This window comes from Bifidobacterium stellenboschense (genome assembly GCF_000741785.1).
Classification (GTDB): domain Bacteria; phylum Actinomycetota; class Actinomycetes; order Actinomycetales; family Bifidobacteriaceae; genus Bifidobacterium; species Bifidobacterium stellenboschense.
The window spans coordinates 1-115,343 of record NZ_JGZP01000004.1 but is presented as its reverse complement, the minus strand read 5'-3'; the positions used below and the strand labels follow the sequence as shown (position 1 = coordinate 115,343).

The 115,343-nt window shown below is 63.3% G+C and carries 103 protein-coding genes, 1 tRNA gene and 1 pseudogene (1 of these 105 running past the window's edge); 32 read left to right on the top strand and 73 right to left on the bottom strand.

Translation table 11 applies throughout. The features are described 5' to 3' along the window. From BSTEL_RS01845 to BSTEL_RS01835, 3 genes are all read right to left on the bottom strand, one after another. Positions 1-289, bottom strand: the 5' portion of a protein-coding gene (locus BSTEL_RS01845) for an FKBP-type peptidyl-prolyl cis-trans isomerase (protein WP_034526392.1). 116 nt of this gene lie to the left of the window's left edge; only the first 289 of its 405 coding nucleotides appear in the window; it begins with the start codon at positions 287-289; the stop codon falls past the left edge of the window. Positions 290-434: 145 nt separating this feature from the next. Then, positions 435-1,895 (bottom strand): L-serine ammonia-lyase, encoded by a 1,461-nt coding sequence (locus BSTEL_RS01840; protein WP_034526390.1) that lies wholly within the window; start codon positions 1,893-1,895, stop codon positions 435-437. Positions 1,896-1,971: 76 nt separating this feature from the next. Then, positions 1,972-2,541 (bottom strand): hypothetical protein, encoded by a 570-nt coding sequence (locus tag BSTEL_RS01835; protein ID WP_034526387.1) that lies wholly within the window; start codon positions 2,539-2,541, stop codon positions 1,972-1,974. On the opposite strand from BSTEL_RS01835, the gene BSTEL_RS12025 reads away from it, so the two are divergent. Further along, the gene (locus BSTEL_RS12025; RefSeq protein ID WP_156963118.1) at positions 2,540-2,806 is read left to right on the top strand and encodes a hypothetical protein; all 267 of its coding nucleotides are present in this window, start codon (positions 2,540-2,542) and stop codon (positions 2,804-2,806) included. The two genes, BSTEL_RS01835 and BSTEL_RS12025, sit on opposite strands and share 2 nt — an antisense overlap. A gap of 186 nt (positions 2,807-2,992) precedes the next feature. Further along, a complete protein-coding gene (locus BSTEL_RS11300; RefSeq protein WP_156963117.1) occupies positions 2,993-3,286 on the top strand; it encodes a hypothetical protein in 294 nt (97 codons plus the stop codon). 83 nt (positions 3,287-3,369) lie between these two features. On the opposite strand, the gene BSTEL_RS01825 is transcribed toward BSTEL_RS11300, so the two are convergent. The 11 genes from BSTEL_RS01825 to BSTEL_RS01775 form a co-directional block, all read right to left on the bottom strand. Then, the gene (locus tag BSTEL_RS01825) at positions 3,370-5,352 is read right to left on the bottom strand and encodes a glycoside hydrolase family 3 protein (RefSeq protein ID WP_162178965.1); all 1,983 of its coding nucleotides are present in this window, start codon (positions 5,350-5,352) and stop codon (positions 3,370-3,372) included. 131 nt (positions 5,353-5,483) lie between these two features. Continuing rightward, entirely contained in the window at positions 5,484-11,018 is a 5,535-nt protein-coding gene (locus BSTEL_RS01820) for a carbohydrate-binding protein (protein WP_084686040.1), read from the bottom strand. A 309-nt stretch (positions 11,019-11,327) separates the two neighbouring features. After that, positions 11,328-12,275, bottom strand: a complete 948-nt coding sequence (locus BSTEL_RS01815) for an ROK family glucokinase (protein WP_034526380.1) — start codon at positions 12,273-12,275, stop codon at positions 11,328-11,330. Between the two features lie 117 nt (positions 12,276-12,392). Beyond that, complete coding sequence (locus tag BSTEL_RS01810; protein ID WP_084686039.1) at positions 12,393-14,588, bottom strand: SpaA isopeptide-forming pilin-related protein; 2,196 nt, start codon at positions 14,586-14,588, stop codon at positions 12,393-12,395. 99 nt (positions 14,589-14,687) lie between these two features. Further along, complete coding sequence (gene ptsP / locus BSTEL_RS01805; RefSeq protein WP_034526375.1) at positions 14,688-16,313, bottom strand: phosphoenolpyruvate--protein phosphotransferase; 1,626 nt, start codon at positions 16,311-16,313, stop codon at positions 14,688-14,690. Further along, the gene (locus tag BSTEL_RS01800; protein ID WP_034526372.1) at positions 16,313-16,573 is read right to left on the bottom strand and encodes an HPr family phosphocarrier protein; all 261 of its coding nucleotides are present in this window, start codon (positions 16,571-16,573) and stop codon (positions 16,313-16,315) included. The genes ptsP and BSTEL_RS01800 overlap by 1 nt, the downstream gene beginning before the upstream one ends. Before the next feature lie 10 nt (positions 16,574-16,583). Beyond that, positions 16,584-18,071 (bottom strand): family 1 glycosylhydrolase, encoded by a 1,488-nt coding sequence (locus tag BSTEL_RS01795; protein WP_476574989.1) that lies wholly within the window; start codon positions 18,069-18,071, stop codon positions 16,584-16,586. Positions 18,072-18,103: 32 nt separating this feature from the next. Next, on the bottom strand, positions 18,104-18,430 hold the full coding sequence (locus BSTEL_RS01790) for a PTS sugar transporter subunit IIA (protein WP_033889656.1): 327 nt from the start codon (positions 18,428-18,430) through the stop codon (positions 18,104-18,106). A 57-nt stretch (positions 18,431-18,487) separates the two neighbouring features. After that, the gene (locus tag BSTEL_RS01785; protein WP_034526368.1) at positions 18,488-18,790 is read right to left on the bottom strand and encodes a PTS sugar transporter subunit IIB; all 303 of its coding nucleotides are present in this window, start codon (positions 18,788-18,790) and stop codon (positions 18,488-18,490) included. A gap of 168 nt (positions 18,791-18,958) precedes the next feature. Then, on the bottom strand, positions 18,959-20,320 hold the full coding sequence (locus tag BSTEL_RS01780) for a PTS sugar transporter subunit IIC (RefSeq protein ID WP_051922756.1): 1,362 nt from the start codon (positions 20,318-20,320) through the stop codon (positions 18,959-18,961). 251 nt (positions 20,321-20,571) lie between these two features. Then, complete coding sequence (locus BSTEL_RS01775) at positions 20,572-21,270, bottom strand: GntR family transcriptional regulator (RefSeq protein ID WP_034526366.1); 699 nt, start codon at positions 21,268-21,270, stop codon at positions 20,572-20,574. A 199-nt stretch (positions 21,271-21,469) separates the two neighbouring features. Between BSTEL_RS01775 and BSTEL_RS01770 the strand changes: the two genes are divergently transcribed. After that, positions 21,470-22,285 carry an HAD family hydrolase gene (locus BSTEL_RS01770; protein ID WP_034526364.1) on the top strand — a complete coding sequence of 272 codons (816 nt, stop codon included), beginning with the start codon at positions 21,470-21,472 and terminating at the stop codon, positions 22,283-22,285. Between the two features lie 237 nt (positions 22,286-22,522). On the opposite strand, the gene BSTEL_RS01760 is transcribed toward BSTEL_RS01770, so the two are convergent. From BSTEL_RS01760 to eno, 5 genes are all read right to left on the bottom strand, one after another. Next, positions 22,523-22,602 (bottom strand) — tRNA-Leu (locus tag BSTEL_RS01760). A gap of 101 nt (positions 22,603-22,703) precedes the next feature. After that, the gene (locus tag BSTEL_RS01755) at positions 22,704-23,702 is read right to left on the bottom strand and encodes a Ppx/GppA phosphatase family protein (protein ID WP_034526360.1); all 999 of its coding nucleotides are present in this window, start codon (positions 23,700-23,702) and stop codon (positions 22,704-22,706) included. A 17-nt stretch (positions 23,703-23,719) separates the two neighbouring features. Next, entirely contained in the window at positions 23,720-24,280 is a 561-nt protein-coding gene (locus BSTEL_RS01750; protein ID WP_034526358.1) for a DUF501 domain-containing protein, read from the bottom strand. Beyond that, entirely contained in the window at positions 24,277-24,849 is a 573-nt protein-coding gene (locus BSTEL_RS01745) for an FtsB family cell division protein (RefSeq protein WP_034526355.1), read from the bottom strand. The genes BSTEL_RS01750 and BSTEL_RS01745 overlap by 4 nt, the downstream gene beginning before the upstream one ends. Before the next feature lie 111 nt (positions 24,850-24,960). After that, on the bottom strand, positions 24,961-26,259 hold the full coding sequence (gene eno / locus BSTEL_RS01740) for a phosphopyruvate hydratase (RefSeq protein ID WP_034526353.1): 1,299 nt from the start codon (positions 26,257-26,259) through the stop codon (positions 24,961-24,963). Between the two features lie 204 nt (positions 26,260-26,463). Here eno and BSTEL_RS01735 point away from each other — a divergent pair, with 204 nt between their 5' ends. Beyond that, positions 26,464-26,949 (top strand): GNAT family N-acetyltransferase, encoded by a 486-nt coding sequence (locus BSTEL_RS01735; RefSeq protein ID WP_034526350.1) that lies wholly within the window; start codon positions 26,464-26,466, stop codon positions 26,947-26,949. Positions 26,950-26,993: 44 nt separating this feature from the next. Here BSTEL_RS01735 and mfd read toward each other — a convergent pair whose 3' ends face one another. From mfd to BSTEL_RS01705, 6 genes are all read right to left on the bottom strand, one after another. Next, positions 26,994-30,608, bottom strand: a complete 3,615-nt coding sequence (gene mfd, locus BSTEL_RS01730) for a transcription-repair coupling factor (protein ID WP_034526349.1) — start codon at positions 30,606-30,608, stop codon at positions 26,994-26,996. Next, positions 30,598-31,197 carry an aminoacyl-tRNA hydrolase gene (pth, locus tag BSTEL_RS01725; RefSeq protein WP_034526347.1) on the bottom strand — a complete coding sequence of 200 codons (600 nt, stop codon included), beginning with the start codon at positions 31,195-31,197 and terminating at the stop codon, positions 30,598-30,600. Before pth ends, mfd begins: the two co-directional genes overlap by 11 nt. Before the next feature lie 102 nt (positions 31,198-31,299). Further along, positions 31,300-31,734 carry a PIN domain-containing protein gene (locus BSTEL_RS01720; protein WP_034526344.1) on the bottom strand — a complete coding sequence of 145 codons (435 nt, stop codon included), beginning with the start codon at positions 31,732-31,734 and terminating at the stop codon, positions 31,300-31,302. Beyond that, the gene (locus tag BSTEL_RS01715; RefSeq protein WP_162178964.1) at positions 31,731-32,042 is read right to left on the bottom strand and encodes a type II toxin-antitoxin system RelB/DinJ family antitoxin; all 312 of its coding nucleotides are present in this window, start codon (positions 32,040-32,042) and stop codon (positions 31,731-31,733) included. The genes BSTEL_RS01720 and BSTEL_RS01715 overlap by 4 nt, the downstream gene beginning before the upstream one ends. Before the next feature lie 102 nt (positions 32,043-32,144). Next, positions 32,145-32,729, bottom strand: coding sequence for a GNAT family N-acetyltransferase (locus tag BSTEL_RS01710; RefSeq protein WP_034526342.1), 585 nt, complete (start codon positions 32,727-32,729; stop codon positions 32,145-32,147). Positions 32,730-33,101: 372 nt separating this feature from the next. Then, positions 33,102-36,419 (bottom strand): UPF0182 family membrane protein, encoded by a 3,318-nt coding sequence (locus tag BSTEL_RS01705; protein WP_034526339.1) that lies wholly within the window; start codon positions 36,417-36,419, stop codon positions 33,102-33,104. A 110-nt stretch (positions 36,420-36,529) separates the two neighbouring features. Between BSTEL_RS01705 and BSTEL_RS01700 the strand changes: the two genes are divergently transcribed. Beyond that, positions 36,530-37,780 carry a glycoside hydrolase family 3 N-terminal domain-containing protein gene (locus tag BSTEL_RS01700; RefSeq protein ID WP_084686038.1) on the top strand — a complete coding sequence of 417 codons (1,251 nt, stop codon included), beginning with the start codon at positions 36,530-36,532 and terminating at the stop codon, positions 37,778-37,780. On the opposite strand, the gene nadD is transcribed toward BSTEL_RS01700, so the two are convergent. The 4 genes from nadD to glyA form a co-directional block, all read right to left on the bottom strand. Next, complete coding sequence (nadD, locus tag BSTEL_RS01695; RefSeq protein ID WP_034526551.1) at positions 37,777-38,526, bottom strand: nicotinate-nucleotide adenylyltransferase; 750 nt, start codon at positions 38,524-38,526, stop codon at positions 37,777-37,779. The two genes, BSTEL_RS01700 and nadD, sit on opposite strands and share 4 nt — an antisense overlap. 56 nt (positions 38,527-38,582) lie before the next feature. Beyond that, positions 38,583-39,191, bottom strand: coding sequence for a phosphoribosylglycinamide synthetase (locus BSTEL_RS01690; RefSeq protein WP_156963124.1), 609 nt, complete (start codon positions 39,189-39,191; stop codon positions 38,583-38,585). Between the two features lie 5 nt (positions 39,192-39,196). Continuing rightward, positions 39,197-40,513 (bottom strand): glutamate-5-semialdehyde dehydrogenase, encoded by a 1,317-nt coding sequence (locus BSTEL_RS01685; protein ID WP_034526335.1) that lies wholly within the window; start codon positions 40,511-40,513, stop codon positions 39,197-39,199. Positions 40,514-40,688: 175 nt separating this feature from the next. Next, complete coding sequence (gene glyA / locus BSTEL_RS01680) at positions 40,689-41,996, bottom strand: serine hydroxymethyltransferase (RefSeq protein ID WP_034526334.1); 1,308 nt, start codon at positions 41,994-41,996, stop codon at positions 40,689-40,691. A gap of 327 nt (positions 41,997-42,323) precedes the next feature. On the opposite strand from glyA, the gene thrC reads away from it, so the two are divergent. Continuing rightward, positions 42,324-43,814 (top strand): threonine synthase, encoded by a 1,491-nt coding sequence (gene thrC, locus BSTEL_RS01675; protein WP_034526332.1) that lies wholly within the window; start codon positions 42,324-42,326, stop codon positions 43,812-43,814. A gap of 81 nt (positions 43,815-43,895) precedes the next feature. On the opposite strand, the gene BSTEL_RS01670 is transcribed toward thrC, so the two are convergent. Together BSTEL_RS01670 and BSTEL_RS01665 are read right to left on the bottom strand one after the other, a co-directional pair. Further along, entirely contained in the window at positions 43,896-45,038 is a 1,143-nt protein-coding gene (locus BSTEL_RS01670; protein WP_034526331.1) for a DUF1648 domain-containing protein, read from the bottom strand. Positions 45,039-45,058: 20 nt separating this feature from the next. Beyond that, on the bottom strand, positions 45,059-45,442 hold the full coding sequence (locus BSTEL_RS01665) for a GntR family transcriptional regulator (RefSeq protein WP_034526328.1): 384 nt from the start codon (positions 45,440-45,442) through the stop codon (positions 45,059-45,061). 190 nt (positions 45,443-45,632) lie between these two features. On the opposite strand from BSTEL_RS01665, the gene BSTEL_RS01660 reads away from it, so the two are divergent. Together BSTEL_RS01660 and BSTEL_RS01655 are read left to right on the top strand one after the other, a co-directional pair. Further along, positions 45,633-47,441 (top strand): ATP-binding protein, encoded by a 1,809-nt coding sequence (locus tag BSTEL_RS01660; RefSeq protein WP_051922752.1) that lies wholly within the window; start codon positions 45,633-45,635, stop codon positions 47,439-47,441. A gap of 93 nt (positions 47,442-47,534) precedes the next feature. Then, entirely contained in the window at positions 47,535-48,158 is a 624-nt protein-coding gene (locus BSTEL_RS01655; protein ID WP_084686035.1) for a GNAT family N-acetyltransferase, read from the top strand. A gap of 21 nt (positions 48,159-48,179) precedes the next feature. Here BSTEL_RS01655 and yidC read toward each other — a convergent pair whose 3' ends face one another. The 5 genes from yidC to BSTEL_RS01630 form a co-directional block, all read right to left on the bottom strand. Beyond that, positions 48,180-49,169: a membrane protein insertase YidC gene (yidC, locus tag BSTEL_RS01650; protein WP_051922751.1), complete on the bottom strand. Its 990-nt coding sequence runs from the start codon at positions 49,167-49,169 to the stop codon at positions 48,180-48,182. A gap of 143 nt (positions 49,170-49,312) precedes the next feature. Then, positions 49,313-49,786 (bottom strand): hypothetical protein, encoded by a 474-nt coding sequence (locus BSTEL_RS01645; protein ID WP_034526326.1) that lies wholly within the window; start codon positions 49,784-49,786, stop codon positions 49,313-49,315. A 66-nt stretch (positions 49,787-49,852) separates the two neighbouring features. Continuing rightward, complete coding sequence (locus tag BSTEL_RS01640; RefSeq protein ID WP_034526324.1) at positions 49,853-50,506, bottom strand: HAD family hydrolase; 654 nt, start codon at positions 50,504-50,506, stop codon at positions 49,853-49,855. Between the two features lie 71 nt (positions 50,507-50,577). Continuing rightward, a complete protein-coding gene (locus tag BSTEL_RS01635; protein WP_034526323.1) occupies positions 50,578-52,437 on the bottom strand; it encodes a DNA repair protein RecN in 1,860 nt (619 codons plus the stop codon). After that, positions 52,437-53,432, bottom strand: a complete 996-nt coding sequence (locus tag BSTEL_RS01630) for an NAD kinase (protein ID WP_034526321.1) — start codon at positions 53,430-53,432, stop codon at positions 52,437-52,439. Before BSTEL_RS01630 ends, BSTEL_RS01635 begins: the two co-directional genes overlap by 1 nt. Before the next feature lie 199 nt (positions 53,433-53,631). Here BSTEL_RS01630 and BSTEL_RS01625 point away from each other — a divergent pair, with 199 nt between their 5' ends. Then, positions 53,632-55,098, top strand: a complete 1,467-nt coding sequence (locus tag BSTEL_RS01625) for a potassium transporter TrkG (protein WP_034526319.1) — start codon at positions 53,632-53,634, stop codon at positions 55,096-55,098. Positions 55,099-55,150: 52 nt separating this feature from the next. Then, entirely contained in the window at positions 55,151-55,813 is a 663-nt protein-coding gene (locus BSTEL_RS01620; RefSeq protein WP_034526317.1) for a potassium channel family protein, read from the top strand. A gap of 21 nt (positions 55,814-55,834) precedes the next feature. Here BSTEL_RS01620 and BSTEL_RS01615 read toward each other — a convergent pair whose 3' ends face one another. The 12 genes from BSTEL_RS01615 to argH all read right to left on the bottom strand — a co-directional run bounded on the left by BSTEL_RS01615 (position 55,835) and on the right by argH (position 67,662). Next, positions 55,835-56,629, bottom strand: a complete 795-nt coding sequence (locus BSTEL_RS01615) for a TlyA family RNA methyltransferase (protein WP_238567598.1) — start codon at positions 56,627-56,629, stop codon at positions 55,835-55,837. A 43-nt stretch (positions 56,630-56,672) separates the two neighbouring features. After that, a complete protein-coding gene (locus BSTEL_RS01610) occupies positions 56,673-56,843 on the bottom strand; it encodes a hypothetical protein (protein ID WP_156963116.1) in 171 nt (56 codons plus the stop codon). Between the two features lie 14 nt (positions 56,844-56,857). After that, a complete protein-coding gene (locus BSTEL_RS01605) occupies positions 56,858-57,898 on the bottom strand; it encodes an HAD-IIA family hydrolase (RefSeq protein ID WP_034526312.1) in 1,041 nt (346 codons plus the stop codon). Positions 57,899-57,906: 8 nt separating this feature from the next. Next, positions 57,907-59,940, bottom strand: a complete 2,034-nt coding sequence (locus tag BSTEL_RS12470) for a hypothetical protein (protein WP_051922750.1) — start codon at positions 59,938-59,940, stop codon at positions 57,907-57,909. Positions 59,941-60,008: 68 nt separating this feature from the next. After that, a complete protein-coding gene (gene tyrS, locus BSTEL_RS01595) occupies positions 60,009-61,331 on the bottom strand; it encodes a tyrosine--tRNA ligase (RefSeq protein WP_034526311.1) in 1,323 nt (440 codons plus the stop codon). A gap of 116 nt (positions 61,332-61,447) precedes the next feature. After that, positions 61,448-62,344 (bottom strand): putative ABC transporter permease, encoded by an 897-nt coding sequence (locus tag BSTEL_RS01590; RefSeq protein ID WP_034526535.1) that lies wholly within the window; start codon positions 62,342-62,344, stop codon positions 61,448-61,450. A 2-nt stretch (positions 62,345-62,346) separates the two neighbouring features. Then, on the bottom strand, positions 62,347-62,883 hold the full coding sequence (locus tag BSTEL_RS01585) for an HD domain-containing protein (RefSeq protein WP_193788483.1): 537 nt from the start codon (positions 62,881-62,883) through the stop codon (positions 62,347-62,349). A 144-nt stretch (positions 62,884-63,027) separates the two neighbouring features. Beyond that, the gene (locus BSTEL_RS01580; protein WP_034526310.1) at positions 63,028-63,420 is read right to left on the bottom strand and encodes a rhodanese-like domain-containing protein; all 393 of its coding nucleotides are present in this window, start codon (positions 63,418-63,420) and stop codon (positions 63,028-63,030) included. Positions 63,421-63,437: 17 nt separating this feature from the next. Beyond that, positions 63,438-64,247, bottom strand: coding sequence for a thiazole biosynthesis adenylyltransferase ThiF (gene thiF, locus BSTEL_RS01575; RefSeq protein WP_034526309.1), 810 nt, complete (start codon positions 64,245-64,247; stop codon positions 63,438-63,440). 111 nt (positions 64,248-64,358) lie between these two features. Beyond that, the gene (locus BSTEL_RS01570) at positions 64,359-65,228 is read right to left on the bottom strand and encodes a thiazole synthase (protein ID WP_084686034.1); all 870 of its coding nucleotides are present in this window, start codon (positions 65,226-65,228) and stop codon (positions 64,359-64,361) included. A 177-nt stretch (positions 65,229-65,405) separates the two neighbouring features. Beyond that, complete coding sequence (thiS, locus tag BSTEL_RS01565; protein ID WP_034526307.1) at positions 65,406-65,600, bottom strand: sulfur carrier protein ThiS; 195 nt, start codon at positions 65,598-65,600, stop codon at positions 65,406-65,408. Between the two features lie 589 nt (positions 65,601-66,189). Then, positions 66,190-67,662, bottom strand: coding sequence for an argininosuccinate lyase (gene argH / locus BSTEL_RS01560; protein WP_034526306.1), 1,473 nt, complete (start codon positions 67,660-67,662; stop codon positions 66,190-66,192). Here argH and BSTEL_RS13095 point away from each other — a divergent pair. Beyond that, positions 67,661-67,933, top strand: coding sequence for a recombinase family protein (locus BSTEL_RS13095; RefSeq protein WP_084686033.1), 273 nt, complete (start codon positions 67,661-67,663; stop codon positions 67,931-67,933). The genes argH and BSTEL_RS13095 overlap by 2 nt on opposite strands. Before the next feature lie 160 nt (positions 67,934-68,093). Here the strand turns inward: BSTEL_RS13095 and BSTEL_RS12020 are convergent, their stop codons facing one another. The 8 genes from BSTEL_RS12020 to BSTEL_RS01530 all read right to left on the bottom strand — a co-directional run bounded on the left by BSTEL_RS12020 (position 68,094) and on the right by BSTEL_RS01530 (position 75,570). Next, positions 68,094-68,801 (bottom strand): restriction endonuclease subunit S domain-containing protein, encoded by a 708-nt coding sequence (locus tag BSTEL_RS12020; protein ID WP_156963115.1) that lies wholly within the window; start codon positions 68,799-68,801, stop codon positions 68,094-68,096. A gap of 101 nt (positions 68,802-68,902) precedes the next feature. Next, positions 68,903-69,736 (bottom strand): restriction endonuclease subunit S, encoded by an 834-nt coding sequence (locus tag BSTEL_RS01555; protein WP_051922748.1) that lies wholly within the window; start codon positions 69,734-69,736, stop codon positions 68,903-68,905. Continuing rightward, positions 69,733-71,259 carry a class I SAM-dependent DNA methyltransferase gene (locus BSTEL_RS01550; protein ID WP_034526304.1) on the bottom strand — a complete coding sequence of 509 codons (1,527 nt, stop codon included), beginning with the start codon at positions 71,257-71,259 and terminating at the stop codon, positions 69,733-69,735. Before BSTEL_RS01550 ends, BSTEL_RS01555 begins: the two co-directional genes overlap by 4 nt. A gap of 3 nt (positions 71,260-71,262) precedes the next feature. Then, positions 71,263-73,686 (bottom strand): EcoAI/FtnUII family type I restriction enzme subunit R, encoded by a 2,424-nt coding sequence (gene hsdR / locus BSTEL_RS01545; protein ID WP_051922747.1) that lies wholly within the window; start codon positions 73,684-73,686, stop codon positions 71,263-71,265. Continuing rightward, positions 73,679-73,831 carry a hypothetical protein gene (locus BSTEL_RS12015; RefSeq protein ID WP_156963114.1) on the bottom strand — a complete coding sequence of 51 codons (153 nt, stop codon included), beginning with the start codon at positions 73,829-73,831 and terminating at the stop codon, positions 73,679-73,681. The genes hsdR and BSTEL_RS12015 overlap by 8 nt, the downstream gene beginning before the upstream one ends. Positions 73,832-73,899: 68 nt before the next feature. Next, positions 73,900-74,835, bottom strand: coding sequence for a restriction endonuclease (locus tag BSTEL_RS01540; protein WP_238567597.1), 936 nt, complete (start codon positions 74,833-74,835; stop codon positions 73,900-73,902). Between the two features lie 190 nt (positions 74,836-75,025). Then, positions 75,026-75,328, bottom strand: a complete 303-nt coding sequence (locus BSTEL_RS01535; protein ID WP_034526302.1) for a hypothetical protein — start codon at positions 75,326-75,328, stop codon at positions 75,026-75,028. Continuing rightward, entirely contained in the window at positions 75,319-75,570 is a 252-nt protein-coding gene (locus BSTEL_RS01530) for a hypothetical protein (RefSeq protein ID WP_034526300.1), read from the bottom strand. The genes BSTEL_RS01535 and BSTEL_RS01530 overlap by 10 nt, the downstream gene beginning before the upstream one ends. 569 nt (positions 75,571-76,139) lie before the next feature. On the opposite strand from BSTEL_RS01530, the gene BSTEL_RS01525 reads away from it, so the two are divergent. Both BSTEL_RS01525 and BSTEL_RS01520 read left to right on the top strand, forming a co-directional pair. Continuing rightward, the gene (locus tag BSTEL_RS01525; RefSeq protein ID WP_084686032.1) at positions 76,140-76,394 is read left to right on the top strand and encodes a type II toxin-antitoxin system RelB/DinJ family antitoxin; all 255 of its coding nucleotides are present in this window, start codon (positions 76,140-76,142) and stop codon (positions 76,392-76,394) included. Position 76,395: 1 nt separating this feature from the next. After that, positions 76,396-76,671 carry a Txe/YoeB family addiction module toxin gene (locus BSTEL_RS01520; RefSeq protein WP_034526296.1) on the top strand — a complete coding sequence of 92 codons (276 nt, stop codon included), beginning with the start codon at positions 76,396-76,398 and terminating at the stop codon, positions 76,669-76,671. A gap of 11 nt (positions 76,672-76,682) precedes the next feature. On the opposite strand, the pseudogene BSTEL_RS11655 reads toward BSTEL_RS01520, so the two are convergent. Further along, a pseudogene (locus BSTEL_RS11655) lies at positions 76,683-76,817 on the bottom strand (HAD hydrolase family protein); the annotation flags it as partial. A 172-nt stretch (positions 76,818-76,989) separates the two neighbouring features. Between BSTEL_RS11655 and BSTEL_RS01515 the strand changes: the two are divergent. The 14 genes from BSTEL_RS01515 (at position 76,990) to BSTEL_RS01470 (ending at position 88,764) form a co-directional block, all read left to right on the top strand. Continuing rightward, positions 76,990-78,225 (top strand): ATP-binding protein, encoded by a 1,236-nt coding sequence (locus BSTEL_RS01515; RefSeq protein WP_084686052.1) that lies wholly within the window; start codon positions 76,990-76,992, stop codon positions 78,223-78,225. Further along, positions 78,203-78,310 carry a TnpV protein gene (locus BSTEL_RS11650; RefSeq protein ID WP_476544856.1) on the top strand — a complete coding sequence of 36 codons (108 nt, stop codon included), beginning with the start codon at positions 78,203-78,205 and terminating at the stop codon, positions 78,308-78,310. Before BSTEL_RS01515 ends, BSTEL_RS11650 begins: the two co-directional genes overlap by 23 nt. 174 nt (positions 78,311-78,484) lie before the next feature. Then, positions 78,485-78,625: a DUF6019 family protein gene (locus BSTEL_RS12970; protein ID WP_420796386.1), complete on the top strand. Its 141-nt coding sequence runs from the start codon at positions 78,485-78,487 to the stop codon at positions 78,623-78,625. A 24-nt stretch (positions 78,626-78,649) separates the two neighbouring features. Next, a complete protein-coding gene (locus tag BSTEL_RS01510; RefSeq protein ID WP_034526294.1) occupies positions 78,650-79,339 on the top strand; it encodes a response regulator transcription factor in 690 nt (229 codons plus the stop codon). Further along, entirely contained in the window at positions 79,336-80,586 is a 1,251-nt protein-coding gene (locus tag BSTEL_RS01505) for a sensor histidine kinase (RefSeq protein ID WP_202962063.1), read from the top strand. The genes BSTEL_RS01510 and BSTEL_RS01505 overlap by 4 nt, the downstream gene beginning before the upstream one ends. Before the next feature lie 112 nt (positions 80,587-80,698). After that, positions 80,699-81,373: an ABC transporter ATP-binding protein gene (locus BSTEL_RS01500; RefSeq protein ID WP_034526289.1), complete on the top strand. Its 675-nt coding sequence runs from the start codon at positions 80,699-80,701 to the stop codon at positions 81,371-81,373. An 86-nt stretch (positions 81,374-81,459) separates the two neighbouring features. Continuing rightward, on the top strand, positions 81,460-83,799 hold the full coding sequence (locus tag BSTEL_RS01495) for an ABC transporter permease (RefSeq protein ID WP_202962062.1): 2,340 nt from the start codon (positions 81,460-81,462) through the stop codon (positions 83,797-83,799). A gap of 170 nt (positions 83,800-83,969) precedes the next feature. Beyond that, positions 83,970-84,203: a hypothetical protein gene (locus tag BSTEL_RS11645; RefSeq protein WP_084686030.1), complete on the top strand. Its 234-nt coding sequence runs from the start codon at positions 83,970-83,972 to the stop codon at positions 84,201-84,203. Further along, a complete protein-coding gene (locus BSTEL_RS01490) occupies positions 84,200-84,559 on the top strand; it encodes a DUF3847 domain-containing protein (protein WP_034526285.1) in 360 nt (119 codons plus the stop codon). The genes BSTEL_RS11645 and BSTEL_RS01490 overlap by 4 nt, the downstream gene beginning before the upstream one ends. Further along, on the top strand, positions 84,525-86,021 hold the full coding sequence (mobQ, locus tag BSTEL_RS01485; protein ID WP_033495402.1) for a MobQ family relaxase: 1,497 nt from the start codon (positions 84,525-84,527) through the stop codon (positions 86,019-86,021). The genes BSTEL_RS01490 and mobQ overlap by 35 nt, the downstream gene beginning before the upstream one ends. After that, positions 86,018-86,320 carry a hypothetical protein gene (locus BSTEL_RS01480; RefSeq protein ID WP_033495400.1) on the top strand — a complete coding sequence of 101 codons (303 nt, stop codon included), beginning with the start codon at positions 86,018-86,020 and terminating at the stop codon, positions 86,318-86,320. The genes mobQ and BSTEL_RS01480 overlap by 4 nt, the downstream gene beginning before the upstream one ends. Positions 86,321-86,331: 11 nt before the next feature. Next, positions 86,332-88,203: an AAA family ATPase gene (locus tag BSTEL_RS01475; protein ID WP_034526282.1), complete on the top strand. Its 1,872-nt coding sequence runs from the start codon at positions 86,332-86,334 to the stop codon at positions 88,201-88,203. A 142-nt stretch (positions 88,204-88,345) separates the two neighbouring features. After that, on the top strand, positions 88,346-88,504 hold the full coding sequence (locus BSTEL_RS11640) for a transposon-encoded TnpW family protein (RefSeq protein WP_006428300.1): 159 nt from the start codon (positions 88,346-88,348) through the stop codon (positions 88,502-88,504). A 62-nt stretch (positions 88,505-88,566) separates the two neighbouring features. Continuing rightward, the gene (locus tag BSTEL_RS01470; RefSeq protein WP_238567596.1) at positions 88,567-88,764 is read left to right on the top strand and encodes an acetyltransferase; all 198 of its coding nucleotides are present in this window, start codon (positions 88,567-88,569) and stop codon (positions 88,762-88,764) included. 183 nt (positions 88,765-88,947) lie between these two features. Here BSTEL_RS01470 and BSTEL_RS01465 read toward each other — a convergent pair whose 3' ends face one another. The 11 genes from BSTEL_RS01465 to BSTEL_RS01415 all read right to left on the bottom strand — a co-directional run bounded on the left by BSTEL_RS01465 (position 88,948) and on the right by BSTEL_RS01415 (position 102,440). After that, positions 88,948-90,186, bottom strand: coding sequence for an argininosuccinate synthase (locus BSTEL_RS01465; protein WP_034526280.1), 1,239 nt, complete (start codon positions 90,184-90,186; stop codon positions 88,948-88,950). Positions 90,187-90,408: 222 nt separating this feature from the next. After that, complete coding sequence (locus BSTEL_RS01460; RefSeq protein WP_034526278.1) at positions 90,409-90,918, bottom strand: arginine repressor; 510 nt, start codon at positions 90,916-90,918, stop codon at positions 90,409-90,411. After that, on the bottom strand, positions 90,915-91,880 hold the full coding sequence (gene argF, locus BSTEL_RS01455; protein WP_034526277.1) for an ornithine carbamoyltransferase: 966 nt from the start codon (positions 91,878-91,880) through the stop codon (positions 90,915-90,917). Before argF ends, BSTEL_RS01460 begins: the two co-directional genes overlap by 4 nt. Positions 91,881-91,922: 42 nt before the next feature. Next, positions 91,923-93,242 carry an acetylornithine transaminase gene (locus tag BSTEL_RS01450; protein ID WP_051922746.1) on the bottom strand — a complete coding sequence of 440 codons (1,320 nt, stop codon included), beginning with the start codon at positions 93,240-93,242 and terminating at the stop codon, positions 91,923-91,925. Beyond that, complete coding sequence (gene argB, locus BSTEL_RS01445) at positions 93,232-94,188, bottom strand: acetylglutamate kinase (protein ID WP_034526273.1); 957 nt, start codon at positions 94,186-94,188, stop codon at positions 93,232-93,234. Before argB ends, BSTEL_RS01450 begins: the two co-directional genes overlap by 11 nt. Positions 94,189-94,323: 135 nt before the next feature. Beyond that, positions 94,324-95,496: a bifunctional glutamate N-acetyltransferase/amino-acid acetyltransferase ArgJ gene (argJ, locus tag BSTEL_RS01440; RefSeq protein WP_034526271.1), complete on the bottom strand. Its 1,173-nt coding sequence runs from the start codon at positions 95,494-95,496 to the stop codon at positions 94,324-94,326. Beyond that, complete coding sequence (gene argC, locus BSTEL_RS01435; RefSeq protein ID WP_034526269.1) at positions 95,493-96,587, bottom strand: N-acetyl-gamma-glutamyl-phosphate reductase; 1,095 nt, start codon at positions 96,585-96,587, stop codon at positions 95,493-95,495. Before argC ends, argJ begins: the two co-directional genes overlap by 4 nt. Positions 96,588-96,727: 140 nt before the next feature. Beyond that, positions 96,728-97,591: a hypothetical protein gene (locus tag BSTEL_RS01430; RefSeq protein WP_034526268.1), complete on the bottom strand. Its 864-nt coding sequence runs from the start codon at positions 97,589-97,591 to the stop codon at positions 96,728-96,730. A 61-nt stretch (positions 97,592-97,652) separates the two neighbouring features. Then, positions 97,653-100,262, bottom strand: coding sequence for a phenylalanine--tRNA ligase subunit beta (gene pheT, locus BSTEL_RS01425; protein WP_034526266.1), 2,610 nt, complete (start codon positions 100,260-100,262; stop codon positions 97,653-97,655). Positions 100,263-100,268: 6 nt separating this feature from the next. Beyond that, positions 100,269-101,372 (bottom strand): phenylalanine--tRNA ligase subunit alpha, encoded by a 1,104-nt coding sequence (gene pheS / locus BSTEL_RS01420; RefSeq protein WP_051922744.1) that lies wholly within the window; start codon positions 101,370-101,372, stop codon positions 100,269-100,271. Between the two features lie 165 nt (positions 101,373-101,537). Beyond that, on the bottom strand, positions 101,538-102,440 hold the full coding sequence (locus tag BSTEL_RS01415; protein WP_034526263.1) for a TrmH family RNA methyltransferase: 903 nt from the start codon (positions 102,438-102,440) through the stop codon (positions 101,538-101,540). A 715-nt stretch (positions 102,441-103,155) separates the two neighbouring features. On the opposite strand from BSTEL_RS01415, the gene BSTEL_RS01410 reads away from it, so the two are divergent. Then, positions 103,156-103,632: a hypothetical protein gene (locus tag BSTEL_RS01410; protein ID WP_156963113.1), complete on the top strand. Its 477-nt coding sequence runs from the start codon at positions 103,156-103,158 to the stop codon at positions 103,630-103,632. A gap of 211 nt (positions 103,633-103,843) precedes the next feature. Here the strand turns inward: BSTEL_RS01410 and BSTEL_RS01405 are convergent, their stop codons facing one another. The 5 genes from BSTEL_RS01405 to BSTEL_RS01385 all read right to left on the bottom strand — a co-directional run bounded on the left by BSTEL_RS01405 (position 103,844) and on the right by BSTEL_RS01385 (position 109,812). After that, positions 103,844-104,992 carry a PDDEXK nuclease domain-containing protein gene (locus BSTEL_RS01405; RefSeq protein WP_202962061.1) on the bottom strand — a complete coding sequence of 383 codons (1,149 nt, stop codon included), beginning with the start codon at positions 104,990-104,992 and terminating at the stop codon, positions 103,844-103,846. A gap of 165 nt (positions 104,993-105,157) precedes the next feature. Continuing rightward, positions 105,158-105,985, bottom strand: coding sequence for an energy-coupling factor transporter transmembrane component T family protein (locus BSTEL_RS01400; RefSeq protein ID WP_034526259.1), 828 nt, complete (start codon positions 105,983-105,985; stop codon positions 105,158-105,160). A gap of 72 nt (positions 105,986-106,057) precedes the next feature. Then, positions 106,058-107,581, bottom strand: a complete 1,524-nt coding sequence (locus BSTEL_RS01395) for an ABC transporter ATP-binding protein (protein WP_034526257.1) — start codon at positions 107,579-107,581, stop codon at positions 106,058-106,060. Further along, positions 107,581-108,180: an ECF transporter S component gene (locus BSTEL_RS01390; protein ID WP_034526515.1), complete on the bottom strand. Its 600-nt coding sequence runs from the start codon at positions 108,178-108,180 to the stop codon at positions 107,581-107,583. The genes BSTEL_RS01395 and BSTEL_RS01390 overlap by 1 nt, the downstream gene beginning before the upstream one ends. Before the next feature lie 264 nt (positions 108,181-108,444). Continuing rightward, positions 108,445-109,812: a dipeptidase gene (locus BSTEL_RS01385; protein WP_034526255.1), complete on the bottom strand. Its 1,368-nt coding sequence runs from the start codon at positions 109,810-109,812 to the stop codon at positions 108,445-108,447. 143 nt (positions 109,813-109,955) lie between these two features. Between BSTEL_RS01385 and BSTEL_RS01380 the strand changes: the two genes are divergently transcribed. The 4 genes from BSTEL_RS01380 to glnA all read left to right on the top strand — a co-directional run bounded on the left by BSTEL_RS01380 (position 109,956) and on the right by glnA (position 114,902). Next, positions 109,956-110,585, top strand: coding sequence for a DUF3043 domain-containing protein (locus tag BSTEL_RS01380; RefSeq protein ID WP_034526253.1), 630 nt, complete (start codon positions 109,956-109,958; stop codon positions 110,583-110,585). 147 nt (positions 110,586-110,732) lie between these two features. Further along, positions 110,733-112,235: a dihydrolipoyl dehydrogenase family protein gene (locus BSTEL_RS01375; protein ID WP_034526512.1), complete on the top strand. Its 1,503-nt coding sequence runs from the start codon at positions 110,733-110,735 to the stop codon at positions 112,233-112,235. A 126-nt stretch (positions 112,236-112,361) separates the two neighbouring features. Beyond that, entirely contained in the window at positions 112,362-113,150 is a 789-nt protein-coding gene (locus BSTEL_RS01370) for a DUF4191 domain-containing protein (RefSeq protein ID WP_034526249.1), read from the top strand. A gap of 303 nt (positions 113,151-113,453) precedes the next feature. Further along, positions 113,454-114,902 (top strand): type I glutamate--ammonia ligase, encoded by a 1,449-nt coding sequence (gene glnA / locus BSTEL_RS01365; protein ID WP_051922743.1) that lies wholly within the window; start codon positions 113,454-113,456, stop codon positions 114,900-114,902. The last annotated feature ends 441 nt before the right edge of the window (positions 114,903-115,343 follow it).

The window sequence follows — 115,343 nt, the reverse complement described above, 5'->3', positions numbered from 1 at the left end:
GGGAGCCGACGTTATGGCCCGGCACGGTCTGGTCCCAGCCCTTGATGACCTGGCCGACGCCGATGCCGAAGCTGGCCGGCTGATGGCGGTTGAAGCTGGAGTCGAACGGCTCGCTCTTGCCCCACACGACGCCGTGGTAGTTCACGGTGACGGTGTCGCCGCGGCGGACCATCGGGCCGTCGCCCTCCACCACCTCGACGACCTTGAGACCGGCCGGCGCCTCGGCGGTCGGGAACTCGATGACCGGCGTGGTGCCGAACTCGGCCTGCACGGTGGGCATATCAGCCATGGGCTGCCTCCTATCTCACAGGGCGCGCGCATGTCGCGGCGCACGCCCGCATACGGGAATCATCCTCAATCGGACACAATGCCGACCATACTAGCACCACCGACGCGCGACAGCCGACATTCGACCACTTCGGCATTCGACCGCCTCAGCATTCGACCACGTTGACGGCGAGGCCGCCCTTCGAGGTCTCCTTGTACTTGGCCATCATGTCCTCGCCGGTCTCCTTCATCGTGCGGATCGCCTGGTCGAGGCTCACGATATGCGAACCGTCGCCGAGCATGGCCATACGCACCGCGTTGATGGCCGTGTTCGCGGCCATCGCGTTGCGTTCGATGCACGGGATCTGCACGAGGCCGCCGACCGGGTCGCAGGTGAGTCCCAGATTGTGTTCGATGCCGATCTCCGCCGCGTTCTCCACCTGCTCGGGGGTGCCGCCCATCACGGCGGCGAGCCCGGCGGCGGCCATCGAACAGGCGGACCCCACCTCGCCCTGACAGCCGACCTCCGCTCCGGAGATCGACGCGTTGCGCTTGAACAGGTAGCCGATCGCGCCGGCGGTGAGCAGGAACGTGACGACGCCCTGCTCGTTCGCATCGTCGACGAAATGCCAGTAGTAGTGGAGCACGGCGGGGATGATGCCGGCCGAACCGTTGGTGGGGGCGGTCACGATGCGCCCTCCCCCGGCGTTCTCCTCGGAGACGGCGAGCGCGAACAGGTCCACCCATGCGGCGTCGGAGCTTTCGAGCACGGCGTCGCGGCGCTGCCGGTCGCGGCGCAGCACGTCGGCGTTGGAGGCGAGACGCGCGTACATCTTCGGCGCGCGGCGGGGAACGTCGAGGCCGCCGGGCAGCACGGGCTCGGTGGACGAGCAGCCGTGGTCCACGCATTCGCGCATGACGCGCCACACGTTGTCGATGGCGGTGCGCACCTGCACGCCGGAGCGCGTGGCGGTCTCGTTGGCCCACACGAGTTCGGCGATGCTCAGATGGTGTTCACGGCACAGCGAGACGAGTTCGGCGCAGGAGGAGAACGGGTAGGGCGCGTCCGGACCGAAGTCGGTGGACGCGGATTCGTCCTCGTCGGCGAACGCGGTGCCCTCCGGAGGCCTCTCGTGGATGCCGATCATGAGGTCGTCGGGCTTGCCCTGGCGGATGAAGCCGCCGCCGATCGAATACCAGACCTGCTCGTCGACGAGACTGCCGGCCGCGTCGAACGCCTGGAACCGCATGCCGTTGGGATGGGCGGCCATGCGCTTCCACTGTTCGAAGACCATGTCCTTGTCGTAGTGGAATCCGATGCGTTTGACGCCGGCGAGGTTGAGCGTGTCGTCGAGCGCGCAGGTCTCGCGGATGCGCAGCATGTGCTGCGTGTCGACGGTGGCGGGCACGTTGCCTTCGAGTCCGGCCATGACGGCGCGGTCGGTGCCGTGGCCGAGTCCGGTGAGCGCGAGCGAGCCGTACAGGGTGACCTTGACCCGGTCCGTGCGTTCGACGAGACCGTCGTCGCGCATCGAGGCGACGAACGCGTGCGCGGCGGACATCGGCCCTACGGTGTGCGACGAGCTGGGGCCTACGCCAATGGAGAACATGTCGAGGACGCTGAACATGGGGTTCCTCCTAACTGCCTATCCTGACTGCCTATCCTGATGTCCGACCGCCGGTCCGCCGGTGTCGTACCGTGCGTCACCGGCCGAGCGCCGAGAACATCATCACCGCGCAGACGAGGCCGAGCGTGGCGAGCGCGATCTGCGCGACGAGCAGACCGATCGCGGTCTTGCTCCTGGCGGCGAGCTTCGTCCCATGCGCCTGTCCGAGCATGGTGGCGATGAATCCGAACACCGCGTAGTTGACGGTGATGGCGGCCACGTCCCCGTTGGAGAGCACGACGCCGTTGAGCGGCTGGTCGAGCGAGTTCATCACCGAGGTCATCACGAACAGGCCCCACACGCCGTAGCCGATCGCGCCGACGACGCCGTAGGCGATGGGTTTGAACCTGTCCTTCATGCGCAGGGTGAACGATTCGACGCACCACAGGAGCGCGAAGCCGACGACGTACGTGTAGGCGACGGCGACGAACGTGACGACGAGGGCCCACGGCACGAGGGAGGCGACGTTGCCGATCATCGCGAGGTAGAAGCCGGAGCAGGCGATCGCGCCGACGGTGAGCGCGGTGCCGACGATGATGTTCTGCGCGAGCATGATCGGCAGTCCGGTCGTGGTGTCCTTGTCGACGTGGGTCCAGCTGGACGGCATGACGTTCCTCTCCTTCACGATTGCATTGTGGTCGGGACGGGGAACGAGCCTAGCCGCCGTATGTTTCGGCGGTTTGTTTCCGGATGATGACGAACGATGGCGGACGATGGAAGTGCCCCCGCAGGGATTCGAGCATATCGAGCTTCAGACAACAGACACCGCCAAGCTCCATACTTGCGGCCAGACAAATGCACTCACACTGACCGGCAACATCCTGCCATTCGGTTTCCTGACCATCATTATTCGTAAACCCAGTCGTCAGTAAGGTAGTCACCTTTTCCTGTGGCGCTGGCGGGGAGGTCCCCGCCTTTTCTAAATGTTTCCCGCAAAGAAGTCATCGTCCGGTATCCTTTCCCCGACGACGTTGCAGAAGTACTTTCGGACGGCGAGGGAGATAGCCGGCAGACCAGACTCACATTCCAGACCTTGCGCGTCGCATGCCACACTGTACATGCTGAAGGGAGGCACCCTGCGCGAGGTCATGGATGAACTCGGTCATTCCTCGGCGCAGGTCGCCATACGCCATTATCAGAGGATCGTCCCTGAACACAGAACTCGAATTGCCGATCTGTTGGCTTTCGATTTCCTTCCCGATCAGCATGATGCTTACGTGTTGCAACAGGCCATTCTGGAAATCGCCATGCAGACTTCGAAGCTGGAAGAATCCAAGATTGAACTGGAGAGAGCCTTGGCTCTGGCAGAATCCTCTCATGTCTTCCCCATATTGGTCAAGGACGGAGCATAAGAAACATCCCGCTTCCTATTCCAGATGTCACGGAAGTGCCCGCCCACTTGGCACGGGCACTTCCAACCAGTTTCCTTCGCGGACTAGTTCACTTGGCTTTTGACCAGCCCGGTTCCGTACGGGAACAGTACCGTGTTGGGAGCGATATATTTCTTGGTGATGTTGTTGGCTTCTTTCGGCCAGGTAGTCGTCAGGTGCCCGCTGAAGTCCCGATCTGCGGACAGCAGCACATCGGCCACACCCTCTCCTTCGGAACCAGGGAACCCGGCCATGATCACCGCATCCACCTGCTTGAGCTGGTCGGTGATGGTCAGCGCTCGGCCCGTGGTCAGTACCAGGACGATGGGCAGGTTCGGATGCGTTTTGCGGATGCTGGAGATCGTATTGATATCCTTCTGCTGTAGTGTCAGTTGATCCGCAGTGCGGTCGCCGGCGTATTCCGCGTATGGGCTCTCCCCGGCGACGACGATGGCCGCATCATAGTTTCCAGTGAATGAACCGTCTTCCTTGAGATCGACGGTTTGGCCGTTCTCTTTGCCGGCCGTCTTGAGGCCCTCATAGATGGTGGTGCCGGTGGTGACATCGCCGACCGACCCCTGCCAGGTGATCGTCCACCCACCGGACTGCATGCCGATGTCATTGGCGGACGACCCCGCCACGACGATACGCTTCATGGACGGCAAGTCGTTCATCAACGTGGAGCCATCATCGGTCGACCTGTTCTTGAGTAGCGTCAATGATTGCGCGACGGCCTCGCGGGCCACGGCGCGATGTGCCTCGCCGCCGAATTGCGCTAGCAGTTCCTTATTTGAGTAGGCCAGCTGTGGGTTCTCCAGCAGACCCATCTCATCCTTCACGTTGAGGATACGGGTCACCGCATCATCGACGCGCGCCATGGCGATATCCCCGGAGTTCACGCCATCGATGACGGCCTGGCGTGCCGCGATCCACTTGGGTTGGGTTCCCTCGTGTTCGTCCACCATGAGCATGTCTACGCCGGCGTTCACGGTCTTCGCTACTTTCTGGGCGTAGTTCAGGTTGCCCTCGATCTGATCGATGCCGTTGTAGTCGGTTATGACGATGCCGGTGAATCCGAGTCCTCGTTTCAACACGTTGGTGAGCAGGTCGGCGTTGCCGTGGCATTTTACACCGCCGATGGAGTTATAGGAGACCATCACCGATCTGACGTTCGCGTCCTGGACGGCCGCCCGGTAGGGTACCAGCAGTTCGCTGTCGAGAATCTTCCGGAATGCTTCGCTGTCGTAGTCGAGAGGCACGTCACCTTGGTTGACGCCGTCTTTGGTGATGCCCTCGCCGATGAAATGCTTCGCGGTGGCGATGGCGGAGTCCGAGCCGGCCAGCCCGCTGCCGCTTTCGCCCGCCTGCGAGCCTTCGATATAGGCGGCGCCGAGTTTGGCCGAGAGATCTGCGTTCTCACCGTATGCCTCATAGGTGCGACCCCATCGTTCGTTTTTGGGCAGTCCCAGCGTGGGCGTGAATACCCAGTTGGAGCCGGTGGCTCGTACCTCGCTTGCCGTGATTGATCCGACCTGCTTCACGAGTTCGGCGTTTCTCGTTTGGCCGAGGTTGACGTTGTGCGGGAACAGTGTGGCGTCGGCGACGTTGTTGTGGCCGTGTACCGCGTCCACGCCGTACAGCAGCGGGATGCCGGTCTCGTTGATGACGGCGTGCTGGTAGGAATCGGCGCGGTTCGCCCAATCGGATGCGCTGTTGCCTGATTCCGGGGCGGCACCGCCGCCGCTCAGTATGGAGCCGATATGGTATTCAGCGGCTTGTTGCGGCGTGATGTGCCGGGTGTCCGGCTGCATCATCTGACCGACTTTATCTTCCAGGGACATCGAGGCCAGTAATCGTGCGACGCGATCGTTCCGGGCGGCCACCATGGTGACGGCCGGTTCCGCCTGTGAAGATGCGGGTTTCCGATGAGGGCTTCCGTCATCGTCTGCCGAGGCCAATGGCACTGCGGCAAACACCAGTGATGCTGAGATCGCCATCGAAAGCAATGTGGTCGCCACTGCGTTGCGGCGTCGGATACGGTTGTGCATGGTCGTTCCTTGTTCCTTATTCATAGAACGTTTGGATATTCATATTGAGGTTGGATGCGGCTCATGGCCGCGACTGAAGGGAACGCCCGGAGACCGGTATTCTTACAGGCCTCCGGGCGCCCGTTTCCCTATCAGCGACGGCGGCTGCGGGCGCGCTTGGCGAGCAGAAGCGCCACGCCACCACAGACGAGCGCTAGGGCGACGGCCAAGGCGACACCGATGGCCGCGCCAGTCTTGCTCAGCGCTGTGTTCGTCTTGCGATCCGAGGACGCACCGTTGCCGCTGGACGGAATGACTTCCTGTTTCAGCCCGTCGATGGCCTGTTGGAGGGCGGATTTTGCCGCCTCGACCTGTTCCTTTGTGGCGTTATCCGAGTCAAGGATGGACTTCGCGGCGGCGATGGCCTTATCGAGGTTCGTCTTTGACGCGGCGGTGAAACGCTTGCCGTCATCTGGCTTCAGCGATTCGGCCTTTTCGACCAGTGCTTCGAGCGCGGACTTGTCGACGGTCGGCTTGGTGGGCTTGTCCTCCTCCTTCAGTCCGTCGAGCGCGGACTGCAATACCCGTGCCGCGTCGTCCACGGTCTGCTGGGGGGCCGTGCCGTCGGCGGAGACTTTGAGCGCGTTGGATAGTGCTTCATCCAGCACGGCCTTCGATTTGGCGGTGAACTGCTTGCCGTCGGCGGGCTTACGGTTCTGAGCCTGTTCGATCAGCTTATTGAGCTGGGTCTTGTCCACTGTCGGCGGCATGGGTTGGTCTGCGCTTTGGAGCGTGAGATTGGCGTACCGGTAGTTGACCGCGCCTCCCCTGGCCACGATGCGGAGCAGATGTTCGCCTTCGGCGAGCGGGACCTTCTTCAATGCGGTGGTGGCGTAGCTGTCCCAACCGTATTGGGGTACGTCCAGCGCGGCCAGTTCGGTGATTGTGCCGTCCGCTGCGACCTCTTCGATCACGGCCGATGCGTTCTGGTCGTTGGTGGCGGCGTTGAGGCTGAACTGGTAGGTTCCACCCTGCTTGGCGTTGATGGAGAACTCTTGGTAGGAATTTTCCTCGCCCCATCCGACGTTACGCGTGTTGCCGGTTCCTTGCAGACCCCAGGCCTTGTCGTCGGAGCCGCCAATGATCGCATCGGTGGCGAGTCTCACCTGGCCGGAGGTTCCGGTTGCAGTGCCGACGTCCGTGGCATGGACTTTGGTGAGTCGCAGGTCCCAGATGCTGGCGTCATCGGCGGTCAGTGCCACGCGCAGCGTCTGCTCGCCTGCGGCGAGGCGGATCCGCGTACGTCTTTCTCCGGTGTTCGCCACATCCCAGGTGTTCGGCAGGCTCACCGATACCGGTTCCAATCCGGAGCCGGAGATCCTGATCGCGTTCGGCACGGCTTTGGCGTTCACCCAGAAGCCGTAAGTCAGCGTATAATCGCCTTCCTCGGCGACGTTCAGCGTGTATTCCGCATAGTTGCCGTTCTTCTGGTTGTTGCTGAGGCTGCCGTTGGAGTCGGAGGCCTTGTCTTCGTTCAGGGAGACGGTGTCACCACCGACGGCGATGGGCGTTAGCGCCTTGGACAGGGTGAGCTTCAGGCTGCGGTAGTTGAGACTGGTCCCCTTGGTGAGCACGCGGATGCGGTGTTCGCCCTGGGTCAGCTGCACGGTGGCGGTCTGCGTCTTGTAATTGTCCCAGCCGGTGTTCGGCACGTTGAGCTGCGTTAGATCGGTTGCCATGGAGCCATCGACTGTTTGTATGTGTGCAACGGCGCCGTCGGATCCGGTGGCCGCGTCGAGGGCGACGACGTACGTGCCGGTCTTGGCGACGTTCACCAGGTAATCCTGATAGGAGTCGGCCTCGCCCCATCCGATATTGCTCGGGTTGGAGCCTTGGATGGCCCATGCCTTGTCGGTGGAACCGTTGATGACATTTGAGGGTGCCAGTGTAGCCGGGGAATCGGCGCTCGTCTTCACTGCGTTCGCTCTGGTGATGCGGATGTTCCATAGGCTCGCGCCTTCGGCGTTGAGCTCGAAGCGCAGCGTCTGTCCGCCCGCCTTGAGGTGCAAACCCGTTTTGTATTCGCCGGTGCCGTTGTACATGTTCGGCAGCGAGATGCTGGCGAGGTTGTCGGTGGCGAAACCGGTGCCGCCGGAGAGTTTGATGGCGTTCGGTACGGCGCCGTTGTCCCATACGCCGAAGGTGATGGTGTAGTCGCCTTCCTCGGTCACGTTCAGGTAGTAGTCCTGATAGTCGCCTTTCTTCTGGTTGTCGCTCAGCGATTCGACGCCGCGATATGGTCTGGCGTTCTCGCCGCCAAGCGTCACCTCCTGATCGCCGACCGTGATGCCGGTGGGCCTGTCGTTGGTGCCGTTGAAGGTCAGGTCTACGGACAAAGCGCCTTGGCCGTCGCTGTCGTCGTATCCGTTCGCCGCGACCGTCAAGCTGCCGGAGGTGCCGCCGTACAGCGTTTTCCCGGTCCAGTCGAGGGTCAGGGTGATGGTGTGGGCGTCTTTGCGTTCGGCTTTTGTCAGCGTCGCGTATGCGGCGATATCGCCGGTGAGCGAGACCACACCGTCGTCGGCGACGTGGTCGTTAAAGGTGCCTCCCGTGATGGTCACGTCCACGGATTTGGCCTGGTAACCGATCTCGCCTGCGGAGAGCGATTCGGGATCGTTCACTGCGGTGAACGTGACCGGCGCACTGATTGCGGTGCCTGCCGTACCGGAGTACTGGCTGGCATCCACGTTCAGCGTGGCGGTCATGTCGCTATCGAAGTCGACGTCCGATTCCGTAGTGAAGGTGACGCGCGCCGTGATGTCGTTTACGCGATCGACGGTGTATGCGATGCCGTGGGGCGCGTTGTCGAACGTCCATTTCGCGGGATCAAACGTCTGGACGAATTGTCCGTCGGCCAGTGCAAGGGTGATGCTTTTGCCAGTGAGCGATCCTTCGGTCAGCTGCTCCCGTTCGGCCGTGATGGCGTTGCCGATGACCATCGCCGAGAACGATTGCGCGGCGCGGTCGAGCTTGATGCGCAGGGTGGCGGTTCCCTTGGCAAGCTGGACAGCGGCCTTTGTTCCGTAGGCGTAGTCGCCAAGCTTGGTCTCTGTGCCATTGCCGTCCACGGAGTACAGGCTCACGTCGGCCGTGGTGGTATCGGCTGCGGTACGTACATGCCCAGCGACCACGTCCGTGGGTGTGGCGACGTATGCGGATTCGTGAACGGTGGAGCCGTTGTCGCGCGACGGTTCTTCAGACTCATCGCCCGTGTTCGGCTCGGTGGGATTGGCGGCGTTGCCGTCTTTCTGGTTCGTACCGTTCTTCGATGAATCCTCATCAGGCGTTCCGTCACCGGGTTCTTGCCGGGTGGAATCGCCGCCTGTCTCGGTCTTGGAGTCCGCGCCGGCATCGCCCGCATCGGGGACGGCTTCTGCATCGTTCCCTGAAACGTTCGCGCCGGTGCCGCTGACCATGACGTCATAGGTGCCGGTCTTCTGCACGTTCACTGCGTAATCGAGATGATCGCCGTCGGCTATCGCGACAGCCTTGCCGTCGGCGATGCGTACTCCGTCACGATCGGTGTAGTTCGTCGCGTCGAGTCGTCCGGGAATGCCTACGGTGTCCTGTGTCTTGGTGAAGGCGATGCCGGCAAAGTTCACGCCGCCTTCGGGGAAGGCCACACGTAGGATCTGGATGCCCTTGCCGAGTGTCACTGTGGTCTGGGTGGTGGAGGTGGCGGCGTTGTCGGACGAGTAGTGTGCCGTGCCGAGTTCGTTGCCTCCGGAGGACAGCGTGACTGGCGTGTTACGTGTCGAACCGCTCGCGGCGGAGAGGGCGTACGTCACCTTGTACGTGCCGGCTCTGCGAACGTTCACCAGGTATTCCACGGTGCTGGTTTTGTCGAGCCCGGTGATGGCGGTGTCATTTTTGGTGCCGGCGCCGTCGAGGGTGGCGTCGGCCAAGGTCAGGGCGGCGGTCACGTCCTTCACTTTGATCTGGTCGATGGGCTGCCACCGGTAGGTGGCGACGTTCTTGGCCGGCACGCTGGACACGAACTGTGCACCATTGTTGACGACCTTGAATTTCTGTTCTTTGTCGGTTCGATTGACGACCACCATGGAGACCTCGCCGGTCTCGGGGTTCTTGAACGCCACATTGGTGAGCGTGTCCGGGGAGCCGGCGGTGCTGTCCACACGTACGTCGCCCGGACGAATGTACCGGCTGAACTGGCTGATGAGGTTCACTTCAGGCGTGTTGACCACGTCATCAGGGTTCTTCGCGTTCTGCACGAAGGTGGTTGGGTCGGGAGTGCCGACCCAGTGGTGGGTCTTGCCTTCGCTGTCGAGCATGGAGACCCAGCTGTTGTAGCTCTGCGAGCCGTTGCGCAGCCAGTCGACCATCCAGTTCGCGCCGGTGGTACCCCACCAGGAGCGTTCGGTCAGGTGGATGGACTTGTCCGGGTTGGCCTGGCTCAGTGCTCCCATCGTGCTGGCGTTGCCGCCGTAAGGATGGAAGGCTATGCCGTCCACGTTGGCCCAATCTTCGGGACTTTGTTTCATCTCGCTCACGTAGGCGTCGGCACCGTCGAAGTTGTGGTCGAACGCCCAGACCTGAACCTGTTTCTCAGCATCATTCAACACGGTGCTGGCCGCAAGCTGTCTTTTGATGGCGGTGGCGAGCTTGGCTTCCTGCGTGCCGGTCATGTGGCAACTCGGATAATCGATTTCCAACAGGGGCTCGTTCTGCAGTGTAAGTGCAGAGACTGGGATGCCCTCTTTCTGGTATTCCTCTATATAGCGCACTAAGTACTTGGCGTAGTCGTCGATATGTTCGCTGTTGAAATCACCTCCCTTGAGCAGCAGATTATTGTCCGCATAGGATGCGCTGGAGCTGGTCGGGGTCTTCATCCACCCTGGCGGGCTCCACGGTGAGGCGAAGAAGCTGATGTCGACGCCGAGGTTCTTGGCTTCGGATTGGAGCGCATGCACGAAGTCGATGATGTGTTCGTCACGGTCCTTCTGAATACTGAATCCAGTGATACCATCGCCGTCCCAATTGGGTTCCGCACCGTTCAATGTGGCGTTCGGGGCATCGTAGTAGGTGTAGAAGTTCTTGTCGGTAAAGTCGGCGGCGCCGATGGTCAGGCGGAACGAGGTCAGTCCCATGCCGTTGACCGGGTCAAGCAGCGTCCTGATGAATTCAGCACGCTTGGATTCACTCATTTTCCACCAGTTGCCCACAGTGGAGCCATCCACGGAGGTACCGATACCAGTGATGGTCTGGTAGGTTTTCGTGTCATCCACCGAGATGTCGGTGGTGTTCTCATCGGTAGTGTCGGTGACGTTGGTCAGGTCGATGGCATCCTTGGCCGATACTGCATTGCTGACTGTCCAGTCGGGTTTGGATGCGTTCTTATCCGTCAGGTTCCAGAACCAGCCTGACTCCTGCGAGTGTTCCGTCGAGGACATCGTGACCTGGACTCCGCTGTTACGGATGACGATGCCAGTATCGGCCGCCAACGCGGCATTCATTGGGACTAGCATGGCCATCGAGACCGTAAGTCCCGTCAATGCGAGGCCGATTCGCCTTCGTTGTTTCATCATTCTCCTTCGAACTTCCTGTTTTCCATTGCGAGTCACGAACACGTCGCCGTTGAAACACTCCAACGTGCGGATGCGCTTCATCGCCTCACCATGACACGCATTTCATGCGCATGAATTTAAAACATTCGCATGAATATCGCCATCCTATCGCAAAGCAATCAGAATGTCAAAATTCATTCGAACGAAATTTGGGCGGATGTCGCGCAAGCGACTGACAATATTTCACAGCAGGCACTGCAGTTGCGCGGTCGTTTGCGTCGCGGAATGCCAGGCACCGACAATACAGGTCACGAGTACAACAACCGTCGTGGCTGCGGATATGAAGACGGCCGGTACTCCACGCTTATCGTAGAGTACCGGCCGAAAACGGTTCCCGTGAGTATTGGTCATCTAGTCGACTCTCGCCAGATCGGCAGCTCCGATAATGCCTGCCTTGCCGCCGGCCTTGGCTTCCAGGATGTTGGCGTGCTGGCGGTACATGCTGGCCTGTAGGTATCGGTTGAATGCGGTGCTGGCGGGGCCGAGCAGCATGCTGCCGACTTCGGCCACGCCTCCGCCTATGACGAAGGTGTCGGGATCCAGTACGGCGGACAGATTGGCCATGAGCCGGCCGAGCCAGTCGCCTAGGCGCTCGAACGCTTCGGTGGCGGTGGGATCCCCCTGTTGGGCGGCGTCACGCACCATGGGGCCTATAAGTTTACTGCGGTCGTATTCGCATGCTTCGAGCAGGTGCTGTGACTGGTTGGGTTGGCGTCTGGCGGCCGACCATGCGAACCGTTCCAACGCCGAACCGGAGGCGTATTGCTCCGCGCACCCGAACAGGCCGCATCCGCAGGCCTCGCCATCGGGGACCATGACCATATGGCCGATCTCACCGGCCATGCCGAACGCACCCCTGGCCAGATGGCCGTCGACGATGATGGCTCCGCCGACACCGGTGCCCACGGTGATCATGATCATGTCCCGGGAGTCACGGCCGGCGCCGAAGCGGTATTCACCCCATCCGGCGGCGTTGGCGTCGTTCTCGACGACCACCTTGACCCCGTTCCCGATCAGATCTTCGATGGCGTCGGCGAGCGGGTACTGGTTCCATGCCGGCAGGTTCGCCGCGAAGCTGACGGTGCGTCGGTCGGATGCCACGTTGCCGGCAGCCGAGATGCCGATGGACCTGATGTCGCCCTCGTTTTTGCACCGTTGGTAGATGTCGGCCACGACGGCGTTGACGTCGGCAGCATCCTCCGGTGTGGGTACGCGCTGCAGGCAGCGGATGTTGCCTTCCTCGTCACAGATGCCTCCGGCGATCTTTGTGCCGCCGATATCAATGCCGAGCGTTTCCATGTTGTTTGTCTCCTTGTGGTGTTCGTTGGTTGTGAAAACTGTGGCCGGGGCGCGCATGCCGCCCGGATGTCCCGTTCTCGTCTCTCGTGCGTGCCGGTACGGCATCCCGAATGCGAATCATCGCGTCTTTCTGCTGCGGAGGATTGTCGCCAGCAGCATGAGTCCGGAGGCGACGGCGAGCAGTGTCGACGCTGCCAGCATGCTCATGCCAGTCACCGAACCGGTGAGGGGCAGGGCGGCCACCGTCGGGGTCCGCTTGTTGCGGAATGTCAGCGAATCGTCCGTGTAGTTCGAGCCGTCGAGCATGATTGTCGCGTTCAGTTCGCGTCCGTCTGCGGTTTCCGTGACGGTCACGATGACATGGTGGGTGCTGGGATCGTATTGCACGCCCTGCTGTGCATCGTTAATCTCGCAAACCGTGTAGGTATAAACACCTGTCTTGTCGAATGTGAGTGCATCAAAGGTCACCGACCCGTCGGCGGTGTTTTTCGCGGTGCTGACGACCTGGCCGTCCTTGTCCTTGAGCTGGAACGAGAACCGTCCCTTCTGCAGGGCTATGGGATTGCCGTCGGCGTCAACGAATCGTTTCGTCGCCTTGAGGGTGAAGGTCGCCGGCGTTGGCGGGGCCGGGGGCGGCGTCTGCTGGTTCACGATGGCTTCGCCATTGTTGAACACCGGGTTCTTGGCGTTCGCGGTAATCGTGACGGTATAGCTTGTATCGTTCAGCTCATAGCCGTCGGGGGCTTTGGTCTCTTTCAGCGTGTAGGTGCCGTATGCCAGATGTTCCACGGTGAACTCGCCCGGATGCGGGTTGCCGTCCAATCCCCGGTAGCCGGTCTCGCCGGTGTTGTCGTCGATGGTCTGGCTGTAGTTGTTGTCCGCCGTCAATTGCCATTGCGAGCCGGCGAGTGGCTTGTTCTCATTATCGGAGCCTACTTTCATCCAGGTCAGGGTGCCGTCGCCTTTCGGAGCGGTGGTCTGGTCGCCGTTCCAAGGGTAGTTGTGGCGTTCCAGGCCGAGGCCGGTTTCGCTGGACACCGGCTGGTACAGGTAGATGTCCCGCCCCGCGTACATGCGTCCGTTGGTCGTCACTTGGGCAATGATGGTTCCCGGCGTGATGATACTGCCGATCCAGCCGGCCGCGGCGTCGCCGGTGATGGCCTTTCCTTCAACGGTATTTACGGTGCCGCTGTTGGACAATGTCACACCGCCCTTGAAGTTCCACATCACGCTTGATGCCGCGTGGCGTAGGGCCGCGTGATTGGGGGTCGCGGAATCATCGTTCCAGTATTGTTCCGCCACCTGCACATCATTCTTGGGATCGGTGCCGTTGTTCCACCACACGCGCCAGCCGACCGGTATGGTCGCCGCCGTGGCGTCCTTGGCGTTCACCAGCACCGAGGCGCTGTCCGGGATGTTGCGGAAGGTGAAGTCGATGCCGGTGTAGCCGCCGTTTGCGAATGCGGCGAGGATGGACGTCCAGTCGATTCCGAACACCTGCTGACGGGATGTGCCGTCTCCGGTGAGGGTGACGTTCATCTCCTTGTCGAGCTTCAAAGTGGTCTTGCGACGCTGTGCGCCGTTATTGTCGGTCCATGATTCGTCCCCGTCGCGCGGCTCGTCGTAGCCGTAGACCGCGTAGTCGTTATCGACGGGGGCGGGGGAAACGTTCGTGTCGTTGATCTCGGTCACCGTGGAGCTGTCCGTGGACTTCCACTGGGCGTAGTCCTCCGACATCGCGGAAGGATCGAAATTGGTGTAGTCGATGCCGTTCACCGTCAACGGCACGCCACTTTTCGTGACCTGCGTGCCGGGTACGACGGGGTGCTGGTCCGAGTCCAGGGAGACGCGCAATGAAGGCTGCCCTTGATACCAGGCCTCCATCGGGTCGAGTATGTCCGGGTTTTCTCCGCCGTATTGGCCGTTGCCGATCGCCTGCAACGGCGTGGACCATGACTTGGAATCTCCGCCGACGGCGATGACGGTGGCGCTCGGCTCCGGTGCCACGCCGGAGCCGAGCGCCACTTCTCCCAGGGTGAAGCCCCAGGCGTTGCCGGAATTGGCATACAGGTTCCTGTTCACCACTGTGAGCCCTTCGGCCTCGGCGGCGTACCCCATGGCCGGTTTGCCCGATGAATCCTGTGCGCCTCCGATGATCATGTCGTTGCCCGCGTAGGTGGCCACGTTGGAATCGGTGGTTGGGGCTGCATCCCCTGGCTTCGAATCGGCGTGGGCGATGCAAGTCGTGCTTCCGGCCAGCAACGCCAATGCTATGGCTCCGGCGATGCCGTATGCTGTTGCCTTTGTTCGCATTGTCAGAATTTCCTTATATGCAAAACGCGGGGCGGCGGCACTTAGTCCGTCCGTCCCGCGTTCCTTTGGCGGCCCTAGTATGCCGACCGGTATTGATGCTCAGTGGTTGCGGATGGCGTTGCGTAGGGGCAGGACGCTGGTGGGCGAGACGGACAGTTCGTCGAGTCCGATTTCGAGGAACGTGTCGGTCAGTTCCGGGTCCGCGCCGAGTTCGCCGCAGATGCCGCACCAGATGTCATGGCGATGCGCGGCCTCGGTGGCCATGCGGATCATGCGCAGCACGGCGGGCGAGTGCGGGTCGGCAAACCGTCCGAGGTTCGGGTTCTGCCGGTCACAGGCCAGCGTGTACTGGGTCAGGTCGTTGGTGCCGATGGAGAAGAAATCGACTTCGGCGGCCAGTTCGTCGGCCATGATGACCGAGGCGGGCGTCTCGATCATAATGCCGACCTGGATGTGTTCGTTGAAGTCGACGTGCCCGCCGCGCAGCTCGCTCTTGACCTCGTCGAGGATCTTCTTGGCGTCGCGCACCTCCTGGACCGAGGTGATCATGGGCAGCATGATGGCGATGTTGCCGTACACGGAGGCGCGTAGCAAAGCGCGCAGCTGGACCTTGAAGATCTCCGGACGGGTCAGGCAGATGCGGATGGCGCGGTAACCGAGCGCGGGGTTGTCCTCGTGCTCCAGATTGAAGTAGCCGACCTGCTTGTCCGCGCCGATGTCGAGCGTGCGGATGACGACCAGACGGTCGCCCATCTTCTGCGCGACTTCCTTGTAGGCTTCGAACTGGAATTCCTCGGTCGGGTAGTCCTCGCTCTCCAGATACAGGAACTCGCTGCGGAACAGACCGATGCCTTCGGCGTCGTTGGCCAGTACGGCGGTCACGTCCGAGGGGCGGCCGATGTTGGCGTACAGGCGCACCTGCTGGCCGGACTTGGTCTCGGTGGGCTTGCCCTTGAGCTCCTGCAGCAGGCGCAGGTGTTCCTCGTACTGGGCCTTCTTGCCTCGGTATTCGGTCAGCGTGGCCTCGTCCGGGTCGACGAACACCATGCCGCTGGTGCCGTCGATCACGGCGGTGTGGCCGTCGTCGGCCGGGTCGAAGGCGTCGCCGATGCCGATGATGGCGGGCAGGCCCATCGTGCGGGCCAGGATCGCGGTGTGCGAGTTCGCGGAGCCTTTGGCGGTCACGAATCCCAGCACCTTGGCGCGGTCGAGCTGCACGGTTTCGCTGGGGGCCAAGTCCTCGGCGAGGATGATGTGGCTGTCGCCGTCGCCGTCCTGCGCTCCGCCGCCGCGTTTGCCTTCGAGTACGTTGATCACGCGGCGGGAGACGTCCTTGACGTCGGCGGCGCGCGCCTGCATGTAGGAGTTGTCCATTGCTGCGAACATGGCGGCGAACTGTTCGGCGGTGCTGTTGACCGCGAACTCGGCGTTCACCTTGCTCGATGTGATCAGGTCCTCGATGCTTTCCACGTAGTCCGGGTCCTGGAGCATGAGCTGGTGGGTGTCGAACAGTTCGGCCTTGCCTTCGCCGAACTCGGCGGCTGTCTTGTCACGGAGCTGCTTGAGCTGGTTGACGGCCGTATCACGGGCCGCACGGAAGCGTTCCACCTCGGCCTTCGGGTCGTCGACCACGCGGCGTTCCACGGCGTGGTCGGCGGTGTCGAGCACGCGGATCGCGCCGATGGCGATGCCGGCGGAGACTCCAACGCCTTGTATCGTTCTCATCACAAGTTCTCCTTGAGGAACTGCTCGAATTCGGCGGCGGCCTTGACCTCGTCGTTGCCCTGCACCTTGACGGTGACCTCGTCGCCCTGCTTGACGCCGAGTCCCATGACGCCGAAGATGCGTTTGGCGTCCACGGGTTTTCCGTCGCGGGTGACGATGATGCTCGACTGGTATTCCTGGGCCTTGGCGACCAGCAGGCCTGCGGGGCGGGCGTGCATGCCCTCGGGGTCGGATACGGTGAACGTGAATTCCTGAGACATGATGATTCCTTTATGCGTTTGATGTGTTGCGCTTGAAGCGCCTTGTATACGTGCTGTGGTTTACAGCTGTTCGCCGTTGGTGGCGATGACCTTCTGGTACCAGCCGAAGGATTTCTTGCGGCGGCGTTCGAAGGTGCCGTGTCCTTCGTCGTCGGCGTCGACGTAGATCAATCCGTAGCGTTTCTTGAATTCGCCGGTGCCGAAGCTGACCACGTCGATGCAGCCCCACACGGTGTAGCCCATCGACCTCCACGCCGTCGAGGTCGATGGCCTTGTCGACCTGTTCGATGTGGGCGCGCAGGTAGTCGATGCGGTCGTCGTCGTCGATGGTGCCGTCCGGGTTGACGGTGTCGTATGCGCCGTAGCCGTTCTCCACGATGAAGATCGGCTTGCGGTAGCGTTCGTACAGGACGCTCAGCGCGTAGCGCAGGCCGACGGGGTCGATCTGCCAGCCCCATTTGGTGGCGGGGATGTACGTGTTGCGCACCACGCCGGCGATGCCGGAGTCGAAGTCGCCGGGGGTGGAGTCGTCGGCGGACAGGGCCATCGACATGTAGTAGCTGATGGAGATGAAGTCGACCGTGCCCTCGGCGATGGCCGTCTCGTCTCCCGGCTCCATGTGAGGGGTGATGTCCTCGCGGGCCCACATGTTCCTTGCGTAGTTCGGGTATTCGCCGTTGACGTACACGTCGCCGAACACGAGCCGGTCGCGCATGGCGACTTCGGCGCGCATCACGTCGTCGGGGTTGCAGGTGGCCGGGTAGATCGGCACGATGGCCAGCATGCATCCGATCCGGAAGTCGGGGTTGATCTCGTGGCCGCACTTGACGACCAGGGCGCTGGCGACGAACTCGTTGTGCACGGCCTGCCAGACCTTGCGCTTGCGCTCGTGGATCGTGTCCGTCTCGGAGAACCGGATACCGGAGTCGGTGTAGGCGAAAATCGGGTTGTCGAGGTTCATCTGGTTGTTGACCTCGTTGAAGGTCAGCCAGTACTTCACCTTGGTCTTGTAGCGTTCCATGACGGTGAGCGCGAACTTGACGAACAGGTCGATGAGCCTGCGGTCGGTGAACCCTCCGTATTTGAGGCTCAGGTTGAGCGGCATCTCGAAGTGCGAGAGCGTCACGACCGGTTCCATGCCCTTGGCCTTGAGGTCGTCGAACAGGTCGTCGTAGAACTTCAGTCCGGCCTCGTTGGGCTCGTCCTCCTCGCCGTTAGGGAAGATGCGCGACCAGGCAATGGAGGTGCGGAAGCATTTGAAGCCCATCTCCTGGAACAGCGAGTCGTCGCCGCGGAAGCGGTGGTAGTAGTCGTTGCCCCAGTGGTTCGGGTAGATCTTGCCGGTCTCGACGCTATCGGTGATCTGCCGGGGCACGCCGTGCGCGCCCGCGGTCATCACGTCGGCGATGGATACGCCCTTGCCGTCTTCGTTCCACGCACCTTCGAGCTGGTGGGCGGCCACTGCGCCGCCCCACAGAAAGTTGCTTGGGAAACCCATGTTGTGTTCCTTTTCCTGATAGGTCCTGTGGGTCAGTTGATCTTCTTGTACAGCGCGATGAGCTCGTTGACCAGCAGTTTGACGGTCTCCGCGGCCATCATCTGGTCCTCGACGTGCGTCATGAGCAGGCTGACCTCGATCTTCTCGCCGGACGCCTCGCGCTGCACGAGGTTGGTGTGCAGGTCGTGGCCGGTCGCGAAGCTCTGGTCGCCGCTCTTGATGAGCTCGTCGGCCTTGTCGTATTTGCCGGCCTTGGCCGCCTGCAACGCCTCGATGTAGTCGGATTTGGCGCTTCCCGCGGCTGTGATCATCTGGAAGCAGAGGGTCTCCCAGTCGAAGTCCTTGTTGTCTTCTGCCATTGTTACCACCCTTGGTTCGTTCGTTTGGTTGTCGGTTGTCTGTCTGTTGGTGTCGGGTTACTTGGCGTCGGCGATGGCGATGGCGTGTTCGAGCACCTTGTCGCCGCGCACCATGCCGTAGTCCTGCGGGTTGATGGCCTCGACCGGCTTGCCGGGCAGCAGCTTCTTGACGTGGTCGAGCTCGTAGCGTACCTGCGGTCCGAGCAGCACGGCGTCGGCGTTCGCGGCCTTCTCCTCGACCTCGGAGATCGGGTAGGCGTCGATTTCGGCCTCGATGCCCTTGGCCTCGGCGGCGGCGCGCATCTTCTTGACCAGCATGCTGGTGGACATTCCGGCGTTGCAGCACAGTACGATCTTCATGGTGTTTTCCTTTCAGTGGGCCCCATACCGATCGTGGGGCGGTTGGTTGTTATGGGTGTATTGAGTGTTGATTAAGGAGGGGGCCCGGCAAGGGTGGTTGCTCGTACCGGGCTCCCATGTCATCCGACCATTGCCGATCGGAAGAGTCGGGCCGTTCGATGCGGCGTCTCAGGCCTTGGCCGCGGCGGCGGCCGTCTCGATGTCGGCGTCGTTGGCGGCCTGTTCGGCGACCCATGCCTGGTCCTGCTTCTTGACGAACGGCAGGTAGACGACCACGGAGATCACGAGGATGATGAGCTGGATGAGCGCTGCCTTCCAGCCGCCCAGCAGGAAGCCGGAGATGATCACCGGGGTGGTCCACGGCACCTGGACGGCGCCGAACGGGGGCAGGAAGCCGATGTACATCGCGCCGTAGGTGATGATCATGGCGATCAGCGGGACGACGATGAACGGGATCAGGAAGAACGGGTTGAACACGATCGGCAGGCCGAAGATGACCGGCTCGTTGATGTTGAACAGGCCGGGCACGACTGACAGCTTCGACATTTCCTTCATCTGGCTGGACTTGGCCACGATCAGGCCGGCGATGAGCAGGCCGAGGGTGATGCCGGTGCCGCCGAACTTGACGAAGCAGTCGACGATCTGCGGGGTGAGGATATGGCCGCCGTCGGCGGTGGTCACGGCCTTGCCGGCATCCATGAGGGCCTGGTTGGCCACGGAGTTGGCAGTCAGCAGCGGGGCCATGATGCCCATGACGACGTTCGGGCCGTGGATGCCGCACCAGAAGAGGATGGAGATGAGCAGGGTGATGATGATCGCGCCGGCCCAGTTGTCGGTGAGGTTCTGCATCGGGGTCTGCAGGATCTTGAAGATGAGTTCAGTGAAGCTCACGCCGCCGAACAGCTGGCACAGGTGGTAGATGACGGCGGAGCCGAGCACCACGAAGAAGCCGGGGATCATGGCGGAGAACGCGTTGGACACGCCTTCGGGCACGGAGTCGGGCAGTTTGATCTTGAGGTTGTGCTTCATGCACTTGACGAACACCAGGCCGGACAGCAGGCCGACGATGATGGCGGTGATCACGCCGTTGCCGCCGGTCCATGAGGTGGAGATCGCGCCGGACACGGAGGCGGTGGTGCCCTCCTTGATTGCATCGACGGTGCTGTGGTCGATGCTCACCGAGGACGGCGAGAGGATGAAGAAGGCGACCAGGGCCAGCAGACCGGAGGAGATGCCGTCTTCCTTCTCGTTGCGCGCGTAGGCGTAGCCGATGCCGACCGCGATGATGACGGCCAGGATATTGAATGTTCCGGCGGACACCTGGCTCAGGCCGATGTTCCACTTGTCGGTCAGCAGGTGGTTCATGAAGTCCGTGTAGCCCTCGAACGGCAGGTTCGCGAGCAGCAGGAACAGCGATCCCACCAGGGTGGCCGGCATCGTGAGCACGAAGCCGTCCTTCAGAGCGGTGACCGCCTTGGTCGTCGCGAATTTCATGAAGCCGTTGAGCAGTTTGTTGCCGAACTCCTTCATTCTCGTCCTCCTTTGGACTGGTTGATGTCCCCGGACCGGCGTCCTTGTCGCCGGTCCGATTCCTCTTGTTCAGTATCAAGTCATTCGGATGAATAGGCGTAATCCGAATGACTTGACTACAATATACGAGTTTCATTCGGCTGTGTCAAATTCATTCGAATGATTTTGGGATACGGCGTGTCGCTTCCCCGAGGGAATACCGTGAAGCGGCGCCTCCCCCACCGGCGACGCCGCCTCACGCATATAAGGGACTACTTCAGGTCGGCGAAATTAAAAAACGTGGCCTTCTTATAGTGGTAGTAGACCGTGCCGGCGTTGAACATGCGGCCGCTGGCCAGATAGGCGTCGTCCTCGACCACCAGGGCGGGATCCCCAGCCGACAGGCCAAGAAGGTCGGCCCGGCCATGATCCAGCTCTCGCGCGTATATCAGCTTGTCTGCAAATCCCGTACTCAGCCCCAGGTCCTCGCGAATGTACGCGTAAATGGAGCCACTGGCGATCTCCTCGCTGAGATACGGCACGAACTCCTTGAGATACAGGGCGTACTCGATGGCGAACGGTTCGTCATCCAACAGACGCAGGCGCGAGACGCTATAGACTTTGGCGTCGACGGCGCACTTGAGGCGCGCGGAATCCGCACCCGCCTCGCGCTGCTCCAGCTTGATCAGCTTGGAGGACACGGAATGGCCGGGAAACTCCGAAGTCATGCCTCTCGTGCCGTTGATGTTGAGGCAGCCCTCACGCCTGTTCTCCCGGACGAACATGCCGCTGCCCTGCACCGGATACACATCGCCGAGCTCGACCAACATGGCAATGGCGTTACGCACGCAGTACCGGGTCGCGCCGAACTGCTCCATGAGCTCGGGCTCGGTAGGCAGCTTTCCCGTGTCGCGGTATTTGCCCTTGTCGATCTCCACCTTGAGAATCTTCGCCAGTTCACGGTATTTCATACACCCTCCAAAATCACATCATCCAGCCGCGTCACATCGCCGCAGCACACATGATCCATATTATCGCATGACTCATATTCATTCGAATTACAGACACACCATCACCCACAATTGCATGATTCATTCGAATGAATTATTCTTAGGAAACACCATCTACAGTTCAGACGCTGATGTCGGCATTCCATAGGAGAACACGCGCATGAGCATATCCAAACTAGTATTTATTGATATCGACGGCACACTGCTGGACAGCAGCCACCGCATTCCCGAATCGGCTCGCGAGCAGTGCCGCCGAGCGCAGCAGGCCGGGCACCGGCTGTTCATCTGTTCGGGCCGTGCGGCGCTGGACATCGACCCACCGGTGCTCGAACTTGGGTTCGACGGCATCGTATCCGACGGCGGCGCATGCGCCGAGCTCGACGGCGAGACCATCATCGACGAGCGCATGCCCGCTGAATCCGTCCGCATGGCGACCTCGTTCTTCACCGCGCACGCCATGCCGTATGCCTGGCACTGCCCCGACGGCATGCACGCCACCGAACGCTACCCGCACCGGTTCGGCATCTGGCGAAAACTGCTGCGGCATCCGCAGATGCGCGACTCCTGGCACACCATCACCGACCATTCCGCCCCTCTACCTCCAGTCAGCAAAGGAACGTTCTACGTCCCCGAGAACGGCAGTCTTACCGTGGAAGACGTGCGTCGCGAGCTCGCTGACTACGCGACCATTATCCACGGATCAATCAACGCTTCCAGCGACGACAACGGCGAGATCCTTATCCCCGGAGTAGACAAGGGCACGGCGCTCATGAAAGTCTCTCAACGGCTCGGAGTTCCACTGTCCGACACGATCGCCATCGGCGACAGCGACAACGACCTTGAGATGATACAGACTGCCGGCATCGGCGTGGCGATGGGCAACGGCACCGAAGCCGTCAAATCAGTCGCCGACATGATTGCGCCAAACGTCGACAACAACGGTCTCGCGGCGGTACTGCACCGGCTGCTCCGTTAACATGCCACCCCGCCTCAGAAGAGAATGCTCCAGACGGGGCTGTTCGACACACTCTCCTTCATCGGCGTGGGAACACGGCCCCGAGCCATGCGCTCCGTCTTCGCTTCCTGCGCCGTGTCCCGTGCCGCTCCCGGGCCGCCACCCAACAGCCGCATGATTCCAACGCAATCGCAACATCGCCTATCGTCGGAAATACAAAACCCGGCCCACGATATTTCGTGAAACCGGGTGATGAAGTGCCTCCAGCGGGACTCGAACCCGCACGCCGAAGCGATCGATTTTAAGTCGACTGCGTCTACCGATTTCGCCATGGAGGCCTATGGCCGGTGGGAACCGACCGTGTCATTGTACTATGCGGTGCGCCCGCGTGTCGGGATGCACCGCACAGTCGCGTCTGGTCGTGTCGCGCGGAATCGCGTCACGCGGCGAGCAGGCGCCGTCCGTAGTCGAGGACGATGCCGTCGAGCAGGCCGTGCTCGCTCGCCACGTACGAGTCGATGGCCTCGCCGTGGTCGAGTCGCGCGGCCTCGCTCACCTTGGCGAGCACGCGGTTCCATACGACGGCGCCGCCTCCCACCACGTCGATGCGTCCGGGATGGATCGTCTTGTAGGCGCGTCGCTGTTCGCGCGTCATCCTGAGGAACAGGTCGTCGACGCCGGTCGCGTCGGCGATGGACAGGCGATGGCCGTCGACGATGGAGTGGTCGTATTCCTTCAGTCCGATGGCGAGCGCGGTCATCGTGGTCACGGTGCCGGACACGCCGATGATGGTGCGCGCCTTGCCGGCGGGCACGGTGCGGAACGCTTCGTCGATATGCGCGTCGATGTCCTCGACGGCCTCGGCGATCTCCTCCTCGGTGGGCGGATCGGTCCTGAGATGACGCTCGGTCATACGCACCGATCCGATGTTCATCGAATACGCGGCCTGCACCTGCGTGGCGGGCGCGGTCTCGCCGTCGCCGCCGATGACGAGCTCGGTGGAGCCGCCACCCAGGTCGACGACCAGATAGGGCGGTTTGAGGTCGCCGCGGTCGACGACCGACGTGGCGCCGAGGAAGCTCAGGTCGGCCTCCTCCGTGCCGGGGATGACCTCGGGGCGCACGCCGAGGATCGCCTCGATGCCGTCCTCGAACTCCTCGCGGTTCTCGGCGTCGCGCGTGGCGGAGGTGGCGACGAAGCGGATGCCGTCGACCGGATGCTCGGCGAGGATGCCGGCGAACTCGCGCGCCGCCTCGTAGGCGCGTTCCAGCGCCTCGTCCGCGAACCGGTGCGTCTTGTCGACGTCCTGGCCGAGCCGGATGACGCGCAACTGGCGCGGCACGATCTCGGTCATGCCGTGCTCGTCGACGCGCGCGATCTTCAGTCGGATGGAGTTGGTGCCGCAATCGATTCCCGCGACGGTCACCGCCTTGCCCATGATGGTTCCTTTCCTTGTCAGTCCAGCACGCTGCACCGGCATACGGCCGGGTCGAACTCGTCCTTCACGCGGTCGAGCACCATGTCGCCGATCGGATTGGCGCCGCGGCCCATGACGAGCGATTGGGCGATCAGCGCGTGCAGGCACTTGACACGTACGGGCATGCCGCCGGCCGACGTGCCTTCGATATGCTCCTCGGTGTCGCCGAGCTTGACGGCGATCTCGTGGCGGAACGCGAGATACAGCTCGTGCGCGTGCGCGTAGGCGGCCTTCACGTCCTCGTCTTCGGCGACGAGACGGCTGTACTCCTGCATCACGCCGTCGGCCTCCACGTGCGAGGCGGCTTTGACGGCCTCCGGGCTGGTGAGGTAGCAGGTGGTGGGGAACGGCACGCCGCCGGGCAGCAGCGGACGGGTGACGACGGCGAGCGGACGGCCGCATGCGCAGCGCGCGCCGACGGCGGCCATGCCGCGCGGGTAGCGTCCGAGCTGGTGCTCGACGATGGCGATGTCGGCTTTGGTGGCCGGATGGTCGAGGATCTGGTCGGCCAGTGCGGTCGGGTCGATGGTGGTGGTCACTGCTGGTCCTTCTTGGTCGTGGTCGTGTCCGTCGATGTGGAACCGGAATCCTGCTGGTTCTTCTGCGTCCCGGTCTTCCCCTGCGTGCCCGTGGAGTTCTTGGGCAGCGGTTCGTCGGCTTTCTTGAACGCGTACGAGAGCTCACTGTACCAAGGCAGCTGCTTCGACGTGTCCGTGTCGTCGCCGGTCGTCTTGCTCGTGCCGCTGCCGTCGCCGGTCACGGCCTGCGGGTTCTGCACGCGGACCGGGGTCTCGCCGGGGAAGACGAAGCCGAGGCGTTCGCGGGCCTGTGCGGCCACGTAGTTCTTGTCATCCCAACGGGAGATGTCGTTCTCCAGCTCCTGTTTCTGGGCGACGAGCGCCGCCTCCTCACGCTTGAGGCTGTTGAGGTGGGCGAGGTCGGCCGCGTACGTGTTGAACGTGGAGACGAGCTGGATGGTGCCGACCGCGATGATGAACAGGGAGACGAAGAAGGCGATCGGGCCGGAGTTTCCGGAACGACGGTTCTTCTTCGCTTTCGCGGCGGACTTGGCGTCCCCCGCGCGTGATGTCCGGTTCCGTGTGGTCATGGGCAACAAAATACCCGTCGCGTTCGACGGAACACGACGGGTATTCTGCTGCTGCGCTATGGTCGCCCCGGATGGGGCGACGCCTCAGCACGCCGACGAAGCGGCATCAACTCACTTGTTGATGTACTTCTTGCAGGCCTTGAAGGCGCTGTAGCCGGCGTACTTCGCGGTGGAGCCGAGCTCCTCCTCGATCTCGAGCAGGCGGTTGTACTTGGCGACGCGCTCGCCACGGGCCGGGGCACCGGTCTTGATCTGGCGGGTGTTCTTGGCGACGGCCAGATCGGAGATGGTGGTGTCCGGGGTCTCGCCGGAACGGTGGGAGACCATGGAGGTGTAGCCGTTGGCGGTGGCCAGCTCGATGGCGTCGAGGGTCTCGGTCACGGTGCCGATCTGGTTCAGCTTGACCAGCAGGGAGTTGGCGGCGCCGAGCTCGATGGCCTTGGCCAGGCGGGCCGGGTTGGTCACGAGCAGGTCGTCACCGACGAACTGCAGGCGGTCGCCAAGCAGCTTGGTGATGGCGGTCCAGTCTTCCCAGCCCTCCTCGTTGAACGGATCCTCGATGGAGACGATCGGGTACTCCTCGATGAGCTGCTCGTAGAAGTCGAGCATGTACTGGGAGTCGCGCTCGTCGCCCTCGAAGTGGTACTTGCCGGTCTCCTTGTTGTAGAACTCGGAGGAGGCGACGTCGAGGGAGATGCCGATCTGCTTGCCCGGCTCGTAGCCGGCGGCGGAGATGGCGTCCATGATGTAGTTGAGGGAGTCCTTGTTGGACTTCATCTTCGGAGCGAAGCCGCCCTCGTCGCCGAGGCCAGTGTTCAGGCCTTCCTTCTTGAGGACGTTCTTCAGGGTGTGGTAGACCTCGACGCCGGCCTGCAGGGCCTCGGAGTAGGTGTCGAAGCCGTACGGGGAGATCATGTACTCCTGGATGTCGGTGGCGAAGTCCGCGTGGGCGCCGCCGTTCATGATGTTCATGTTCGGCACCGGCAGGATGTGGCCGTTAGTGCCGCCGATGTAGCGGTACAGCGGCTCGTCGGCGGACTCGGCGGCGGCGTACAGGGCGGCCAGGGAGACGCCGAGGATGGCGTTGGCGCCCAGACGGCCCTTGTTCGGGGTGCCGTCGAGCTCGATCATCAGGTCGTCGAGGGCGCGCTGGTCGGAGGCATCCATGCCGATGACCTTCGGAGCGATCTCCTCGTTGACGGCCTTGACCGCGTTCAGAACGCCCTTGCCGCCGTAGACGGACTTGTCGCCGTCGCGACGCTCCCAGGCCTCGGCCTCACCGGTGGAGGCACCGGACGGGACCAGACCCAGACCGCGGGCGCCGTCTTCGGTGTCCAGAACGACCTGGACGGTCGGGTTGCCGCGGGAATCGAGAATCTGACGCGCGTAGACGCTTTCAATTGCTGCCACAACTACTCCTTTAACGTTAGGTTGTGATGACATCGTCAAGAATAGTGTGATTGATGGACTACGCGCAAGGGTTCCGCATTGCGTGTTGTGAGCGTTCACATCCCACTGTTCACCGACATTTCAACGTTGTTTCACACCCCGTTCGACTCCCGTCGACGTTCCACGGTCCGGACATGCGCGCGTCCGCCGACTAGACTGGCCCGCATGAACGACATGCACATCCGTCGCGCCGAGGAGCGCGACATCCCCGAACTCCACCGGCTGCTGCGGCAGGTGGCGGACATCCATCACGCCGGCCGCCCCGACCTGTTCAAGGCGAACGCGACGAAATACACCGACGACGAGCTCAAGGCGATCCTCGCCGACGACGATCGCCCCGTCTTCGGCGCGTTCTCCGACGCTGACGACGCGACGCTCTACGGATACGCATTCTGCGTGTTCGAGCGGCATCCGGGCAACCACGTGCTCACCGACATGACGACGCTCTACATCGACGACATCTGCGTCGACGAGGCGGCGCGCGGGCGGCATGTGGGCACCGCCGTCTACCGGCATGTGCTCGATTTCGCCCGCGGCTCCGGCTGCTACAACGTGACGCTCAACGTGTGGTCGTGCAATCCGGGCGCGCAGGCGTTCTACGAGCGGATGGGCCTCAAGCCCTACAAGGTCGGCATGGAGACGATCCTGTAGGGCCTTGCGGGGCCCGCGTCACGCTCCGCTCCCCCGCCGCTCAGCTACCGGTGTTTGCCCGGCACATAGGCCAGGTCGTTGAGCAGGTCGGACCCCCAGTCCATCACCTGTTCGCCGGGCATCGGCCCCTTGCCGAGCGAACCGCCGAACGGCGTGGGGATGATCATCTGGTGGGTGACCGGCCGGTACTGGAATCCCTTGTAGATGCGCGACATGCGCATGAGCATCGATTCGGGCGGGTCGACGCGGCCGACGCGCAGACGGTTCGACTGGGCGAGGATCTCGGAGATGCCGAGCTTCCTGGCCCTGAACTTGAGGCGCGCCACGCCGAACAGCATCTCGAATTCCTCCGGCAGCGGGCCGTAGCGATCGACGAGTTCCTCGGCGAGGTCCTTCAAGTCGTTCTCGTCGCGGGCGGCGGCGAGCTTGCGGTAGGCCTCGAGGCGCAGCTTGTCCGAGTCGATGTAGTCCACCGGAATCGACGCCTCGACCGGCAGGTCGATGGACACGTTCACCGGTTCGGCGGCCTTGTCCGGCTCCTTGTACTTCTCGACGGCCTCGGAGACCATGCGCACGTACAGGTCGAAGCCGACGCCCTCGATGTGCCCGGACTGCTGGTCGCCGAGTAGGTTGCCGGTGCCCCTGAGCTCCAGATCCTTCATCGCCACGTCGAAGCCGGAGCCCAACGCCGTGTTCTGCGCGATCGTCGCGAGCCTGTCGTGCGACTGCTGGGTCATCGGCTTGGACGGGTCGTACAGGAAGTACGCGTACGCGCGTTCGCGGCCACGACCGACGCGTCCGCGCAGCTGGTGGAGCTGCGAGAGGCCGAAGCGGTCCGCATGGTCGACGATCAGCGTGTTCGCGTTCGAGATATCCAATCCGGTCTCGATGATCGTCGTGCATACGAGCACGTCGATGTCGCGGTGCCAGAAGTCGCGGATGATCTGGTCGAGCTGCTTCTCGCCCATCTTGCCGTGCGCGACGCCGACCTTCGCCTCCGGCACGAGCGTGTGGATCCTGTCGGCGATATGCGCGATGTCCTCCACGCGGTTGTGCACGTAGAACACCTGTCCACCGCGCAGCAGTTCGCGGCGCACCGCGGCCGTGACCTGCGCGTCCTCGTAGGCGCCCACGTAGGTGAGCACCGGCAGACGGTCCTCCGGCGGGGTGGCGAGCGTCGACATCTCGCGGATGCCGGTGACGGCCATCTCCAACGTGCGCGGGATCGGCGTGGCGGACAGGGACAGCACGTCCACGTTGGTGCGCAAGGCCTTGAGCGTCTCCTTGTGCTCGACACCGAAACGCTGCTCCTCGTCGATGATGACGAGGCCGAGATCCTTGAACCTGATCTTCGGGTTGAGCAACTTGTGCGTGCCGATGACCACGTCCACGGTGCCGGCCGCCAGCCCCTCGATGGTCTCCTTGATCTCCTTGGGCTTCTGGAAACGACTCATCGCCGCCACGTTGACCGGGAAGCCCTCGTAGCGTTCGGTGAACGTCTCATAGTGCTGCTGGACGAGCAGCGTGGTGGGCACGAGCACGGCCACCTGCTTGCCGTCCTGGATGGCCTTGAACGCGGCGCGCACCGCGATCTCGGTCTTGCCGAAGCCCACGTCGCCACAGATGAGCCGGTCCATCGGACGCGGCTGCTCCATGTCGTGCTTGACCTCGTCGATCGTGGTGAGCTGGTCGGCGGTCTCCTGGTAGGGGAACGCGTCCTCCAGCTCCTTCTGCCACGGGGTGTCCGGGCTGAACGCGAAGCCGGGCGTACGCTGTCGGGCCGAATACAGCTTCACCAGATCGTCGGCGATCTCCTTGACGTGCTTGCGCGCCTTCGCCTTGGTGGCCGCCCAGTCGGAGCCGCCCAGCTTGTTGAGCTTGGGTGCTTCGGCGCCAATGTACTTGCTCACCTGGTCGAGCTGGTCGGTGGGGATGAACAGCTTGTCCGGCGGGGCACCCCGCTTGCTCGGCGCGTATTCGATGACGAGGTATTCGCGCGTGGTCCGGTTCGCGCCGGTGCCGATGGTGCGCTGGCGCATCTCGACGAACCGGCCGATGCCGTGCTGCTCGTGCACCACGTAGTCGCCGGCCTTGAGCTCCATCAGGTCGATGGCCTTGCGGCGGCGTTTCGGGGTCTTCGCCTGCGCCATCGCCGACGTGCGGCCGGTCAGGTCGCGTTCGGTGAGCAGGGCGGTCTTCGCCTGCCTGTCGACGAAGCCGTCGATCGCCTGCGAGCGGATCGTGTCGAACCGGGTGATGCCGGTCGCGTTGACTGCGCGCTTGAGTCGCGCGAGCGTGCCCTTGGCCGCCGCGGTGATGGTCACGTCGAATCCGGCGTCGATGAGTCCTTCGATGCCGGCGGCCGCCTTCGACTCGTCGCCGCGGTACTCCCCCGGGTTCGTCGCATCGACCTGCACGCGCCCCGGACGCGAGGCGTCGACGGTGAAGCTGGTGAGACGGATCACGTCGTGCTTCGAGTTCTCGAGCGCGGATATCGCCTCGTCGTAGTCGATGAAGCTCGCCTGGTCGAAGGTGATGGGTGCGCCGGCGCCGTGGCCGGACGCGGCAACATGCCAGCTGGCGGCGAGGAACTCGTTCGCCGTCTTGGCGAGATCCTCGGCGGAGCGGCGCAGCTTCTCCGGGTCGCTCAACAGGACGACGGCGTCGCCGGGGAGCAGACCCATGACCGGCTCCATGTCGTCGATGAGCGCCGGCATCAGCGATTCCATGCCTTCGACGGGAACGGCGTTCGCGATGGATTCGAGCATGTCGTCGGCGTTCGGGATGGAGCCGATCAGCGATTTCGCGCGGGCGCGCACCCGGTCGGTGAGTTGCAGCTCGCGGCAGGGCGTCGCCCAGATGGTCGTAAGGCCGTCACCATAGGTGCGCTGGTCGGAGGCGTGGAACTCCCTGATGCCGTCGATCTCGTCGCCGAAGAACTCGATGCGCACCGGGTGGGGCGCGGTCGGCGGGAACACGTCGAGGATGCCGCCGCGCACCGCGAACTCGCCGCGGTCCATGACGAGTTCGACGCGCGTGTACGCGTTCTCGACGAGACGGGCCGCCGCCTCGTCGAGCGGCAAATCCTCGCCCTGCGTGAACACGAGCGGTTCGACGTCGGCGAGGCCGGCGACGATCGGCTGGATGAGCGAGCGCACCGGCATGACGAGGATGCGGATGCGGCCGAACATCGGATCGGTGTCGCTCGGATGCTTGAGACGACGGAACACGGCCATGCGGCTGGCGACCGTGTCGGCACGAGGGCTGAGCCTCTCGTGGGGCAGCGTCTCCCACGCCTCCAATTGGGCGATGTCGCCGGGGTTCCCGTCATACCAGGAGCACAGCGCGCCGACGGTCTCCTCGGCCTCGCGCCCGGAGGCGACGACGAGCACGACCGGCTTGCCGGCCTTGCTTGCTCCGTTCGCCGTTCCCTGCGCGATGGCGGCGGCGAGCGCCGGGCGCAGGCCTTCGGGCATGCCGACGACGGTCGCGTCGTCGATGCCCTCCGGCGGTTCGACGTCTCCGGCGGCGACCTTGCGGAACGCGGGATCGCCGGCGGCGAGCCGTTCGAGCAGTCCGGTGAGCGACCCGTCGACGAGGTCGCGTTCGGACGCGGCGGCTGTGACGGACGCGGGCGTCTCCTTGGCGTCAGCGGCCATTGAACTTCTCCTGGGTCTTGGCGAGTCCCTTGAAGATGATGTCCTCGGCGGCGTCCGCGCCGTCCATGAGGAATTCGGGCAGTTGCTTGCGCTGGTCGGGGCCGAAGCCGCCGAGCACCCAATTGATGGTGTTGTCGTGCGCGTTGGCGCCGCGGCGCGCGTGGCCGACGCCCATGCGCACGCGCGCGTACTTCGGCGTGCCCAGCGACTTGTCGATGGATTTGATGCCGTTGTGGCCGCCGGCCGAGCCTCCCGCCTTGACCTTGATGCGACCGAAGTCGAGATCCATGTCGTCGTGGATGACGATGACGTGGTCGGGCTGGATCTGGTAGTAGGAGCAGATCGAGGCGACCGCGTTGCCGGACTCGTTCATGTAGGTGAGCGGCTTGGCGAGGAAGAACTTGACGGCGCGGCCGTCGAGGTGCATCGCGCCCTTGCCGAGCATGGCGAGCCCCTTGTGGTCGGCGAAGGCGACCGACCAGCGTTCCGCGAGCACGTCGGCGGTCATGAAGCCCATGTTGTGCCGCGTGTCCTCATACTTCTTGCCCGGGTTGCCCAGTCCCGCGATCAGCCAGAAATCCGATGCCATATGCGTTGCTCCTTACTGCGCCTTACTCGTTTTCGACCGAACAGATTGTACCCACCGACACCGTCAAGTCCGTTCCGCCATCGCCCCCGCCGCTCGGGACCTTCACGCCTTCCGTCCTTCGGCTAGCAACGACCGGCATCGCACCGCATCCATCGCCGGCACCTTGGAACGGCGGAACGCCGACGCATCCCTGGTGACGATGACATCGGCGGCATTGTCCTCGGCGATGGCGCGAACGAGCCCGTCCTCGAAATCCGGTTCATCCGATTCGTAGGACATGCGGGCGTGACGCGCCAGCAGCGGGCATACGTCGAACAGCTCCATCAGCATGCCGATGTCCTTGCGGGCGTCCTGTTCGTCACTGTAATGACGGCGCAGCACGTAGTAGACGTCGTTGAGCGACGATACGGCGATTATGAGCTCCACATCGGCACGGGAGGCGCAATCCAGAAGCAGGTCCACGCACTGGCTGTGAAACGGGGCGCGGGCATCGTTGCAGAAATCCAGCAGCACATTGGTGTCGAGCAGCAGCTTCATACCATCTTCTCCCCGAATCTGCCCATGCGCTCACGCGCGAGCAGCTCCTCGTCGGAGACCCCGTCCTCCACCGCCGGCAGATGACGGTTGGCGAAATACCCGATGATCTCCAGCTTCCGCCGACGTTCGCGCTCCTCGATCAGGGCGAGCGTCGCCTTCTCGAACTCGGGCAGCTCACCCGTATCGGCCATATAGTCGGTCAGGTCCCGTATCACGTCCGAGTACGTGCGCCCGTTGCGTTTCAGCACCTTCTCGGCGTCGCGCTTCCTGTCGGCATCGACGCGTGCCGTCACCATCGCCGTCGTCATGCGCATCACCTCTTCGAAACCAAGCTGTATTACAGTAATACAACTATCGCCGAAGGTAGGGACACCGCAATCGCGAAACACACATAGTGACGGGGACGGTCCCTACAAATCCAGGTACCAGTAGGACATGTCGTGCATGACGCCGGTCGCGTCGGTGGCGGCGGCGGGGAGGAGACCGAACCGGGTGAAGCCGAAGCGGCGCATCAGGGCGATCGATCCGGCGTTGTCGGCGAAGATGATGCCGATGGCCTTGCGCATGCGGCGGGACCTCGCCTTGTCGAGCAGACGGTCAAGCAGGAACGTGCCGACGCCGCGATGCCGCCACTGCGGCGCGATGTAGTAGGCGAGGTCGGTGACGCCGTCGTAGCCGGCGCGGTCGTAGAACACGGACAATGCACCGAAGGCGACGACCTCGCCGGCAGCGGTATCGTCACGATCCTCCTGAACGGTTTCCCTACGTTCACGTGCGACCTCTTCATCGCCATGGAAGGCATCGTCACCGTCGTCCGTCACCTCGACGACGAACACCCCGTAGGGTGGCTTGTGCGATTCCACCCATGCACGGCGCTGGTCGAGGGTGCGCGGCTCCAGATCGGCGGTGGCGCCGCCCTCGACGACGGACGCGTTGTAGATGTCGGTGATGGCCTTGAGATCGGATGCGGCCGCGGCCCGGAACAGATAGGACATGCCGACAGCCTAACACCCGGCGCAAGAAATCCCGGAGAACACCGGCTCGGTCCGGGAAAAGTCGCACTGGCGCGTCATCAGTGCAAACAATCCCGGAAAACGTCCCCACCGCCCGGGAATCCTTGCGCTGACGGCATCTCAGCACGACATATCCCGGAAGATGCCCATGTCGTCCGGGAAAAGTCGCGCTGCCCACCCGCTCAGCGCAAAGTTTCCCGGGAAACAACCCCATCACCCGGGAAAAGTTGCGCTGACGATGGGTCAATGCAAGAAATCCCGGAGAATCACGCCGATTCCCGGGATTTCTTGCGCCATGCGGCGGTGCGGGGTGTATCGGGGCATCGGATAGGGTTCCGACGCTCCGCCCCGAAACTACTGCTCCAGTTCGATGGCCTTGTTCAACGCGTCCTCAAGGGCCTTCTGGGCTTCGCCGTAGGCGGTCCAGTCGCCGTTCTTCATGGCGTCCTGGCTGTCCTTCATCGCCTGGGCGGCATCGTCGAGCGCCTGCTTGAGCTCGGGGCTACGCGCCGTGGACGAACCGGACGCCGAACCGGACGAACCGGAATCCTTGCCGTCGCCGGCACCGCCCTTCGACGTGTCACCGGACGAACCCGACGAATCCGAACCGGCGTCACCCGAACCAGAGCCGTCCGAACCGCCCGCGACGTTCGCCGCGTCGCCGGCGGACGCGCCGGAGTCGCCGCCGAACACCTGGTCGAGCGCCTCGTCGAGCGTGTCGGCGAAGCCGACCTGGTCGCCGAATGCGACGAGCGTCTTCTTGAGCAGCGGGAACGACGTGGCGCCCGAGGACTTCACGTACACGGGCTGCACGTAGACCAGGCCGCCACCCAACGGGAGCGTCAACAGGTTGCCGCGCACCACGTTCGTGGAACCGGATTGCAGGAGGTTGAGCTCCTTGGACACGTCGGCGTCCGCGTTGAAGTTGTTCTGCGCCTGTCCGGGGCCGGGCACGTTCGAATCCTTCGGCAGCTCCTGCAATCTGAGGGTGCCGTAGTTCGGCCCGATCTCGCCCTTCGTCGAGCCCGCGTCCGAGTCGACGGAGAGGAATCCTGTGAGGATCTCGCGTGTCGACGTGCCGGCGGGGATGTACGAGGAGGTCAGGGAGAACACCGGCTTCTTGGTGCCGCCGGTCTGGAGGGTCAGATAGTAGGGCGGCTGGAGGATGTCCTGATCCTGCTGCGACTGCGATTCGGTGGGGTCGACCGGCGTCTGCCAGAAGTCCTCGCCCGAATAGTACTGGCTGGCGGAGGTCACATGGTACTTGGCGAGCAGTTCGCGCTGCACCTTGAACAGGTTCTCCGGGTAGCGCATGTGGCTCATCAGGTCGCCGCTGATCTCGCTCAGCTGGTGGTACTGGCCGGGGAAGACCTGCTCCCACGCCTTGATGACCGGGTCGGACTTGTCCCACACGTACAGGTCGACGGAACCGTCGTACGCGTCGACGGTGGCCTTCACCGAGTTGCGGATGTAGTTCGCCTGCTGCGTGCCGAGGCCGGTCACGGTGGACGACGAGACGGTGGTGGAGTCCTTGGTCGCCGAGCCGAGGTCGGTCATCTGCGAGTACGGGTAGGCGTCGGACGTGGTGTAGCCGTCGACGATCCACTTGACGCGGCCGTCGACCACCGCCGGGTAGACGCGGCCGTCGAGCGTCAGGTACGGGGCGACCTTGGCGACGCGTTCGCGCGGCGAGCGGTCGTAGAGGATCTGCGAGGCGGAGGTCACGCGGTCGGAGAAGAGGATCTGGTCGGAGCCGAAGCGGATCGCGTACATGAGACGCGAGAACAGGTTGCCGACGGACGGGCCGCCGTTCCCCTTGAACGTGTTGGTCGCGCCCTTCGAGCCGGTCGGATAGTCGAACTCCCATGCGGCGGTGCCCTCCGGCGCGCCGACGATCGAGTATTCGCCCATGTTCGGCGAGAAGTAGATGCGCGGCTCGTATTTCTCGGATTCGGTGAGCTTGCCCTGCGTGGGGATGCCGGATTCGAAGAACTCGGGCTGGCCGTCGGCGGTCACCTTGTTGCCGTAGGCGGCGACGACGCCGTAGCCGTGCGTGTACACGGTGTGGTCGTTCACCCAGTTGCGGTTGTCGTTGCCGGCGAGGTCGAGCTCGCGGGCGGCGATCACCGTGTCCTGGCTCTTGCCGTCGATCTCGTATTTGTCGACGGCGAGCGTGTCGGCGAACGTGTAGTACTGCTTGGACTGCTGGAGCTGCTTGAACGTCGGGGAGACGACCTGCGGGTCGAGCAGTCGGATCTGCGCCGTGGTCTCGCCCTCCGAGCTCAACGCGCCGGATTCGCCCTTCGTGGTGGCCTTGTAGTTCTCGGTCTTGAGCTTGTCGAGGCCGTAGGCGGCGCGCGTGGCGTCGATGTTGCGCTGGATGTACGTGGATTCCATCTCCTGCGCGTTCGGGTTGACGCGGAACCGCTGCAGCAGCGCCGGCCACACGATGGTCAGCACCATGGAGACGACGACCACGACGGCGATCGCGACGACCGGGGTGCGCCACGCCTTGAGGGCGGCGGAGGCGCGCACGCCGAGCGGCTGAGCGCCCTCCAGCGCGTGCGAGCGCATCAGCCACACGCCGAGCACGACGCCGAGGATTGCGATGAGCGCGGCCATGATGAACGTGACCGGGATGGTCGCGTTGACGGTCGTGTACGTGGCGCCGGTGATGCGCGAACCCTGCTGGGTCAGGTGCGCGAACACGCCGAGCGCGGTGGACGCGGCGAGCGCGAACATGTTGAGCATGAGCCATATGGCGATCTGACGGCGGGCGCGCTTCGTGATGGCGAACAGGCCGCGGCCGTTCACCGGCATGGTCAGGCGGATGCCGCCCATCATCACGTGCGTGGCGACGGAGAAGACGATGCCGATGAGCAGCAGCATCGACACGGCGGACATGACGAGCCTCAGGCCGGGCAGCACGAACACGTAGAAGCCGTTGTCGAGTCCGAACTGCGGGTCCTTGACGCCGAAGCTCTGCGCGTTGAACATGAGCAGCACGTCGGCCCAGTTCGCGTTGAACTGCGCTCCGAACACGGCGCCCACGATCATGGAGATGACGGCGGCGACGCGTCGCGCGGTCTTCGAGCTGACGGTCCGCTTCACCTCGACCACGTCGCCGTCGACGCGCACGCGCGAGCCGTCGGCCGCGTCGGGGCGGGCGCGGATCGCCAGCCACGCGGACAGGAATCCGACGAGGCCCATGAGCAGCGCGTATGCGACCCACAGGCCGACCTTCACGCCGAGCTGCGTCCAGACGACGGATTGGAAGCCGAGCTGGCCGTACCACATGAGGTCGGTGATGAACCGGGAGAGACCGAAGAACAGGCCGACGATGATGGCGAGCGCGGCCACCACGCCGATGAGGATCTTCGTGCCGCGGTCCACGCCGCGCGGGCCTTTGTTCGGGCGCGACGGCTTGCGCGTGATGCGCGGGAATCCGGGGCCGAACGGGGGCCGTCCCGCTCCCCCGCCGCGTCGCGCGCCGGAACCGGCGGAACCGGCGGCGTCCGCGCCGTCGTCGCCGTCCGTTTCGACGTTGATGATGATCGGATCGTCGTCGGAACGTTCGGCGCGTCCCTGCGATCCGTTCCGACCGGACCGCCCGCGGTTGCCGCGCGGGTCGAAATCGGGGTCGAACATACCGAATATATCTGCGAATGACATGATTCCAGCCTACAAATAGGTGGGGAATGTCAATCCGTGTGCGTTCGCCGGGAGCCGAGGCGTGCCGGCGTGTATTCTCGTGCGCGGATGAGAGCTGGAGTCGAAAGGGGATGCCGGTGGCTGGAAGGAACCGTGGCGGCGGGCGCGTGACGCGTCGTGGCCGCATGATGCCCGTGGTGGTGACGGCCGTCGCCGCGATGCTGGCTGTCGCGCTGGTCGTCGTGTTCGTGGTGCTGCCGCGCGTGCGTGGGGATCGGCGGTCGGCTTCGGCGCCTTCGGACGCGCGCATGTCGCGTTCCGCGGTGCCGGTTCCGGGCGATCCGACGTCGATGCGGGCCCGTCGGATCGTCGACGGCATGGATGTCGAGGAGCGTGTCGGCCAGCTGGTAATGGCGCCGTTGTTCGCCGGCAGTGAGCCGTCAGCGTTGAAGGACGCGATCGCGGATCGTCATGTCGGGTCGGTGCTGCTCATCGGCAACTGGCGTTCCGGCGTGTCCGGCGTGCGCGGTGTGGTCGACGGGCTGCACTCCTATGTGAAGGATGGTTCGCGACTGCTCGTCGCCACCGATCAGGAGGGCGGCCAGGTGCAGCATCTGACCGGTTCCGGGTTCGACGAGATGCCGAGCGCCGTCGAACAGGGCGCGATGACGACCGACCGGTTGCGCACGTCGGCTGCCGGCTGGGGCGGCCAGTTGGCGGCGGCCGGCGTCAACGTCGATCTCGCGCCGGTCACGGACACGGTGCCCGGCGACCGTAATCAGAATGATCCGATCGGCGCCCTGGACCGTGATTTCGGTCTCGACGCCGCCGGCAACGCCGAGCATGCGGCCGCGTTCGTCGCTGGGATGCGCGACGCGGGCGTGCAGTCGTCGATCAAGCATTATCCGGGATTGGGCGCGGTCAAGGGGAACACGGATTTCACGGCGGACGGCATCCTCGACACGACGACCACGGCGGACGGCGCGGAGATCGGCGCGTTCCATACGGTGATCGCGCAGGCGAGTCCGGCGATGGTGATGATGTCGCTCGCCACGTACCAGCGAATCGACGCGGACAATCCGGCCGCGTTCTCCTCCGCGATCGTGGACGGCGTGCTGCGCGGCCGGCAGGGGTATGACGGCGTGGTCACGTCGGATTCGCTGTCGGCAGCGGCGGTGAGCGGCACGCCGACCGACCAGTTGGGCGTGCGGTTCGTCGAGGCGGGAGGCGACCTCGTGTGCATCGGGCAGAGCGCCTACGTCACGCCGATCCTCGACGGATTGACGGCGAAGGCGAAGGCGGATGACGCGTTCGCCGCGAAGGTGGCGCGTTCGGCGGAGCGCGTCGTGCGGCTCAAACTCGAGATGGGGTTGATGGCCTAGCGATACAGGCCGTGCTTGCCGATGTATTGGACGACGCCGTCGGGCACGAGATACCAGACAGGCTCATCGTGTTCGGCGCGGCGGCGCACGTCGGTGGAGCTGATCGCCAATGCGGGAATCTCCAGCGTGTCCACCTTGCCTTCGGGCAGCCTCACACCTTCGGGCGAGGAATAGCCGGGGCGCGTGACGGCGACGAAGTGGGCGAGATCCCACATCTTCTCCGCGTCCTTCCACTGCATGATCTCGGCGACCGCGTCCGCGCCGGTGATGAAGAACAGTTCCGCGTCGGGCCGTTGCGCGCGGATGTCGCGCAGCGTGTCGATCGTGTAGGTGACGCCTGGGCGGTCGATGTCGACGCGGCTGACCGTGAACTTCGGGTTGGAGGCGGTGGCGATCACCGTCATCAGATAGCGGTCCTCGGCGTTGGTGACGTGCTTGTCGAGCTTGAACACGGGCCGGCCGGTGGGCACGAAGATCACCTCGTCGAGGTCGTACACCCACGCCACTTCGCTGGCTGCGACCAGGTGGCCGTTGTGGATCGGGTCGAACGTGCCGCCCATGATGCCGATGCGCGGCGTCGCGTGCCAGTTGCCGCGCGCGGACCGGCGGACGGCCGTCCCGTGCCGCACGGCGGCGGGGCCGGATTCGGAGCCGCCGGTGCCGGGCGCGCCCGCGTTGGCCACGTTGGCGGCCGCCTCCACCGAATCGACGGACAGGTCGGACATGCGCCGTTCGCCGGCGGTCATGCCTCCCGTATCCCCCGTGTTCACAATGTCTTCTGCGGCATTGGCGTCCGTCATGCTCACGCGCGCCCCTCCGCCTTGCGTTCGGAGGCCTCCTCGCGCAGCTCGGCGTGTTCGGCCTGCTCGGTCTCCTGTTCGATCTCCATGGCGGTGGGACTGCCGTCCTTCGGGTCGATCTTGCCCATGTCCTCGTCCCATTCGTCCTGCACGACGCGGCGGATCTCCGCGAACGTGGGCAGCGGGAAGTCGGGCTGGTAGAGGCGGCGGACCTCGGCGACGCGCTCGGTCACGCGGATGAGCGTGTCGGTCATGCCGTCCACGTCGCCTTCGCGTTCGAGCGTGGAGAACCGCGCGATGTAGCTTTCCATGAGGGTCATGTGCTCGCGCACCGCGTGCAGCTGCGCATCGTCCAGGTCGGCCACGTCCGGCGCGTGCTCGTCGGGCCAGCCGATGAGCACGGCGTCCGCATATTCGAGCGAGGCGCGCTGGGACGCGGAGGCGATGCCGTCCTCGATCTGCACGAGGAACACGTAACGCACGATGCTGAGGCGTTCGGCGGCGATCTTGAGCCCGCAGCGCGGGTCGTCCAGGTCGAGGTCGTCGCGCAGTTCGGTGATCGGCACGCTCATGCCGTCGTTCGCAGTCTTCTCGTCGGTCGTCTCGTTCATGTCGCTCATGCGCGCACCTGCCCCCTGCCGTATCCGATCCATTTCGTGGTGGTCATCTCCCTCAGGCCCATCGGCCCGCGCGCGTGCATCTTCTGCGTGGAGATGCCGAGTTCGGCGCCGAAGCCGAACACGCCGCCGTCGGTGAACCGCGTGGACGCGTTGACCATGACGACGGCCGAGTCGATGCGCGCGGTGAACTCTTCGACGGCCGTGTAGTCCTCGGCGACGATCGCCTCGGTGTGGCCGGTGGAGTGCGCGTTGATGTGGTCGACGGCCTCGTCGAGCGAGTCGACGACGCGCACGCCCATCTCGAGCGCGAGGTATTCGGTGTCCCAGTCCTCGGCGGTGGCGTGCGTGAGCAACCCGTCCGCCGCGGCCTGCGGCGCGGTTGCGTCGATGATCGCGTAGGCGCGTTCGTCCGCGTGGAGCGTCACGCCCGCGTCGAGCAGCGCGGCGGCCGCCACGGGAAGGAACGTCGCGGCGACGCGCTCGTGCACAAGCAGCTTCTCGGCAGCGTTGCACACGCCGACGCGCTGCGTCTTCGCGTTGATGATGATGGGGATCGCCTTGGCCGGGTCGCCGGAGGCGTCCATGTAGATGTGCACGTTGCCGGCGCCCGTCTCGATGACCGGCACCTTCGAGTTCTCGACGACGGCGCGGATGAGGCCCTTGCCTCCGCGCGGCACGAGCAGGTCGATGTGGCCGCGCGCCTCCATCATCGCGGTCGCGCCGTCGCGTCCGAAATCGTCGACGGTGGCGACGAGCGACGGGTCGAAGCCTTCCGCGCGCAACGCGTCGCCGATCACGGCGAGCGTGGCGGCGTTCGTGCGTTCGGCCGCGTGACCGCCTCGCAGGATCGCCGCGTTGCCGGATTTGAGGCACAGGGACGCGACGTCGACGGTGACGTTCGGACGCGCCTCGTAGATCATGCCGATGACGCCGATCGGCACGCGCGTCTGGGTCAGTCGCATGCCGTTGGGCAGATTATAGCCGCGCACGATCTCGCCGACCGGATCGGGCAGGGAGGCGACGTGGCGCACGCCGCCGGCGGCGGCCTTGACACGCGGGGCGTCGAAGAGCAGGCGGTCGAGCTTGCCGGCGTCCATGCCGGCCTCGCGCGACGCGGCCATGTCGGCGGCGTTGGCCGTCTCAATCTCGCCGGCGCGGGCGTCGAGCGCGTCGGCGATGGCGTGCAGCAGACGGTTCTTGGCGTCCGTGTCCGCGCGCGCGAGCGCCCGCTGCGCGCGTGCGGCGGCGTCGGCGCGGGCGCACACGGCATCGAAGACGGCTCCCGCGACCGCGGTTTCCTCGTTGTTCGTCATAACCACCCACCTTACCGCAACACGTGCGCAAAGTCCGGAATACGAAAAGGCTCCCGCCGTCCGGGAGCCATCGCCGAAACCGACCGGAACGGCATCGGCTCCCGCCGGCGGGAGCTGTCGGCGAAGCTGACTGAGGGTGGTCGACGGGCCGCCGACCACCCTCGATCATGTCCGATCAGTGGATCTGGTCGAGATCCGGGTAGAGCGGGAAGTCCTCGACGAGCTTGTCGACGCGGGCCTTGAGGCTTTCGACGTCGGCGGACGGGCCGGCGGCGAGCGCGGTGCCGATGATGTCGGCGACCTCCTCGTACTCCTTCGGTCCGAAGCCGCGGGTGGCGAGCGCGCTGGCGCCGATCCTGAGGCCGGAGGCGACGGAGGCGGGGCGCGGGTCGAACGGCACGGTGTTGCGGTTGATGGTGATGCCGCACTGGGCGAGCAGATCCTCGCCCTGCTTGCCGTCCATTTCGCTGTTGCGCAGGTCGACCATCACGAGGTGCACGTCGGTGCCGCCAGTGAGCACGCTGATGCCGTTGGCCTTGACGTCGTCGGCGAGGAGGCGCTCGGCGATGATCTTCGCGCCTTCGAGCGTGCGCTCCATGCGGTTCCTGAACTCCGGGGTGCCGGCGACCTTGAAGCTGACGGCCTTGCCGGCGACCACGTGCATGAGCGGGCCGCCCTGCTGACCGGGGAACACGGAGGAGTTGAGCTTCTTGGCGTACTCCTGCTTGGCGAGGATGAAGCCGGAACGCGGGCCGCCGAGCGTCTTGTGGGCGGTGGAGGAGACGACGTCCGCGTACGGGACGGGGCTCGGATGCAGGCCGGCGGCGACGAGGCCGGCGAAGTGGGCCATGTCGACCCAGAACTTGGCACCGACCTCGTCGGCGATCTCCTTGATGGCCTTGAAGTCCTCGATGCGCGGGTAGGCGGACCAGCCGCCGATGATCATGGCCGGGTGGGTTTCGAGGGCGCGCTGGCGGATGATCTCCGGGTCGATGCGGAAGGTCTCCGGGTTCACGCCGTAGGCTTCGGCGTGGTAGAACTTGCCGGAGAAGTTGATCTTCATGCCGTGGGTGAGGTGGCCGCCGTGGTCGAGGGCGAGGCCGAGCACGGTGTCGCCGGGCTTGACGAGCGCCTGGTAGACGGCGGCGTTGGCCTGGGCGCCGGAGTGGGGCTGGACGTTCACGTATTCGGCGCCGAACAGCTTCTTGGCGCGTTCACGGGCGATGGTCTCGATCTGGTCGACGAATTCGCAGCCGCCGTAGTAGCGGCGTCCCGGGTAGCCTTCGGCGTACTTGTTGGTGAGCACGGAGCCCTGGCACTGCAGCACGGCGCGCGGCACGAAGTTCTCGGAGGCGATCATCTCGAGGCCGCCCTGCTGGCGGCGGAGTTCGGAGTCAAGCAGCTCGGCGATCTCCGGATCGGCGGCGCTGATGGGCGCGTTGAATGCGTCGGTGGCCTTCTGTGCGAGGGGTGAAGCGGTCATGTGTGCTCCTTAAACGGTGTGGGTAACGACTGGTTTGCCGTTCGGGCGACGAGTGTACGGTCCGTTTGTGGCGAACCTGTTTCCGTCGTATGACGAATCTCACCCTGTGGAACGCCTCCCCGCGATCCCCATCCCCGCCCGCCTACCCGCCCGCCTATGCTCATGGTGCGGCAAACCCCTCATGGTGCGGTCGCCGGAAACGGCGTGATTCCGCCGTTGTGTGGATTGTGTGTGACCGCACCATGGGAGATTCGCCGCACCATGGGAGGGTCGCCGGTAGACTGGTGGGTGGTTTATCGTCCCCGTTTCGCATATGAAGGATCCGCCGTGGCCACCACATTCCATTCCACCCGTTCCACCACCGACTCGCTGACCGCCAAGCAGGCGATCCGCAAGGGCATCGCCGACGACGGCGGCCTGTTCGTCTCCGACCAGCTGGGTTCCACGAAGGTCGAGATCGGCGATCTGGCCGGCAAGTCCTATCAGGAGATCGCGCGCCGCGTGCTGGGCGCGCTGCTGCCCGACTTCACGGCCGAGGAGCTGGGCGCGTGCATCGACGCCGCCTACGGCGAGCAGTGGTCGGATGACCGCATCACGCCGTTGAAACCGCTCGGCGACGACTTCATCCTCGAACTGTTCAACGGCCCGACCTCCGCGTTCAAGGACGTGGCCCTGCAGATCCTGCCGCGGTTCATGGCGCGCACCACGCCGGCCGGCGGCGACACGGACGAAAAGATCATGATTCTCACCGCCACCTCCGGCGACACGGGCAAGGCGGCGCTGGCCGGCTTCGCCGACGCCCCGGGCACCGCGATCACCGTCTTCTACCCGGAGGGCAAGGTGAGCCAGGTGCAGGAGCTGCAGATGACCACGCAGACCGGCTCGAACGTGAACGTGGCCGCCGTGGAGGGCAACTTCGACGACGCGCAGTCCGCGGTCAAGCGCATCTTCGGCGACAAGGAGCTCGCCGCGAAGCTCGCCGGCGACTCGCACGTGGTGCTCTCCTCCGCGAACTCGATCAACGTGGGCCGTCTCGTGCCGCAGGTCGTCTACTACTTCTCCGCGTACGCGCAGCTGCTCGAGCAGCAGGTCATCAACGTGGGCGACGAGGTCGAGTTCGTCGTGCCGACCGGCAACTTCGGCGACATCCTCGCCGGCTACTACGCGAAGCTGCTCGGTCTGCCCGTCAAGCATCTCGTGGTCGCCTCCGACAAGAACAACGTGCTGTTCGACTTCCTCACCACCGGCACGTACAACCGTCAGCGTCCGTTCTTCCAGACGATCAGCCCGTCGATGGACATCCTCATCTCCTCGAACCTGGAGCGCATGCTCTACTACCTGTCCGATGGCGACACGCGCCTGATCGCCATGCTGATGAACGACCTCAAGAACTGGGGCACATACGAGATCCCGGAGCCGCTGCTCGCCAAGATCCGCCAACTGTTCGGCTGCGGATGGGCCGACGAGGACCAGGTGCGCGAGATGATCGCCGACTGCTGGGAGAAGAACCGTTACGTCATCGACCCGCACACCGCATGCGCGTACTTCGTCGCGCAACAGATGCCGCATGACCCGCTGACCCCGCGCGTGATCCTCGCGACCGCGAGCCCGTACAAGTTCCCGCGCGTCGTGAACGAGTCCCTCGGCTTCGACGCGAACGGCACCGATTTCGAGTGCATGGACGTGCTCGCGCATGAGACCGGCACGACCGCCCCGGCCGCGTTGCGAGGCCTCGAGACCGCCGACGTGCGTTTCGACACGGTCGTCCCGATCGACGGCATGGAGTCCTTCGTCGAACAGGCCGCCAAGGCGCTGTGATCGCGTTTCGCGATCCCCCTCGGTAAGGAAATCCCCTTCAGCCCGTACCGGCGGCTGAGGGGGATTCTCTTACGGATTCTCTTACAGCAGGGCGAACACGACCGGCATGCCGATGATGACAACAAGCAGCGCGGCGATTCCCGCCCACGCTCCCGGACGCGCGAAGTTGCAGGTCCAGCCGATGCCGAAGCGTTTCGGCACGATCACGGCCGGATCGTCGCGGTTCCAGTAGATCACGCCGCCGATCCAGTATCGGTCGTCATCGCGGGGCATCGTCCCGCCGCCATCGCCGTCCCCGGCCGCATCACCGTCGTCCTCATCGAACACGCGCGAGCCGTTCTGTCCGTACCGCACGCCCATGCCGATGGCGCCGACGACCGCGACCACGGCGACGAGCGCCAGCAGCACGCCGACCGTTCCCGCGCCGACCACTCCGATGAGCGAGAGCTGGAAGCCAAGTCCCATCGCCGCGGCGACGAGCAGGCCGACGACGACCAGATACACGCTCCACGCCCGCGCGTACACACCGTAGGCATAGGCGCTGGATGCGGGCCGTTCCGGGTCCACCGGCCGCCGGGAACGCAACAGCACCGCATGGCAGACGACCATCACCGTGGCCATGACCAATTGCACAAGCACCGGATACCAGATCACGGCCGGCGACTTCACCGCCCATGAATCCACATGTCCGGCGAGATCCATGTGCATGGGCACGCAATCAGGCATGCGGTCGTAGCCGAGCACACCGACGAGGGTCGTGACGGCGAGCGCCACGGCCTGCAACGACTCCCAGCCGAATCCGAGCGGTTCGGGCGCGGCGGTTTCGGCGACGGCGGCGGCACGCAGGTCGCCGTCCGCCACCCATCCGCGTTCCCGTTTGACCGTCATGACCTTGCGGCGGCACGCCTGCTGCGCGACGACGGCGAGGACGGCGACGAGTACGGTCGCCATGCCGGCGGCCCACAATGCACCGGTCGCGCCGGCGAGAAGCCAGGCCGCAAACGAACAGACGACGCATGCCGCGTCGGCCCCGACGACGGCCCGCAGGTATCCGGTTTTCAGCGTGCGGATGCGCTGGTCGCGGTGCGCGACGGGAGGCACGGTCACGCCGAAGACCTCACGCCGATCGGTCAGCCACGGCGTGAGCACCATGGGGACGGCGACGAGCGATGGGAGGAAGAGGACCGTCAGCAGCAGGGCGACGGTCGCGATGGTCGCGTTCATGGTGATTCTCCTTCATCCCGTCATTCGCCGTATATGCGGGCGAGTTGCGTGCGTACGAGGTCGAGGAACGCCGCGGCGTCTCCCCCGCCCGCCTTGTGTTCGAGTATGAGCCGGTGGAGTTCGCCTTCGATGCGCGCGTCGCCGGGCGCGTCCGCGGCTCCGGCGCCTCGTTCGGCGACGACGGCGCCGGAGCCGCGTCGCATCGTGATGTAGCCGTCGTCGCGCAGGAGCGCGTACGCCTTGTTGACCGTGTGCAGGTTGACGCCGAGGTCGACGGCGAGCGCGCGCACGGACGGCAGACGGTCGCCGGGCGCGAGTTCGTCGTTCGCGATGCCGGCGATGACGCCGCGTCGCAGCTGTTCGTAGATCGGCACGTCGCTGCGGGCGTCGATGTCGATGATCATCGACGGGTCCCTTTCTTTCAAATCGTTCTATCTGTTCCATATCAACTATAACACTTGCGGCGATTGTGGCGCTGCGTGAATGAAATGTGGCAAAACGGCGGCCGACAGCGCCACCTGCGACACGGACATAACAAACATAGCAATCTTACTGCTACGATGGTTGTTATGTAGGAACGGCGAAGGAGTCATCATGTGGTCGGAAGAAGAGATTGACGCGCTGCTCGAACCGCTGCGTCATGCCGACAGCGACAATCAGAGCGTTGAGGTCAAGGAGGCCGTCGGAGGATTGCCGACTTCGTTGCCCGAAACCGTCTCGGCGTTCTCCAATGGAAACGGCGGCACCATCGTCCTCGGCGTTTCCGAACGCCATGGGTTCTCTCCCATCGATGGATTCGACGCCAAATCGATCGCGGACGCGATGGCGCAGATGTGCCGGGAGAAGCTGATGCCACCGGTCCGCCCGGTCATCGAAATCGCGGAGTACCACGGCTCACAGGTGGTCATCTCGGTCATCGACGAGACCGACCCGCTGGACAAGCCTTGCTATGTGCGCAACAGGGGCCGCTACAGCGGCTCGTTCATCCGCGTGTGGGATGGCGACAGGAAGCTCAGTCAGTATGAGATCGACCGTCTGCTGGAGAACCGCGCACAGCCCACATACGACAGGGAAATCGTCGGCGAGGCGACGGTCGACGATCTGGATTCGAATACGGTTCAAGGCATCCTGCACCTATGCCGAAGACAGCGGCCGCGCATCTTTGGAACGATTCCGGACGATGACGCCCTGCATATGCTGGGAGTCACGGGAATCGACGGCGACGGCGGCACCCACCCCACGCTCGCGGGGCTGCTCGCCGCCGGAAAATACCCGCAGCAGTTCCTCCCCCGTCTGAACATCACATTCACCCGGTATCAGGGGTACAGCAAGGTGTTCGCCGGCGGGGTGAAGTACATCGACAACCGGACCTTCGACGGCCCGATTCCCGAAATCCTCGAGGAGACGCTGCTCGCGACCCGCAGGAACATGCGCATCGGCGGCGTGTTGGACGGCCCCCTGCGCAAGGACACCTTCGAGTATCCCGAAGAGGCCATACGCGAGGCGGTGGTCAACGCCGTCATGCACCGCGATTATTCGCCGATGGCCCGTGGCGGCCAGATCCAGGTCAACATGTATGCGGACCGGCTGGAGATACTCAGCCCCGGCGGACTGTACGGCGCCGTGACCACGGACACCATCGGCATGCCCGGCGCCACGTCCACCAGAAACCAGACGTTGGCCAAGCTGCTGGAGCTCACGCCGTTCCATGGCGGGACCGTCGCGGAGAACCGGGGCACGGGATTCGAGCTCATCACGGCCACCCTCACGGAGAACGGCAACGGCGCGCCCGAGATCGCCGACACCTTGACGGCGTTCCGCATGACCTTCCGATCGGCCGACACCGCCAGGCTGCCGGACAGCCGCAGGGATCGACGCTACGCCGCGCAGGGCGAACAGGCAGACGTCGACTACAGCGCCTCCGTGGGATTGGACCATGGCAAGGTGCCGAAACCCACGCATCCGAAGATCGTGCCGTTCCCCCATGGCGGCATCGACGTGCAGGACATCACCGACCGGGAGCTGTACGACCAGACCATCAAGGGCACGCCATGGCTGGAGGAACCATATGCCCGATACATGGGCATCGAACGGAAACCCATGGACGGCGATGAAGCCATGCCGGCGACATCTCCCGCCATCGGAGCCGATGCACCCGACGGCGGCACCGGCTCCGGCACGATGCCGCCCCATGCGGATGCCGGGTACTCGCCGTTGGAGGAGGCGCTGCTGACGCTCATCGGCGAACACGGCACCATGGCGACACCGCAACTGGTGGAGGCGACCGGCGCCCCGCGTTCGACCGTCACATACCAACTGCGCAAACTGCTGCGCTCGGGGGCCATCGAACGCACCCAACCGGCCCGCAGCCCCAAACAGGAGTACCGTCTCAAGGCCGCCTAGGCAAGCGGCACGACGACCCATGTGAATTACCGGTTAACTCCGTCGCGCCGCCGCACGCATCATGCCTACAATGGCGAGACGAAGGGAGCAATCATGCCTGACAACAACGCTGTTACGCTGCGCAAGACCGAACCGTCCGATTATCCGCTGTTCGCACGGTGGTGGAACAACCCGTCCGTCGCCGACGGCTGCCGGAAGACCCTGGACGAGACAACCGACGACGAGGCGGAACGCCTGTTTCACGAATGGAGCGACGTCGATGACGACACCCGTTTCGGGCGGACGGTGCTCGACCCGTTCGGCAACCCCATCGGATTCGTCTCCGCCTGGGACGGCGGGGAACCGGACCGTGATCCCACGATGTCGGTGCTCATCGGCCCGTACTATCAGGATCGCGGCTTCGGCAACCAGGCCATGAAGCTCGGCATCACGCTGGCCGCCGAACAGCTCAAGGCGAAGAAGATCACCGTCAAGGTGTGGTCGTTCAACCTGCGCGCCCGCCACATGGTCGAATCCCTCGGGTTCGTCGAGGTCGACCGTCACGAAGGCGTCGTGGAGCGCGGCGGGCGCACGTTCGGCGAAGTGGTCTACCAGGCGCCGATCGCGCGCCTCACCGGCCGCATCACCGCCGAGGCCGCCGAGCGTGAGGAGGGCGAGAAGCTCGAGGCGCAGCGTTTCGCCGCCGAACGCCCCTCCGACCTCATGCCGGTGCGCTGAAGCCGAACCGGAACGAGTCCTTTAGCGGCGACGGGATTTGACCGGCGTCAGTCGCCGGCGTGAGTGGGAGTCACGGCCACCACGCACCGACTCCCGCTCACGCCGCGCTTGGGCGGCGGCACGAGACTTGGCGGCGCTCTCCTCCTCGAGGGAGGGCAGACCGGCGGCGGCACGACGGCCGTTCTCGCGTCGGTGGCCCCGCTCGTCCTTGCGTTCCGCGGCGATGGAGCCGGGAGCGGGGAACCAATGCAGCTGGACCAGCGTCTGGGCGAGGTTCCACAGATTGTTCGTCATCCAATAGAGCAGCACGCCGAACGGCAACGCCACGCCCGAGACCACGTAGATGGCCGGGAAGACGAATACCGTCATCCTCTGCATGCGGAACTGCGGAGAATTCATCGTATCCTTCGGCGTATTGCGGTGGATGAGCATCCATTGCATCGCGAACAACGACACACACATGACCGCGACGACCATGCCGATGACGGCGCGAGGCCCCACGGATTCGGCCGTACCGAATGTTTCGGACAGACGCACGCCGAACACCGATGACGATTCGACGCTGCCGGCAAGCACACGATCCATGGCACCGAGTGGCTCGGCCTTGCCCGACGCGATGGAGGGCAGCGACTGCAGCACGTAGTACAGGGAGCATAGGATCGGCGCCTGGATCATCGCGGGCATGCATGAGCCGAGCGGTTCGGCGCCATGCTCACGCTGCAACGCCATGAGCTCGCGTTGCAATGCCTCACGGGAACGTTGATCCCTACGTGCCGCGTATCTGCGCCTGATGCGCTGCATTTGCGGCTGGATGGCCTGCATCGCCCGCATGCCGCGCAGCTGACGGACGAACAGCGGGATCAGACATACGCGGATGACGACGACCAGGCACATGACGGACAGGCACCATGCGGGATCGGGACCGTCCGGCAGTCCGGCGGCGACGAACACGGCATGGATGAGGGTGAGTAGTTGGGCGATGACCCATTCGATGGGTCGGAACAGGGGCATGAGGGCATTCATGATGCTAAACGCTTTCCGGATAACGGTCCGGGTCCTGCATGGACCGGGACCGGCACGATGACGAATCTGAATATGAGAGGAACCGGCCGTGACCATGTCACGGCGTACATGAGCAAACAGAAGAGGAAAATTCAGATTCGCGGTTCGGGAAGCGTGTAACGGGCCCAACGCGGCACCCATTGCGGGCGCGCCCACGAGCGCACCTTGTCGCACAACACCGCATCGAAGCGGAAATCACGCGGCAACGGCTTGCGGCCGGCGCAGGACGCGCAGAGGGCGAGCGCATGTACGGCGACGCCTACGACCGTCGCAATCACGATGACGGCGCAGGATGCGGCCAACGCGACGACGGCGAGCGCCGTACCGGACGTGTCGGACGCGAACCCGCCGGCCATGCCGATGGACAGCGTCACGACGGTCAATGTAAGCAGGACGGCGAACGACGCCGGTCGGACGACGAGACCTCCACGTGAGAACAATGCAAGCCGTGTCGCGGCGACATGCCGCGTGACCTCCTGCACCAGCACGGCGGGAATGACGACGGGCGCGAGCATCACGAGGAGCATGGCATATCCCAGCCATGTGCCCAATCTGATGCCATCCATGCCGTCGCCAACCCCCGACCGTATATCACGTATATCGTTCGTCGTATGTTGCGGCCAGTATACGCCCTACAGGTCGCGGGGCGCGTCGTGGAAGTCGAAGAGGACGCCATCGGCCTCGTCGCAGATCGTGGCCCAGTCCGCGTCGGACGAGTCGTCGTGCATGGCCCAGACGCGCATGCCCGCGGATCTCGCGGAACGCACGGCGACGAGCAGGTCCTCGAACACCGTGCAGTCGCACGGTTCCACGCCGAGACGGGCGGCGGCGAGCAGGTAGACGTCCGGACGGTCCTTGCCCACGTCGTTCGCGTCGTCGACGGAGACGATGGCGTCGAACAGGTCGAACATGCCCACGTGCCGCAACGCCGGTTCCCTGAGGTGCGGCGGCAGGGATGTGGCGACGGCGAGCCGCACGCCGCGCGCCTTCAGGTCACGCAGATAGTCGAGCGCGCCCGGTTTCGCCTCGACGGTGGTCGCGTAGGCGACGCGCGCCATCTCGTCCCATTCGTCCATCAGCGCCTCGGGCGTGTCCTTGAGACCGAACCGCGCGATCGTGTATTCGGCGATCTGTCTGAACTGCATCGGCGCGACCTTGGCCATGTAGTCGTCGGGCACGGCGATGCCCCGCTTGGCGAGGAAGTCGATGTCGACCTGGTCCCACACGCCCATCGAGTCGAGGAGCGTGCCGTCGAGGTCGAAGATGGCGGCCTTGCGTGATGTCATGTCTGTCTCTCCCTCAGTCAGCTTACGGTTGCCGACTCCCCCGTCTCAGGGAGCCGGCACGGCTTCCACCCTCAGTCGGTTTCACCGACAGCTCCCGCCAGCGGGAGCCTGGATGAGGCGAGCAGTTCGCGGGCGTGGTCGAGGGAGGCCTCCGACTCGCTGCCGGAGAGCATGCGCGCGACCTCGTGGACGCGCGCCGCGTCCTTCACCTCGGCCACGGTGGTGACGACGCCGAGATCGTCGTCGTCCGCGTCCGGCGGCTCCTTGGTGACGACGAACTGCGAGTCGGCCCAGCTGGCCACCTGCGCCAGGTGCGTGACGACGATGACCTGCGAGCTGCGGGCGAGACGCGCGAGACGCCTGCCGAGTTCGACCGCCGCCTTGCCGCCGACGCCCGCGTCGACCTCGTCGAAGATGAACGTCATGTCGGACGGCGCGGCACCATGCTCCCCCACTGCCGCTTCCCCCGCGTGCATGTCCGCGGCGGACAGTTCGAGGGCGAGCATGAGGCGGCTCAGTTCGCCGCCGGACGCGCTTTTGCCCATCGGCAGCTGCGGCGAGCCCTCATAGGGGGTGAACAGGAACGCGATGTCGTCGCCGCCGTTCGCGTCGAGCGCGTCGGCTCCTTCACGCGGCGCGACGCGGATCTCCAGCGAGGCGCCGTCCATGGCGAGCGAGGAGAGCTCCTCGGTGACGCGCGCGGCGAGCCGGCCGGCCGCCGCAGCGCGCGCCTCGTGCAGACGCGCGGCGGCCTTCGCGGCGGTCTCGTGCAGCCGGTCGCGTTCGGCCTCCAGCTCGGCGAGCTTCTCGGGTGATGCGTCCAGATCCTCGATGTCGAACGCGGCCTTGTCGCGCCATGCGATCACGTCCTCGATGCCCGGCCCCCAGCGGCGCGTCAATTCGTCCAAGTCGTGGATGCGCGCGTTCAGCGTGTCGAGGTCGGCCTCGCCGACGTCCTCGCCGAGATGCCCGGACAGGGTGAAGACGATGTCCGCGAGGTCGGCGTTCACCGATTCGAGCCGGTCGGCGAGCTCGTCGAACCCGCCGTCCGACACGTGGATGGCGCGCAGCGCCTGCGCCGCCTCGAGAATCCGGTCGGAGGCGCCGGCCGCCTCGGCCGGCGAGTCGGCGAGTTCCAGCTGCGACGGGTCGAGCGCGGCGAGCGCGTGGGACACGCCTTCGGCGATGTCCGCCGCGTTTTCGATGCGGTCGCGTTTCGCCTTCAGCTCCTCCAGTTCGCCCGGATGCGGGTCGACCGCGTTGATGCGGTCCACCGATTCGCGCAGGTAGTCGGCTTGCGCGCGTGCGGAGGACTCCTGCGAGCGCAGGCGTTCGAGACGGGCGTCCATGTCGGCCAGTTCGCGCCATGCCGCATGGTAGGCGGCGAGTTCGCGCCCGTCGTCGGCGGCGTGGTCGAGGAAGTCGCGTTGGCGGGCGGCGGATGCGATCCGCAGCTGTTCGGCCTGCCCGTGGATGGTGACGAGTTCGCCGGCCACGGCGGCGAGCACGGAACGCGGCACGGTCTTGCCTCCGAGCACGGCGCGCGAGCGTCCGGTGGCGCGCACGGTGCGTGCGAGGAACAGTTCGCCGTCCTCGGGTTCGACGCCGGCGCGGCGTGCGATGGCGAGCACGCCGCCGGCGAGCGCCTCGTCGTCGTCCGCGTCGTCGCCGACCGTCTCGTCCGCCGCGTCGGCGGCGTGGGTCTCGTCATCCGTCCCGTCGACGGCAAAGATGCCCTGCGCCCAGGCTTCGGACGCGCCGACGGAGATGCGTTTCGCGTTGGCGGGTCCGCCGGAGATGAGCGACAGGGCGCTCAGCAGCATCGATTTGCCGGCACCGGTCTCGCCGGTGATGGCGGTCATGCCGCAGGCGGGGGTGATGACGGCGGACCTGATCGGGCCTAGGTCGCGCAGGGAAAGTTCCTCGAGCATCAGCGGCGCGCCTCCCCGTCGCCGTCATGGCGGTAGTCGGAGTGGTCCGCATACGTGGAACGGAAGTCGGCGGCGACGCCGTGCTGTCCGTGGTTCGCGCCGCCGGCGCCGCCGTGCGCGGCCTGTTCGCGCCATCCGACGACGGGCAGGTCGAATTTGGTGACGAGACGCTCGGTGAACGGCGCGCCGGAGAGGCGCGCGAGACGCAGCGTGCCGTGCGAGGCGCGCACGTCGACGCGCGTGCCCTTCGGTAGGGCGCGCTGGCGGCGGCCGTCGCAGCAGATCCATCCGCCGGACATCGAATCGTCGAGTATGGTGATCGTGAACGTGGAGTCGGCGCCGATGACGAGCGGACGCGCGAACAGGGCGTGCGCGGCGAGCGGCACCAGCTGGAGCGCCTTCACGTTCGGCCACATGATCGGGCCGCCCGCGGAGAACGCGTAGGCGGTGGACCCGGTGGGCGTGGACACGATGACGCCGTCCGCGCCGAACGAGCTCATCTCCACATCGTCGACGCTGATGGACAGTTCGACCATCTTGCCACGGTCGGCGCGTTCCAGCGTGATGTCGTTCAACGCCCAGTTCTCGATGGGCGTCGACGCGCCCGGCAGCCACACGTCCACGTGGGCGATCATGCGCTCGTCGATCGAATAGTCGCGGGTGGCGATGCGTCGGATCGCCTCGTCCATCTGGAAGCTTTCGAATTCGGCGAGAAACCCGACGTGCCCCATGTTCACGCCGAGGATCGGCGTGCTCGTGCAGCGGACGAGTTCGGCGGCGCGCAGGATCGTGCCGTCGCCGCCGAGCACGACGACGATCTCCGTGTCGTCGCCGACGACGGGCGGCTGCACGTCGAATGCGGGAGGTTCGAGATTGTCGATGATGGAGACGTCGAATCCGGCGTCGTGCAGCCTGCCCACCACGTCGGACACGACGGTGCCGCTCTGCCTGAGCCGCGTGTGGGTCACCACCACCGCATGACGAACACCGGTCATCGACTCCCCCTTGGATGGACGGAACAGTACAACTGCCACCCATCCTAACCGAATCGAACGGATGTTGGAAACCCCGTTCCCGAACCCCGGCGCGTGCGGTTTCTCGACATGCACGCCTACAATGGCCTCACATACGCCGGCGCACGCCGGGAGCACCATGAGAAAGACAGCACGGACGGACAAGGAGGGGCGAGGGTACATGGCGGATCCCGTCTTCGACCAATCCTCCTCCAACCGGGAGGCCTCCCGCGGCTACGCGTGGTGGTTCTCCGGCAACACGTTCGCGCAGGCGGCGGACGGGGACGGGCGCCCGCCGCGTCAGCGCACAATCATCCAGCACTTGGTCTCGCACCCCGGACGCCTGACCATCATGTACTTCATCGTGCTGGTCATCGCGGCGACGACCATGCTGCTCATCCCGCCGTCCACGCCGAAGGGCGAGAAGACCACGTTCTCGACGGCGATGTTCACCGCCGTCTCCGCGCTGTCCACATGCGGCATCTCGATCGTCAACTCGACCACGCATTGGACGACGTTCGGACAGGCCGTGCTGCTCGTCTCCGTGCAGTTGGGCGGCATCGGCGTGATGACGTTCGCCTCGCTGATCACGCTCGCCATCAACCATCACATGAAGTCGACGCAGCGCCTGCTCACGGCGAGCGAGCTGGGCACGTCGAAGCTCAGCGAGATCCGCGGCGTCCTCACCGTCGTCATCGGCACGACGATGTTCATCGAGACCGTGACGTTCATCGCCCTGTTCCCCGGCCTGCTCAAGGTCAACGAGGGCGACTGGCGCAAATCCCTGTGGGAGTCGCTGTTCTTCGCGGTCATGTCGTACAACAACGCGGGCTTCACGCCGGACACGGCCGGCCTGCACGTCAACAGCTGGGGCGTGGGCCTGCCGATCATGTTCTCCGCTTTCCTCGGCACGCTCGGCTTCCCCGTGATCCTCAACCTGCTCAAATGCGCGCGCGGGCACGTGCCGCCGAAACGCTGGAGCCTGCACACGAAGATCACGCTCTCCGTCACGTTCATCATCGTCGTCATGTCGCTCACCTGGTTCCTGCTCGTCGAATGGGACAATCCGTTCCTGTTCAGGGATGCGGACTTCAACACGCGCATGCGCTACGCGATGGTCGCCGCCGTCATGCCGCGCAGCTCCGGATTCGACCTGTCGTGGGTGCCGCAGGTGAGCGAACCGACGAAGGTGTTCATGAGCGTGATCATGTTCATCGGCGGCGGCAGCACGTCCACGGCCGGCGGCATCCGCGTGACCACGTTCGCGGTGATCCTGCTCATCTGCAAGGCCTCGTTCACCGGCCACAAGGACATCAACACGTTCCACCACCGCATCCCCACGAACGTGGCGATGACGGCAGTGAGCATCACCAGCACCTGCCTGCTGCTCGTGCTCGTCTCCTCCCTGTCGCTCATGCTCGTCTCCGGTTCGTCGCTGACGAACTCACTGTTCGACTCCTGTTCGGCGTTCGGCCTCGGCGGGTACACGGTGGGCGTGGCGCGCGAGGACAATCCGGCCGCGTTGGCGATTCTCGCGGCGACGATGGTCGTGGGCCGTCTCGGACCAATGACCATCGCGTATTCGATCAGCCGCCCCCGTTCGCTGGAGGCGGTGCGCTACCCGACCGAGCCGATCGTGGTCGGCTGAACCCCGCAACGTTTCACGACATTTCACGACATACGGAAAGGACTGCAAGGCAATGGCGAAATCAGGCAAGAGCGTGCTGGTCGTGGGATTGGGCCGTTTCGGCAGCGCCGTGGCCATGACCCTCGACGCGATGGGCCAGGACGTGCTCGCCGTCGACAGGGATCCGGATCTGGTGGCCCGCTGGTCCGCGCACGTGCCGGTCGTCCAGGCGGACATGACCGACGTGCTCGCCATCGAGCAGATCGACGCCTCCCAGTTCGATACGGCGGTCGTCGCCATCGGCGACAGCGTCGAGGCGTCGGTCATCACGACCGGCAACCTGCTGGACGCGGGCGTGACCGACCTGTGGGCGAAGTCGGTGTCCGTGCAGCATGCGCGCATCCTGCAGCGCATCGGCGCGCGTCACATCATCAACGCGGAGACGGACGCGGGCAAGCGCGTAGGACATCTGGTGAGCGGCAACTATCTGGACTACATCGAGATCGAGGGCGCGCACACGGTCGTGAAGATCCACACGCCCTCGCACGCGGTGGGCCATTCCATCGAGGACGCGCAGGTGCATGAGCGTTACGGCATCACCGTGGTCGGCATCAAATCGCCGGGCAAGGAGTTCCAGTATGGTTCGAAGGAGCTCATCATGCACCGCAACGACGAGCTGGTCATCATGGGCAAGGAGGACCAGATCGACCGCTTCATCCACGCCGGCAACCGCTGATCGTTCTCTTTGCGCCCTTCCTCAGGCGCGCGCGTAGAGGAGGTATTCGGCGTTGCCGTGGGTGCCTTCGATGGGGCTCGGGGCGGTGGCGACGACCTTCAGGCCGTGTTCGCGCGCGCATGCGGTCACGTCGTCCAACGCCTTGACGCGTAATGATTCGTCGATGACGACGCCGTGGCGGTCGAGTCCCGCCCGCCCCACTTCGAACTGGGGTTTGACGAGCAGCACGATGTGCGCTCCGGGCGCGGCGATGCGCGCGATCACGGGGATCACGTAGGTCAGGGAGATGAAGGAGACGTCGGAGACGATCATCGCCGGAGCGTACGGCAAGCTGTCGGCCGTGACGTCGCGGACGTTGACGCCGCTCATCTCGATGACGTGTTCGTCTCCGGCGACGCGCGGGTCGAGCTGGCCGTGGCCGACGTCGAGCGCGATGACCCGGCGTGCGCCGCGGCGCAGCAGCACCTGCGTGAACCCGCCGGTGGACGCGCCGATGTCGAGGCAGTCGAAGCCCACCGGTTCGGGCAGTCCGTGCGCGGCGAACGCGTCGAACGCACCGACGAGCTTGTAGGCGCCGCGCGAGACGTAGTCGTCGCCCTTGTCGACGACGATGCGCGTGTGCGCGGCATCGCCGATCGCATACGCGGGTTTGGTCACGACCTTCCCGTTGACGGTGACATGCCCGCCTTTGATGAGCCGCTGCGCCTTGGAACGCGAGTCGACCCCTCCCCCGGCGACGAGCCACAGGTCGAGACGGTCGGGCATGTCGATCGGCTCGTCATCGGCCTCGTATGAGGCGATGCCGTCGTTCGTCATTCTCGTTCCCTCCTTCTCATGACTGGTGCGCCGGTATCGTGGATCAGTCGCCGATCGCGTCGAGTTCGCGCTTCAGCTCGTCGAGCAGGCCGCGCAGCGCGGCGATGCGCCCGTCGTCGTCCATCTGGTCGAAGCCGGGCAGCACGTCGGCGATGTCGCCGGTGGGCGGCGTGGCCGTGGCGTCGTGCGTGATGCCGTTCATAGTGCCGTTCACGGTGCGGTCGTCGCTCACAGCGTGAACTCCGGCAGCGTGATCGCGGTCATGTCGACGCCGGCATCGGCGGCCTGCCATGCGGCGCAGATCGCGGCGCGCAGCGCGTCCACGCTCGTCGCGTCGGAGACGACGAACGTGCCGGCGGCCGCGTCCAGCACGGCCTCGGCGCCGCCGCACGTCCAGCGTCCGTCGCCGTGGTCGCGCGGTTCGGGCATGGTCTCGCCGAGCGCGCGCAGGTCCGGCGCCACATAGGTGGGACGCAGGTGCGCGGGCGCGAGCATCAGCTCATGCGGGTTCGTGACGCCGGTCAGTACGGCGAGTGAGTCGTAGCCGCCCCGGTTGCCCGCCTCGATGTCAGTGTCGAGTCGGTCGCCGATGGCGATGGACTCGTCCTTCGGGACGAGCGACTGGCCGCCGGACGCGTTGAGTTCGCGCGCCTCGTCGTACATGTACGATTCGGGCTTGCCCGCGGAGGCGACCGGTTCGACGCCGGTGGCGGCGATGACCGCGCGGATCATCGAGCCGCAGCCGGGCGCGATGCCGAGTTCGCGCGGGATGGTCAGGTCGCGGTTGGTCACGAAGTACGTGGCGCCGGCCTCGACGGCGAACGCGGCGTTCGCCATCATCTGCCAGGTCATCTCCGGGAACCAGCCCTGGATGACGGCCGCGGGTTTGACGGTCGGATCGTCGGTGACGACGAGTCCGGCGCGCGTGACCTCCTCGCGCAGATGCTCCGCGCCGACGACGAGCACGGTGGAACCGGCGGGCACGGCCTTGGCGACCATGCGGGCGGCCACCACCGAGGAGGTGATGACCTGCCAGGGTTCGACGTCGAGGTCGAAGCCCTTCAGCTGGTCGGCGACGACGTGCTGGAAACGCGACGAGTTGTTCGTCGTGTATTCGATGGTCATGCCGGCGGCCTCGGCGGCGCGGATGGACGCCGCGGCGTGCTCCACCGGGTTCTTGCCCCGGTAGACCACGCCGTCGAGGTCGAGCAGCGCGAGCTTGTAGGCTTCGGCGATCGGGGCCGTGGTGCCTTTGAGGAATCGCGTCATGCGTCCGCTCACGCCTCGGTCGTCTCGGATTCGTCGGAGGCGGATTCATCGGAAACCTGTTCCGGCTCGTCGTCGGATTCGGCGCCTTCGACGGCCTCTTCGGCCGGGGCCTGCGTCTCGTCGGTGTCGGCGGTTTCGCCGTCGACGGACTCCTCGGAATCCTCCTGGGTCTCCTCCTCGGCGTGGGCTTCGGACTCGGACTCGCCTTCGGCGGTCTCGGCCCCGTCCTCGGATTCGGCTTCGGACTCCTCGTCGCTCTCCTCGGTCTCGTCCTCGGGCGCGTACTGGGCGTCGTCCTCGGAGATGCCGAGCTCGGCGAGCACGTCCGGATCGTCGAGGTGCTCGAGATCGTGGTCGATGATCACGTCATCGCTCTCCTCGTCCTCGTCGAAGTCGGCGTACTGGTTCTCCAGCTTCTCGATGACCTGGTCGAGCGCGATGGCTTCGTCGGAACGGCCGGCCTCCTCGAGGAACAGCTGCTCGGCCTGCAGGGCGCGCATGCGGTAGCTGCCGGCCAGACCCTTGGAACGGCCGAGCGTGTGCACGATCTCGATGGCCTTGTCCCAATGCTCCAAATCACCGAGCGCGCCGGCGTACACGAGGAACATCTCGGCCTTGGACTCGCCCTTCAGGTACTTGGCGTCGTCGGAGACGGCCATCTCGATGGCCTTCTTCGGGTTGCCGAGACCACGCTCGCAGTCGGCCATGAACGGCAGGTAGTCGAGGTAGCCGTTCATGCGGTACGCGGTGCGGAACTCCTTGAGCGCGAGCTTGTAGTCGCCCTTGCGGTAGGCGACGAACGCGAGCGTCTCACGCGCGAAGTCGATGCGGGAGGCCTGCTTGGCGACCCACTGGGCGTGCTCGAGCGCGGCCTGCGGATCGTCGTCGAGCAGCGTGTACGCGGCGAGGATGTGCAGGCCGATGTTCTCGGCGTGCTCCTTGGACAGGCCGCGCAGACGCTCCTTCTCGTCCTTGGAGAGCATGCCCCACACCATGCCCTTCGGCATGCGGGGCTCGTTCGGACGACGATCGGTGTACGGGTTCTGCGAGGGGAAGCTCACCGCGCCTTCGCCGTTGCGGCGAGGGCCGTTCTCACGACGATCGTCGAAGCGACGGGAGTCGTCGCGCTGGTAGCGCGGGTTGCCGCCGCGATCGCCGCGATCGTCACGACGCTCGTCACGACGGAAATCGCGATCGCCGTCACGACGGAAACCGCGGCGGTCATCGCGGCGATCGTCACGATGGAAGTCGCGACGGTCGTCCCTGTGGAAGTCCTTGCGGAAGCCCTGACGCTCGCCGTCACGACGGTCGTCACGACGGAAGTCGCGATCGCCGTCACGACGGAAATCACGATCGCCGTCACGATGGAAGTCCTTGCGGAAACCACCCTTGCCGCCGCGACGGTCGTCACGGTGGAAGTCACGGCGGTCATCGCGACGGAAGCCGCCGTTGCCGCGACGCTCGCCGTCACGGCGGAAGTCGCGGTCACCGCCCTGACGCGGGCCCTTGTGGAAATCACGACGCTCGCCGTCGCCGTCACGACGGAAATCACGATCGCCGTCACGATGGAAGTCCTTGCGGAAACCACCGCGACGGTCGTCGTCACGGCGGAACCCGCCGCGCTCGCCGTCCTTGCGGAAACCGCCCTTATGGAAACCGCCGGACTTGCCGTAGCCGCGACGCTCGCCGTCACGACGGAAATCACGGTCGCCGCCCTGACGCGGACCCTTGCGGAAGCCGCCGCGCTCGCCGTCACCGTCACGGCGGAAATCGCGATCGCCGTCACGATGGAAGTCCTTACGGAAACCGTCCTTGTGGAAGTCCTTGCGGTAGCCGCCGCGGCGCTCGCCGTCACGGCCCTCGCCGTCGCGGCGGAACCCGCCGCGCTCGCCGTCCTTGCGGAAACCGCCCTTATGGAAACCGCCCTTGCCGCGCGGCTTGAAGCCGTTGCCGCCGCGGGAGCCGGGACGACCGGAACCGTGGCCGTAGCCGCCCTTGCGGCCGCCGAACGACTTGCCGGAACGCTCGTTGCCTTCTGCCATGTTGTGTATGCCTTTCTCTACTACGAAAGTCTTGTCTTATGCGCGTATGCGCGACCGGATGCGCCGGTTCAGCGCTTCTCGACGGCGCCGAGCGCCTTCTTGCCGCGGCGGATCAGCGCGAAACGACCCTGGAGGAAGTCGTCTTCGCCGAGCGTCGCCTCGTCGCTCTCCACGCGCGCGTTGTTGAGGTACACGCCACCGGACTTGATGGCGCGACGTGCCTCGGAAACGGTCTTGAACAGGCCGGCGGCCTGTGCGGCGTCGATCACGCGCACGCCCGCTTCGACGGACGGGAACACGTGCTCGCCGTTCTCGTCGACGACCTTGAAACCGTCGAGCACCGATTCGAGCGTCGCCTCGTCGATGTCGGCCAGATCGCCGCCGCGACCGAACAGGGCGGCGGAGGCGTCGATCGCGGCCTGCGTGGCGGCCTCGCCGTGCACGAAGCTGGTGACCTCCCAGGCGAGCGCCTTCTGCGCCTCGCGACGGCCCGGATTGGTCTTCGACTCCTCGACGAGGCGTTCGATCTCCGCCTTCGGCAGGAACGTGAACGCCTTCAGGAGGCTCTCCATCTCCACGTCCGGACGGTTGATCCAGAACTGGTAGAACTTGTACGGCGAGAGCATCGTCGGGTCGAGCCAGACGGCGTTGCCCTCGGACTTGCCGAACTTCTTGCCGTTGGCGTCGGTGATGATCGGGCTGGTGAACACGTTGACGTCCACGCCGCGCACCTTGTGGATGAGGTCGAGGCCGGAGGTGAGGTTGCCCCACTGGTCGGAGCCGCCGAGCTCGAGCGTGCAGTGGTATTCGTCGTACAGATGGAGGAAGTCGTTGCCCTGCAGCACCTGGTAGCTGAACTCGGTGAAGGAGATGCCCTCCTCCGAGTTGAGGCGGCGGGCGACCGTGTCCTTGGCGAGCATCGTGCCGAGACGGAAGTTCTTGCCGACGTCGCGCAGGAAGTCGATGACGCTCATCTGCGCGGTCCAGTCGTAGTTGGAGACGAAGCGCACCGGATTGTCGCCGTCGGTGACGAGGATGCCGCCAATCTGCTTCTTCAGACGCTCGGCCCAGCCGGCCACTACATCCTTCGGGTTGAGCGTGCGCTCGCCCGACTGGCGCGGATCGCCGATCAGGCCCGTGGCGCCGCCGACGAGGGCGATCGGGTGATGGCCCGCCGCCTGGAGGTGGCGCATGTTGATGAGCTGGACGAGGTTGCCGATGTGCAGGGAGGCGGCGGTCGGGTCGAAGCCGCAATAATAGGCGATCGGCTCCCCGTTCAACGCTTCTGCGAGTCGATCGCGGTCCGTGGACTGCGAGATCAACCCGCGCCATTCCAGCTCATCGAGCAGGGTGTCGAACCCCGCTTCTTTGAAGTCGATGACGTGAGCCATAACTGGTCGCTCTCCCTATCGAATTGTGGGTATTGTCTTGGATGCGCCCGGATTCCGAGCGCCTACCAGTCTCGCATGCCGCGGCGACAGTGCCGCGCGGCACGCGTGCGCTTCCGTCACCGGCCGCTGCGGCGCAGCTTCTCGAACGCCTCGCGCAGCTGCTGGAGGGATTCGTCGTTGCGCGTCGCCTTGAGGCGCGGGAAGGAGACGATCATACGGCGCTGCTGACGGTTGAACGCGCTCGCGGCGGCTTCACGGATGCGCAACATCAGCTCGGTGGACATCTCCCTGCCGGAATGCCAGGTTCCGCCGACCTTCTCGCCGATCGTCTCGCCCACCTTGCCGGGCACGCCGCCAAGACGCTCGTTCGCGCCGGCCGCGACGCCCGCGGCAAGTTCGGCGGCGCGGCCGGTCGCCTCGCCCATCGCGTCGCCGACCTTCTCGCGCATCTCGCCGAACGCGTCGCCGTACTTGGCGACGGCCGTCTGGAACTGTTCGAGGCTCTTCTCGAAGTCGACGATGCCGACCACGGTGACCACCGCGTCGACGGTGATGGCAACGAGGAACACGGCGCACATCACGTGAATCAGGACCAGCGGGATCATCGCCGTGACGCGCGCCACCTGCGGCTGAATGACGTCGACGATGGCGACGCCGCCGATGCCGAACACGATCGCGCCGAGCAGGCAGATGCGGCCGTTCAGGTTGAAGCGGAAATGCGAATAATCCCACCAACGGGCGTGGAACAGCTCCTCCATCGCCCAGGAGGTGAAGTATTCGAGGATGCACGCGCCCACCGAGGAGACGAGGAACACGACCGCCGGATTGCGTTCCCCGCCGAACACGACGACGGCGAGGACCGCGCCGGTGCCGTAGATCGGGCATAGCGGGCCGTTGAGGAAGCCGCGGTTGACAAAACGCCGCTGCTGCACGGAGACGAGGACGGACTCGTACACCCAGCCGCAGAAGCTGTAGAACAGGTACCACAGGAACAGGTATTCGAGGAAGAGCATCGTCATCGCGCGCGCTCCTCGTCCTTGACGTTCCTGTCGCCTTTACCGCCCTTGCCTTTGTTGAACCGGTCGAGCGAGAACGTCTCGCGTGTGGCGGACAGTTTGTCGGCGGCGGTGACGAGCCATCCTTCCACGTAGCTGGGCGCGGTGGGCGTCATCGGGAACATGTGGCAGGAGATCGAATCGCGTTCGATCGCGTTGAGGCGGAAGTCGCGCATCGCGTTGAGCAGCGCGGCGTTGCCGTGCGTGAACCCGTGCAGCCGGTGCGTGCCGCCGTCCCAGTCATGCCAGTCGTAGAGGAAGTAATCGTGCAGGAGCGCGGCGCGCACGAGCGACTTCAGGTCGACGCGGTTCCACAGGTGCGCGCGGTCGGCGAGCCAGACGGCGAGGCACGCCACGCGGATGGAGTGCGCGAACGTCGACACGTTGCCGTGCTGGTAGTTCGCGCGTTCGCGCTGCATGTTCGGGTGCGCGAGCACTTCGCGCCCGTTTTCGGCGACGATCCGCCGTATCTGCGTTCGGGTGAGCAGACGTCCCACGATGTCGATCCCCTATCGGTCGGTTTCCATTCGGTGCCGATTGTACGAAGGGGATGTGTCGGGCACGCTCGTCCGCGGGGATGATTCACAAGGCGATTGCAGACGGGCGGGTCCGGCGTTCCGGCGGACCGCCGGTTTTGGTCATTACTCGGTCATTCCCCCCTGCGTCTGTCGGTCCAGATATTCGCGGTAGGCGCGGAACCCGCCTTCGAGGCTCGCCACGTCGTAGCCGCGGTCGGCGAGGATCTCGGCGACCTCCTCGCTCCACCAGCCTTCCGCGCAGAAGACGACGACGGTGCGTCCCACCGGTACGGTCTTCAGAACCTGCGCGAGCGGGTCGAGCGGCGCGTTGATTGCGCCTTCGATCGGATGCGCGGCCACGTCGGCCGGCTCGCGCAGGTCGAGCAGCGTGACGTTCCGCTTGTCGAGTGCGGCGAATTCGGCCGGCGTGATGCGGCGGATCGCGGATTCAGCGGTGTCGGACGCGGTCATGACCGCGTCGGCGGCGTCGCTATCGGCATGCCATGCGATGGGCATTGGTTCCCTTCTCTCTGTCAGATGGCGCAGGCGGGCTGGATGTAGCGGTCCAGGTCGAGCGCGGTGATGGTCGGGTTCTCGCCGCACACCGGGCAGTCGGGCACGCGTTTGGGCAGCGGCACGCGGCGGATGTTCATCGTGAGCGCGTCGACGGTGAGCATGCGCGCGACGAGAGGCTCGCCCACGCCGGCGATCAGTTTGACCGCCTCCGTCGCCTCGAGGCTGCCGATCACGCCGACGACCGCGCCGAGCACGCCCGCCTCTCGGCAGGTGGGGATCTCGCCGGCCGCGGGCATGTCGCGGAAGATGCAGCGGTAGCAGGGGCCCGCGCCCGGCACGACGTCCATCACCTGTCCGGCGAATCCGACGACGCCGGCGTGGACGAACGGTTTGCCGGCGAGCACGCACGCGTCGTTGACGAGGAACTTCGCGGAGAAGTTGTCGGTCGCGTCGATGACCAGATCGTATGGGGCGATGAGGTCCGCGACGTTGCCGGCGTCGACGAGCGTGTGGTGCGTCTCGACGGTGACGTCCGGGTTGAGCGCGCGGATCGCCCTGGCCGCGGATTCGACCTTCGGCTCGCCGACGGACGCGGTGGTGTGGATGATCTGGCGTTGCAGGTTGCTCAGGTCGACCACGTCGCCGTCGACGAGGCCGATGCGGCCCACGCCGGCGGCGGCGAGGTAGAGGGCGGCCGGCGAGCCGAGCCCGCCCGCGCCGACGATGAGCACGCTGGACTCCAGCAGCCGCTTCTGCCCCTTGACACCCAACCCCTTGAGGATCAGATGCCGCGAATACCGTTCAAGCTGTTCATCCGAAAACGCCATTACTCTCCTTCATTCTCGGCTCCCCTTGTCTGCGAGCCACCCGTCCGATGGGCCCTCACTCCGGCTCCCCTTGTCAGGGAAGCTGTCCGCGTAGCGGACTGAGGGGTAGTCTCAGTGCAGGTACCCCGTGGTCGGGCTGGACGGCACGGCCTGTCCCTCCGTCACCTTGCCGAGTCCGGCGAGGTAGGCGGCGCGGCCGGCGTCGATGGCGTGCTTGAACGCCTCGGCCATGAGCGGGATGTTGCCGGCGGAGGCGACGGCCGTGTACGCCATGACCGCGTCCGCGCCCATCTCCATCGTGTCGGCGGCCTGGCTGGGCCGGCCGATGCCCGCGTCGATGATGACCGGCACGTTCGCGTTGGCGATGATGATCTTGATGAAGTCGCGCATCCTCAGGCCCATGTTGGAGCCGATGAGCGAGCCGAGCGGCATGACGGCCGCGGCGCCCGCCTCCTCGAGCTGGCGTGCGGCGATCGGGTCGGGGAACATGTACGGCATGACGACGAAGCCCTCCTTGGCCAGCATCTCGGTGGCGCGGATGGTCTCGGCGTTGTCCGGCAGGAGGTACTTGGTCTCGTGCTCGATCTCCACCTTGACGAAGTCGGTGTGGCACACCTCACGCGCGAGGCGGGCGATGCGCACCGCCTCCTCGGCGTTGCGCGCGCCGGACGTGTTCGGCAGCAGCGTGATGCCTTCGGGGATGTAGTCGAGCACGCTGTTCTCGGTGGTGGTGGCGCGGCGCAGCGCCATCGTGACGATCTCGGTGCCCGCATGTTCGACGGTCGCCTTGATGAGGTTGAGGTCGTAGCGGCCGGAGCCGAGGATGAAGCGCGAGTGGAACTCGTGCCCACCGAGGTTGAGCGGCTTGTCTTCGACGGGCAGGATCGGCGCGGCGGTGCCGACCGGGTTGACGACCGAAGGCTGCGGCGGCAGCGGCGTCGCCTCGACGGACGCTTCGGTGACCGGATTGATGTTGCTCATGATATTCCCCTTCCTTGGGTTGATGTCTATTGCGCTCCCGCTGCCGGGAACAGGATCGAAGCTCTTCCCCGCTCCCGCTGGCGGGGAACAGGACCGAGGTTCCTTCTCCGCTCCCGCTGGCGGGAGCTGTCCGCAAAGCGGACTGAGGGTGGTCAGGCGGACCAGCCCCCTCAAGCCTCAGCCGCCCTGGACGAACTGGACGATCTCCATGACGCTCTGGTCGTCGAGCATCGCCTCGCCGCGCTTGTCGCGCGGGATGATCTCGCCGTTGAGCTCGATGGCGACGCGTTCGGCCCTGAAGCCGTGCGCTTCGAGATAATCGGCGACGCTGACGGGCGCGTCGAGCGTGACCTGCTCTCCGTTGACCTGCATAAGTCCTCGTTCTCCCTTCCGGATTCTCGGTCCGGATATCAAAAAAGGGTGCACGAAAGGAACCGTACCCTAAGTGGTGCGCCCATTCATGAACCCGGTCATGCGACCATGCGGCGCGGATGCCCGGCCACACGGCTTGGTTATCTGGTGCGAACGAGGGCGTTGGGACGTTCGAGGCTCCCGAGGCCTTGGCGAAAGAAGACGATTCCTTACGGCGGCATGACCCGCGTCAAGTTCCCCGGTCGAAGCTGGCGCTTCCTCTCAGCCTTGCGGCTCCCGTTCGTGCTGCCCCCAGTGTAGATGTCGACGATGACATCCCTACCCCGCTCCCACTGACAGCAATCGGCCGAAGCACTTCCTACCCCGCTCCCGCTGGCGGGAATCGACGGAAACACTTCCTTCCCCGCTCCCGCTGGCGGGAGCTGTCGTCGAAGACGACTGAGGGTGGTCAGGAGCCCAGCCCCAAACCACCCTCAGTCCCGCTACGCGGTCCAGCTCCCGCCAGCGGGAGCGAAAAACACACCCCCGTATAGCACGGCGGACCTCACGCCGCGCTATCGGCTCCCGCCGGCGGGAGCGACGACACGCCTTAGAACGTGCCGGGGGCCTTGTACGACGGGCCGTCGGACGTGGAGTCGGCGAAGACCTTGAGCTCCTCGACCTCGCGCTTGGCGTCGACAATCTGCTCGCGCACGCGGCCGTAGGCGGTGCCGCCCTTGCCGTTGCGGGAGTCGACGGAACCGTGGCTGGAAAGCACCTCGCGCACGCCCGGGGCCTTCTCGGCCGGCAGGAACGCGGCGAACGTGGACTTGAAGTCCTCGTCGGTCAGGTCCCACAGCTCCTGGCCGCGGCCTTCGGCGATCTTCACGCACGCGCCGGAGAGCTCGTGCGCGTGGCGGAACGGCACGCCGTTCTTGACGAGCCATTCGGCGATGTCGGTGGCGAGCGCGAAACCGGTGGGGGCTTCGGCTTCGAGGCGTTCCGCGTCGAAGCGCATGGTCTGGATCATGCCGGTGAACGCGGGCAGCAGCACTTCGAGCGTGTCAACCTGGTCGAACACGGCTTCCTTGTCCTCCTGCAGGTCGCGCGCGTAGGCGGTGGGCAGGCCCTTGAGCGTGGCGAGCAGGCCGGTCAGGTCGCCGATGAGGCGGCCGGACTTGCCGCGCGCCAGCTCGGCGATGTCCGGGTTCTTCTTCTGCGGCATGATCGAGGAGCCGGTGGAGTAGGCGTCGTCGAGCTTGACGAACGCGAACTCCTGTGTGTTCCAGATGATGATCTCCTCGGAAAGGCGGGAGATGTCGACGCCGGTCATGGCCGCGACGAACGCGAATTCGGCGACGAGGTCACGCGCGGCGGTGCCGTCGATCGAATTGTCGGTCACGCGGGAGAAGCCGAGTTCGCGGGCGACGGCCTCCGGGTCGAGTCCGAGCGTGTTGCCGGCGAGCGCGCCGGAGCCGTACGGGGAGGCATTGATGCGCTTGTCCCAGTCGATGAGGCGTTCGATGTCGCGCAGCAGCGGCCAGGCGTGGGCCATGAGCTGGTGGGCGAGCAGCACAGGCTGGGCGTGCTGCATGTGGGTGCGGCCGGGCATGACGGTGCGGCCGGCCTTCTCGCTCTGGGCGATGAGCGCGTTCACGAGTTCGATGAGGAGCTTGGCGATGACGCGTGCGTGGCGGCGCAGCCACATGCGGATGAGGCAGGCGATCTGGTCGTTGCGGGAGCGGCCGGCCCTGAGCTTGCCGCCGAGCTCGTCGCCGGCGATGTCGATGAGGCCGCGTTCCAACGCGGTGGCCTCGTCCTCGTCGTCTTCGATGGGCGCGAAGGTGCCGTCGTCCACGTGGCGCTGGAGCGTGTCGAGCGCGTCCTCCATGCGCTTGAGCTCGTCGTCGGTGAGGAGTCCGGCGCGGCCGAGGGCGCGCGCGTGGGCGCGGGAGCCGGCGATGTCGTCGTCGGCGAGTCGCCAGTCGAACTGGGTGGACTTGGACAGGCGGGCGAGCGCGGCGGACGGTCCGGAGGTGAAGCGGCCGCCCCACAGGGCGAGGTGTTCGGTGTTTTCGGCCATGCAGGTCTCCTTCAAGGGGTTCATGGATGCTGCTCGGATGATTGCGGATCCACGCACACGCGCGTTCCGCGGCTGTCCGCCAGCCTATCAGCGTCGGACTACATCGCCGGAGCCTGCGGACAACACCACCATGCCCGGCGGCATTCTCGTGTTCAATATCTTCGCCGCACTGGCCCAGTCCGAACGTAATCTTATACGGGAGCGTACCAACGCCGGGCTCAAGGCCGCACGTACGCGGGGACGAATCATCTATTCAATGGATATAGCTTGATGCCCTTAGAAGCCATTCCAGTATTTCGAAATTCGAAGTCCTCGGAAAACGGGACGGCAGGAATGGAAACTACGTCATGCATTTTCAAGTTATCCTCCCGCGTTGTCTCGCAGCCGCTACTGCGTGGACCACGACGGCAATGGACGCAATCATTGAACAATCAGGAAGCTGCCACGAACCGTTCCCCGATCAGAAACCTGAACTCGGCGACTTTTTCGGCAATTCGCTGCTGCTCGGCAAGCGGAAGAATAGGTATCAGCAAACTGTCCACCTGTGATTGGCTAATGTGTGGGACACTGATACCTGTAGTCTGATTCCCGATATGTGCCTTTAGCATTCCAGATTCAAAGATAATCTTAAGATACTCAACGAGTAATGTTCCAATCCCTCTTATTCGAAGCACACGTTGAACTAAATACGTAGGAATCTTGGAACTGGGGAAAAGCGCAGTTCGCAATCCGTCATTAATCCATGGTCTATCCATACCTAGAAGCAAATCATTTGCCATAAGCTCATAGCGTTCAGCGTTTACCGGAAGTGAATCCAGAAAAACCGTTTCATTCCACCTGACTTTATCGACTCCTAAATTGATGCCTCGCAACAGTCTGTACGGTCCAGCATCTTTGAACGTTTCACTCTTGAAAGCCTGACCACTTAAAATGTCTGCCGCGAAGCCAAGTCGCGCCCATGTCCAGCTGTCGGGTATTTCAAAGGGGATTTCATCGTCGATGCAAACAGGTGCATTCTTGCCGCGAGTCTCAAACCAGTGTCCGGCAGAGTCACGGTGGATGATGCTTTCGCCGCCTTTGATCGGTTTAATCTTCTTTTCGGCGATAAGTCGGCGACGCTCCTCGCGGATACGTTCCACGAGTTCGGAGCTGGTTCCTTCAGCAGGGTCTTGTGGCACGAGGTTGCCTTGGACGGCCTGCTGAAGGACGGCGCGAGGCAGATCCCGCCAGAACGCGGAATCTACAGCATCGCTCTCTCTCTCTCTAGAATTTCGAGCTGATCGGTGAGCGGCCGAAGCTCATCACATTTACTGACAATTCGACTTTGCTCAAGCATAGGTGGAAGCGGAATGAGCGTTCGTCCAAATTCCGCCCCCGATATTTCCGCGAATGTGGTGCCAGATGCTCTTTGTTTGATGTCGTGCATTCGGGCATTTACGCTGAGCATAATCCATCTGTTCATACTTTTTTCTGTAGGAACGACCGATTTGAAACCTTGATTTGTGGCTAATGCGCATCCGGCTAATGCCAAGTAACCGATTGGGGCACGACTAGACATCACAACCGAGCCTTCCGGCAATAACTGAGCCGAAGATTCCTTTAATCCAAGTTCGGAAATATACCTTTCTCCTCTGCTCACTGTCATCCCAGAGACAAATTTCATGTCCGCCGGCGTTATCCACGGAATTCCCGCTTCGGCTGAAGCCCAATAAGCCTTATTCCCCGTTTTCGGTGTTCCACCGCCGATGATCTGGCCAATGGCGTTGAGCCGGCACCACGTCCAGTTTTCCGGAATGTCGAATGGGATCTCGTCGTCGATGCAGACCGCCTCGCTTTTGCCGCGGCGTTCCCACCATGAGCCGTTGCCGTCCTTCCAGATGACGCTTTCACCGCCCTTGGGGGCCTTCGCCTTCTTCTGCTTGATGAGTCCGGCGCGTTCCTTGCGGATGCGCTCGACCAGCTTGCTGGCGGGCTCGTCGTTGGAATCCTGTGGTACGAGTTTGCCTTCGATGGCCTGCTGGAGGATGGACGCGCGCAGTTTCGCCGCGATGGGTGTGGTCTTCAGGTCGCTCATGCGTTCTCCTCCGTGTCATTGCCGATGAGGTCCATGATCTGTGCGAGCAGCGCGTCGATCTCGGTCTCGATGCGCTGTTTGTCTGACTTGTATTTGCCGATGAGCTGGCCGGGCGGCAGAATCTCCTCGTCCTCGTGCGGGTAGCCGCACTTGTCGAGACGGTAGTTGCCTTCGACGAGCTCACCCACCGTGTACTTCTTGGCCTTCCACGCGCCTTCCACGTCCGGGTCCGGGATCTCAACACGGGCGTCCCACCATTCATCGACCGGCTGGAAATGCTGCGGCAGAAGCGGCTTGGTCTTGGAGAAGTGCTTGTATCCCTCTGGCTTGTCGAACCTGTAGAACCATGTCTCCTGCGTGGAGCCGGTCTTGTCGAAGAACAGGATGTTCGTGTCGATGCTCGTGTACGGGGCGAAGACGCTTTCCGGCAGACGAATCACGGTGTGCAGGTTGCACTGCTTGAACAAGAACTTCTTGATGGCGATGCGCGTGTTGTCCTCGCCTTCAAGGAACCCGTTGGGAAGGACCACGGCCGCACGGCCGTTGATACGCAGTCGGGTGATGATGTACGACATGAACAGGTCGGCGGTCTCCGAGCTGCGCAGGTCGGCGGGGAACGCGGCCTTGTCGGCTTCGGTGGCGATGCCGCCGTAGGGCGGGTTCATGACGATGCAGTCCACGCAGTCCTCATCCTCGTAGTCGAGCAGACGCTTGCGGTCGAGCGAGTCGCCGTAGGTGATGTTGGGCAGGGCGATGTCGTGGAGCATGAGGTTGGTGATGCCCAGCATGTACGGCAGCGGCTTGAACTCCTGGCCAACCAAGCTGTTCTGCAACGACTCCATCGCCTTCGTATCACCCGGCTGCACCTGCCGTTCCAAATGGCGCAATGCATCGACGAGAAAGCCCGCAGTGCCGCACGCGAAATCGCCCACGGTCTCGCCGATGCGGGGATCCACGTGCTTGACGGCGAACGAGGTCACGGCGCGCGGCGTGTAGAACTCGCCCGCCTTGCCGGCCGACTGGAGGGACTTCAGCAGGGTCTCGTACACATCGTTGAACTCGTGGGTCTCATCGGCGTCGGAGAAGTCCACCTCGTTGAACAGGTTGAGCACCATGCGCAGCTGGATGCCGTTGGCCGCGTAGTTATGGCTGCGGTTCATGAACTCCTTGACCAGCAGGGCGCGCGGCGTGGAGCTGGGAAACGGGATGATGCGCGCACCGTTCCCGTTCTCCACGGCCTCGCCGCGCAGCGCGGGGAACAACTGGTTGTTCACGAAGTCGATGAGTTCGTCGCCGGTGCGCTGGTCCTTCAGCGATTCGCCGGTCGCCCAATCGCGCCACCGGTAGCCTTCCGGAATGACCGGCCGGTAGTCGTCATCGAGTTCGGCTTCCTCCTCCTTGTAGTCGAAGACCTTGAGGAACAGGATCCATACGATCTGGGAGAGGCGCTGCGCGGTGCCGTCGATGCCGGGGTCAGAACGCATGATGTCCTCAAGGCGTTTGATCAGGGGTGCAAGACTCACGTATTATTCCTCCTCGTACAGGGCGTTCTCCAGTTCGCCCAACAGCTCGTAGTACTTGTTCTTCCCGCCCAACGTCTTGACGGCCTTGAGCTTGGTGTAGCCGGCCTCCTTGAACTGTGGCAGCGTGAAGATGTCCAGATCGCGCAGCGACTCGAACCCGGAAGCCGCGTAGGCGTCCACGAGCAGACGCAGCAACTCGCGTTGACCGTCGTTGAACCGGTCCCGGTCGATGAACCGCTGCACGCAGGCCAGACGGGCACGGTGCTCGCGGCTCATGGGCGGATCGACCTCGTAGGCGATGCACAGGATGATGTCAAACGGGTCAACCTCATAGCCGTAACGGATACGGAAGCTCTCCGCCCAATCCGTCTCCAGCAGGAGGTTCTGCGCGAACGTGGCCTTCGCGTGATTATCGAGCCACGCCCGGCGGAACACGTCCACGGTCGGATACTGTCCGAGGATGTTGTTGCGCACGCACGAGTTCAGATTCTGCTCGACGAGATTGCCGTCGGCGTCCAAGTATTTGACCATCTCGCCGACGATCTCCACGTCCACGCCCGAGACGCGCGCCACCCTGCGGTTCTCCGGCGGTGTGGGCGGCATGTCTGGCGCGGTGGGCTTGATCGGCGGCTTCGGGATCGGCGCGTTCGGCGGGACGGTGAGCACGTCCACCGGGTCGCCGTCGAACGCCGGATCCTTGAACTTCAGGTAGTTGCTGCGGAAGTCGAGGATCGTGAAGTACATCTTGCTGCGGTCCTCGCCGTCCATCGTGTAGTAATCGACCACGCGGGTGCCACGTCCGATGATCTGCTTGAACTCGGTCATCGACCCGACAGTGCGGTCCAAGACGATCAGCTCGCAGGTCTTCGAGTTCACGCCGGTGGACATGAGCTGGCTGGTCACGGCGATGACCGGATAGCGGCATTTGTTCGTCGTGAACTCGTCCAACCGGGCCTCGTTGTCCGGCTCGCCGGAGACGATGCACGTCACGTACCGGGAATCCTCGGCCACGAGATCCGTGTTCTCGTTCTCCAACAGCCGCTGCATGGCGTGCGCGTGCTCGATGGTCTCGCAGAACACGATCGTCTTCGAGTAGCGCATGTCGTTGGTCTTCAGATATTCGCTGATACGTTTGGCGACCAGCTCACGACGTTCCTGAACGATGATATTGCGATCGAACTCCCGCTGCTCGTAGCGGCGTATCTCAATCGGGTTGCCGTCCACGTCCGTGGTACCCGCCGGCGGCTGGTATCCGTCCCGGTCGATGTCCAGCTCGGGGACGACGACCTTGTATGGGGCCAGGAACCCGTCCTCGATACCCTGCTTGAGCGAATACGTGTAGATGGGCTTGCCGAAATAGGCGATATTGCTCTTATTCGGGTCCGAATCATCCTTCGGCGTGGCGGTCAAACCGATCTGCGTGGCCGAATCGAAGTAATCAAGAATGTCATGCCAGTTCGAGGTCCGGTCCGCCGAACTGCGATGGCACTCGTCCACGACAATCAGGTCGAAGAAATCACGCGGGAACTTCCGGTAATGCCGGTTGATCTGGCCATCTTTCGCGGTGATGAACTGCTGATATATACCGAGGTAGATCGAGTGCGCGTAATCCGGCTTCGAGTTCTCGAACTTGACCATGTTGTCCTCGAACGGGGCGAAATCGCCATGCATGGTCTGATTGACGAGGTTGTTGCGATCCGCGAGGAACAGGACGCGTTTCTTCAACCCGCTCTTCCAGAACCTCCAGATCAGCTGGAACGCCATATAGGTCTTGCCCGTGCCGGTCGCACAGACGATCAGGACCTTCCTCTGCCCCTTAAGCACCGCCTGCGTGGTCTTATTGATGATGATGCGCTGATAATAGCGGGGCGTGATATTGCTGCTCGGCGACGTGTAGTAGGGGTACGTGTACTCGTCCACCATCTCCTGCGTCATGCCGCTTTCCGACACGAACCGCTGCCACAGCTCATCCGGGCCGGGGAAGTCCCTCATCTTCAGCTCGCGGTTCAGGCCGGAGACCATATCGCGTTCGATCAGATCGTCGCCGTTAGTCGCGTACGCGAACGGCACCGACAGTAGATTCGCGTAATCCACCGCCTGCTGATACCCCTCATCGGCCATATGGTCACGTCCCTTGGCCTCCACGAGCGCCAGCGGAATGTTCTGATGGAACAGCAGAAGATAGTCAAGCTTCTTCGGCTTACCTCGATGCGCGATGCCGTACTCGTCCACGGTGATACGCCCGTCGTTGACGTAATACTCCATTACGATACGGTCCTGACCGGGCCACCGCTGTTCGAGGACCGGCGTGATGAACGCCTTCTTCGTATTCTCCTCGTTGCGGAGCTGTTCGGCGATGTCGTCCGCGCTCAACGGCTTGATACCCGTGGTCTTGTGGAAGATGTCCTCCAGCGGCGAGTCAGTCATCTTCGCCTCCGCAGAATCGTTCGATCCACTCGTGAACCACGCCGGCGACCGTGGTCTCCCTATCCGCGGCGTACTTCTTCAACAGCTTCTTGTCCTCGACCGTCAACGACAGGCTCAACGTCGTTCTGACCTCGCTGTCCGACATGGGCACCCCTATTCAAATAAGTATTTACGTATTTACGTAAATATACAGCAGCGAGCAAGAACCTTCTACTACGCCGGCCAGTAGATGTGGGTCAGCGGCAGCAGGGTACGAGTCTGGGTGTCCGCGTTTTCGTAGTTATCCACGAGGACTCGGGTGAATTGGTCAAGGTCGAGCAGGGTCACCGGTATGCGCGCCCGTTCGGCCTCGTACAGGGCCTCCTTGGTGAAGCCGCCGGTGCTGACGTACAAGCCGCGGTCTGCGTCACGTAGTCCGGCGATGAACGAACGCAGCGCCGGAGCTCCCATGCTTTCCTTCCGGTGCTTCACCTCGACGACGATACGTGGGGATGACAATCCAAGACCGTCGGGCGAGGCGATGATGTCGCGCCCTTGATCGCCGCCGCTGCCGGTCATCATGGTTCGATAGCCCATCGCTCGTAGCATGCCCGCCACGAGGCGTTCCATGTCGTCCCAATCAAGGGCATGGATGCGATCTTTGATTTTCTCCAGCGCCTCCTCTTCGGTGACCATACGGATTTCCTCATCGTCGGTCATGTCGTCGGCGGAAGAAGCGGCATCGGATTCGATAATGACGTCGGGGGAACGCTCCTCCTTAAGGCTGTGGGCAAGATCGGCGTATGCATCCTCGTTGATGAGGCTGAGCGTGGCAATCGTGCCCAACGAGTTGCGGGACGTGTCGGACAATGCGTCCCGAGGGACGATGTGCTCCCACCTGACCTCGCGCGTATAGCAGGCATCGGCATCGGCCCGAACCGTCATGCAGTCGCCCGTCAGGATACCGATATGGTACTGGCGTCGTGCGGGATCATAGGTTACGACGGTATCGCCACATGACATGACCGAACCGAATCGGTATGTCTGCCCGACGATCATCGCACGCGCCTGAGGGGACTTGTCCGCGTAGAGACGGTCCACGCATTCCTTGACCTGTTCCCTCGATGCGTGGCCGAGGTCGAGGCCATCCAAGAGCCAGTAGATTGCCACGTATCCATGAGCGAACCAATCAGCCGCATACCGCGCTCCTCGTCCAGCGCGAATCAGCCATGCAGACAATCGATCGCCTCCCTGTCGCTCATGATTTCCGATGCCAGTCACGCCGGAATCGTTTGCCGGTATGTCCCGTCGTTCCGCGGGGACATACCGGCAAAGAGTTGTCGTGCCTGTAGTCAATCAATCATACGTCGGCAAGCGCTTTGTCAAGCAGGGCCCTCACGGCCGCGCTGCGGCTCATGTGATGGTCGCGCATGTAGCGTTCCAGTTTGGCGTCACGTTCGTCATCCAGACGTACGCGAATCACGTTGGTCGCGGGTGTCGTGCCGACTTCGAGCGGACGACCGGGAGCCCGTCGCATGGCCTCCTCGAGCTGCTCATCCGTGTACCCGCGTTCGGCTTCCTCGGCATCTGCTTTGAGCATTGCCGCTTCGTCGGCCGGCAGATCATCGTATGAGAGCATGGTGTAGTCATAGGTCATATCCATCGCCTGCCTCCTTCCATCAGTTTCACGTACTTGGTTCGCATGCGCATCGCGTGGATCAGTGCAGGACCCCTTGACGTTTCCACCACGACGACTTCCAAAGGAATACCATCCGGCGATATGCCGAGGTACAGCACCTTGAGCGGATCCTCGCGCAGCGTCAGCTCCCGTATCGCATGGGTCGCGACATACATGGCATCGTCAGGCTCGATGCCATGCTTGAGAGCTGAAGGGAATATGTTCATACCGAATATTGTACCACAAAACCTCCGCTACGGCAATGCCGCACCTGCTCATATCCACGATTCCAGTAGTCCGCCTAGCAAATATCTCCCAAAATCCTCGGAAACCGTCGTCCATCATGAAGCCGAGGAATCGTATTCTTACCGAGAACGCCCATTCGGGTTGTTCGGAATATGTAGGTGCGTACATATCCGGCACGGAACCGTTCACGTGCAGTTCCTCGTAGGCGATGCGCAGGGCTTCCGCAACATGGTCCCACCGGTATCGTGCCAGTCTTTTCCGTTCGGGCTTGACCAAATGAAGTGGGCGACATCAGGCATTACCTAGCACCTTATGTTCAGACTCATCGGAGTCCGCATCCGCGAAACAACCGACAAGACCGTTGTATGTGCGACTCCTCCCATCCTGGATTCTTCCCCAACATGCAACTTCATAAATGGTTTATGAAGTTCCGCCCCTAACTTCATAAATGGTTTATGAAGTTCCCGGACCGTATCGCACGGCGGATTGCGTGACGAGACCAACCAAGATATCATTTGTATAGATTTTCGATATACAAATGGAGGCTATGATGACATCGTCCATGGTGAACGTCCGGCTTGACGAAAGCACGAAGAAGGGCATGGCCGAGGTCTGCGGCGAACTCGGCATCAGCATGAGCGCCGCCTTCAACATCTTCGCCAAGACGGTCGTGCGCGAACGCCGCATCCCGTTCGAAGTGACCGCGGACCCGTTCTACTCGGCCGAGAACATGGCTCGTGTCCGCAGAGCGGCCGCGAAACTCGACGCGGGCCAAGGCACCGTCCACGGACTGATCGAGGAATGACGTGCTGCTTATCTGGACTGACGAAGCATGGGATGACTACCTCTACTGGCAGTCGCAGGACAAGAAGACACTCAAACGCATCAACAAGATCATCCAGGACATCCAACGCAACGGCGCGGCGAACGGCATCGGCATGCCGGAACCGTTACGCGGAAACCTATCTGGCTATTGGTCTCGTCGCATAGACGACAAGAACCGCATCGTGTACCGCGTCACCGGCGGAGAATCGGACAATCTCGAAATCGCCGTCTGCCGCACCCATTACGGCGACCACTGATACGACGATTCTCAGATCAGCCCCAGCTTCCGGAACGCGTTGGCGATGCCGTCGTCGTGGATGTCGGTGGTCTGGAGGTTGCAGCATTGCTCGATGCCGTGAATGGCGTTGCCCATCGCAACGGACGTGCCGGCGGCCTTGAGCATCACCATGGCGCAGGCCCCCGTTTCCGCAAAACGCCAGCCGAAAACCAATCAACCCTGCAAACGACCGCATATGACGCGACTCGTTTGCCGGAAGACACGATTATTTATAGAATCATAATTTAGTAAATTACGATTCTATAAATTGCATCTCACGTGCGGAAAGGCCGGCATCATGTTCGTGGGAAGGACCAGGGAACTCGCCACGTTGGAACGACGATGGAACTCGTCGCGATTCGAGTGCGTCATCGTGTACGGACGGCGACGCGTGGGCAAGACCACACTCATCAACCGATTCCTCGACGGACGTCCGGCCATCTTCTTCCCGGCCATCGAATCCAATGCCGCCCGGAACCTCGAAAACCTCAGCCGCGGCATCGCCCTGTACCGCGCCGCCTCCGGAGACGACGACTTCACCGGCACGGAGGATGCCGCACCGGTCTACCGGGACTTCGCCACGGCGCTGGAAGCGGTGTTCTCGATCGCCCGCCGCAAACGCCTCGCACTCGTCATCGACGAATATCCCTATCTCGCGAAAGCCGACCGGTCCATCAGCTCCGTCCTGCAACACGCCATCGACCGGCACAAGGACGACAGCCGGCTCATGATCATCCTCTGCGGCTCATCGATGTCGTTCATGGAACGACAGGTGCTCGGATATTCCAGCCCGTTGTACGGACGCCGCACCGCGCAGATCAAGGTGGAACCCTTCGGATACACCGACACACGAACGTTCCTGCCCCGATACGGAGCCGAGGACGCAGCCATCGCATACGGCCTGACGGGCGGCATCCCGCAGTATCTCAGACAAATCGACGATACGGCGAGCATCCCGGACAACATCCTTTGGAACATCATCGACCCGGACTGCTATCTGTTCGAGGAGCCCGGCAACCTGCTCAAACAGGAACTGCGCTCGCCGTCCGAATACAACGCCGTCATTCAAGCCATCGCCTCCGGCTCCTCCCGAGCGAACGCCATCGCCACGGCATGCCACATGGAGACCGCGTCATGCTCCACATACCTGCGCAATCTCATCGATCTGGGCATCCTCTACAAGGAGACCCCGTTCGGCGAACATTCGCCCCGCAAGACGATCTACCGCATCAAGGACTCGTTCTTCCGGTTTTGGTACCGCTATGTGCCGACGAATCTGCCGTTGATCCAGTCCGGCAACGCCGCCATCGCCGCCGAACGCATCATGCGGTCGATCAACGACTTCATGGGCCCGGTATTCGAGGACATCTGCACGCAATGGCTTTGGGCGCACGACACGACAGGAGATCTGCCGTTCCTCGTGCTCGACTCCGGACGCTGGTGGGGAGCCGATCCCAGGAGCCGCAGCCAGGAGGAGATCGACATCGTCGCCACCGGCAGAGCAAAACGGCGTGACCGAGCAACTGAAAGCTGAAAACCAAATGGAATGGGTGCGGCAGATGAACGCTTGCAAGGCACAGGCAGAGGAAGTTGTGAAAGCGGAATTGATTTATGATTGAGTGAGAAAGTCCAGGCAGAAAACTGTTCGGACTTTTCTTATATATTCCAAAATGACGGTAGAATTGTTCACGAGTTTTATGGTATAATTTGAATACGAAAATTAAGCAACAAATCGGAATTGACAGAGGTAATGAAATGTTTGAAGAATTAGGAATTAGTTTTGGCACAGCACTATAATCGTCTTACTTGCATTATATTTTATAATTAAGTGGGCGGTCAAAAATGGAATAAAAGAAGCCTATAGGGATATTACAGGGAAAGTCACTACCGAGGATATTGAGACAGAACAAATATGTAACGAAGAGGAAAAATAGTTAATAAAGAGAGGTGCATATGCTATGCCAGGTATACTTGTGGTTGAAGATGATGAAAATTTAAATCGTGGAATTACATTTTCACTGAAAAAATCCGGATATGAGGTTTTTTCAGCAGAATCAGTGAAAAAAGCGAAAAGAATTGCAAGTGATAATAATGTGGATGTTGCCATTTGTGATGTGAATCTTCCGGATGGAAACGGATTAGAGCTTGTCGGATGGATGCGGAATTGTCAAAATGTATATATTATCTGTCTTACCGCGTTGGATCAGGAGACAGATCAGGTCATGGGATATGAAGCCGGTGCGGACGATTATATGACGAAACCGTTCAGCCTTTCCGTACTTCTTCTGAAAATCGGGGCTCATTTCCGCCGCAGAAAGAATGAACCTGGAACTCCAAAAATTCATTCAAAGGATATCGTGTTTATCCCCGGAGAGATGAGGGCGTTCGTAAAGGAAAGAGAAATAAGCCTTACGAAGAATGAACTGAAAATGCTGTCCTTTTTTCTTCAAAACCCGAAACAGATTCTTTCAAAAACACAGCTGTTAGAAAACGTGTTTGATCTGGATGGTGATTTTATGGATGAAAACACGGTAGCTGTGAACATCAGAAGGCTTCGGAAGAAAATCGAAGAGGATCCGGCGGCTCCGGTCTATATTAAAAACATCCGCGGGCTTGGGTATATATGGAATCAGGAGGTAAGTCAGTGACGAAACGACATCGTAAAAAGTGGGTTGATGCCTTGTCACTGGTGCTGCCGGTTCTACTCTTTTTTGCAGTATTGAACTGCTTTACCACCTATTTATATTATCAGGATTATCAATGTAAAATGGATATCCTGACAGAAGTTGCGGCGGGCGCAGAGACCACCGGCATGGATGTTGCCGCAGGATGGCTGAAAGGAAACGACCATCAAGCCAATGAACAAGGTAAGCAATTATTAGAGCAATACGGGTACTGGGAAAACAAAGGGACTTCGTTTTATGTGCGCTTCCGGCAGAATATCATGATAACCGGCTGTACAAGCGCAGTGCTATGTCTGTCTTTGCTAACGTTCCTGTTTTACCGGAAGAAAGCTGAGGCGAAAGAAAGTCGGAAACGATTGGAGCAGCTAGAGCAAATCCTGATTGCATTTCGGGAAAATCACTTTGAGGTAGTGCCGGACACAGAAGATCATGTCTGGCAGGAAAGACTGAAATTTCAGCTTGAAGCAATCGGACATCATATCCAGCTGCTGCAAGAGGAAGCCAGAGCGGAGAAGGAAAGCACAAAGGAAATGGTATCCGACATTTCCCATCAGCTGAAAACCCCGGTTGCAGCCTTGGATACCTGCTTTAGCATATTGCTGCGGAACAATCTGAGTGAGACGGAGCAACAGGAATTTCGCATCCGCTGCCGGAGTGCATTGGACGGATTGGAAACATTGTTGCAGTCTCTGCTGGAAATATCCAAACTGGAGACAGGTTTGATTCAGCTTGATCAGAAAACACTTCCCATTATGGATACGATCATCTCCGCAGTAAACCGAACGTATCCAAAGGCAGCGGAGAAAGGGATAGAACTTATTTTCGACTGCAACGAATCACTGGAGCATTGTGCACTCATGCAGGATAAACGTTGGCTTGGAGAAGCAATCATTAACGTTTTGGACAATGCCATCAAATACAGCCCAGAACATTCAAAAATCACGATCCGTCTACAAAAAAGAACCGGCTTTGTGAGAATTGAGATCGAGGATCAGGGAATCGGAATCCCGCAGAGTGAATACCATAAAATATTCCAGCGGTTTTACAGAGGGACTGCGCCGGAAGTCCGCGAAAAGAGCGGAACTGGCATCGGTCTGTATCTGTCCAGACAGATTATTGAGCAGCATGGTGGGACAATCACGGTAGCCTCCGGCAAAGTCAGAAAAGGAAGTACCTTTTTGATTCAGCTGCCGGAGAATGGACTTTCGTAGAGATGATGAGCAGAAGTCTTTCAAATCTGTAAGACTTCTGCTCTCTTTTTGAAAGTGAAATGAAAGGTTCCTTTGATACAATGCTGGTAAATAAGAAAAGGAGGCCATTGGAGTGGGCGTGATATTAGAAACCAAGCAGCTTTGCAAATTTTATGAGACGGGGGAAAATCAGGTCAAAGCCGTCAATCATGTGAATATCCAGATTCAACAGGGAGAATTTGTCGCCATTGTCGGAAAATCCGGCTCCGGAAAAAGTACCCTGCTGCATATGCTGGGCGGGCTGGATACACCAACCAGCGGCAGCGTGATCTTGTCTGACAAGGACCTGTATTCCATGAAGGAGGATCAGCTTGCCGTTTTCCGGAGAAGAAAGATCGGATTTGTATTTCAGGCATTCAATCTGGTATCCTCCATCAATGTGTGGGAAAATATCGTTCTTCCGTTGGGGCTTGACGGAAAAAAAGTGGATAAAGCTTATGTCAATGATATTATCACCACACTGGGTCTTGAACACCGGATTCATAATCTTCCGAATACCCTCTCCGGAGGACAGCAGCAGCGCGTTGCGATTGCAAGAGCCTTGGTAAACAGACCGGAGATTTTGTTTGCGGACGAGCCAACCGGAAATCTTGATTCCAAGACAAGTGACGAGGTGATCGCGCTGCTGAAAATGAGCGCAAAAAAATATGGACAGACGATTGTAATGATTACCCATGATGATGAGATCGCGCAGGTTGCTGACCGTATTTTAGTCATCGAGGATGGACAGGTGGTGGATTTCAATTGAGGACGATCAGCAAAATTGCATTCAGCAACGACAAAAGAAATCGGACAAGAAGTGTCCTCATTATGACGGCGATTTGCCTGACTACCATGCTTCTGGTCATTATCAGTACAATTGGAAATGGACTGATCCTCTTACAGAAGGATCAGGCTGCAAGCTCATACGGAAGCAACTACGGCCTGTTTATCGCCGCAGATGGTACGCAATTAAAAGAAGTGGAACGCAGAGCTGAGATATCTGATATCGGCATCATGTGTACGGAGGGCATCCTGAAAGGAAATGAGAATGGCGGCTTTGTCAGTGCGGATGAAACGGTCAGGAAAATGCTTCCCTATAATCAGGAATATGTGTTGAAGGAAGGTACCTATCCGGAAAAGGCGCAGGAAATTGCCGCAGGACGCGCTTTCTTTGATGCAGTGGGATACCATGATGTAAAGGTCGGAGACACCGTAACATTGGAGTACCGTTCCGGCATGCAGTCGGAATACGCACCGATGGAATTTACTGTCAGCGGGCTTTTATATGACCGGGATGAATATACCATCGAGGCTTCCTATGTTGTATTCGGTTCGCAGGATTTTTATAATGAGCGTGTTGCGGAGGGTGACAGGCAATATAATATCTATTTTACCTTGAGCGATTCTGCAAATGTATCTATGAATAATGTTGCGCCTGTTATAAAAGAAATCGCGGATTCCTGCGGCATTGACCAGAAAAACGTGATCATCAATGACCTCTACCTGCAGTGGGTATTGCAGCCGAGCTATGAAATGATTGTGGTTTGTGGAACCCTGATCCTCGGAATCGTGCTGTTTTCCGTTGTGGTCATTTATAATATCTTCCAGGTCGGGATCGCCCAGAAGGTTCAGGAGTACGGAAAAATCAAGGCGCTGGGTGCAACCAGAAAGCAGATGAAGCAGTTGATCTTTCGTGAGGGCATTCTTCTGGCGGTTCCTTCGATACCGCTGGGGCTGCTGTTTGGTTTCCTGATTGCAAACGTCAGCTTCAACTGGCTGGTGGAGCAGGGAAATCTGGTATCGTCCGGAATCAAGAACCATCAGGTGCCTCTGTTTTCACTGACAATTATGCTCATCTGCATTTTTGTATCGTTTCTTACGGTCGTTTTGGCTCTGCGCAAACCCATGAAAATTGTTTCCCGGATTTCACCCATCGAAGCGACACGGTATCTTGACGGCTCCAAAACGCAAAAACAGGGCAGACGAAAAGGCAGAAAAGATGTCACCGTTTTCTCCATGGCAATGGCAAATGTGACAGGCAATCCGAAAAGAACCATTGCTACGATTCTTACCATGGGGCTTTCCTGTGTATTGTTTGTAATTATCTCTAATTATGTTGGGAATATTGACACGCAGCACGAGGCGCGGATTGCAATCAACCATGGACAATTTGAGTTGCAGCTGGATTATTCCCAGAATTATGATGAAGCCTATTCGGAGAATAATCTGGACACAATCCTACAGAACAACCCACTGAATGATTCTTTGATTAAAGAAATCAAATCCATCCCCGGTGTAACGGATGTACTGACGAGAGAAATCGTCTCTGCAGATCTGAACGGAACAAAATTTCCGGTTGCAATCGTAAATCAAGAGGATTTTGAAATGATGCGCGGGGATGGCGATATCGGTTCCATGGACTATGCACAGGCTGTCAAAAACGGGGATGTTTTCTTTGGCTGGTCCAAGTGGATGGAAGCTGACGGGTATTCTGCGGGTGCACCGATTACATTCAACTTTGACAACGGAAGTGAAACCTATACCTATCAGGGAAAGATTGCAGGATCCTTTGTAAGCGCGGACACTTATCTTGTCATTCCGGAAGGTGTATACCGTTCCATGAATCCGAGGGGAACAGCCTATGGATATCTGTGGGTGGACTGTGATAAAAAAGATGTGGCATCTGTAGAGCAAAGCCTGAATGACCTGCTCTCCGATACTTCTCATATCAAGCTGAACACCTATCACGCAGAATTGCAAACCGCAGAATACGCAAGCCGTATGATGAAGCTTGGCTGCTATCTGTTCATGGCAATTGTCGGTCTCATTGGGTTTATGAATCTGGCAAACACTATGATCATCAATATCATCACGAAGAAGCAGGAATACGGTGTGCTGCAAGCGGTAGGCATGACCAATAAGCAGTTGAATCTGAGCTTACAAATACAGGGCTTGATTTTTACGGTTGGCACCATCTGCGTCGCACTTGCTGCCGGTCTGCCCCTTGGCTATGCACTGTTTTCCTATGCGAAGCATAATGGGATTTTTGGAATGAACGTTTATCACGTTCCTCTTATCCCGATTCTTGTTATGATTCTTCTGGTTGGTATTCTACAAATTGTGCTTTCCTGTGTTTTAAGCAGTAATCTGAAAAAGGAAACGCTGGTAGAAAGAATAAGGTATCAGGGATAGCAAGTAATATGTAATGAACTAGGTCTTAACGAAGAGGAGAAATAGATAACTTCCGATTTGTCGAACTGATAAAATCCCTTTAGGAACTAAAGGGCGCACTTCTATACTCCCCTGTCGGAAGTATCGTGCGTCCTGCGGAGCTTCATTCCCGGTCGGCAGAAGAAAACTGCATGACCGAGAATGTTGCGTCACTTCGTTCCGTCAAGGTGGCTACACCCCCTTGCGCCGCTAATGCGGCTATCCCCTGTGGACTTGCCGTCCGCAAACAGCATAAAATGCTGTTCGCCGCCAGCAAGTTTGGAAAAACAAATACCGAAAATCAGACCGTTGACTGGTCGCACTATGCGAAAAGTCGGCGGTCTTTTTTTATCCCCAAAATCAAAAAAGGAGGTCAAGCACAATGACAAAACCGAAAACCCTTGAACAGCTCCGAGCCGAAAAGGAACGAGCCGAGACGCAGCTTGCGCAGGAACAGCACAAGCTGGAGCGTCTGGAGAATCGAAAGAAGTATCTGGAGAAAGGCGAACGCACCAAGCGCACCCACCGCCTTTGCAATCTGGGCGGCACGATTGAGAGCCTTGCCCCGGAGGTCAAAGATCTCACACGCACCGAAATGACAGAGCTGATGGAGTACATCTTTTCTCTGGCAGAAGTCCAGCGAGCCGTCCACCATATGGCGATTACCCACATCAGCCAAGCAAACAGAGAAAAGGAGTTGAAAGTCGATGGCACTATTTCATCTGAGCGTCACGCAGACTAAACGAAGCGCAGGACAGTCCGCTATTGCTTCTGCCGCCTACCGAGCCGGGGAGCGATTGTATAGCGAGTATTACGGCGAATACAGCGACTACACACGCAAGGGCGGCGTGATCTGCTCTGACATTCTCCTGCCGTCCCATGCACCGCCCGAATACGCAGACCGCCAGACGCTATGGAACGCCGTGGAAAAAGCCGAGCGTGGAAAGAACGCCCAGCTTGCATACAGCTTTGACATTGCCTTGCAGAATGAATTTTCCCTTGAGGAAAACATCGCTCTTGCAAGGCAATTTTTGTTGGAGAACTTTGTGAGCCGGGGCATGGTGGTTGACTTCGCCGTACACCAGCCAGACCGGGAGGACGGCGGCATACCAAATCCGCATTTTCATGTGCTTTGCCCCATCCGCCCCATCGAGCAGAACGGCAAATGGGGGCTAAAGCAACGCCGGGTGTACGAGCTGGACGAGGACGGCAACCGTATCCGGGACGCAGACGGAAAGTTTGTGTTCAACGCCGTTCCCACTACCGACTGGGGCAGTCCCGAAACGCTGGAATACTGGCGGCAGACATGGGCGGAGCTATGCAACGCCAAGTTTGCGGAAAAGGGGCTTGACGTTCGTATCGACCACCGAAGCTATGAGCGTCAGGGCGTGGAGCTTCTTCCCACCGTCCATGATGGCGCAACCGTCCGGGCAATGGAGAAGAAAGGCATACGCACCGAGAAAGGCGAGTTCAACCGCTGGATCAGAGCCACCAACGCCGTTATCCGGGACATCAAGAAGAAAATCGCTCTCCTGTTTGATTGGATTGCCGAAGCAAAAGCGGAGCTTGCCAAGCCGCAGGCACCCGACCTTGTTTCTCTGCTGAACGCCTATTACACCCAGCGCAGAGCCGGGGCGTATTCGCAGAAAGGCAAGGTCAGCAATCTAAAGGAGATGAACGAGACTTTCAATTATCTCCGGGCAAACGACATTTACTCCCTTGAAGATTTGGAACACCGTGTCAGCGAACACAGTGCTGCCACAGAGAGCTTGAAGAAAACGCTGGACGAACAGACCGCCCGAATGAAAGCAATTAAGCAGCTCTATGACAGCTCCGCTGCTTTCCAGAGCTTGAAGCCTATCTATGACGGCTTGCAGAAAATCAAGTTTGAGAAGCCCAGAGCCAAGTACAAGGCAGAGCATGAAGCGGAACTGAAACAGTTCTACGCCGCCAGACGAAAGCTGACCGGAGAGTTCCCGGACGGTAAGGTGGATATGAAAAAGCTGTCCGCAGAGTATGACGCTCTGGAACAGGCGCATGAAACCACCTACGGCGAGTTTAAGACCGTCAGAGACGATTTACACCGCCTTTGGAAGGTCAAGTCATGCGTAGATACTGCCGCCCGATTTAACGAGCGTACAGAGGAACAAAAGCTCCAAAATCGACCCCAAACACGACACAAAAAGGAGGATATATCCCGATGAAAAAATACGACTGGAAGAACGAATACAACCCCATCCGCAGAACGGCAAAACGCCTTTTGAGCGGAGAGCCTTTGACCGATGGCAGACCGCTTTCCAATCTAATTGAGCTGGACGAACACACCCGGAAATGCCTTGCCTTTGAAGCCACCCTCACCGACCGTCAGATTGATATGTTGCAGGATTTGGGCTATCTGCCCGTTACCACAAGACAGTACGGTGAGGAATGTGCAAACTGCCCCTATACGCTGGACGAGCGTGAGCATGGCGTTTGCAGACGATGCGCTGTTTTCAAGAAGTAAGGAGGACGCTCATGCAGTACACCCAAGCACAGATTGACCGGGCAAACGCCGTCAGTCTGGAAGATTTTCTCCGCACACAGGGAGAAACGCTTATCAAAAGCGGACGGGAATACCGCTGGAAAGAGCATGACAGTCTGACCGTCCGAGGAAACAAATGGTTTCGCCACAGCCAGAGTAAGGGCGGCTATCCCATTGATTTTGTCATGGAGTTTTACGGAAAGTCCTTTCCCGAAGCCGTCCAGCTCCTGATCGGCGAAAGCGGCGAGGGACAGAGCGAAGCCAGCACAGCACCGCCCACAGCGTTTCACTTGCCCTTGCACAACAGAACAGCCGACAGAGCAATTCAATATCTTTGCGAAAGCCGAGGTCTCAACAAAATGCTTGTTGAGGCTTTTCTTCTTTCCGGGGATATTTACGAAGACGCAAAGCGGCAAAATGTTGTGTTTGTTGGCAGAGACCGAAGTGGTACGCCGAGATACGCCCATGTGCGAGGAACGGCAGACCCATTCAGACAGGACATTGCCGGGTCTGACAAGTCCTATCCGTTCCGATACGAGGGCAACGGCAACCAGCTCTTTGTCTTTGAAGCGCCGATTGACCTGTTATCGTTCATCTGCCTTTATCCGCAGGACTGGCAGACAAGGAGCTATCTTGCCCTGGGCGGCGTTTCGGGCAAAGCCCTTGACCGTTTTCTTTCTGAACGCAAGGACACCCGAAAAGTATTCCTCTGCCTTGACAGCGACACCGCAGGAAGTGAAGCCTGCTCCCGACTGGCACAGTCCATTCCCGGCGAGATCGCCGTCATTCGCCTTGTCCCGGCAAGGAAAGACTGGAACGATGTTCTCCGTCAGCAAGGGGACATTCCCAGCCGCAAATTCATAGCCGAGACAATCACGCTGCGAGAGCTGCCCACCGCCCAGCCTGTCCCAATGCTCCGCATGGCAGATGTGGAGCTGACGAGCGTGGATTGGCTATGGTTTCCGTATATCCCCTTTGGAAAGCTGACGATCATACAGGGCAACCCCGGTGAGGGCAAGACCTACTTTGCCATGCGTCTTGCGGCGGCTTGCACCAACCGAAAGCCTTTACCCGGTATGGAGAAACTTGAGCCTTTCAATATCATCTATCAGACCGCAGAGGACGGTTTGGGCGATACCGTTAAGCCCCGGCTGATGGAAGCGGACGCAGACCTTGAACGAATGCTTGTCATTGACGATAGAGACACGCCGCTGACTCTTGCCGATGAGCGCATAGCAAGGGCAATCCGTGAGAACAACGCAAGGCTGGTTATCATTGACCCGGTACAGGCGTTTCTGGGCGCAGATGTGGACATGAACCGGGCAAACGAGGTGCGCCCAATATTCCGCAGTCTGGGAGACATTGCACAGGCTACCGGGTGCGCTATCGTGCTGATTGGACACCTCAACAAAGCCGCAGGAACGCAAAGCACCTACCGGGGATTGGGGTCTATCGACATTACGGCGGCAGTCCGCAGTCTGCTGTTTATTGGCAAGCTGAAAGACAGTCCCACAACAAGGGTGCTTATCCATGAGAAAAGCTCCCTTGCGCCGCCCGGACAGTCCCTTGCCTTTTCTCTGGGAGACGAGAAAGGCTTTGAATGGATAGGAGCTTATGACATTACCGCTGACGAGCTTCTTGCCGGGACAGACACCGCCAAGACCGAAAGCAAGACCGCACAGGCGCAAATGCTCATTCTGGAACTGCTTGCAGATGGAAAGCGTATGCCGAGCGCAGAGCTGGAAAAGGCAGTCAATGAGCGTGGGATTTCCTCACGCACCATGAGAACGGCAAAGAGCCGTATCGGGGACAGACTTGTGACCGAGAAAGACGGCACAGCATGGGTCTGCTATCTCCGAGATTGACAACAGGAACACGGCAAGCGTGGCAAAGACGGCAAGGTTTTTATAGATACCTTAATGTTGCCGCCTTGCCTTGTTCCCTCATACCGACACCGCCCGATGATGAACAGTCACCGGGCATTTTTCATTTACAGGAGGATTTTGAATGAACAATACCGCAACCAACACCGCCACTTGCCCTACTGTCAGAAAGCAGATTGGCAAGACAACCTATATCGTCCGTGTGCATTTCAGCCAGACCGCAAAAGAGACAATGGAGGACAAAATCAAGCGTCTGCTCCGTGAGGAAGTCCGCAAAATGTGACTTCTTTGTGAATTTGATGAAAAAGTCCTTGACTTTTCGTCTCTGGGGAGGATCCGAAGACCATGCTGTTCTGCGAATGCAAGTGGCGCAGCGTGCCGACCGGGCTGCGCCAGCTTGAAACGCTGCGCAATCGGGCCGAGCTCCTGCATCCCGAGCACGGGCACTACATGCTCTTCTCGAAAAACGGTTTCGACGAACACGTCACGAGTCGCGCGGCGCAGGCGGACGACGTGACGCTGGTGGACTTCGGAAGCATGTGACGCGACCGCCCGCCGCCCGTTCATCGACCGGTTCCGCGAAGGCTTGGAAAGACAAAAGGACGGGGTCCTCCTTCCCACATGAAGGGAAGGAGGACCCCGTCCCAAAAAGGCCGATGGCCGGCCGAAACCGTCAGACGGCGATGAAGACGCCGACCGCCACGGTCACGGTCACGAAAGCCGAGACTACTCCACGACGTTGTTCGGCACTTCGATGCCGTTGCCGAACTTGATGTCGCGGGCGGCGGCGACGCGGCTGGGCAGGCCGTAGATGTCGATGAAGCCGTTGGAGGACTTCTGGTCGAAGCTGTCGCCGGAATCGTAGGTGGCCAGGTTGTAGTCGTACAGCGAGGTGGCGGAGCGACGGCCCGTGACCACGGCGCGGCCGCCGTGCAGGGTCATGCGGATCTCACCGGACACGTACTTCTGCGTGTCCTCGATGAACGCGTTGAGCGAGGCCACGGCCGGGCTGAACCACTGCGCATCGTAGACCAGCTCACCCCAACGCTTGTCGATGTCGCGCTTGATGCGGTGCTGCTCGCGCTCCAGGCAGCAGTTCTCCAGCTCCTGGTGGGCGGTGATGAGCGCCACGGCGCCCGGGCACTCGTACAGCTCGCGGGACTTGATGCCGACCAGACGGTCCTCGATGAGGTCGATGCGGCCGATGCCCTGGGCGCCGGCGCGGCGGTTCATCTCCTCGATGGCCTGCAGCGGGGTGACGTCGCGGCCGTCGATCTTGACCGGGATGCCTTCCTTGAATTCGATGACGACCTCGTCCTCGACGGGCGGGAACGCCGGATCGTCCGTGTAGGAGTAGCAGTCCTTGGTCGGGCCGTTCCACGGATCCTCCAGGAAGCCGGTCTCGATGGCGCGGCCCCACACGTTCTGGTCGATGGAGTACGGGCTCTTCTCGGTCTGCACGATGGGCAGCTTGTGCTCCTTGGCGAACGCGATCTCCACGTCGCGGGTGAGCGCGAGGTCGCGAATCGGGCTGATGGCCTTCAGGGTCGGGTCGATGGAGGCGATGGACACCTCGAAGCGGACCTGGTCATTGCCCTTGCCGGTGCAGCCGTGGGAGATGGTGTCGGCGCCGAACTGGTGGGCAGCGCGCACGAGGTGCTTGGAGATGAGCGGACGGGAGATGGCGGAGACCAGCGGGTACACGCCCTCGTACATGGCGTTGGCCTTGAGGGCCTTCATGCAGTATTCGTTGGCGAATTCGTCGCGGGCGTCGACCACGTAGGCCTCGACGGCGCCGCAGGCGAGGGCGCGCTGCTTGATGGTTTCGAGGCTCTCGCCGCCCTGGCCGACGTCGAGGGACACGGCGACGACGTCCTTGCCGGTGCGCTCCTTGAGGTAGGAGATGGCGACGGAGGTGTCGAGGCCGCCGGAGTAGGCGAGCACGAGTCGATTGTTATCTGCCATGGAATGCCTTTCTTCAAAACAAACTGATGCAAGTATATACAGAAGTCTGTATATTTATGCACGGCGTGTCCAGCATGCGTACGCGGGGGTTGTGGGTGGGGCCACCGAAGACCACCCTCCGTCGCTGCGCGACACCTCCCGCCAGCGGGAGGACTCTCCGACTCCGTCCAAGGCCGCGCCACCACTGATCCGACACCTCCCGCCAGCGGGAGGACCAGTAGGTCACTTGGAGGCGAGGGCGAGGAGCCAGTCGGCGCGGGCGACGGCGGTGTCGTCGTCCTTGCAGATCGCCATCACCGTGTCGTCGCCGGCGATCGTGCCGAGCAGGCCGTCGATCGGCTGCTTGTCGATCACCGACGCGACGTACTGGGCGGCGCCGGACGGCGTGTGGATGACGATGAGGTTGCGGGCTGCCGCGACCGACGTGACGAGCCCGCTCAGCACGCGCGACATCTGCGCCTCCGCCTTGGCGGAGTCCGTCTGCTCCTCCCCCGCCGGATCATGCCCGACGGCGTAGGCCATCGTGCCGTCGGGCAGGCGCTTCTTGAACGCGTTCATCTCGTCGAGGTCGCGGCTCAGCGTCGCCTGCGTCACCGCGATACCCTCGTCGGCGAGAATCGACGACAACTGGGATTGCGAGGTGATGATGTGCGTGAGCAGCACCTCTTCGATGGCGCTCAGACGCGCGGCGCGCGTGGCCGGACGGTGGAGGGACGGACGCGTTTGACTCATGCGAGCAGGCTTTCGTCGCCACGCTGCTTGCCGACCAGCCAGGTGAGCAGCGCCTTCTGCGCGTGCAGACGGTTCTCGGCCTCGTCCCACACCACGGACTGCGGACCGTCGATCACCGAGGCGGTGACCTCCTTGCCACGGTAGGCGGGCAGGCAGTGCTGGAACAAGGCGTCCGGCTTGGCCAGCGCCATCAGCTCGTCGTTCACCTGGTAGTTCCAGAACGGCTTGGAACGGATTGCGTATTCGGCCTCCTCGCCCATGGAGACCCACGTGTCGGTGAACACGCAGTCGGCATCCTTGACGGCCTCCTTCGCGTCGGTGGTCACGAGGATGGAACCGCCGTTCTGAGCGGCGATGCGCTCGGCGTCGGCCACGATGTCCGGACGGGGCAGGTAGCCCTGCGGGCCGGCGACGCGCACGTGCATGCCGGCGACGGCACCGCCGAGCAGGTACGAGTTGGACATGTTGTTGGCCGCGTCGCCCACATAGGCGATGGTCTTGCCCTTGAGCGCGTCCACGCCGCCGCGGAACTGCGCGATGGTGAGGAAGTCGGCGAGGATCTGGCAGGGGTGGAAATCATCGGTCAGGGCGTTGACGACGGGGCAGGTGGCATGCGCGGCCATCTCCTCGACGCGGTCCTGGCCGAAGGTGCGCCACACGAGGCCGTAGGCCATGCGCGTGAGCACTTCGGTGGTGTCGCCGACCGGCTCGCCGCGGCCCAGCTGGGAACCGGACTTGTCGATGACGAGCGGGTAGCCGCCCAGCTCGGCCACACCGATGGAGAAGCTGGAACGGGTGCGGGTGGAGGGCTTGTCGAACAGCACGGCGACGGCCTGCGGGCCGGCGAACGGCTGACGGTAGAAGCGGTTCTCACGGAACTTCATGCCGAGTTCGAGGACCTGCTTCTGCTCCTCGTGGTTGAGGTCGTCGTCGCGCAGCATGTGGCGCAGTTCGGGGGTCATGGTGGTTGTCCTTTCGGGTGTGCGGGTGGCGGGCGGTTGCGGTCAGTCGTCGGGAAGGTCGCCGGGAACGGCCTTGAGGATGGCGAGCGCCTCGTCGATGTCCTTCTCGGAGACGATGAGCGGCGGGGCGAAACGCAGGGCGTCGGCGCGCACCGCGTTGACGATGAGGCCGCGTTCGAGGCACCAGTTCATCACGGCGTGGGCGCACGGGTGGGCGAGTTCGACGGCGTCGAGCAGGCCGCGGCCGCGCGTGGAGACGTACAGCGGGTTGCCGCCGGCCATGATGCCGTCGCGCAGCTGCCTGCCGCGCGCTTCGGCGTTGGCGACGAGGCCGTCCTCCTCGATCACGTCGAGCGTGGCGAGCGCCGCGGCAGCGCCGAGCGGGTTGCCGGCGAAGGTGGAGCCGTGGGAGCCAGGCGTGAACAGGGCGGAGAGCTTCTCGCCGAAGGCGATCATGCCGCCCATCGGGAAGCCTCCGGCCACGCCCTTGGCGAACGTGACCATGTCGGGCGTGATGCCGCCGGACAGGTCCTCGCGCTGGAACGCGAACCATGCGCCGGTGCGGCCGATGCCGGTCTGTACCTCGTCGATGATGAGCAGCGCGTGGTTGATGTCGCACATCTCGCGCACCTTCTTGACGTAGTCGGCGCCAAGAGGTTTGACGCCGGCTTCGCCCTGGATGAGCTCCATGATGACGGCGGCGACCGGGCCCTTGCCGTAGTGGCCGACGCCGGTCTCGCTGAACGCCTCGTAGAGGGAGAGCGGGTCGCCGGCGCGCACGAATTCGATGTTGGGCACGAGCGGGCCGAACGGCTTGCGGATGGCGGGCTTCCATGTGGCGGACAGCGCGCCGAGCGTGCGGCCGTGGAAGCCGTTGGTCAGGGCGATGATGCGCGCCGGCTTGCCGCCCATCGCGGGCGCGGCACCAGGCAGCGTGCGGCCGTACAGTTTGGCGAGCTTCAGTGCAGCCTCGTTGCCTTCCGCGCCGGAGTTGCCGAAGTACACGTGGGAGCCTTCGGGCGCGCCGGCCAGTTTGACGAGGCGCGCGGCGAGTTCGATCTGCGGCTCGGTGGCGAAGTAGTTGCTCACGTGCGCGACCTTCGCGGCCTGTTCGGCGACGGCCTTCACCCACTTGGGGTGCGCGTAGCCGATCGAGTTGACGGCGATGCCGCCGAGGAAGTCGAGGTATTCGTTGCCGTCGACGTCCCACACGCGGGCGCCCTGACCGTGGTCCATGACGCGCAGCGGCGTACCGAACACGTTCATGTGGACCTGGGAGTACTCCCCCAGCCACTGGGAATCCTTGGGGCCGAGCGGTTCCGGGACCGCGGCGGAAGTGGTGTTGTTCACGTCAGAAGACATAGGAGCTCCTCATTTCGATGCCGTCCTCGGGCACGACCATGGTGCCGATGCCGGCGGAGGTGAAAATCTCGTTCAGGATGGAGTGCGGCTTGCGGCCGTCGATGATGTGCGCCTGGGGCACGCCGCCGTCGATGGCGCGCACGCACGCCTCCATCTTCGGGCGCATGCCGGATTCGAGATCGGGCAGCATGTCACGCAGGTTCTCCACGCCGATGCGGCCGATCAGCGAGTTGCGGTCCGGCCAGTCGGCGTACAGGCCGTCCACGTCGGTGAGGATGACGAGCTTGTGCGCGCCGACGGCGGAGGCGAGCGCGGCGGCCGCGGAGTCGGCGTTCACGTTGAGCACTTCGGTGGCGTCGTCCTCGTTCGGCGCGACCGAGGAGACGACGGGGATGCGGCCCGCGTTGACGAGGTCCTCGACGGCGGAGGCGTCGACGGAGACGACGTCGCCGACGAGGCCGATGTCGGTGGGTTTGCCGTCGATGACGGGCCGGCGCTGCATGGCGGAGAACAGGCCACCGTCCTCACCGGAAAGCCCGACGGCGAGCGGGCCGTGCGCGTTGATGAGGCCGACGAGCTCACGCGACACCTTGCCGGTGAGCACCATGCGCACCACGTCCATCGCCTCGGGCGTGGTGACCCTCAGACCGCCCTTGAACTCGGACTTGATGCCGAGCGCCTTGAGCATCTGGGAAATCTGCGGCCCGCCGCCGTGCACGACGATCGGGTGCAGGCCCACCTGGCGCAGGAACACCATGTCCTCGGCGAAGCACTGCTTCAGGTGTTCGTCGATCATCGCGTTGCCGCCGTACTTGACGACGATGCGCTGGCCGGCGAACTCCTCGAGCCACGGCAGCGCCTCGATGAGCACTTCGGCCTTCTGGTCGGCGCGCAGGTCGGTGTGCACGTCGAAATGGAATCCGGGTCCCTTCAGTTCAGTAGACATGTTCTTCTTTCGTTTCTTGCCGCCCCCGCTGGCGGGGCTGTCATGCTCGGCATGACCGGGGGTGGTTCGCGGCGCCACCCTCAGTCCGACATCCGTCGGACAGCTCCCGCCCGCGGGAGCATGACTCTTGGGCTTTCAGCTTTCGTAGTCCGCGTTGATGTGGACGTATTCGTGGGTGAGGTCGTCGGTCCAGACGGTCGCCTCGGCGTCCCCGGCGTTCAGGTCGATGTCGATGTGGACCTCGCGCGGGGTCATGTCGACTTCGGAGCGGTCGCGTCCGGCGCCGCCGTTCTCGCAGATGCGCACGCCGTTGACGTCGACGGTCACCTTGTCGGACTCGTAGGGCGCGACTTCCGGCGGCACGGTGCCGAGCGAGGAGACGATGCGCCCCCAGTTCGGGTCGTTGCCGCTGATCGCGCACTTGAGCAGGTTGGAGGCGGCGACGGCGCGGCCGCAGGCGAGCGCCGCGTCCTCGGTGGTGGCGCCGGTGACGGTGATGCGGATGTCGTGGCTGGCGCCTTCGCCGTCGCCGATGATCTGGCGGGCGAGGGAGGCGCAGGCGTCTTTGACGAGCTTGTTGAACTCGTCCTTGTCGGGTTCGACGCCCGAGGCGCCGGAGGCGAGCAGGAGCACCGTGTCGTTGGTGGACATGCAGCCGTCCACGTCGATGCGGTTGAACGAGTGTTCGGTGGCGACGGCGAGCGCGGCCTGGAGCTGCCCGGCGGAGACGACGGCGTCGGTGGTGATGACGCACAGCATGGTGGCCAGCTGCGGGGCGATCATGCCGGAGCCCTTGACCATGCCGCCGATCCTCCAGCCATTGGAACCTTCGAGTTCGACGGTCTTGGGCTTGGTGTCGGTGGTCATGATGGCGTGGGAGGCGTCCGCGCCGGCTTCCGGCGTGGCGGCGAGCGCCGCGTGGGCGGCCTTCGCGCCGTCGAGCACGTGGTCGAGCGGCAGCAGTTCGCCGATGAGGCCGGTGGAGCACACGGCCACGTCGTCCGGTTCCGTGCCGACGAGCGCGGCGACGGTCTCGGCGGTGGCCTTGGACTGCGCGTAGCCTTCCGCTCCGGTGCACGCGTTGGCGCCGCCGGAGTTGAGGATCACGGCCTTGACGTGGCCGTCGGCGACGACCTTGCGCGACCACTGGACGGGCGCGGCGCAGAAACGGTTGGAGGTGAACACGCCGGCGGCCGCGTCGAGCGGGCCGTTGTTGACGACGAGTGCGAGATCCTTCTTGCCGGCGACGGCGGAGATGCCCGCCTCGACACCGGATGCGGCGAATCCTTGTGCGAATGTGACGCTCACGGGGCGACTCCGATCTTGGTCAGGCCCTGGTCTTCGGGAAGGCCGAGGGCGATGTTCAGGGACTGCACCGCCTGGCCGGCGGTGCCGCGGTTGAGGTTGTCGATGGCGGCGAAGGCGATGATGCGGCCGGCCTTGCGGTCGGTGACGACCTGGATGTGGGCGGCGTTCGAGCCGATGATGTTCGCCGTGGCGGGCAGGGTGCCTTCCGGCAGCAGCACCATGAAGTCCTGGTCTTCGTAGGCGTGGGCCCACACGTCGCGGATCGCCGCGTCGCTCAGGTGCTTCGCCTTGTCGGTCATCTTCGCGCTCACGCAGGCGAGGATGCCGCGCGACATGGGCGCGAGCACCGGCGTGAAGCCGAGCGTGAACCCGCTGGCGGCAGCGGCGTCGAGGCCGGCGGCGTGCGCGAGGTTCTGCAGGATCTCGGGGATGTGGCGGTGCGTGCCGCCCACGCCGTACGGCAGGGCGGAGCCGAACGCCTCGGCGGCGAGCAAGTTGGTGCGCTTGAGGTTCTTGCCGGCGCCGGAGTAGCCGACGACGAGATCGGCGACGATGTCCGTGTGCTCGACGAGGCCTTCGGCGACGCCGGGCTGCAGGGCCAGCGTGGTGGCGGTCACGTTGCAGCCGGGGCCGGCGATGCGCTTGGTTCCAGGCAATGCGGCGCGCTGGCGCGTGTACGAGCCGTCGGCGGCCTTGCCGGTGATGAGCTCGGGCATGCCGTAGGTCCAATGCTCGTAGAAGTCGCCGCCGTAGAACTCGTCCCACGCGCTTTGCTCTTCGAGACGGTGGTCGGCGCCGAGGTCGACGACGACCGCGTCCGGGTCGAGCTGGGACGCCAGCTTGCCGGAGGCTCCGTGCGGCAGCGCGAGGATGATCACGTCATGGCCGTTCAGGACTTCGGGGGTGGTGTCTTCGACGGTCAGATCCGCCAGCTGCGGGATGTGCGGCATGTGCTTGCCGAGCTTGTCCCCCACCGAGGAGTGGCCCGCCACGCAGGTCACCTCGAACGCGGGATGGGCGGCCAGAATGCGCAGCGCCTCGCCTCCCGCATAACCCGTGGCACCCGCCACGGCCACCGTGTATTTCGCCATATCACGTCCTTCACTTCATGGGCAATACCCACGAGCATACATACCTATGCAGACTATTGCATAATTATGTAATCACGTGTCGAGACGGCACATGGACGGCGAGGCGCACCTCACCGTCATCGTTCACGCGATTGGCGTGGTCACGTGGTCATCGTGTCGCCGGAACCGGAACCTCCGCCGACCATATTGAGCATCTGGTTGGTGAGGTCGGTCACGTCGACGCCGTTGACCCACATCCAGATCTGCACCGCGGTGGTGATGAGGTTGATGACGATCGCGGCGATGGCGAGCCCGCGGCCCTTCATATGGAAGGTGCCGGTGCGCCACACGGAGATGACGCCCATGATGGTCGGCAGCAGGGGCACGCTGAAGACGAGCGCGAACACGAAGGCGATGATCGCGTAGGAGTCCCAGCGCCCGTACAGCGGGTTCTGATTGGGGTCGTTCACGTCGATGCCGTAGAAGTAGCGCGGCGTATGACCGTCGTTCGCACCGTTGCCCGGGGCCGTTGGATTCCCGTTCGACGCGTACGGACCGTTCGACGCGTAGGGGCCGTTCTGCGGATACGGGCCGTTCGGCCCCTGCTGTCCGTACGGTCCTTGCTGTCCGTACTGTCCCTGCGGCCCGCCGTACGGGCCGTTCTGCCCGTATCCGCCGGGATACGCCGCGCCCGGCGTACGCTGGGGCATCCGCTGTTGCGACGTCTGCGCGGACTCCCCCGCATCGTCCTTCTGCGGCTCGGGGTCGGGCGCACCATAGAGATACGGATTGTAGTTCGGACCGAACTGGCTCAGCATCGCGCCGTAGTCGGGCTGCGCGTATTGGCCGTACTGCGGCTGGGACTGGGGGCGCGGGGATTGCCCCGGCGCCGTCTGAACCCCCGATGGCGGCTGCGACGGTGTCTCCCCGGATACGACGGGACCCGGTGAGCCCGCGCCCGGTGCGACGCCGTTCCCTCCCGTCTGCTGTGCGGGATCGTTCGGCTGCTGTCCGGGTGCGCTCATCGGGTCCTCCTCGTGTTGCACCTTATGTTAACTTATGTCGTTTCGCTTTCGGCCCAGCGGTTCAGGCGCGCAGCTGCGCGCCGAGCTCCGCGGCCTTGTCGACGATGGCCTTGCGGATCGCCTCGCTGTCTTCGGCGGACAGGGTCTTGTCGGGCGAACGGAACACCACCGCGAAGGCGAGGGACTTCTTGCCCTCACCGACCTGCTCGCCGGTGAACACGTCGAACAGTTCGATGGATTCGAGGTTCGCGCCGGCGGCCTCACGCACCACGTCTTCGAGCTGGGCGGCGGTCACCGTGTCGTCCACGGTGAAGGCGAGATCCTGCTTGACGGGTGGGAACGTGGAGATCGGCTTGGCCTGCACCGGCTTGCCGTCGAGCGTGGCGAACAGCGCGGTGAGGTTCAGCTCGAACGCGGCGGAGTGCTCGGGGAAGCCGAGCGCCTCGTTGACGTGCGGGTGAAGCTCGCCGACGAAGCCGACGAACGTGCCGGCGGCGTTCACGCGGGCGAAGCGGCCCGGATGCCACTGGGCGGGCACGTCGGCGGCGGCCGGCTGCTCCAGCTCGATGGCGGCGCCGAGACGGTCGGCGATGCGATGCACGGCCTCGACCGCGTCGGACCAGTCGACCGGGCGCTTGCCGCCCAGCCAGCCGGTGTTCTCGGCGAGACCGGTCAGGATGCCGGCCACATGGTCGGGCTGGTCGGGCAGGCCGGCGTCGAGCGCGGCGAGCTGCTCCGGCGTGGGCTTCACGCCGCCGGGCAGGGCCGGGATGGCGGGCGCGTCCGGGTTCCACAGGTACACGTGGCCGAGCTCGTAGAGCGACACGTTCTCGATGCCGCGGCGGATGTTGCGCTGCACGGTCGCGGCGAGCGTGGGCAGGATGTGGCGACGCAGGTACGGGCGGTCGCCGTACAGCGGGTTCGCGATCTCGACGCTGACCTTCTTGGTGGCCTCAGCGTCGTAGCCGAACGCCTTGTAGTCGTTGTCGCCCACGAACGGGTAGCTCAGGGCCTCCACCATGCCGTATTCGGCGAGCTCGTCGGCGACGCGGCGACGGCGCAGCTGGTCGGCGGTCAGGCCGACCTCGCCCTTGACCGGCGCCGGCGGCACGGTAACGGGAATCTCGTCGTAGCCGACGAGGCGCGCGACCTCCTCGACCAGATCGCACGGCTCGTTCAGATCCGGACGCCAGGTGGGCGGGGTGACGGAGAACTCGCCGTTGCCGCCGCCGGCCACAGTGCAGCCGATGTCAGTGAGGATGTCGGAAATGGCGTTCACGCCGGTGTCGAGACCGGCGACGCGCTTGACCTCCGTGGCCTTGAAGTGGATGGCCTTGCGGCGGTGCGTGTTGTTCACGTCGGTCGGCTTCTCGCTGGCCTCGCCGTCGCCGTACTTGATGAGCAGGTCGGCGGCCATCTGCGCGGCGGCCGGCTGCAGCTGGTAGTCGACGCCGCGTTCGAAGCGGCGAGACGCCTCGGACGGGATCTTGTGGCGGCGGGCGGAACGCGCGATGGACACCTGATCGAAGTGCGCGGCTTCGAGCAGGATGTTCTTCGTCTCCGCGGTCACCTCGCCGTACAGGCCGCCCATCACGCCGGCGAGACCGATGATGCGCGAGGCTCGCTGGCCGTTCGGCGAATCGGTGATGAGCAGGTCCTCGGGGCTGAGCTCATGCTCCTTGCCGTCGAGGGTGACGAGCTTCTCGCCCTCGTTCGCGCGGCGCACGACGATCGGGCCTTCGAGCTTGTCCAGATCGTAGGCGTGCATCGGCTGGCCGAGGTCGAGCATCACGTAGTTGGTGACGTCCACGGCGAGCGAGATGGAGCGCACGCCGGCGCGGATGAGTCGGCGGCGCATCCAGTTCGGCGTGCGCGAGGTCGGGTCGAAGCCGCGGATGGCGCGCGCATAGTAGCGGTCGCAGCCGGGCACGCCGTGGATCGGGTTGTTGTCGTCGATCTCGACCTGCACGTCCGGCACGGTGCCGGAGGCCTCGCCGGCGGCGACGGGCACGCGGGCGTTGAGCTCCTTGACCGGGTCCGTGTACGCGGCGCCGGTGGAGTGGTGGTATTCGCGGGCCACGCCGCGGTAGGACAGCGTGTAACCGCGGTCCGGCGTGATGTTGATCTCCAGCAGCGGCTGGTCGAGGTGCAGCAGGTGCATCGCGTCGTCGCCGGGCTTCAAAGCCTCGTACTCCTCGGGCGTGAAGCCGTAGTGGCGCAGCAGGATGATGCCGTTGTGGTCGTCGCCGAGGCCGAGCTCGCGCTCGGAGGCGCACATGCCGTTGGAGATGTGGCCATACGTCTTGCGCGGCTCGATGCGGAAGTCGCCGGGCAGGACGGCGCCCGGCAGGGTCACGACGACCTTCTCGCCGGCGGCCATGTTCGGCGCGCCGCAGATGATGCCGCGCGGCACCTTGTTGCCGTTCTCGTCGGTCTCGTTGTATTCGTCGCCGACGTCGACATGGCACCAGTTGATGATCTTGCCGTTCTTCTGCGGCTCCGGCGTGGCATCGACCACGTAGCCGACGACGATCGGGCCGGTCACCTGGGAGGCGTGGATCTCCTCCTCCTCAAGGCCGACCTTGACCAGGTCCTTGGCGAGCTGCTCGTAGGTGAGGTCGGACGGAACCTCGACGTGCTCCTTGAGCCAATCGATATCAACCATAGGCATGGGTAATCACTCCCCCATCACAAACTGTTCGGCGAAACGCACGTCGCCCTCGACGAGGTCGTGCATGTCGTTGATGTCGGAACGCAGCAGCAGCGTGCGCTCCATGCCCACGCCGAACGCGAAGCCGGTGTATTCGTTCGGGTCGATGCCCGCGGACTTGAGCACGTTCGGGTTGACCATGCCGCAGCCGCCCCATTCGAGCCAGCCCGGGCCGCCCTTCTTGTCGGGGAACCACAGGTCGAGCTCGGCGCTCGGCTCGGTGAACGGGAAGTAGCTCGGGCGCAGGCGGGTCTTGGCCTCCGGACCGAACATGGCGACGGCGAGCTTGTCGAGCACGCCCTTGAGGTCGGCCATGGTCAGGTGCTTGTCGACGGCGAGCGCCTCGCACTGGTGGAACACCGGGGTGTGGGTGGCGTCGAGCTCGTCGGTGCGGAACACGCGGCCCGGGGAGGCGATGTACAGCGGCACGCCGCGCGACAGCAGGGCGCGCACCTGGTCGGACGAGGTCTGCGTGCGCACGACCATGTTGGAGCCGACGAAGCCGGCGGCGTCCTTCGCCTGGTTGCCTTTCACGTAGAAGGTGTCCTGCATCTGGCGGGCCGGATGGTCCGGGCCGAAGTTGAGGGCGTCGAAGTTGTACCATTCGGCCTCCACTTCGGGGCCGGCGGAGATCTGCCATCCCATGGAGATGAAGAAGTCCTCGACGTCCTCCATGAGCTTGGCGAGCGGGTGGCGCGCGCCGAGCGGCTTGCGCGCGACCGGCAGCGTCATGTCGACGGTCTCGGCGGCGAGCGCGGCGGCCTCGGCGGCCTCCTTGAGCTCCTTCTCCTTGGGGCCGTAGGCGCGGCCGAAGTCGGCGCGCAGCTTGCCCATGAGCTTGCCGGCGTCCTTCTTCTGGTCCTTGGGCAGTGCCCCGATGGCCTTGCTGGCCTGCGTCATCGCCGAGTCGGCTCCGGCGTATTCGCTCTTGATGGCCTTCAATTCCTCCAGCGTGGAGGCGTTCTGGATTTTCGCGATGCCTTCGGCGACCGCATCGGTCACCGTTTGCGCATCGAATAGCGCTTCTGCCACGAGCACCCTTTCCTTTATATCTGCTTCACTGACGTGCATTGCACGTGGGGAAACACGCGAAAACGCACGTTTCCCAAGCGTTGTCCAACATCACATTGTCACGGTATGACTCGACATGGCCGCCCGGTTCCATCACGTGGTCGCGGAACCGCCGGCACGCGGCCGGCGTATGGCCGGCATGCGACCGGCAGGCGGCTGTGCGGCTCAGCGCCCGCTCATGGCGAGGCTCATGAGCATGACCGCGGCGGACGTGCCGAGGTTCAGCGATTCGGCCTTGCCGTACAGCGGAATCGACACGATGCGGTCCATGCGTTCGAGGATGGCGGAGGGCAGTCCCCTCGCCTCGTTGCCGAACAGCACGGCGTCGCCGCGCGCGCCGTTCGCGCCACGCGTCTCGCGCGTCCTGGCCGCGTCCGACGCGCGTTCGGCGAGCATGTCGGGCAACGGTTCGGGCTTGCGTTCCGACGTGCCGTACACGTCGGCGGCGACGGTGGCGAGATCGTCGCGTTCCATCCACTTGAGGAACGTGCCGGTGTCCATGCGCAGCACGGGGATGTGGAACAGGGAGCCGGCGGTCGAACGGATGACCTTCGGGTTCAGCGGGTCCACGCACTCGTCGACGAACACGACCGCGTCGCATCCGGCGGCGTCGGCGGCGCGGATCACGGTGCCCGCGTTGCCCGGGTCGCGCACCTGCCAGAACGCGGCGATGAGCGGGCGTTCGGAGAGGCGGACGGCGGAGATCTCCGTGTGGAGCGTCTCGATGTCTCCCACGGCGACGATGCCCTGCGCGTCCTTGCTGATCTTGGCCATCACCTCGCGCGTGACGTGATGCACGTAGATCGGCGTCTTTCGGGATTCCTGCGACTTGTCGACGATCGCGGCGAGCGTGTCGGACAGATACGGTTCGCCGTCGGGATCGACGTCGATCGCGACGTACAGGTCGCTCACCACGTCGGGACGCCATGTGACGGCCTCGCGCACGGACTGCGGGCCTTCGATGAGGAAGCGGCCGGAGCGTTCGCGGCCGGCCGGGCGCGCGAGTCCGGCGACGCGCTTGATTCGGTCGGATTTCGGATTGTCGATCACTGCATGGTTGATGGGCATGCCCTCCACCCTACCGTCACGCCTACCGCGCCACGGCACCGGGCTCCGAGCCGCGACCGTCGGCAACGCAAGCGGATTCCAATGATCGCACCGCCATATGCCACGCGCTCCCGCACATGCCTAGGAGATGCCTTCGGATGCAAAATCGGCTTCACCGCCGGTGTGTTTTAGCAAGTTGGTGTCCGCCGAACAAACATTGAAGCAATACACGCCGGTTGTGGAGTCGGCGGAGGCCATGTCGTTCTTAAGAGCCCCAATGACAAGCCGGTGTCCGATGAGACACTGGTGGGGGCGGCTGTTACCTATAGAGGAGGGAACGTCACCTATACGGCTGACCACCTAGGTGCGATTGTCGGGACCCCTGTCGGTCCGAGGATAAGCACTTGCGAAGAGAACCGGACATGTGATGCCAGTTTCCTTTCGCTGGCGAATGCACACGAGAACCATTCCGCCCACATGCTGACGAATTTATGCCTCAGCCGGTCTCTTATGAACCATACCGGTCATATGATGGCTGCATTGTTTCACGGGGACGGATATGAGCGAAACGATTCACCTGCAGAATGACCGATCCGTTTCGCGACGGATCTTAATGCTCATGGGCGTTACATGCCACGGGCCTAGAAGGCGAATGACACATGCCCATGCAGTACATCACCGGTTTTTACAATGAGAATCACAATCTCTTCAGTATCAAATTCACTTGGAGTAAGAAATGAAACACAACTCCGAACTCGACAACCAAATCAAACTCTTTTTCGGCTTCGACGAGGATTCCGTATCCCGTAAGGAATATCAAACGATGGAGGAACATACTGCATGTTTAGTGGATGAATATGGTTGGGACGCCGTCAGACAGGCGTTCTTCCGTTACGTGCAGGCCGAATGCAAAACCTCGGACGACATCGCTCGGGTCGGATTCCGCTATGAGTTCCTCGGCTGGAACAAAAAAGCGATTCCCGACCCGTACGAATTCCTCGGCTACCTCTACTACAAGGCCGGATTCAGAAAAGCCTCACCCGATGCTGCACATGCCCTCGACGACCTGTGCATCACCGTCTTGCCCGCATCCGGCTACCCGGAGGCGAACATCTATTACCATCCCTATTACGCGGCGGAGGCCGACCCCAAGATGATCGACGCCGTCGAACGCTGGCGTCAACGCGAAACCGGCGAAGAGACACCGAAATAACCGTGTCCAAGTTGCACACATTCACTGTGCGTCTGACCCGACGGCCCCTCGGCACGAACCTGTTCCAGGTTGGAACAAGTTGACCTATCAAGCTCGTCATCCTACTGGCGTGTCGCAGTACGACGAACCGCATTGCGGACCGGAACATCACGCAGACGGCTCACATGCAATATCGAACGCGAGCAGTCGCCACCGAAGCCGGAGTCCGTCGTCATAATCTTGTTCCTCTACCCAGGTTCTTCTGATTCTCGGCGTCACGCTGCTGCATGGCGAAGATGCGCTTCTGCATTTCGATTTCTGCGCGGAGCTGCTCCTCCGTGGGCAGGTAGAGCTTGTATTTCGCCGCGAACAGCTGGTCGCTGTCATGAAGGACCGAATATCGGGCGATGTCCTCGCTAGTTTCGGAGCACAATACGATGCCAAGCGTCGGATTGTCTCCCGGCCCGCGCATCCGCTCGTCGTACATGCGCACGTACATGTCCATCTGTCCTACATCCTGATGGGTGATTCGGGTGGTTTTCAGATCGATCAGCACGAAGCATTTCAGCATGTAGTTGTAGAACACCAAATCGATGTAGTAGTCGTTCTCATCCGTGTGGATGCGCTGTTGCCGCGCCACGAACGCATATCCTTTGCCCAGTTCCAACAGGAACTTCTGCAGGTTCGCGAGAATGCTGGATTCCAGTTTGAATTCGGTGAAATCCGTTTTGGGGTCGAGTCCCAGATATTCGGCCACCACCGGGTTCTTGATGAACTCCAGTTTGTCCTGCTGGTACGGCTCGGTCTTGGATTCCATCTCGCGCCGCACACGATCGGGATGCTGAGACAGCAGCATCCGCTCATAGTATTGCGTGTCGATGTTCCGGTCCAATGTGCGCGAGCTCCAGTTCTGAGCCAACGCTTCATGTTCATACCAATCGCGTGCTTTGGCATCGGTGACGCGGAGCAGGCTGCGGTAATGCGTCCACGTCAGCAGACCGGATTGTGAACGCAGTGCGTTCACAATCTTCGGGAAAGCACGGTAGAACTGCACGCAGTAGTACAGTGTCCGCCGATTCAATCCCTTATACCCGGCCGCCGCAATGTCCTCCGACAACCGCCGAATCAACTGCTCGCCGTAGTCGGCACGATCCGCCTCTTTTAGCTCCTCGACCGCGATGCGCCGGCCAATCAGCCAGTTGCGCCATACCATGGAGACGTTCACCGCGCGATAAACAGATTGCTGGGCGGATTCCACGATGCGAATCGCATCCGCGCTCACATCCTCCGTCTCAACATATGCGATGGACTCGGACGAGGCACCTTCTCCGCTTATGGCGGTCATTGCCGTTCCGGCCCGCATAGCACCATGCTCACTCATCGTCCACCTTCCATCCGAAATGCCGAATCGACTTGTCCACTTACGAACGAGTCTACGAATCGGACCGGCGACCGGAACAGGTATACCGGTTTTGATTCCCCACCGGCGTGTCGCAGTACGACGAACCACATTCGGACCGGAGCGCCACCCGGATCGCGCCCGCGATCACGCGCCTTGGAAGGAGAAGTGCCAGTTGCCGGTGGCGACGGCGACGCCGAGCGCGATGAACGGGATCACGAAGCAAATCGCGCAGAACACCGCGTCAATCGGATGCAGCCGCGAGACACGCGCCGCCGAACGCGGGCCTTCGCCGCCGAAGCCGCGCGCCTCCATCGCGGTGGCGAGCTTCGTGGCGCGACGAATCGACAGGACCAACAGCCCGAACGCCTGCGAGAACGCACGCTGGATCGCATTGCCGTCGCCGAGTCCGCGCGAGCGGCGCGACAATCCCAACGCACGCCAATCATCCTGCAATAGCGTGAACATGCGCATGCCGGCGAGGCCGCCATACACGAACCGGGGCGAAAGGTGCAGGATCTGCACGAGGCCGTCGGCCAGGTCGGTCGGATCAAGGCCGAGCGCGAGCACCACGCCGGGCACGGCGATGGCGAGCACGCGCAGGAACGTGGCGCATGCGAGGTACACGGAGCCTTCGGACACGACGATCCAACCGGCGGTCCACAGGATCTCGCCGGACGTGCGGCCGTACAGGAGCACGGAGATGAAGCCGCCGACCGCGGCAATCCACACCGGCCACGTGCTGCGGCAGATGCGGATCGGGTCGACGCCGCCGATCCACAGCAGCGCGACCTCGAGTCCCAACGCCACGGACGCGGAAACCACGTCGAGGCTCACGAACATCGGGATGCACAGGAGCAGCGCGCCGATGATGCGCGTCACCGGGTTCACCTTCGCGATGAACCACGAGGGCGACGCGGGCCGCGCCGGCTCCTTGCGCGCGCTCGGCGGCGTGACGACGACGCGGTCGACCACCCTCCGGCGCTCCGCGCCACCTCCCGCCAGCGGGAGGGAGATGGCGGACGTGCTTGAATCGTTTCCCATGGGTCACTCCCCTGCGAATCCGAACATGATGCGACGCGCGTCGAGCGCCCTGACGAGCGCCTCGTCGTGCGTGACGATGATGACCGCGGAACCCTGGTCGCGCACCTTGGCGATGAGGTCGACCATCTCGGTCCACGTGGTGAAGTCCTGGCCGAAGGTCGGCTCGTCCATGACGAGAATCTTCGGCGCACCGGCCAGCATGGAGGCGACGGACAGTCGCCGCTTCTCGCCGCCGGACAGCGTGTACGGGTTGGCTTTGGCGAACCGCGAGAGGTTCATCCGTTCGAGCATTTTGTCGGCAGTCGCGTACGCGCGCGTCTCGTCGGCGCCCATCGACTTCGGTCCGATGGCAACCTCGTCGCGTACGAGCGCCGCGGCGAACTGGTGTTCCGGCTCCTGAAAGACCATGCCGATGCGGCCGAGCAGTTCGCGGCTCCTCCACTTGTCCGGCTCGTCGCCGCGCGCGCCTTCGGCGATGTCGGCGCGCACGCGCACATGCCCGGCGAGCGGCTTGAGGAGTCCGGCGAGCGTCAGCGCGAGCGTGGATTTTCCGGCGCCGTTCGGCCCCATCAGGGCCGTCACCTCGCCGGCGAAGAATTCGAGATTGATGTGCTCGCCGAGCGGGAATCCGCGGCCGAAGCTCAAATCCTCGGTAGCGAGCGCGGGTTCGCGGTGGTCGTCACGCGTTCCGGCGGCACCGGCCTCTCCGGCCGCGTCGCCGTCCGCGCGCACGCGCGCCGGCGCACGGTCCGGGATCGCGCGTCCCGGCACCCATGCGCCGCCTCGCGCAAGCAGATCGCCGTACTCGCCGAACACCTCATCCGGTCTTCCGTCGGCGATGACGCCGCCCACGTGCGAATCCGGGTCGGGATGGCCGATGACGATGACGCGGTCGATCAGGTCCATCCACACGTCGATGTGGTGTTCGACGACGACCATGGTCTGCCCAGTGCGTTCGAGCACGTCGCGCACCGCGTCGTGCACTTCGCGCACGCCTTCCGGATCGAGGTTGGCGGTCGGCTCGTCGAGCAGCAGGAGCCCCGGCTGCATGGCGAGCACGCCGGCGAGCGCGAGACGCTGCCGCTGTCCGCCGGACAGGTGGCGCGTGGACCGGTCGAGGTCGATGTCCTTCAGGCCGACCAGGTCGAGTGATTCGCGCACGCGCCGCCACGTCTCGTCGCGCGGGACGGCGAGGTTCTCGCAGCCGAAGGCCGCGTCGTCGCCCACACGTTCGAGGATGATCTGCGAATCCGGGTCCTGCAGCACGAGGCCGGCCTTGCCGCGGGCGATGCCGGCTTCGACGCCGTCGATGGTGAGCGAGCCTTCCTGCTCGCCCTCGTCGGATCCGCCGAGCACGCCGGCCAGTCCGGCCATGAGCGTGCTTTTGCCCGCCCCGGAGGCGCCGAGGAGCAGCACGTGCTCCCCGGGGCGGATGTCGAAATCGAGCCCGCGCAGGGCGAAGTCCTTGCGCGTGGCGTGACGCCATCCCCAATCCTTCGCCTCGACGCGGGCGGGCGTGATGCGCATCAGACGCGCGCCTCGGCGCGGCCGGAGGCGAAGCGGTCGAGCACGCCGGTGGCGGCGATCGCCTTGTGCAGCGCCCACATGAGCGCGCCGGCGATGATGACGCCGGAAATAATGGAGCCGACGAGGTACCAGCTGACGCGCATCGCGTTCCAGCCGGGGTTGGTCATCCAGTAGTAGGCCCAGCAGGCGACGCCGGCGAGCGCGCCGGACAGGATGGTGGTGCCGATGTTCCACTGCTTCCACGCGAAGATCGCGAAGGCGATTTCGGCGGCGAGGCCCTGCATGATGCCGACGATGAGCGAGCCGCCGACGCCCCACTGGTTGCCGAGCGTGAGCTCGAGGAACGCGGCGAGGGTCTCGGCGAAGAGGGCGGCGCCCGGCTTGCGCACGATGATGGCGGCGAGCGGGCCGGCGAACAGCCAGAATCCGTTGAGCAGGCCTTCGAAGCCGGGGGTGACGGCTTCGAACAGGGCGAGCGGGGCGGCGCAGACGACGTCCCAGCCCCAGAAGATGACACCGGATGCGACGGCGATGATGGCGGCGACGACGATGTCGACGACGCGCCACTTGTAGTTGGTCTTGGCGACGGTTTCGGCCATGATGATGTGCCTTTCTCTCTTGCTTCCTTCGAAGGCACGGGTGGAGGACAGTTCCGTGGTCGGCATTGCCCGTCCACGTTCCATCGGTCGGGACCCGTTGCGGTCCCCTCTCAGCCGCCTTCGAGCGGCTCCCGTGTCAGCCCTCCACCATAAACGACCGAACCGACGAAATCAAGGGTTCGTCTCTCCCCCACCCGGCTTCGCCGGGAGCCCCCTCGTCAGAGGGGGCTGTGACGGATTGTCGCCGTCGAGCGTGGCGCCCGCTCACCTGCCGAGCTTGTCGAGCAGGAGGGCTTCGGTGATGACGTTGTTCTTCAGGCCGGACAGCGAGATGGACTCGTTGGGGCTGTGCGCGTTGGCCTTCGGATCCTCCGGGCCGGTGACGAGCACCTGCGCCGAGGGGAAGATGCGCTGCAGTTCGGGGATGAACGGGATGGAGCCGCCTTCGCCCTTGTTGATGGGGGCGACGCCGAACGCCTGCTCCATCGCTTCGAGCGCGTCCTTGGTGGCGACCGCGTCCGGGTCCATGCCCCAGCCCATGCCGTTCTCCAGCTTGGTCACCTCGACCTCGGCGCCGAACGGCGCGTGGGTTTCAAGGTACGTGGCGAGCGCGTCCTGCGCCTCTTCGGGGCGCTGGTTCGGCGCGGTGCGCAGGGACAGGCGGAAGCGGGTCTCGGGGCTGATCACGTTGAACGAGCCGTTGACCGGGTGCGCGTCGAAGCCGATGACGGTCAGGCTCGGCTTGGTCCACAGGCGCGAGGCGAGCGAGCCGGTGCCGGCGAGCGTGTAGGAGTCGACGACACCGGCGTCGGCGCGCACGGACGCCTCGTCGAGGTCTCGCTGGAGTCCGCCGATTGGCTCCTCGGCTGCGACGCCGGGCACGGCGAGGTCGCCGTTCGCGTCGTACAGGGAGGCGATGAGCATCGCGGCGAGCGTGTTCGAGTCGAGGATCGGGCCGCCGTACTGTCCGGAGTGGACCGGGTGCTTCAATCCGCGCACGGTCACGTCGACGCAGGTGTTGCCGCGAAGCGAGGTGGTCAGGGACGGGATGTCCGCCGACCAGTTGCCGGAGTCGGCGACGATGATCACGTCGGATTCGAACTCGCTCTTATGCGCCTCGATGAACGGGATGAAGCTCGGGGAGCCCATCTCCTCCTCGCCTTCGATGAACACCTTGACGTTGACCTTGAGGTCATCCCCGAGCGCCTTCAGCGCGCCGGAGTGGATGGCGATGCCGCCGCCGTCGTCGGCCGAGCCGCGGCCGTAGAGTCGGCCGTCGATCTCGGTGCCGACGAACGGGTCGGTGTTCCACGCGGACGCGTCCGGCACGGGCTGCACGTCGTGGTGCGCGTAGAGGAGCACGGTGGGCGCGGACTCGTCGACGATGCGCGAGCCGATGACCTCCCACGCGCCGGGCGTGCCGTCCGGGTTCGAGGACTGGACGACCTTCGCGTCGACGCCGACCTCGCGCAGCTGGTCGGCGACGAATTCGGCGGAACGCTTCATGTGTTCGCCGGTGATGCCTTCCGCGGACACGGACTTCAAGGCGATCTTGCGGTTGAGGACGTCTACGATGCGCGTCCAGTCGGATTCCACGCGGGCGCGGACCTCGTCCACGGTGAGCTGGGCCATGTGCCTCTCCTTATATATAGGTGTCTATAGATGTCATGTGGTCGCGCATGGGCGGCGATCCAAAACGAGACCGGCCCTCCGGCCTTGTTTTGGTGCCGTTTCGCCGTTCTGCGCGCGTCTAGACGTCACCGTAACCTGCAAGCATGACATGGAACCCGTTGAAGAAGAAGGAATCCGCGCAGGAGCCGGTCGAGGAAGCGGCCGAACAGCCTGCGAAGCCGGTGAGGAAGGACCGCACGAAGAACGCGCCCACCCCGAAGATGAAGCAGGCGCAGGCCGCCGGCGTGCGTCCGCTGGTGCCGACCGACCGCAAGGCGAGCGCGAAGGCCGCGAAGGCGAAGATGCGCGAGCGTGAGAACGCCGAATACGAGGCGATGCAGAAGGGCGACATCAACCACATGCCGAAGGCGGAGCGCCTGCCGTGGCGCATCTACATCCGCGACTACGTGGACGCCCGCTTCAACATCGGCGAGTTCTTCATCCCGGTCGCGTTCGTGATCCTCATCGCCTCGATGATCATCACGTCCGTCGCGCAGAACCAGACCGCTTCGATGATCATGATGCTGCTCATGTACGCGTACCTGATCGCGGTGGTCATCGACGTGTGGCTCATGTGGCGCAAGCTCAAGAAGAAGCTCGTCGCCAAGTACGGCGAACGCGCCGTGGCGAAGGGCTCGCGTTCCGCGTCCTACGCGTGGAGCCGCGCCATCCAGATGCGCCGCTGGAGGCTTCCGAAGCCGCGCGAGCCGAAGCGCGGCCACTTCCCGGAATGATATGCACCCGACGGACTGACGAGGGGTGGATGGGCTGATGCCCGTCCACCCCTCATTGTTGTTGTCTACCCCTCAGTCGGCTTTCGCCGACAGCTCCCCTGCAAGGGGAGCCAAGTGAGTGCGGCTATCATGGGCGGCATGAACGGAATCAACGAATCATTCGACATCGCGATCATCGGCGCGGGACCCGGCGGCTATTCGGCGGCGTTGCGCGCGGCGGAACTCGGCAAGTCCGTCGCCCTCATCGAACGGGACGCGACGCTCGGCGGCACATGCCTCAACCGCGGGTGCATCCCGTCGAAGGCGCTCATCACCGCCACGCACACCATCGACACCGTGCACCGTGCGGCCGAGCTCGGCGTGCAGGCGCACGTGGACGGCATCGACTACGGCACGCTGCGAGACTACCGCAGGCATGTGGTCGAGACGATGACGGGCGGACTTGCGGCCCTGCTCGCGCATCGCGGCGTCACCGTGTTCCACGGCGCGGCCACGGATCTGCGCGAGGTCGCCGGAACCGCCGACGCCGCGGCCGGCGCGAACCTCGCCGTGACCGTCGCCGGAGACCCGGTCGAACGATTCCGCAAGGCCCAGGCCGCCGAGCCGTTGGCCCCGACCGTCGTCATCGAGGCGGGCGACGTGATCCTCGCTACCGGCGCCGAACCGCGCCCGCTGCCCGGCATCCCGTTCGCCGGCGCGCTCATCGACTCCACGCAGGCGCTGGAACTCGACGAGTTCCCCGCCTCCGCGGTCATCGTCGGCGCGGGCGCGGTCGCCGTCGAATTCGCGTCCATGTGGAACGCGGCCGGCGTGGACGTGACGCTCCTCATCCGCAAGGACCGCGTGCTGTCCGGCTGGAACCGGCGCACCGCCACGACCCTGACGCGCGAACTGGCGCGTCAGGGCGTGAAGGTCGTCAAAGGCACTGCCGTCACGCGCGTCGAGACCGGCGCGAACCTCGGCGCGACCGTCCACTACACGTGCGACAGCGGCGACGCCGATCACGAGGCGTACGGCGAGATCGTGCTCGCCGCGATCGGACGCGACCCGAACACGCGGTTCGACTGGCTCGCGCGCGCCGGCGTCACGCTCGACGACCACGGCTATGTCGCGTGCGACGCGCTCGGGCGCACGCACGCGCCGCACGTGTGGGCGGTGGGCGACATCGTCGCCGGACACGCGCTCGCGCATCGCGCGTTCGAACAGGGCGTGACGGTCGCCGAGGCGATCGCCGGACTCGACCCGAAGCCGGTGGACGAGACCACCGTGCCGCAGATCGTGTTCTCCCACCCGGAAGCGGCGTGCGTGGGACTGACCGGCCAGGAGGCGACCGCCGACCCGAATCTCAACAACGTCAAGGAAACCGCGTATCCGATGCTCGGCAACGCGCGCATGCTGATGAGCGGCGTCGGCGGGGCGATGACGGTCGTCAGCGGCGAACGCGCGGACCGGCCGGACGTGCCGGTCGTGCTCGGCGTGCACATCGTCGCGCCGGTCGCCTCGGACCTGATCGCCGAGGCGGAGCAGCTCGTCGGCAACCGGGTGCCGCTCGCCGAGGCGGCGCGGCTCATCCACCCGCATCCCACGTTCAGCGAGACGCTCGGCGAGGCGCTGCTCAAGGCGGACGGGCGTCCGCTGCACACGCGCTGACCGCGCGCCGACCACACACCGACCACGCACTGACCACGTGTCCCGGAAACACGCCACGCCCCGGGGCACGCATGCTGGTAGAATCAACGGCCAGTATGCGCAAATCCGACTCCAAGCGAGGGAAGAATGGCTGACAAGGACGAGAAGAAGCCCAAGAAGAACAGCACGATCAAGCAGATCATCCAGATCTTCAAGTTCACCTACAAGGACGACAAGCAGCTGCCGTGGCTGTGCGGCGGCGCGTTCGTCGCCCCGATCGTGCTGGCTGTGATCCTCGGCCTCGTGATGAAGTGGATGTGGCTCACCTGGATTCTCACCATCATCGCCGCCGTCATGCTCGGCATCCTGCTCGGCACGATGGTGCTCACCAACCGCGCGGACAAGGTCGGCTACAAGCAGCTGGAAGGCCGTCCGGGCGCGGCGGTCAGCGTGCTGAGCAACATGACCAAGGCCGGCTTCACCTTCCCGGAGCAGCCCGTGTGGGTGGACGCCCGCACCAAGGACGCCATCTGGCGCGGCACCGGCTACAACGGCATCTATCTGCTCGGCGAGGGCGGCCACGACCGCATCAAGCGTCAGATGGACCGTCAGGAGCATGAGATCAAGGGCGTGACCGCCGGCTCCTCCATCCCCGTCTACCGCATCATCATGGGCGACGGTTCCAACGGCACCACGCGCCTGCGTGACCTGCGCAAGACCATCACCCGCAAGAAGAGCTACGTGCCGACCAACCACTCCAACAAGCTCATGGCGTCGATCCATCCGCGCCGCCGTTTCATCCTCACCAAGGAGGAGCTGGCCATCCTCAACGACCGTCTGCGCACCCTGCAGGCGAAACGCGGCTACGGCATCCCGAAGGGCGTCGACCCGAACCGCATGCAGAAGGTCAGCCGTCGCGCGATGCGCGGACGCTGACGCCTCGCGGCGCTTCCCGAGCCGTATGAGGACCCCGATCGTCACCGGCGATCGGGGTCCTCGCGTATCCGGACGACCGCGGGTCCGCCGCACGACGCCGGCCGTCCGCGTTTCCACCGTCCGCGTTCCGGACAGGACGACGCCGGCCGCCGCTCCCCCGCACGCCCGGCGAACCGCGCCAACGCAACGATTAACGGCTTCCGTTACCTGTCCCGAAACATTCTCGTAACCGAAGTTTCGAGCGCGCGAAACGCACGTTCCTATGCTTTAGTCCTGTAAATCATTTCGATAAAAGGAGCGATCGTGGCTGAGAACAAGATCTTCGCCCATACGCCGGAAGAGGCCGAAGCCCTCATCAACAAGGAAGGCGTCGAGTACGTCTCCGTCCGTTTCACCGATCTGATCGGCGTGCAGCAGCACTTCACCGTTCCGGTCAGCGAGTTCCTGGACAACGCATTCACCGACGGCATGCCGTTCGACGGCTCGTCCGTGCAGGGCTTCCAGGCCATCAACGAGTCCGACATGAAGCTGGTCCCGGACGTGACCACCGCCTTCATCGACCCGTTCCGCAAGCACAAGACCCTGGACGTTTCCTTCTCCATCGTCGACCCGCTGACCGATGAGCCGTACTCCCGCGACCCGCGTCAGGTCGCCGGCAAGGCCGAGGCCTACCTGAAGTCCACCGGCATCGCCGACACCGCGTCCTTCGCCCCGGAGGCCGAGTTCTTCATCTTCGACAAGGTCCGTTACGAGAACTCCGCGCAGCGCTCCTTCTACGAGGTGGACTCCATCGAGGCCCCGTGGAACACCGGCGTCGACACCGAAGAGGACGGCACCCCGAACATCGGCTTCAAGAACCGCGTCAAGCGCGGCTACTTCCCGGTTCCGCCGATCGACCACAACCAGGATCTGCGCGACGACATGGTCGCCAACCTGCAGAAGGTCGGCCTGCAGCTCGAGCGTTCCCACCACGAGGTGGCGGGCGCCGGCCAGCAGGAGATCAACTACCGCTTCAACACGCTGCAGCACGCCGGCGACGACCTGATGAAGTACAAGTACGTCGTCCACGAGACCGCCGCCCTCGCCGGCAAGTCCGTGACCTTCATGCCGAAGCCGATCGCCGGCGACAACGGCACCGGCATGCACTGCCACCAGTCCCTGTGGAAGGACGGCAAGCCGCTGTTCTACGATGAGCAGGGCTACGGCGGCCTGTCCGACATCGCCCGCTGGTACATCGGCGGTCTCATCAAGCACTCCTCCGCGGTCGTCGCGTTCACGAACCCGTCGCTGAACTCCTTCCACCGTCTGGTCCCGGGCTTCGAGGCCCCGGTCTCGCTGGTCTACTCGGCCCGCAACCGTTCCGCCGCCATCCGCATCCCGCTGGCCGGCACCTCCCCCGCCTCCAAGCGCATCGAGTTCCGCGCCCCGGATCCGTCCTGCAACCCGTTCCTCGCCTTCTCCGCCCAGATGATGGCCGGCCTCGACGGCATCCTGAACCACATCGAGCCGCCGGCTCCGGTCGACAAGGACCTCTACGAGCTGCCGCCGGAAGAGCACGCGAACATCAAGCAGGTGCCGAGCTCCCTCGGCGAGGCGCTGAACGCCCTTGAGGAGGACAACGACTTCCTCACCGCCGGCGATGTGTTCACCCCGGATCTCATCGAGACCTGGATCGAGCTGAAGCGCGACGAGATCGACCAGGCCCGTCTGGCCCCGACCCCGCTCGAGTACGAGCTCTACTACCACATCTGAGTTGTAACGCTCGGAAACCGTGGCCTTGGAAAGCCCCGCGAAGCATGCACATGCCTTCGCGGGGCTTTCCCCGTATCCGCGCACCCCGTTCACATCCCGTTCGCTGGAATATACATCCGGATGTATGGGCTTACGTCGTTTTCGGCGGTACGATGGACATGTACACGACCCGTGAAACGCATGGTGGCGTGTCAACGGGCACATACCGGTTCCGCGGTCCCATCCGACGGCGGACCGAAACCAAGCAGAAGGGAAATGACAGATGACCGACAACAATCAGGCTCCCCAGCCGCAGAATCCTTACGGACAACCCGAGTACGGCGCGCCCGCCTCGCAGACGCCACAGTACGGAACCCCCGCCCCGGCACCTCAGTACGGCGCCCCGGCTCCCGCGGCCCCCGCCGCCCCCGCATATGGCCAGCCCGCGCCCGCAGGCTACGG

What these genes read in the sequence shown, in the direction of transcription:
- nadD (WP_034526551.1), bottom strand. Translation starts at nt 38,526, where the DNA reads ATGACCGCCGGCGAACGGCGCATGTCCGACCTGTCCGTCGATTCGGTG.
- BSTEL_RS01625 (WP_034526319.1), top strand. Translation starts at nt 53,632, where the DNA reads ATGGCGGATCCCGTCTTCGACCAATCCTCCTCCAACCGGGAGGCCTCC.
- BSTEL_RS01510 (WP_034526294.1), top strand. Translation starts at nt 78,650, where the DNA reads ATGCCAGGTATACTTGTGGTTGAAGATGATGAAAATTTAAATCGTGGA.
- BSTEL_RS01385 (WP_034526255.1), bottom strand. Translation starts at nt 109,812, where the DNA reads ATGGCCCAGCTCACCGTGGACGAGGTCCGCGCCCGCGTGGAATCCGAC.
- BSTEL_RS13095 (WP_084686033.1), top strand. Translation starts at nt 67,661, where the DNA reads ATGCAGGTCTCCTTCAAGGGGTTCATGGATGCTGCTCGGATGATTGCG.
- BSTEL_RS01615 (WP_238567598.1), bottom strand. Translation starts at nt 56,629, where the DNA reads ATGACGAACGACGGCATCGCCTCATACGAGGCCGATGACGAGCCGATC.
- BSTEL_RS01720 (WP_034526344.1), bottom strand. Translation starts at nt 31,734, where the DNA reads ATGAAGCTGCTGCTCGACACCAATGTGCTGCTGGATTTCTGCAACGAT.
- BSTEL_RS01770 (WP_034526364.1), top strand. Translation starts at nt 21,470, where the DNA reads ATGAGCATATCCAAACTAGTATTTATTGATATCGACGGCACACTGCTG.
- BSTEL_RS01755 (WP_034526360.1), bottom strand. Translation starts at nt 23,702, where the DNA reads ATGGGCAAGGCGGTGACCGTCGCGGGAATCGATTGCGGCACCAACTCC.
- BSTEL_RS01685 (WP_034526335.1), bottom strand. Translation starts at nt 40,513, where the DNA reads ATGACGAACAACGAGGAAACCGCGGTCGCGGGAGCCGTCTTCGATGCC.
- BSTEL_RS01395 (WP_034526257.1), bottom strand. Translation starts at nt 107,581, where the DNA reads ATGCGCATCACGCCCGCCCGCGTCGAGGCGAAGGATTGGGGATGGCGT.
- BSTEL_RS01475 (WP_034526282.1), top strand. Translation starts at nt 86,332, where the DNA reads ATGCAGTACACCCAAGCACAGATTGACCGGGCAAACGCCGTCAGTCTG.
- BSTEL_RS01795 (WP_476574989.1), bottom strand. Translation starts at nt 18,071, where the DNA reads ATGGGTTTCCCAAGCAACTTTCTGTGGGGCGGCGCAGTGGCCGCCCAC.
- BSTEL_RS01790 (WP_033889656.1), bottom strand. Translation starts at nt 18,430, where the DNA reads ATGGCAGAAGACAACAAGGACTTCGACTGGGAGACCCTCTGCTTCCAG.
- BSTEL_RS01635 (WP_034526323.1), bottom strand. Translation starts at nt 52,437, where the DNA reads ATGCTCGAGGAACTTTCCCTGCGCGACCTAGGCCCGATCAGGTCCGCC.
- BSTEL_RS01715 (WP_162178964.1), bottom strand. Translation starts at nt 32,042, where the DNA reads ATGACGACGGCGATGGTGACGGCACGCGTCGATGCCGACAGGAAGCGC.
- mfd (WP_034526349.1), bottom strand. Translation starts at nt 30,608, where the DNA reads ATGGCCGCTGACGCCAAGGAGACGCCCGCGTCCGTCACAGCCGCCGCG.
- BSTEL_RS01810 (WP_084686039.1), bottom strand. Translation starts at nt 14,588, where the DNA reads ATGCGAACAAAGGCAACAGCATACGGCATCGCCGGAGCCATAGCATTG.
- BSTEL_RS11300 (WP_156963117.1), top strand. Translation starts at nt 2,993, where the DNA reads ATGCTGAAGGGAGGCACCCTGCGCGAGGTCATGGATGAACTCGGTCAT.
- argH (WP_034526306.1), bottom strand. Translation starts at nt 67,662, where the DNA reads ATGGCCGAAAACACCGAACACCTCGCCCTGTGGGGCGGCCGCTTCACC.
- hsdR (WP_051922747.1), bottom strand. Translation starts at nt 73,686, where the DNA reads ATGACTGACTCGCCGCTGGAGGACATCTTCCACAAGACCACGGGTATC.
- mobQ (WP_033495402.1), top strand. Translation starts at nt 84,525, where the DNA reads ATGGCACTATTTCATCTGAGCGTCACGCAGACTAAACGAAGCGCAGGA.
- BSTEL_RS01580 (WP_034526310.1), bottom strand. Translation starts at nt 63,420, where the DNA reads ATGCCCATCGCATGGCATGCCGATAGCGACGCCGCCGACGCGGTCATG.
- argB (WP_034526273.1), bottom strand. Translation starts at nt 94,188, where the DNA reads ATGTCTACTGAACTGAAGGGACCCGGATTCCATTTCGACGTGCACACC.
- BSTEL_RS01670 (WP_034526331.1), bottom strand. Translation starts at nt 45,038, where the DNA reads ATGAACGCGACCATCGCGACCGTCGCCCTGCTGCTGACGGTCCTCTTC.
- BSTEL_RS01570 (WP_084686034.1), bottom strand. Translation starts at nt 65,228, where the DNA reads ATGAGCAACATCAATCCGGTCACCGAAGCGTCCGTCGAGGCGACGCCG.
- BSTEL_RS01835 (WP_034526387.1), bottom strand. Translation starts at nt 2,541, where the DNA reads ATGCCGTCCAGCTGGACCCACGTCGACAAGGACACCACGACCGGACTG.
- BSTEL_RS01535 (WP_034526302.1), bottom strand. Translation starts at nt 75,328, where the DNA reads ATGGATATGACCTATGACTACACCATGCTCTCATACGATGATCTGCCG.
- BSTEL_RS01515 (WP_084686052.1), top strand. Translation starts at nt 76,990, where the DNA reads ATGTTCGTGGGAAGGACCAGGGAACTCGCCACGTTGGAACGACGATGG.
- BSTEL_RS01660 (WP_051922752.1), top strand. Translation starts at nt 45,633, where the DNA reads ATGTGGTCGGAAGAAGAGATTGACGCGCTGCTCGAACCGCTGCGTCAT.
- BSTEL_RS01785 (WP_034526368.1), bottom strand. Translation starts at nt 18,790, where the DNA reads ATGAAGATCGTACTGTGCTGCAACGCCGGAATGTCCACCAGCATGCTG.
- BSTEL_RS01665 (WP_034526328.1), bottom strand. Translation starts at nt 45,442, where the DNA reads ATGATCATCGACATCGACGCCCGCAGCGACGTGCCGATCTACGAACAG.
- BSTEL_RS01605 (WP_034526312.1), bottom strand. Translation starts at nt 57,898, where the DNA reads ATGACGCGATTCCTCAAAGGCACCACGGCCCCGATCGCCGAAGCCTAC.
- BSTEL_RS01530 (WP_034526300.1), bottom strand. Translation starts at nt 75,570, where the DNA reads ATGAACATATTCCCTTCAGCTCTCAAGCATGGCATCGAGCCTGACGAT.
- BSTEL_RS01780 (WP_051922756.1), bottom strand. Translation starts at nt 20,320, where the DNA reads ATGAAGGAGTTCGGCAACAAACTGCTCAACGGCTTCATGAAATTCGCG.
- BSTEL_RS01735 (WP_034526350.1), top strand. Translation starts at nt 26,464, where the DNA reads ATGAACGACATGCACATCCGTCGCGCCGAGGAGCGCGACATCCCCGAA.
- BSTEL_RS01745 (WP_034526355.1), bottom strand. Translation starts at nt 24,849, where the DNA reads ATGACCACACGGAACCGGACATCACGCGCGGGGGACGCCAAGTCCGCC.
- BSTEL_RS01640 (WP_034526324.1), bottom strand. Translation starts at nt 50,506, where the DNA reads ATGACATCACGCAAGGCCGCCATCTTCGACCTCGACGGCACGCTCCTC.
- BSTEL_RS01450 (WP_051922746.1), bottom strand. Translation starts at nt 93,242, where the DNA reads ATGTCTTCTGACGTGAACAACACCACTTCCGCCGCGGTCCCGGAACCG.
- BSTEL_RS01590 (WP_034526535.1), bottom strand. Translation starts at nt 62,344, where the DNA reads ATGCTCTTCCTCGAATACCTGTTCCTGTGGTACCTGTTCTACAGCTTC.
- BSTEL_RS01825 (WP_162178965.1), bottom strand. Translation starts at nt 5,352, where the DNA reads ATGCACAACCGTATCCGACGCCGCAACGCAGTGGCGACCACATTGCTT.
- BSTEL_RS12470 (WP_051922750.1), bottom strand. Translation starts at nt 59,940, where the DNA reads ATGGCAGAAGGCAACGAGCGTTCCGGCAAGTCGTTCGGCGGCCGCAAG.
- BSTEL_RS01800 (WP_034526372.1), bottom strand. Translation starts at nt 16,573, where the DNA reads ATGTCTCAGGAATTCACGTTCACCGTATCCGACCCCGAGGGCATGCAC.
- thiF (WP_034526309.1), bottom strand. Translation starts at nt 64,247, where the DNA reads ATGGCGTTTTCGGATGAACAGCTTGAACGGTATTCGCGGCATCTGATC.
- yidC (WP_051922751.1), bottom strand. Translation starts at nt 49,169, where the DNA reads ATGCCCCTGTTCCGACCCATCGAATGGGTCATCGCCCAACTACTCACC.
- BSTEL_RS11645 (WP_084686030.1), top strand. Translation starts at nt 83,970, where the DNA reads ATGACCGAGAATGTTGCGTCACTTCGTTCCGTCAAGGTGGCTACACCC.
- BSTEL_RS12025 (WP_156963118.1), top strand. Translation starts at nt 2,540, where the DNA reads ATGACGTTCCTCTCCTTCACGATTGCATTGTGGTCGGGACGGGGAACG.
- BSTEL_RS01380 (WP_034526253.1), top strand. Translation starts at nt 109,956, where the DNA reads ATGACATGGAACCCGTTGAAGAAGAAGGAATCCGCGCAGGAGCCGGTC.
- BSTEL_RS01630 (WP_034526321.1), bottom strand. Translation starts at nt 53,432, where the DNA reads ATGACCGGTGTTCGTCATGCGGTGGTGGTGACCCACACGCGGCTCAGG.
- BSTEL_RS01470 (WP_238567596.1), top strand. Translation starts at nt 88,567, where the DNA reads ATGCTGTTCTGCGAATGCAAGTGGCGCAGCGTGCCGACCGGGCTGCGC.
- BSTEL_RS01465 (WP_034526280.1), bottom strand. Translation starts at nt 90,186, where the DNA reads ATGGCAGATAACAATCGACTCGTGCTCGCCTACTCCGGCGGCCTCGAC.
- BSTEL_RS11640 (WP_006428300.1), top strand. Translation starts at nt 88,346, where the DNA reads ATGAACAATACCGCAACCAACACCGCCACTTGCCCTACTGTCAGAAAG.
- BSTEL_RS01705 (WP_034526339.1), bottom strand. Translation starts at nt 36,419, where the DNA reads ATGTCATTCGCAGATATATTCGGTATGTTCGACCCCGATTTCGACCCG.
- BSTEL_RS01710 (WP_034526342.1), bottom strand. Translation starts at nt 32,729, where the DNA reads ATGTCCTATCTGTTCCGGGCCGCGGCCGCATCCGATCTCAAGGCCATC.
- BSTEL_RS01410 (WP_156963113.1), top strand. Translation starts at nt 103,156, where the DNA reads ATGAAACACAACTCCGAACTCGACAACCAAATCAAACTCTTTTTCGGC.
- BSTEL_RS01775 (WP_034526366.1), bottom strand. Translation starts at nt 21,270, where the DNA reads ATGAAATACCGTGAACTGGCGAAGATTCTCAAGGTGGAGATCGACAAG.
- BSTEL_RS01415 (WP_034526263.1), bottom strand. Translation starts at nt 102,440, where the DNA reads ATGCCCATCAACCATGCAGTGATCGACAATCCGAAATCCGACCGAATC.
- BSTEL_RS01390 (WP_034526515.1), bottom strand. Translation starts at nt 108,180, where the DNA reads ATGGCCGAAACCGTCGCCAAGACCAACTACAAGTGGCGCGTCGTCGAC.
- BSTEL_RS01370 (WP_034526249.1), top strand. Translation starts at nt 112,362, where the DNA reads ATGGCTGACAAGGACGAGAAGAAGCCCAAGAAGAACAGCACGATCAAG.
- ptsP (WP_034526375.1), bottom strand. Translation starts at nt 16,313, where the DNA reads ATGAGAACGATACAAGGCGTTGGAGTCTCCGCCGGCATCGCCATCGGC.
- BSTEL_RS01490 (WP_034526285.1), top strand. Translation starts at nt 84,200, where the DNA reads ATGACAAAACCGAAAACCCTTGAACAGCTCCGAGCCGAAAAGGAACGA.
- BSTEL_RS01700 (WP_084686038.1), top strand. Translation starts at nt 36,530, where the DNA reads ATGCCGGTGGCTGGAAGGAACCGTGGCGGCGGGCGCGTGACGCGTCGT.
- BSTEL_RS01690 (WP_156963124.1), bottom strand. Translation starts at nt 39,191, where the DNA reads ATGAACGAGACGACCGACGAGAAGACTGCGAACGACGGCATGAGCGTG.
- glyA (WP_034526334.1), bottom strand. Translation starts at nt 41,996, where the DNA reads ATGACCGCTTCACCCCTCGCACAGAAGGCCACCGACGCATTCAACGCG.
- BSTEL_RS01555 (WP_051922748.1), bottom strand. Translation starts at nt 69,736, where the DNA reads ATGAGCGACCTGAAGACCACACCCATCGCGGCGAAACTGCGCGCGTCC.
- BSTEL_RS01460 (WP_034526278.1), bottom strand. Translation starts at nt 90,918, where the DNA reads ATGAGTCAAACGCGTCCGTCCCTCCACCGTCCGGCCACGCGCGCCGCG.
- BSTEL_RS01525 (WP_084686032.1), top strand. Translation starts at nt 76,140, where the DNA reads ATGACATCGTCCATGGTGAACGTCCGGCTTGACGAAAGCACGAAGAAG.
- BSTEL_RS01405 (WP_202962061.1), bottom strand. Translation starts at nt 104,992, where the DNA reads ATGAGTGAGCATGGTGCTATGCGGGCCGGAACGGCAATGACCGCCATA.
- tyrS (WP_034526311.1), bottom strand. Translation starts at nt 61,331, where the DNA reads ATGGCTCACGTCATCGACTTCAAAGAAGCGGGGTTCGACACCCTGCTC.
- BSTEL_RS01620 (WP_034526317.1), top strand. Translation starts at nt 55,151, where the DNA reads ATGGCGAAATCAGGCAAGAGCGTGCTGGTCGTGGGATTGGGCCGTTTC.
- BSTEL_RS01840 (WP_034526390.1), bottom strand. Translation starts at nt 1,895, where the DNA reads ATGTTCAGCGTCCTCGACATGTTCTCCATTGGCGTAGGCCCCAGCTCG.
- BSTEL_RS01655 (WP_084686035.1), top strand. Translation starts at nt 47,535, where the DNA reads ATGCCTGACAACAACGCTGTTACGCTGCGCAAGACCGAACCGTCCGAT.
- BSTEL_RS01820 (WP_084686040.1), bottom strand. Translation starts at nt 11,018, where the DNA reads ATGAAGCGCATCCGCACGTTGGAGTGTTTCAACGGCGACGTGTTCGTG.
- pth (WP_034526347.1), bottom strand. Translation starts at nt 31,197, where the DNA reads ATGGCATCGGATTTCTGGCTGATCGCGGGACTGGGCAACCCGGGCAAG.
- BSTEL_RS12015 (WP_156963114.1), bottom strand. Translation starts at nt 73,831, where the DNA reads ATGTCGGACAGCGAGGTCAGAACGACGTTGAGCCTGTCGTTGACGGTC.
- BSTEL_RS01815 (WP_034526380.1), bottom strand. Translation starts at nt 12,275, where the DNA reads ATGGAAACGCTCGGCATTGATATCGGCGGCACAAAGATCGCCGGAGGC.
- BSTEL_RS01480 (WP_033495400.1), top strand. Translation starts at nt 86,018, where the DNA reads ATGAAAAAATACGACTGGAAGAACGAATACAACCCCATCCGCAGAACG.
- BSTEL_RS01430 (WP_034526268.1), bottom strand. Translation starts at nt 97,591, where the DNA reads ATGAGCGCACCCGGACAGCAGCCGAACGATCCCGCACAGCAGACGGGA.
- thiS (WP_034526307.1), bottom strand. Translation starts at nt 65,600, where the DNA reads ATGCAGGTCAACGGAGAGCAGGTCACGCTCGACGCGCCCGTCAGCGTC.
- argC (WP_034526269.1), bottom strand. Translation starts at nt 96,587, where the DNA reads ATGGCGAAATACACGGTGGCCGTGGCGGGTGCCACGGGTTATGCGGGA.
- argF (WP_034526277.1), bottom strand. Translation starts at nt 91,880, where the DNA reads ATGACCCCCGAACTGCGCCACATGCTGCGCGACGACGACCTCAACCAC.
- pheS (WP_051922744.1), bottom strand. Translation starts at nt 101,372, where the DNA reads ATGCACGTCAGTGAAGCAGATATAAAGGAAAGGGTGCTCGTGGCAGAA.
- BSTEL_RS01495 (WP_202962062.1), top strand. Translation starts at nt 81,460, where the DNA reads ATGCTTCTGGTCATTATCAGTACAATTGGAAATGGACTGATCCTCTTA.
- BSTEL_RS01645 (WP_034526326.1), bottom strand. Translation starts at nt 49,786, where the DNA reads ATGGATGGCATCAGATTGGGCACATGGCTGGGATATGCCATGCTCCTC.
- pheT (WP_034526266.1), bottom strand. Translation starts at nt 100,262, where the DNA reads ATGCCTATGGTTGATATCGATTGGCTCAAGGAGCACGTCGAGGTTCCG.